66 protein-coding genes and 5 tRNA genes are annotated in these 81,105 nt (G+C 64.6%); 43 read left to right on the top strand and 28 right to left on the bottom strand.

The features are described from left to right. Positions 1 to 197 precede the first annotated feature (197 nt). From AC07VI_RS25765 to aqpZ, 9 genes are all read left to right on the top strand, one after another. Positions 198 to 273, top strand: a tRNA-Glu gene (locus AC07VI_RS25765). 88 nt (positions 274 to 361) lie between these two features. After that, positions 362 to 437, top strand: a tRNA-Glu gene (locus tag AC07VI_RS25770). Positions 438 to 535: 98 nt separating this feature from the next. Next, positions 536 to 1,705 (top strand): elongation factor P maturation arginine rhamnosyltransferase EarP, encoded by a 1,170-nt coding sequence (earP, locus tag AC07VI_RS25775; protein WP_492993370.1) that lies wholly within the window; start codon positions 536 to 538, stop codon positions 1,703 to 1,705. Positions 1,706 to 1,840: 135 nt separating this feature from the next. Continuing rightward, positions 1,841 to 2,416: an elongation factor P gene (locus tag AC07VI_RS25780; RefSeq protein ID WP_086146158.1), complete on the top strand. Its 576-nt coding sequence runs from the start codon at positions 1,841 to 1,843 to the stop codon at positions 2,414 to 2,416. 202 nt (positions 2,417 to 2,618) lie between these two features. After that, a complete protein-coding gene (locus tag AC07VI_RS25785; RefSeq protein WP_492993373.1) occupies positions 2,619 to 3,767 on the top strand; it encodes an amidase family protein in 1,149 nt (382 codons plus the stop codon). A 41-nt stretch (positions 3,768 to 3,808) separates the two neighbouring features. Further along, a complete protein-coding gene (locus tag AC07VI_RS25790; RefSeq protein WP_157792483.1) occupies positions 3,809 to 4,219 on the top strand; it encodes a hypothetical protein in 411 nt (136 codons plus the stop codon). Positions 4,220 to 4,288: 69 nt separating this feature from the next. Next, a complete protein-coding gene (locus tag AC07VI_RS25795) occupies positions 4,289 to 4,747 on the top strand; it encodes a hypothetical protein (protein ID WP_492993375.1) in 459 nt (152 codons plus the stop codon). Beyond that, the gene (locus AC07VI_RS25800; RefSeq protein WP_086146155.1) at positions 4,747 to 5,172 is read left to right on the top strand and encodes a GNAT family N-acetyltransferase; all 426 of its coding nucleotides are present in this window, start codon (positions 4,747 to 4,749) and stop codon (positions 5,170 to 5,172) included. The genes AC07VI_RS25795 and AC07VI_RS25800 overlap by 1 nt, the downstream gene beginning before the upstream one ends. A 202-nt stretch (positions 5,173 to 5,374) precedes the next feature. Next, positions 5,375 to 6,076, top strand: a complete 702-nt coding sequence (gene aqpZ, locus AC07VI_RS25805) for an aquaporin Z (protein WP_086146154.1) — start codon at positions 5,375 to 5,377, stop codon at positions 6,074 to 6,076. A 21-nt stretch (positions 6,077 to 6,097) separates the two neighbouring features. On the opposite strand, the gene AC07VI_RS25810 is transcribed toward aqpZ, so the two are convergent. Beyond that, positions 6,098 to 7,657: an eCIS core domain-containing protein gene (locus AC07VI_RS25810; protein ID WP_492993378.1), complete on the bottom strand. Its 1,560-nt coding sequence runs from the start codon at positions 7,655 to 7,657 to the stop codon at positions 6,098 to 6,100. Between the two features lie 246 nt (positions 7,658 to 7,903). Next, positions 7,904 to 8,728, bottom strand: a complete 825-nt coding sequence (locus AC07VI_RS25815; RefSeq protein WP_492993380.1) for an AraC family transcriptional regulator — start codon at positions 8,726 to 8,728, stop codon at positions 7,904 to 7,906. Between the two features lie 140 nt (positions 8,729 to 8,868). Here AC07VI_RS25815 and AC07VI_RS25820 point away from each other — a divergent pair, with 140 nt between their 5' ends. From AC07VI_RS25820 to AC07VI_RS25835, 4 genes are all read left to right on the top strand, one after another. After that, positions 8,869 to 10,101 carry an MFS transporter gene (locus AC07VI_RS25820; protein WP_086146151.1) on the top strand — a complete coding sequence of 411 codons (1,233 nt, stop codon included), beginning with the start codon at positions 8,869 to 8,871 and terminating at the stop codon, positions 10,099 to 10,101. A 238-nt stretch (positions 10,102 to 10,339) separates the two neighbouring features. Then, positions 10,340 to 11,728, top strand: a complete 1,389-nt coding sequence (gene cysS / locus AC07VI_RS25825; protein WP_099375537.1) for a cysteine--tRNA ligase — start codon at positions 10,340 to 10,342, stop codon at positions 11,726 to 11,728. A 55-nt stretch (positions 11,729 to 11,783) separates the two neighbouring features. Then, the gene (locus AC07VI_RS25830; RefSeq protein WP_492993382.1) at positions 11,784 to 12,353 is read left to right on the top strand and encodes a hypothetical protein; all 570 of its coding nucleotides are present in this window, start codon (positions 11,784 to 11,786) and stop codon (positions 12,351 to 12,353) included. After that, on the top strand, positions 12,346 to 12,897 hold the full coding sequence (locus AC07VI_RS25835) for a hypothetical protein (RefSeq protein WP_099420290.1): 552 nt from the start codon (positions 12,346 to 12,348) through the stop codon (positions 12,895 to 12,897). Before AC07VI_RS25830 ends, AC07VI_RS25835 begins: the two co-directional genes overlap by 8 nt. Here AC07VI_RS25835 and dbpA read toward each other — a convergent pair. The 6 genes from dbpA to AC07VI_RS25865 form a co-directional block, all read right to left on the bottom strand. Then, positions 12,884 to 14,311: an ATP-dependent RNA helicase DbpA gene (dbpA, locus tag AC07VI_RS25840; RefSeq protein WP_086146147.1), complete on the bottom strand. Its 1,428-nt coding sequence runs from the start codon at positions 14,309 to 14,311 to the stop codon at positions 12,884 to 12,886. The genes AC07VI_RS25835 and dbpA overlap by 14 nt on opposite strands. Before the next feature lie 110 nt (positions 14,312 to 14,421). Then, positions 14,422 to 14,658 carry a hypothetical protein gene (locus AC07VI_RS25845; RefSeq protein ID WP_086146146.1) on the bottom strand — a complete coding sequence of 79 codons (237 nt, stop codon included), beginning with the start codon at positions 14,656 to 14,658 and terminating at the stop codon, positions 14,422 to 14,424. A 212-nt stretch (positions 14,659 to 14,870) separates the two neighbouring features. Beyond that, on the bottom strand, positions 14,871 to 16,535 hold the full coding sequence (locus AC07VI_RS25850) for an acid phosphatase (protein ID WP_492993385.1): 1,665 nt from the start codon (positions 16,533 to 16,535) through the stop codon (positions 14,871 to 14,873). Between the two features lie 114 nt (positions 16,536 to 16,649). After that, entirely contained in the window at positions 16,650 to 19,106 is a 2,457-nt protein-coding gene (locus tag AC07VI_RS25855) for a TonB-dependent siderophore receptor (protein WP_492993387.1), read from the bottom strand. Positions 19,107 to 19,251: 145 nt separating this feature from the next. Beyond that, on the bottom strand, positions 19,252 to 20,256 hold the full coding sequence (locus AC07VI_RS25860) for a FecR domain-containing protein (protein WP_086146140.1): 1,005 nt from the start codon (positions 20,254 to 20,256) through the stop codon (positions 19,252 to 19,254). 1 nt (position 20,257) lies between these two features. Further along, positions 20,258 to 20,776, bottom strand: coding sequence for a sigma-70 family RNA polymerase sigma factor (locus tag AC07VI_RS25865; RefSeq protein WP_086146139.1), 519 nt, complete (start codon positions 20,774 to 20,776; stop codon positions 20,258 to 20,260). Positions 20,777 to 21,052: 276 nt separating this feature from the next. Here AC07VI_RS25865 and AC07VI_RS25870 point away from each other — a divergent pair, with 276 nt between their 5' ends. Then, the gene (locus tag AC07VI_RS25870; protein ID WP_492993389.1) at positions 21,053 to 21,673 is read left to right on the top strand and encodes a hypothetical protein; all 621 of its coding nucleotides are present in this window, start codon (positions 21,053 to 21,055) and stop codon (positions 21,671 to 21,673) included. Positions 21,674 to 21,744: 71 nt separating this feature from the next. On the opposite strand, the gene AC07VI_RS25875 is transcribed toward AC07VI_RS25870, so the two are convergent. From AC07VI_RS25875 to AC07VI_RS25900, 6 genes are all read right to left on the bottom strand, one after another. Further along, positions 21,745 to 21,821 (bottom strand) — tRNA-Met (locus AC07VI_RS25875). A gap of 122 nt (positions 21,822 to 21,943) precedes the next feature. Next, positions 21,944 to 22,020: transfer RNA gene (locus AC07VI_RS25880), tRNA-Met, on the bottom strand. A gap of 122 nt (positions 22,021 to 22,142) precedes the next feature. Then, positions 22,143 to 22,219, bottom strand: a tRNA-Met gene (locus AC07VI_RS25885). Between the two features lie 46 nt (positions 22,220 to 22,265). Beyond that, positions 22,266 to 23,444 carry a methyltransferase gene (locus AC07VI_RS25890; protein ID WP_099375545.1) on the bottom strand — a complete coding sequence of 393 codons (1,179 nt, stop codon included), beginning with the start codon at positions 23,442 to 23,444 and terminating at the stop codon, positions 22,266 to 22,268. A gap of 58 nt (positions 23,445 to 23,502) precedes the next feature. After that, positions 23,503 to 24,330: a hypothetical protein gene (locus AC07VI_RS25895; protein WP_086146136.1), complete on the bottom strand. Its 828-nt coding sequence runs from the start codon at positions 24,328 to 24,330 to the stop codon at positions 23,503 to 23,505. Between the two features lie 60 nt (positions 24,331 to 24,390). Continuing rightward, positions 24,391 to 24,600 carry a hypothetical protein gene (locus tag AC07VI_RS25900; RefSeq protein WP_034755039.1) on the bottom strand — a complete coding sequence of 70 codons (210 nt, stop codon included), beginning with the start codon at positions 24,598 to 24,600 and terminating at the stop codon, positions 24,391 to 24,393. Positions 24,601 to 24,778: 178 nt separating this feature from the next. Between AC07VI_RS25900 and AC07VI_RS25905 the strand changes: the two genes are divergently transcribed. Next, entirely contained in the window at positions 24,779 to 24,946 is a 168-nt protein-coding gene (locus AC07VI_RS25905) for a hypothetical protein (protein WP_172404765.1), read from the top strand. A gap of 16 nt (positions 24,947 to 24,962) precedes the next feature. Here AC07VI_RS25905 and AC07VI_RS25910 read toward each other — a convergent pair whose 3' ends face one another. The 3 genes from AC07VI_RS25910 to AC07VI_RS25920 form a co-directional block, all read right to left on the bottom strand. Next, positions 24,963 to 28,721 carry an AAA family ATPase gene (locus tag AC07VI_RS25910; protein ID WP_492993392.1) on the bottom strand — a complete coding sequence of 1,253 codons (3,759 nt, stop codon included), beginning with the start codon at positions 28,719 to 28,721 and terminating at the stop codon, positions 24,963 to 24,965. A 16-nt stretch (positions 28,722 to 28,737) separates the two neighbouring features. After that, entirely contained in the window at positions 28,738 to 29,964 is a 1,227-nt protein-coding gene (locus tag AC07VI_RS25915; protein ID WP_492993394.1) for an exonuclease SbcCD subunit D C-terminal domain-containing protein, read from the bottom strand. Between the two features lie 207 nt (positions 29,965 to 30,171). Beyond that, positions 30,172 to 33,192 (bottom strand): PAS domain S-box protein, encoded by a 3,021-nt coding sequence (locus AC07VI_RS25920; RefSeq protein WP_253251961.1) that lies wholly within the window; start codon positions 33,190 to 33,192, stop codon positions 30,172 to 30,174. 281 nt (positions 33,193 to 33,473) lie between these two features. Between AC07VI_RS25920 and AC07VI_RS25925 the strand changes: the two genes are divergently transcribed. After that, positions 33,474 to 33,845, top strand: a complete 372-nt coding sequence (locus tag AC07VI_RS25925) for a YajD family HNH nuclease (protein WP_034755042.1) — start codon at positions 33,474 to 33,476, stop codon at positions 33,843 to 33,845. Positions 33,846 to 33,868: 23 nt separating this feature from the next. Next, positions 33,869 to 34,537 carry a response regulator gene (locus tag AC07VI_RS25930; protein ID WP_086146982.1) on the top strand — a complete coding sequence of 223 codons (669 nt, stop codon included), beginning with the start codon at positions 33,869 to 33,871 and terminating at the stop codon, positions 34,535 to 34,537. A gap of 62 nt (positions 34,538 to 34,599) precedes the next feature. Here the strand turns inward: AC07VI_RS25930 and AC07VI_RS25935 are convergent, their stop codons facing one another. Beyond that, a complete protein-coding gene (locus AC07VI_RS25935) occupies positions 34,600 to 36,744 on the bottom strand; it encodes a TonB-dependent receptor domain-containing protein (protein ID WP_492993397.1) in 2,145 nt (714 codons plus the stop codon). 249 nt (positions 36,745 to 36,993) lie between these two features. Between AC07VI_RS25935 and AC07VI_RS25940 the strand changes: the two genes are divergently transcribed. The 9 genes from AC07VI_RS25940 (at position 36,994) to AC07VI_RS25980 (ending at position 51,665) form a co-directional block, all read left to right on the top strand. Beyond that, positions 36,994 to 38,358 (top strand): sensor histidine kinase, encoded by a 1,365-nt coding sequence (locus AC07VI_RS25940; protein ID WP_492993399.1) that lies wholly within the window; start codon positions 36,994 to 36,996, stop codon positions 38,356 to 38,358. 73 nt (positions 38,359 to 38,431) lie between these two features. Next, a complete protein-coding gene (locus AC07VI_RS25945; RefSeq protein ID WP_492993401.1) occupies positions 38,432 to 39,712 on the top strand; it encodes a winged helix-turn-helix domain-containing protein in 1,281 nt (426 codons plus the stop codon). Continuing rightward, positions 39,709 to 40,701 (top strand): DUF2804 domain-containing protein, encoded by a 993-nt coding sequence (locus AC07VI_RS25950; protein ID WP_086146986.1) that lies wholly within the window; start codon positions 39,709 to 39,711, stop codon positions 40,699 to 40,701. Before AC07VI_RS25945 ends, AC07VI_RS25950 begins: the two co-directional genes overlap by 4 nt. 116 nt (positions 40,702 to 40,817) lie before the next feature. Continuing rightward, positions 40,818 to 43,487 (top strand): bifunctional acetate--CoA ligase family protein/GNAT family N-acetyltransferase, encoded by a 2,670-nt coding sequence (locus AC07VI_RS25955; RefSeq protein ID WP_172404816.1) that lies wholly within the window; start codon positions 40,818 to 40,820, stop codon positions 43,485 to 43,487. Between the two features lie 113 nt (positions 43,488 to 43,600). Beyond that, a complete protein-coding gene (locus AC07VI_RS25960) occupies positions 43,601 to 44,254 on the top strand; it encodes a hemerythrin domain-containing protein (RefSeq protein WP_143450730.1) in 654 nt (217 codons plus the stop codon). 199 nt (positions 44,255 to 44,453) lie between these two features. Beyond that, complete coding sequence (locus AC07VI_RS25965; RefSeq protein ID WP_492993402.1) at positions 44,454 to 47,033, top strand: DUF349 domain-containing protein; 2,580 nt, start codon at positions 44,454 to 44,456, stop codon at positions 47,031 to 47,033. Further along, on the top strand, positions 47,030 to 47,503 hold the full coding sequence (gene moaE, locus AC07VI_RS25970) for a molybdopterin synthase catalytic subunit MoaE (RefSeq protein ID WP_086146988.1): 474 nt from the start codon (positions 47,030 to 47,032) through the stop codon (positions 47,501 to 47,503). Before AC07VI_RS25965 ends, moaE begins: the two co-directional genes overlap by 4 nt. Before the next feature lie 121 nt (positions 47,504 to 47,624). Then, positions 47,625 to 50,231, top strand: coding sequence for an ATP-dependent chaperone ClpB (clpB, locus tag AC07VI_RS25975; RefSeq protein WP_086146989.1), 2,607 nt, complete (start codon positions 47,625 to 47,627; stop codon positions 50,229 to 50,231). Between the two features lie 372 nt (positions 50,232 to 50,603). After that, positions 50,604 to 51,665: a polyamine ABC transporter substrate-binding protein gene (locus AC07VI_RS25980; RefSeq protein ID WP_226936431.1), complete on the top strand. Its 1,062-nt coding sequence runs from the start codon at positions 50,604 to 50,606 to the stop codon at positions 51,663 to 51,665. A 207-nt stretch (positions 51,666 to 51,872) separates the two neighbouring features. Here the strand turns inward: AC07VI_RS25980 and AC07VI_RS25985 are convergent, their stop codons facing one another. The 3 genes from AC07VI_RS25985 to ppk1 form a co-directional block, all read right to left on the bottom strand. Beyond that, positions 51,873 to 52,001, bottom strand: coding sequence for a hypothetical protein (locus AC07VI_RS25985; protein WP_256267160.1), 129 nt, complete (start codon positions 51,999 to 52,001; stop codon positions 51,873 to 51,875). 172 nt (positions 52,002 to 52,173) lie between these two features. After that, positions 52,174 to 52,632: a phosphohistidine phosphatase SixA gene (gene sixA / locus AC07VI_RS25990; RefSeq protein WP_086146991.1), complete on the bottom strand. Its 459-nt coding sequence runs from the start codon at positions 52,630 to 52,632 to the stop codon at positions 52,174 to 52,176. 34 nt (positions 52,633 to 52,666) lie between these two features. Next, positions 52,667 to 54,760 (bottom strand): polyphosphate kinase 1, encoded by a 2,094-nt coding sequence (gene ppk1 / locus AC07VI_RS25995; RefSeq protein ID WP_086146992.1) that lies wholly within the window; start codon positions 54,758 to 54,760, stop codon positions 52,667 to 52,669. A 271-nt stretch (positions 54,761 to 55,031) separates the two neighbouring features. On the opposite strand from ppk1, the gene pstS reads away from it, so the two are divergent. The 14 genes from pstS to AC07VI_RS26065 all read left to right on the top strand — a co-directional run bounded on the left by pstS (position 55,032) and on the right by AC07VI_RS26065 (position 69,547). Continuing rightward, on the top strand, positions 55,032 to 56,081 hold the full coding sequence (gene pstS, locus AC07VI_RS26000; RefSeq protein ID WP_086146993.1) for a phosphate ABC transporter substrate-binding protein PstS: 1,050 nt from the start codon (positions 55,032 to 55,034) through the stop codon (positions 56,079 to 56,081). Positions 56,082 to 56,406: 325 nt separating this feature from the next. Continuing rightward, positions 56,407 to 57,378, top strand: a complete 972-nt coding sequence (gene pstC, locus AC07VI_RS26005) for a phosphate ABC transporter permease subunit PstC (RefSeq protein WP_099375594.1) — start codon at positions 56,407 to 56,409, stop codon at positions 57,376 to 57,378. After that, positions 57,375 to 58,268, top strand: coding sequence for a phosphate ABC transporter permease PstA (gene pstA, locus AC07VI_RS26010; RefSeq protein ID WP_086146995.1), 894 nt, complete (start codon positions 57,375 to 57,377; stop codon positions 58,266 to 58,268). The genes pstC and pstA overlap by 4 nt, the downstream gene beginning before the upstream one ends. Positions 58,269 to 58,306: 38 nt before the next feature. Next, a complete protein-coding gene (pstB, locus tag AC07VI_RS26015) occupies positions 58,307 to 59,089 on the top strand; it encodes a phosphate ABC transporter ATP-binding protein PstB (RefSeq protein WP_010396817.1) in 783 nt (260 codons plus the stop codon). 48 nt (positions 59,090 to 59,137) lie between these two features. Beyond that, on the top strand, positions 59,138 to 59,848 hold the full coding sequence (gene phoU, locus AC07VI_RS26020) for a phosphate signaling complex protein PhoU (protein ID WP_076570862.1): 711 nt from the start codon (positions 59,138 to 59,140) through the stop codon (positions 59,846 to 59,848). Positions 59,849 to 59,853: 5 nt separating this feature from the next. Next, positions 59,854 to 60,543 carry a response regulator gene (locus AC07VI_RS26025; RefSeq protein WP_076570863.1) on the top strand — a complete coding sequence of 230 codons (690 nt, stop codon included), beginning with the start codon at positions 59,854 to 59,856 and terminating at the stop codon, positions 60,541 to 60,543. An 11-nt stretch (positions 60,544 to 60,554) separates the two neighbouring features. Beyond that, a complete protein-coding gene (gene phoR, locus AC07VI_RS26030; protein ID WP_086146996.1) occupies positions 60,555 to 61,871 on the top strand; it encodes a phosphate regulon sensor histidine kinase PhoR in 1,317 nt (438 codons plus the stop codon). Positions 61,872 to 61,946: 75 nt separating this feature from the next. After that, a complete protein-coding gene (gene senA, locus AC07VI_RS26035; RefSeq protein WP_492993408.1) occupies positions 61,947 to 63,143 on the top strand; it encodes a selenoneine synthase SenA in 1,197 nt (398 codons plus the stop codon). Positions 63,144 to 63,178: 35 nt separating this feature from the next. Further along, entirely contained in the window at positions 63,179 to 65,119 is a 1,941-nt protein-coding gene (locus AC07VI_RS26040) for a UvrD-helicase domain-containing protein (protein WP_099375553.1), read from the top strand. Positions 65,120 to 65,213: 94 nt separating this feature from the next. Continuing rightward, positions 65,214 to 66,128 (top strand): NAD-dependent epimerase/dehydratase family protein, encoded by a 915-nt coding sequence (locus AC07VI_RS26045; protein ID WP_086147013.1) that lies wholly within the window; start codon positions 65,214 to 65,216, stop codon positions 66,126 to 66,128. A 389-nt stretch (positions 66,129 to 66,517) separates the two neighbouring features. After that, complete coding sequence (locus AC07VI_RS26050) at positions 66,518 to 66,901, top strand: LiaF transmembrane domain-containing protein (RefSeq protein ID WP_086146998.1); 384 nt, start codon at positions 66,518 to 66,520, stop codon at positions 66,899 to 66,901. After that, positions 66,891 to 67,715: a LiaI-LiaF-like domain-containing protein gene (locus AC07VI_RS26055; protein ID WP_086146999.1), complete on the top strand. Its 825-nt coding sequence runs from the start codon at positions 66,891 to 66,893 to the stop codon at positions 67,713 to 67,715. Before AC07VI_RS26050 ends, AC07VI_RS26055 begins: the two co-directional genes overlap by 11 nt. A 6-nt stretch (positions 67,716 to 67,721) precedes the next feature. After that, the gene (locus AC07VI_RS26060; RefSeq protein WP_086147000.1) at positions 67,722 to 68,798 is read left to right on the top strand and encodes a sensor histidine kinase; all 1,077 of its coding nucleotides are present in this window, start codon (positions 67,722 to 67,724) and stop codon (positions 68,796 to 68,798) included. Between the two features lie 11 nt (positions 68,799 to 68,809). Beyond that, entirely contained in the window at positions 68,810 to 69,547 is a 738-nt protein-coding gene (locus AC07VI_RS26065; RefSeq protein ID WP_099375554.1) for a LytR/AlgR family response regulator transcription factor, read from the top strand. Here the strand turns inward: AC07VI_RS26065 and AC07VI_RS26070 are convergent. From AC07VI_RS26070 to AC07VI_RS26080, 3 genes are all read right to left on the bottom strand, one after another. Next, a complete protein-coding gene (locus AC07VI_RS26070; RefSeq protein WP_099375596.1) occupies positions 69,533 to 71,788 on the bottom strand; it encodes an ATP-dependent DNA helicase in 2,256 nt (751 codons plus the stop codon). The two genes, AC07VI_RS26065 and AC07VI_RS26070, sit on opposite strands and share 15 nt — an antisense overlap. Then, a complete protein-coding gene (locus tag AC07VI_RS26075; protein WP_099375555.1) occupies positions 71,785 to 73,437 on the bottom strand; it encodes a VRR-NUC domain-containing protein in 1,653 nt (550 codons plus the stop codon). Before AC07VI_RS26075 ends, AC07VI_RS26070 begins: the two co-directional genes overlap by 4 nt. A gap of 88 nt (positions 73,438 to 73,525) precedes the next feature. After that, positions 73,526 to 74,236, bottom strand: a complete 711-nt coding sequence (locus AC07VI_RS26080; RefSeq protein ID WP_492993412.1) for an SMI1/KNR4 family protein — start codon at positions 74,234 to 74,236, stop codon at positions 73,526 to 73,528. Between the two features lie 148 nt (positions 74,237 to 74,384). Here AC07VI_RS26080 and AC07VI_RS26085 point away from each other — a divergent pair, with 148 nt between their 5' ends. Both AC07VI_RS26085 and AC07VI_RS26090 read left to right on the top strand, forming a co-directional pair. Beyond that, on the top strand, positions 74,385 to 75,602 hold the full coding sequence (locus AC07VI_RS26085) for an MFS transporter (protein ID WP_492993414.1): 1,218 nt from the start codon (positions 74,385 to 74,387) through the stop codon (positions 75,600 to 75,602). Positions 75,603 to 75,610: 8 nt separating this feature from the next. Then, a complete protein-coding gene (locus AC07VI_RS26090; RefSeq protein WP_086147015.1) occupies positions 75,611 to 76,234 on the top strand; it encodes a helix-turn-helix transcriptional regulator in 624 nt (207 codons plus the stop codon). Positions 76,235 to 76,298: 64 nt separating this feature from the next. On the opposite strand, the gene phaP is transcribed toward AC07VI_RS26090, so the two are convergent. From phaP to AC07VI_RS26110, 4 genes are all read right to left on the bottom strand, one after another. Then, positions 76,299 to 76,907, bottom strand: a complete 609-nt coding sequence (gene phaP, locus AC07VI_RS26095; protein ID WP_099375557.1) for a TIGR01841 family phasin — start codon at positions 76,905 to 76,907, stop codon at positions 76,299 to 76,301. 107 nt (positions 76,908 to 77,014) lie between these two features. Next, positions 77,015 to 77,209, bottom strand: coding sequence for a hypothetical protein (locus AC07VI_RS26100; RefSeq protein ID WP_086147006.1), 195 nt, complete (start codon positions 77,207 to 77,209; stop codon positions 77,015 to 77,017). A gap of 49 nt (positions 77,210 to 77,258) precedes the next feature. Next, the gene (locus tag AC07VI_RS26105) at positions 77,259 to 79,490 is read right to left on the bottom strand and encodes an ATP-binding protein (RefSeq protein ID WP_492993417.1); all 2,232 of its coding nucleotides are present in this window, start codon (positions 79,488 to 79,490) and stop codon (positions 77,259 to 77,261) included. 104 nt (positions 79,491 to 79,594) lie between these two features. Then, entirely contained in the window at positions 79,595 to 80,023 is a 429-nt protein-coding gene (locus AC07VI_RS26110) for a winged helix-turn-helix transcriptional regulator (RefSeq protein WP_492993419.1), read from the bottom strand. Positions 80,024 to 80,137: 114 nt separating this feature from the next. Between AC07VI_RS26110 and AC07VI_RS26115 the strand changes: the two genes are divergently transcribed. Beyond that, positions 80,138 to 80,989, top strand: coding sequence for an SDR family oxidoreductase (locus AC07VI_RS26115; RefSeq protein ID WP_492993421.1), 852 nt, complete (start codon positions 80,138 to 80,140; stop codon positions 80,987 to 80,989). Positions 80,990 to 81,105 lie beyond the last annotated feature (116 nt).

Raw genomic sequence — 81,105 nt, forward strand, 5'->3', positions numbered from 1 at the left:
TCCCCATCGTCTAGAGGCCTAGGACATCACCCTTTCACGGTGAGTACAGGGGTTCGAATCCCCTTGGGGACGCCAGGATTTAGTTGTAAAGTAAGGTTGCAGTGCTGAATGGGCCTGACGAGTCAGGCTTTTTTTGTTGCTGCGATTGCAGCATTACCGGGTCAGGATGCGAAGTAATGCATTCAGGACAGATTTCTGTCCCCATCGTCTAGAGGCCTAGGACATCACCCTTTCACGGTGAGTACAGGGGTTCGAATCCCCTTGGGGACGCCAGATTCGCGCAGTGTGCGGCCAGCATGAATGCCAGCCGCAAGCAGTACCAGGTCGGGATGCAGAGTAGCGCATTCAGGACAGATTTTCTGTCCCCATCGTCTAGAGGCCTAGGACATCACCCTTTCACGGTGAGTACAGGGGTTCGAATCCCCTTGGGGACGCCAGACCGGCTGAATCAGCCAACAACAAAGCCGCCTGGTGACAGTGCGGCTTTTTTGTTGTTCGCCGTCATCTCAACGTTGTTCATCTTTCTCCGTCATTCATGCCTTTACCTACTGATCGTGCGCCATCGTTGGCTATCTTCTGCAAAGTCGTTGACAACTACGGCGATATCGGCATTTGCTGGCGACTGGCGCGGCAGTTGCACGGCGAGCATGGCGTGGCCGTCACCCTGTGGGTCGATGATTTGCCCAGTTTTCTGCGCATCTGCCCCGGCATCGATGTCACGGCCGACGCGCAGCAGGCGTGCGGCGTTACCGTGCGCCACTGGTGCGGCCAGGATGGCGCGTTTGCGCCCGCCGATGTTGCCGACATCGTCATCGAGTTCTTTGCCTGCGATATTCCGCCCGGCTACATTGCCGCCATGGCGCAGCGCGCGCCGCATCCCGTGTGGCTGAACCTGGAAGGCTTGACGGCGGAAGAGTGGGTCGAGGGTTGCCACGCGCTGACGTCGCCGCGCCACGGCATGATCAAGCATTTCTTTTTCCCCGGTTTTACGGATAAGACGGGCGGCCTGCTGCGCGAAGCGGCGCTGGATGAAAAAAGGCTGGCCTTCCAGGCCGATGCGGCTGGCATGGCGGCATTCCTGGGGCAATTCGGCGTGACGCCGGCAGAGGTTGGCGCATTAAAGGTGTCGCTGTTCTGCTATCCGCACGCGCCCGTGGCCGAGCTGTTCGCCGCCTGGCAGGCGGCGAGCGAGCCCGTGGCCTGTCTGGTGCCGGAAGGCGTCGCGTTCGATGCCGTTCAGGCATTTTTCGACGGCGATGCGGCAGTGGCCGGGGCGGCGCGCACGCGTGGCGCGCTGACTGTGCGTGTGCTGCCCTTCGTGCCGCAGGATGATTACGACCGCCTGCTGTGGGCCTGCGACGTGAATTTTGTGCGCGGCGAGGATTCGTTCGTGCGCGCCCAATGGGCGGGCAAGCCTTTTATATGGCATATCTATCCGCAGGATGAAAACTTGCACCACGTCAAGCTGCGCGCCTTTCTGCAGCGCTATGCCGTCGATGCCGCGGGACCGGTGGCCAGTCTGGTGCAGGCGGCGCTGGCCTGGAATGGCGCCGCTGCGGAGGCGCCCGCGTGGAACGTGCTGTGGCCCGCATGGCAGGCGGATCTGCCTCGAATCGGCGCGCACGCGCAGGATTGGCAGCGGCGCATGCGGCTCAATGGCGATCTGGCAAGTAACTTGCTGGCGTTTGCGAGTGCGACGAGATAGGCGCTTGCTTAAAATTAAGGTAAAATGCCCGGTTATTTCTCACGTATTTTTAACCGATCAAACGCAAGCTTGCGGCGCTGATGGCGCCCAGGCGGCAGATGATCTTCATGCAACCCACTTTTTACGTACATTCCTATGAAACCCGCAAAAGAAATTCGTGTTGGCAATATCATCATGGTCGACAGCAAGCCAATGATCGTGTTGCGTTCTGATGTCAACGGTTCGAGCCGCACGGGCTTCACCTACAAATGGAAGATGAAAAATCTTCTGACGAACACCCCGATGGAAAACGTGTTCCGCGGCGACGACAAGTTCGACGTTGTTGTTCTGGATAAAAAGCCAGTAACGTATTCCTACTTCGCCGATCCACTGTTCGTCTTCATGGACGCCGAGTACAACCAGTACGAAATCGAAGAAGAAAACCTGGGCGATGCACTGCATTACCTGAAGGATGGCATGGAATGCGAAGCCATTTTCTACGACGGCAAAGCCATCTCCGTGGAACTGCCTACGACCATCGCCCGTCAAGTGGTGTACTCGGAGCCTGCAGTCAAGGGCAATACGTCGGGTAACGTCCTGAAAGAAGCCAAGATCGAAAACGCCATCGACGCGCACCGCCACATCGTGCAAGTGCCGCTGTTCGTTGCTCAGGACGACGTCATCGAAATCGACACCCGCACCAACGAATACAAGCGTGTCGTGCGCAACTAATCGATGTCCGGCGCGGCATGCGTGGCCCGGCAAACGCCGGCCAGGCTTGCTCAAGTTGTCGATCATCAAGTAACGCTGCCTTCGGGCAGCGTTTTTTTTGCTTAAAAAATAATTCCTTATCACAACTATTAGTTTGCAAGGACTGCTATGCTACGGCTATCACACTGTTGCGTTTAAAACAGTGAAGTTTCCTGGAGACTCCATGCAGCGCAGTCACTCGTTACGCAATGGCCCCGCCCGGGGCGTCGCGGCCGCGCCGGCGCGTACCTCGCGTCCGGTGCTGGCCCGTGCCACGGCGCCGGCCAGTCCCATGGCCCATCTGCTCGACGCGGGCGTGTTGCCGCAACAGCAGATGATGCAGGCCGGCAAGCTCAGTTCGCATGCGCTGACGTCGCAGTACCTGGCGCGCATCCGTTCGCTGTGCAGCATAGGCGCGCGCGCCCATGCCGGCATTGAAATCAATCCCGATGCGCTGAAAATCGCCCTGGAAATGGACCGCGAACGCCAGGGACACAAGGTGCGCGGCCCCTTGCACGGCATCCCCATCGTCTTGCGCGACAATATTGCCACCGGCGACCGCATGAAGACGCGCACGCAGGCGCCGTCGGCCACGCATGCCAGCTGCGACTCTTTTGTCGCCTCGCGCCTGCGTGCGGCCGGCGCCGTCATCATCGGCAAAAGCAATTTACGCCAGTGGGCGGCCGTCAGCGTGCCGCATGCCAGTGCCAGCTGGGCTGGCCTGACCATCCTGGCCGTCGACAGCGAAACGGACGGCTCCATCGTCGCGCCCGCGTCCGCGTGCGGCCTGGTCGCCATCCAGCCGACGGGCAGGGCCGCCGTCGCCGGGCAAGCCACGGCCGGACCGATGGCGCCCAGCGTGCGCGAGGCGGCCTGGCTGCTGGCGGCGCTGAACGGCGACAGCGTGGCCGATACCGCTGTCCTGAATTGTTCCGGCTTGCAAGGACGCCGCATCGGCGTGGCGCGCAGCCTGTTTGGCCGCTGCACCGAGACCGATGCCGTGATCGAACTGGCCCTGCAGGTATTGCGCGCGCAGGGAGCCGAGCTGGTCGACGCGCTGCCGGCGCCCGGCGCCATCGGCGACTGGCTGCAGGATCATGGGTTCGACGCGCTGGTGGGGTCCACTTGCCATGCCGTGCCGCTGGCGCAGACAGGCCAGCCGCACATCACGGTGCCCGCAGGCATGGTGTGCGGCTTGCCGGTCGGGTTGTCGTTCATCGGCGCCTTACATGCCGAGATGCAACTCCTTGCGATGGCGTATGCGTATGAGCAGGCGACCTTGCACCGGCGCACGCCGGCATTGCCGTCCAGCATCACCGAGGCGCTGCGCTGAGCATGATATTTTCCCTTTCTTTAGCGATCCGTTGATATCCTATGCTTGCAACTTTGCTGCTGAGTGCGGCCGTGACCGCCGCGACCACTCCCTTTGATGTGACGCAACTGTCCGGCAGCTGGTCCGACAGCGTCAATGCCAACAGCGTGTGCGACCAGGCGCGGCACTTTACGCGCATGCAGCTGTCTGACGATCATGCGCGCCTGGCGATTTTCAATGACCGTACCTGGAAAAGCAAGCTGGGTGAAACCAACCGCTTTGCCGCCACGGTCGTGGCGGAAACGGAACACAGCCTGACTTTGCGCTATGACAATGAAACCCGCCTGAATGCGAATGGCAAGCTGGTGGAATGGCAGTTGATCATTGTCGCGCCCGGCGTGTACCGCTGGCGCGAAACGGATTGGCCGGAAGGCAAGGTCAATGGCGTGGTGGGCATCCGCTGTTCGCCTTGATGCGGTGTGAAAGGCTGACATGCCATTCTGCTATGCTGTGCGCATTATTTTTTGCTTCCAGGAGATTGCATGTCCGCACGTTTGCTGTTAACACTGTTCATGGGCGCGGCCGTGGCGCTGGCCGCCATGCCGGCGCAAGCCCGTACGCCCAGATTGTCGCTCATTGAGCAGGCGCAAAGCTGCGACGGCGGCCATACCTGCCCGTATTTCCCCGATGTCTACAAGGCGGACTACGCCTTTCGCAAGGCCTTCAATGTGGGCTTGAAAAAGGCTGGCCTGAAGCGGCAGCGCTGGGTGCCCGATGGCGTGGCCAGTCCGCTCAAGCCAGTCGAGATCGATGGCAAGGCACGCCTGCTGAGCAGCGTCTGCGCACCGCACAATTGCGGTCACCGCTACTCCATCCTGTATGACCCGGTCGCGCGCAGCATGACGGGCGTCTACATGGGCAGCGATGCCAAGGGCGGCTTGCTCACCGTGTATTTCGGCGAGCCCAGCATTGCCGAAGCCGACTTGCTGTACAAGAACTGATGCACGCGCCACTACGCATTTCCAGCGAGCGCGGCGAACTGGACGTGGCCATGATCCACGGCTACCTGAGCGAGCAGTCGTACTGGAAGCGTGGCGTGGCGCTGGAAACCGTGCGCAAGGGCATTGACAATGCCCTGTGTTTCGGCGGCTATGTGGATGGCCAGCAAGTGGCGTTCGCCAGGGTCATCACCGACTACACGGACTTTGCCTACCTGCGCGACGTATTCGTGCTGCCCGCTTGCCAGGGAAGGGGATACGGCAAGCAACTGGTGGCTGCCGTGCTCGGCGATGAGCGCTTGCGCGATGTCGTCTGGATGCTGGGAACCGATGATGCGCATGGCCTGTACGCGGGCTTTGGCTTTGCGCCGCTGGAGGCGCCGCAGAAGTATATGCGCCGGCCGGTGCGCGGGAAATTATCAAAATAACCTTTAGACGTCAAGATAACTATTGACATTATTATACATAATAATGTTGCCTTGATAATGACGTTATGTCATTATGCGCGCTCTGCTGTAGTGTTGGAGCGGTGCTTTCCCTTGCCGTGGCCATGCGGCCCCGGCAAGGGCGAAATAGCAGTGCAGTCGGTCATCCCTGGCAGGTTCTCTCGTCACTTTGAAGGAATACATCATGAAACAATATGGAGCCGAGTTTCTCGGTACGTTCTGGCTGGTGCTGGGCGGCTGCGGCAGCGCCGTACTGGCCGCCGCCTTTCCCGGCCTCGGCATCGGCTTTGCCGGCGTGGCGCTGGCATTTGGCCTGACGGTGCTGACGATGGCCTACGCCATCGGCCACATCTCGGGCTGCCACCTGAATCCCGCCGTTTCGATCGGCCTGTGGGCCGGCGGCCGTTTTCCTGCCAATCAATTGTTGCCTTACATCATAGCGCAAGTGCTGGGCGCCATCGTGGCCGGCGGCGTGCTGTATGTGATCGCCAGCGGCCAGGCCGGTTTCGACGTCAGCAAGGGTTTTGCCTCGAACGGCTACGGCGCCCATTCGCCGGGCGGCTATTCGATGCTGTCGGCCCTCGTCATTGAAATCGTGCTGACGATGTTTTTCCTGATCGTCATCCTGGGCGCCACCGACAAGCGCGCTCCGGCCGGCTTCGCGCCGCTGCCGATCGGCCTGGCCCTGACCCTGATCCATCTGATCAGCATCCCCGTGACGAATACCTCCGTCAACCCGGCCCGCAGCACGGGCGTGGCGCTGTATGTGGGCGACTGGGCCACCAGCCAGCTGTGGCTGTTCTGGCTGGCGCCCATCATCGGCGCCCTGCTGGGCGCGCTGGCCTACCGCCTGATCGGCAGCGAGCAGGGCAAGTCCGGCGCCTAGCGCGCCTGTCGCCAGTGGGCCTCAGGGATCGGCGATGACGAGGCCCGCCAGCGCCGGTGTCAGGAAAGCGTTGGTCAGGGCGGCGCGGCCGCCATTGTTCCATACCTTGACATCCCAGCTCTTGCCCTTGCCGCCATATGTGGCGTAGCTCTCGACCTGATCCATGGTGTCAAGGGCGCTGGTCAGGCTGGCGGAGATGGCCGAGATGCGGGTTTTCTTGCCTGCATGCCCATGCCTGTCATTGACCCGCAGCATGATAAAGTCGGTGCAGTCGCGCGCCACGGCCGGCGCCCGGCTCTCCAGGTTGTAGTCGCGTGCCGTCGTGATGTTGCTCGCCGGTCCATGCCCTCTGGGCACGGCGACGACGCCGATGCCGCCCACGCCGATCTTTTGCAGGCCATTGTCTTTCAGCGCGGTGGCGACGGCATCGTCGCTGATGCCGAAGATCTTGCCGAAGGTGGCGGACCAGGTCAGCCACAACGTGTTGAACGTCACCCACGCCATGTTGCTGTCGTCGAGGCGGATGAAAAACTTGCTGTTGTCGGTCAGCGCGCCCTGATGCCGCTGGACGCACCTGAAACGCGCGCCTTCGCCGGCCAGCTTGGTGGTCGAGTCGAACGCCTGTTCGCTCGAGACGATGGTGGCGCCCAGAGTCCCGGCGCTGGCCATCAGGCCGTCGTCGCCCAGCGCGTGGTGCTGGTTGCTGTAGGTGGGCGAGAGGCCTGCCTGCGCCCCGCCGCGGCGGCCACGGTTTTCCATCGCCGCCACGGCGCCATGATCGCGCACCTTGACGACATAGCCCATGTTAAAGCCGCCGAAATGGTAGTCGAGTTCCAGCGTCGTGGGGGCGAGCGCCGCGCCGTAAGTGCCGCCCAGGCGGATGCGGAAGGGGTCGATTGCCGCGATTTCGGGCTTGTCGTAATCCTGCGCCTTCGTGTTCCACGCGACGGCGGAGTGGTCATGGCCGACCGTTTCGCCTTCCACCGTCAGCTGCTGCAGCAGCGTGGCGCGGTCGGCTGCCAGCGGCAGGGTCTTGCTGAACAGATGTCCCCTTTGCGACAGTAGCGGCGACAGCCACACTTCTTCACTCGTCATGTCCACATAGGCCGCGCCGGCCGGAGCGGGCCTCTTGCGCTGAACGCTGTATCCGGCGGCGGCGCCCGGCTGCAGCACGGCTTGCGCCGGCGCGTCGTGCGCGGCGAGCGCGCGCTGCCCCATGATGTCGGCTTCCTCCTCGAGGTGCCGTTCGTCGTTCAGCGGCACGCCTTTGGCCTGCAGCGTGGCGCGTACGCGGCCCTGTTTTTGTTGCACGACATGCCAGGCTTCGTGCGGCACATGCGCTTCCTGTCCCGGCGCCACGTGAATCTCGTTGCCCTGGGCGTAGGCAAGGGCTTGCAGCTGCGCCGGCCGGGCGGAGTTGTAATGGACGCGGACATCGTCGAGCGCCATGCCGGACAGATTTTCCATGCCGCTTTTCAGGCGGTCGGGCAAGCCCGTGCGGTTGGCGTTCGGGCCGCCGCCGGCATGCGCTGGCGGCGACGCGCCCGGAATCATGGCGCTCTGGCTCTTCCGCTGAGCCATTCTGGGGCCGTCCGCCATCAGTTGCGCGAGGTGTTGCCGGGCCAGCGTGGAGGGGCGCAGGTCGGCCAGGGCAGGGGGCGTCTCACTGGCTTGCCGAGGCGCTGATGTTTGCTGAGCGGTACCCTGTGCTTCCTGCCTGGCCTGTCTCATGCTGATCCTTCGCAACGTTGTGTCGGGAATGCGGATGTCGCCGGAAAGCATGCCTGACGTCGCATGCACTGGATTATTTTACAACAATCAACGGCCTTATAACCGCCACTCGCTCAGGTAATGTTGCGGCGTGCGGCCCAGGATGCGGCGGAACATGGCGCTGAAGGCGCTGGGGCTGGCGTAGCCGAGCGCATAGGCGATGGCGGCCACGCCTTCGCCCCGGTCCAGGCGGCAGAACGCCTCGGCCAGATGCACTTGCTGCAGCCATTGCCGGTAGTGCAAGCCCGTTTCCTTGGGGAACAAACGGATCAGGGTGCGCGCGCTGGCACCCGCGTCCTGGGCCCAGTCCTCGATGCTGCGCCGGCTGCCGGGCGCTTCCATGATGGCCGAACAGACGGCCACCAGCCGGCGGTCGCGCGGCCAGGGTATGGCGATGGGCACGGTATCGGCGGCGGCCAGTTCCGACAGGATCAGGTGCGCCAGCCAGTCGCCGCGTCCCTCGAGCGCGTATTCGACCGGCTCGGCCAGCAGCGCCAGTATCAGTTCGCGCAGCAGCCGGCTCACTTCCAGTACCTTGCAGGCGGGGCCGAAGACGGCGGCCAGCTGCGCATCGATGTACACGGTGCGCATGCTCAGCTTGCTAAGTATGTGCAATTCATGCACCACGCCCACGGGGATCAGCAGGGCACGGCGCGGCGGCAAGATCCACACGCCGTGCTCGGTGGTCACGCGCATCACGCCTTCCGTGGCAAACAGCAGCTGCGCCCGCACATGGCAGTGCGGCGGCGTGTAGTCGGACGCCTCATATTGCTTGGACATGGCCGTCACCGGGCGCGCCACGTGCTGGTAGTCATGCGCATTGGTGCTGCGGGTGAAGGGCATGCCGTCTTCGTCGGCCAGGGCAGGGTGGGTCGTGTACATGGTGGCGGCGAAAAAAGTGGCGCCGGGCAGGTGCGGAATGTCACTTACTCGACGATTATTGGAAGTTAGTAGTTCAGTGGCCATACTATACTGCTTTCTTTGCCGGGCTGCCTGCCGCGCCCGATCACTGCGGAAGATTCATGCACACCATCACCCCATCTCCCGCCGCCATGCCGGCGGCCACCACACTGTCCAGTTCACAACAGCAATCCGGCCTGGCCATGCACATCCTGGGCGCCGTCGCCTTCGTGCACCTGCTCAATGACTTGATCCAGGCCCTGTTGCCCTCGATTTATCCGATGCTGAAAGCCGAGTTTTCACTCAGTTTTACCCAGGTCGGCCTTATAACCCTGACGTTCCAGTGCACGGCATCGTTGCTGCAGCCGTGGATCGGCTTGTACACGGACCGCCGTCCGCTGCCATTCCTGCTGCCTGTCGGCATGTGCTTCACCCTGGCCGGCGTGCTGATGCTGGCCGTCGTCTCAACCTTCCCGACCCTGCTGCTCGCCGCTGGCCTGATCGGCGTCGGTTCCTCGACTTTCCACCCGGAAGCGTCGCGCGTGGCGCGCATGGCCTCGGGCGGGCGCTACGGCTTTGCCCAGTCGCTGTTCCAGGTGGGCGGCAATGTGGGTTCCGCCCTGGGGCCGCTGCTGGCGGCCGCCGTCATCGTGAACCGTGGCCACGGCAATATCGCTTGGTTCAGCTTGCTGGCCGTGCTGGCCATCGGCATACTGTACAAGGTCAGCGGCTGGTACCGCGGCCACCTGGCCAGCTTCAAGCCGAAGGCGGGCGGTCATGGCCCGAACTTGTCGCGCAACAAGGTAATGGGGGCGCTGGGCGTGCTGGCCCTGCTGGTGTTTTCAAAATACATCTACATGGCCAGCCTGTCGAGTTACTACACCTTTTACCTGATCGATAAATTCCACCTTTCGCTCGGCGATGCCCAGCTCTATCTGTTCCTGTTCCTCGCCGCCGTGGCGGCCGGCACCTTCATGGGCGGCCCCATCGGCGACCGCATCGGGCGCAAGCGCGTGATCTGGATTTCCATCCTGGGCGCCGCGCCGTTCACTCTGCTGCTGCCGTATGTCGACCTGTTCTGGACGGCCGTATTGACGGTAATCATCGGCTTTGTGATTTCTTCCGCTTTTTCCGCCATCGTTGTCTTTGCGCAAGAATTGGTGCCGGGTAAGGTGGGCATGATCGCGGGCATCTTCTTTGGCCTGATGTTCGGCGTGTCCGGCATCGCCGCGGCGGCCATGGGCCACCTGGCCGACGTGGCGGGCATCGCCTATGTGTATAAAATCTGCTCCTACCTGCCGCTGCTGGGCATCCTGACGGTACTGCTGCCGCATATCGAGCAGGCGAAAAAATAAGCGGGGGACGCGGGAGGGCTTGACGGCCCGCCCGCGCGCATGCGATATTCGTCCCATGATCACTTTCATCCTCCCTCCAGTTTTTGCATCCGGCGCCGCTGCTGCGCTGTGTCCGTGTACCTGGCTTCGTGAGGATGCGGCCCGGCGCCGTTAAACTTTTTATTCCTCATTCCGATGGCCACAGTGTTGAAAAACCTGTGGCCATTTTCTTTTTCCGCACCACTTTGGAAAGACCCGCATGACACTTCACCTGTACGACACGTATAGCCGCAGCCTGCGGCCATTCGAGGCCATCGAGCCGGGCAAGGCGGGCCTGTACGCCTGCGGCCCCACCGTCTACGATTACGCGCACATCGGCAACCTGCGCACCTATCTGTTCGTCGACGGCTTGCGCCGCGCGCTCGAGTTCAACGGCCTGCAGGTACGCCACGTGATGAACATCACTGACGTGGGCCACCTGACGTCGGATGCGGACAGCGGCGACGACAAGGTCGAGGCCAGGAGCCGGCGCAGCGGCAGGTCGGCATGGGACATCGCCGCGGCATTCACGCGCGCGTTCGAAGACGATTTGCGCCAGCTCAATATCCTGCCGCCCACCGTCTGGTGCCGGGCCACCGACCATATCGCCGAGCAGATCGCTTTTATTGCGGACCTGGAAGCGAAGGGCTATACCTACCGCACGGCTGACGGCATGTATTTCGACACCACGCGCCAGGACGGTTACGGCCAGCTGGCGCGCCTGAATCGCGACGGCCTGCAGGCGGGCAAACGCGTGGAACTGGGAGAAAAACGCGACATCTGCGACTTCGCACTGTGGAAGTTCAGCGGCGTGCCGGGCCAGCGGCAGATGGAATGGGACAGTCCCTGGGGCCTGGGCTTTCCCGGCTGGCATATCGAATGCTCGGCCATGGCGGAAAAGCACCTGGGCACGTATTTCGACATCCATTGCGGCGGCGAAGACCATGTGGCCGTTCACCACAGCAATGAGATCGCGCAGACGCAAGCGCGCCATGGCACGCGCCTGGCCAATTTCTGGCTGCACGGCGCTTTCCTCAAGACGCAGGAGGCGAAGATGTCGAAGTCCTCGGGCGACTTTTTACGCCTGCAAAGCCTGGTGCAGCAGGGTGTGGACCCCTTGGCCTACCGCTACCTGTGCCTGGGCGCCCACTACCGCAGCAGCCTCAATTTCACGGACGAAGCCTTGCGTGCCGCCATCAGCGGCCTGGCACGCCTGCGCGTCGCCGTGCATGCATTGAGCGAAGGGCGGGGCGAGGTGCAGGGTGAGGCCGACCCCGTGTGGCTGGCGCGTTTTATGACCTGCATCAACGATGACCTGAACTTTCCGCGCGCCCTGGCCGTGGCCTGGGAATTGCTGAAAAGCGGCCTGCCTGATGCTGTGAAAAAGGCCACCATGGCCCGTTTCGACTCCGCCCTGGGTCTCGATCTGCTGGCCTGGCAGCCGGCGCAGGTGAATGTGCCGCAGCCAGTGCAGGCGTGGATGGCGGAACGGGCCATCGCCCGCGCGCAGCGCCAGTGGGCCGAGGCGGACCGTCTGCGCGCACTGGCGCGCGCGGCCGGCTACGACATCGACGATACGCCGCAGGGGCAGCAGGCGCGCGTCTTGTGATGATGCTCTGTGTCCCGGCGAGGCATAATGATGGCCCGATAAAACTGGAGATGCCGTGAAGCGTCGTTTGCTGTTACTGAGTTGTAGCCTGGCCTTTTCTGCCGCGCAGGGGGCCAGCGGGTGTCCGGGCTTTCCCGCGCTGGCCACATCCAGCGAGGCGCTGCTGGCGCAGGTGCGCGCGCTGCCGCCCGTTGGTGTCGACCGGGAGCGGCAGGCGTGCGCGCCGGCGACCGTCATCGATTTCGCCTACAGCGGCGGCACCCTGTGCAGCTTCGGCGGCGACGTCGAGGCCGCGACGGCCGCCGTCACCCGCCTCGCGGAGGGTGGGGAACTGGTCGAATACCTGTACCTGTTTGCGTATGCGCCGGCCACGCACGCGCGCCTGCTGGCGCTGCTGGGCGCGCGTTTTAAGCCAGTCGACAAGGGGGCCTGGCCGGCCTTCCTGCAGGGCGCCAGGCCGGGCAAGGAAACCACGGCCCTGTTTGCGGACGGCGGCTACTATATTTCGCTGGGCAAGCCCACCGGGGGCGATCCCGCGCAATGGTATTCGAATGTGATCTTTGAAAAAATGGATAAACCTGCGCTGGGCGTGCGCAAAGTCTGCCAGGAGGGGCGCGATGGCTGAAGCGGACGCCTTTCCTGCGGCCTTGGCGTACACGCTGGCCGGGCTGCTGCCTGCGCTGGCCCAAGGCCAGCTGCACGCGCCGTCGGCACCGTTTGACGTGCATCAGGATGGCCGGCTGCTGCGCATCCCCGCGCGCACGTATTACGACCGCGGGCAGCTGCTGAACTGTACGCGGCTGGCCGGCGACGCAGGCGTGCTCGCCCTGTGCCTGGGCACGCGCCACCATGACGGCCATCTGCGCGAAGCGTGTGCAAGGCAGCTGCTGCAGCAGGAGCGGGCGTGGACGGTGCCCTTCGTCGTGCACCTGTGCGGCGAATACGTGCTGGAGATTGTCGCGGTCATTGGCGCGGCGCTGCCTGCCTGGAATACGGAAGCGCTGGCGCGCTACCTGCGGGAGAACCCAGCGTATCTCGATACGCTGGAGCGGCGCAGCATCAGCTACTGGAGCTGCTACTACCGCGGGCAGTTCCCCGTGTGGGACGGCTATCCGGGACGCAGGACCATGGCGGCCCTGCGTACCTTGCAAGGCCTTACGCCTCGATAAAGCGCATCTTGAAGCTGCGGCCCTTGATGTTGCCGAAGTCGCGGCCCAGGGTATTGCCAGCGTTCAGGCGCTTGAACGCCGCTTCGGCCACCTTGCGGTCCAGCGCCACGTAGGTCATGAACTCGAACACGTTGATTTTGCCCACCTGCTCCTTGGTGAGGCCCGCGTCGCCCGTCAATGCGCCGAGCAGGTCGCCCGGGCGCAGCTTGTCCTTCTTGCCGCCCATGATGCACAGGGTGACCATCGGCGCCGGCAGCGCCTCTGCGCCATCGTCCTCGTTCAGCTCCTTCAGGTCGTGCCATTCGGCGGCGCTGTTCTGGTACTGCTCGATCAGCTTGACCCATTTTTTCTCGTTCGGCGCGCACAGCGACAGGGCCAGGCCCTTCTTGCTGCCGCGGCCCGTGCGGCCGATGCGGTGGATGTGCACTTCCGTGTCTTTCGACACGTCGACGTTGATCACGGCGCCCAGATCGGAAATATCGAGGCCGCGCGCGGCGACGTCGGTGGCCACCAGCACGGAGCAGCTGCGGTTGGCAAACAGCACGAGGATTTCATCGCGCTCGCGCTGTTCCAGCTCGCCGTACAGGGCCAGCGCGGAAAAGCCCTGCTGGCGCAGTTCGTCGGCCAGTTCGCGGCAATGCACCTTGGTGTTGCAGAAGGCCAGCGTGGATTCCGGCTTGAAGTGTTTCAACAGCTTGCCGACGGCGCCGTTGCGCTCGTCGAAGCCGATTTCATAGAAGCGCTGCTCGATCTTGTCGTTGTCGTGCTGCGCCTCGACCGTCACTTCCAGCGGATTGACGAGGAACGACGCCGTGGCGCGGCGGATGTCTTCCGGGTAGGTGGCCGAGAACAGCAGGGTCTGGCGGCGCGCCGGGCAGGCGCTGACGATGCCGGCGATTTCCTCGTAAAAGCCCATGTCCGTCATGCGGTCCGCTTCATCGAGCACCAGCGTCTGCACGTGGTTCAGGTTGATGGTGCCGCGGCCCAGGTGGTCGCGCAAACGGCCCGGCGTGCCGACGACGATGTGGGCGCCGTGTTCCAGCGAGGCGATCTGCGGGCGCATCGGCGCGCCGCCCGTCAAGGTCAGGATCTTGATGTTGCCGGCCGCGCGCGCCAGGCGGCGCAGCTCATTGGCCACCTGGTCGGCCAGCTCGCGCGTGGGGCACAGCACCAGGCCCTGCACGGCAAACCAGGCCGGATTGAGCTTGTGCAGGATGCCGATGCCGAAGGCGGCCGTCTTGCCGCTGCCCGTTTTCGCCTGCGCGATCAGGTCGCGGCCATCGAGCACCGCCGGCAGGCTTTGCGCCTGGATGGTGGTCATCTCGTGGTAGCCGAGCGAATCCAGATTGGCCAAAAAGGCGGGCGTCAGCGGCAGGCTGGAAAAGGAATTGGTGGTGGCAGTGGTGGTGTTCATAGGGGCGGAGCCGGTAAAAAGCGGTGGATGGGCACAGTCTACAGGCGTTCTACGCCCTTGTGCGGATGGTGGTGTGGAAGCCGGCGGCAAACGGCCGCCCGCGTGGGGTACTAATTATCTGGCGCCCAGATGGGCAAGCCGGTGAGGTCAAGGCCGGCGTCGCGCGTCCACACGGGCAAGCCCGTGGCGTCGGTCGGCTCCAGCAATTCGAGCTGCACCTGTTTCAAGGCCACCTTGCGCGCGCGCACGCGGCGCTGCGGTTCCGGCGCCGGCTCTGGCGCGTCGTGCGCTGGCGGCGGGCCGAAACCGGGCAAGTCGATGGTGGCGTTGTCTTTTTTATCTCTCATTTCTGAACCTCTGGTCCCCGGCCGCGAATAACCGGCGCCGGGGAGCGGGCAAAAAGCTGACCGCTGTGTGAATACTCTGTACGCTTCGTCCACAAAACAAAAGCCCGGCTACAGGAGTCGGGCTCATTGTGAATATCATCGGCAGGAAAAGCAGACCTGCGGATTTAAGTGCGGCACGCAGTGTATCACAGGCGTGCCGCATTGTGGGAGGCTTAGCGGAAGCTCAAGGCGCCAGTCAAGTCACCCGGCGGCAGCGCGCCGCGTGACGCGAAGGCGTCATTGCGCACTTTCAGGCCTTCGAGCAGCGGCAGGTCGTGCAGGCGCGTGATCAGGCGCAGGATCGACGTGGTGTCATAAAAACTGTGGTCGACGGCGCCTTTTTTCGCGTACGGCGAGACGACGATGGCGGGAATGCGCGTGCCGGGGCCCCAGCGGTCGCCTTTCGGCGGCGCCACGTGGTCCCACCAGCCGCCGTTTTCGTCAAACGTGATCACCACGATCATGTCCTTCCACTGCGGTGACTCCTTCAGATGCTGGATGACGTTGGCCACGTGCTGGTCGCCCGACTCGATATCCGAATAGCCGGCGTGCAGGTTCAGGTTGCCCTGCGGCTTGTAGAAGGTCACGGCCGGCAGCTTGCCCGCCACGGCGGCGGCGAGGAATTTGTTCGAGATCGGGCTGTCGCCCGTGCCGCCGTCGCGCAGGTGCTCGGCGCGCGCGGCCGTGCCAGGGGCGAACTGCTTGAAGTAGTTCATCGGCTGGTGGTGGAACTGGAAGTTCGGTTTGCTGCCGCCGCCCTTGTGGTCGAGCGCCGCTTGCCAGCCGCCGCCGTACCACGCCCAGCTGACGCCCTTGCGCGACAGCAGGTCGCCGATGGTGTCATAGGTTTGCGGCGGCAGGGTGTTCGCGTCGGCCGGGTCGGCGTGCAGCGGATCGCCGTCGAAGGCGGGGCGGACGTAACTCGGTTGATATGGCGGCGCCATGGTGTTGACGGCGTAGCCGTCCGGCGTCAGGGCGCCGTCATTGACGTACTTCGGCTTGCCGTCCAGCGCGGAGGCGGGGCAGTCGGGCGAGATGGCCAGGCGCACGCCTTGCGGGCCGTCGGACAGCACGGCGATCTTTTTCTTCGCCGCCGTCTCGGCAGCATTGAAATACTCGTTGGCGCGGCCCGTGACGAGGAACTGGTGGTTCATATACGAGCCGCCGAAGGCCGCCATGAAGAAGTTGTCGCACAGCGTGTACTGCTCGGCGATCTGCCACAGGTTCAGGTTTTTCGACGTTTCGCCGTAATGGCCCATCACCAGGCCGCCGCTGTCGGCCCACGCGGCGAAGCCGTCGTTCTTGCCGCCGTTGATCTGCATCTGGTTGTTATAGAAGCGGTGCACCAGGTCGCGCGTGATGATGCTCTCGGGCAGGGGCTTGCCGGCCGCGTCGCTCAATTTGTAGGGCGCGTTCGGCAGGCCGGAAATCTGCTCTTCCTTGATCAGGTAATCGGTGCCGCCGATGTTCTGCTGGTTCGGCACCAGGCCGCCCCAGATCTTCGGCAGGGTGGCCAGCGGCTTGCCGTCGCGGTCCAGCTGCCGCGCCTGTTCGGCCGTGACGGCGGACAGGGGCGCGCTGGTGCCGGGGAAGTTGGCGAACAGGTTGTTGAAGCTGCGGTTTTCCAGGTAGATCACCACCACGTTCTTGACGTGCGCCTTGAGTTTCGCGTCGAGCGAGCCCTTGGCGATGGTTTTTTTTGCTGGCGCGGCGTCGGCCAGCGCCGGCAGGCTGGCGGCCAGGCCGACTGCGGAAGCGGCCTGGAAAATGCGCCGGCGCGACGGGTTGGCGGGTTGGTCGGCCGGATCGGCTGGCAGGGCGGGGGCGAGGTCCTTCACACATTCTCCTTGGGTGTTTCTGTGGCACGGGGCAGTGTTTGTGCCCGTGAAGCGGAAAATTGTATCACCGGCCCCTGGATAATGTGAAATGCTCGGCCCGCCCCGTTCAGCGCATCAGAACTGGTAGCGCGCGTTCAACGCCACATTGCGCGCCGGACCATGCATGCCCGAGTACCACCAGCCGGAGATCGACGCCGTGTACCGTTTGTCGAACAGGTTGCCGACATTGAGCGTGGCCGACAGCTTGTCGTTGACATCATAGCGCGCCATCAGGCTGGCCACGGCGTAGGACTTCTGCTGCCAGTGCAGGGTGCGTTCGATCTGCCACGCCTCGATATCCGAATACACGCGGCTCTGCCAGTTCATGCCGCCGCCCACCGTCAGGCGATGCAGCTCGCCGGGCAGCCGGTAAGTGGTCCACAGCTTCACCAGGTGGCGCGGGAAGGTGGTCTGGATCGCCTTGCCGGTATTGTTTTCCGTCTGGCTGTAGGACCACGCAGCCGAGATGTTCCAGTCCGGCGTCAGCGCGCCCGTCGCTTCCAGATCCACGCCCTGGGTCTTGGCGCCCTTGATGGCGCGGTTGGCGGGATTGTTCGTGCCAGGGACGGTGTAGCCGGGGTCCGCTTCGGCCAGGTTGCTCTGGCGGATCTGGTACAGCGCGACGGCCGTATTGAGCTTGCCATCGAGCCAGCCGCTCTTGATGCCGACTTCATAGTTCTTGCCTTCGCGTGGCGGCAGCAGCTTGCCGTGGCGGTCTTGACTCGCTTGCGGCTGGAAGATGGCCGAATAGCTGGCGTAGGCTGTGTGCGCGGCGTCGATGTCGTACACCAGGCCGCCATACGGCGTGAAGACGCGGCTGTCCGATGCCGGCGACGCGCTGTCGTAGCCGACGCCGGGCGCCTTGCCCACGTAGTTTTCGTCATAGCGCATGAGCCTTGCGCCGGCGATGAATTTCAGGCGTTCGGCGAGGCTGAAGCGGTTGGCCGCATACAGGCTGCTCTGGCGGCGCGTGCTGTCGTAGGTGACGTGGCTGGGGCCGAATACGGGCTGCTCCGCGCGCTGCCACTGGTAAAGGTTGACCGGCCTGCCCTGTATCGCGGGGTCGAGCCGGCCGTCGGACTTGCTGTCAAATTCGTTGTAGTCGGCGCCCAGTACCAGCTCGTGCTGGCGGCCCAACAGGGGGTAGGGGCCGCGCACGTTGACGTCCATGCTGTTGACGCGCAGCTGGTAGTCGCGGCGGTCCGCCTGCAGGGCCAGGCCGTCGCCCGTGGCCTTGTCGGGAAAGCCGCTGTACACGCTCAGGAAGACCGAACGTTCTTCCTGCGATGATTCCAGGTGGCTGGCCGAGGCTTTCAGCTTCCAGCCATTGGCCAGCGCATGCTCGGCGTTGACGAAGACGTCGGTGGAGTTGCTGTTGAAGCGGTTCGATTTCGCCGCCGGGCTGAAGGAGCGGGGCAGGGCGGTCATCTCGCCATTGCTGTAGAACAGGGGAAAGCCCAGGTAGGACAGCGAGCCCTTCGACCGGTTGAACTGGCGCGTCACGCCGGCCGTGAGTCTGGTATCGGCGCCCAGGTCGGCCTCGATCACGCCATATACCACCTGCTTGCTGCGGTGATAGCTGTCTACGATGCTGTCGCCGGCCTCTGTCACGGCGACGAGTCGGGCGCGCACGCTGCCCGACTCATTGACGGAACCCGAGACGTCGGCCACGCCGCGCCGCTCGTTGCGCGAGCCTGGCGTCCCTTCGGCGGAGGCCTGGAACTGCGCGGTGGGCCGCTTGCGCACCATGTTGATGGCGCCGGAAGGGTCGCCCGCGCCCGTCACCAGCCCGGAGGCGCCGCGCAGGATTTCAATGCGCTCGTACAGGGCCATGTCGGCCAGGCTTTGCGACGGGATAGCGTTCAGGCCCAGGTTTTCCGAGTGCGTGCTGACGCCGTCGAGCTGGTAGTTGGTGATGGCGTAGCCGCGCGAAGTAAAGCCCGTGCGCTCGCTGCCCAGCGAAAACAGGGTGATGCCCGGCGTTTGCGCCATGACTTGCGCGATGGTGTTCAGGCCCTGGTCCTGCAGGCGCTGCTGCGTGATGATGCTCATCGATTGCGGCGTTTCCTTCATCGACAGGCCCAGCGGCGTGCCCGTGCCGACCGGCGCGGCGGAGACATACGCGCCCGTGCCTGCGCCGCCATCCTGCTGCGCCAGCACCGTCACGCCGGGCATCGTGGCCATCGGTTCGCCCGCCGCTTCTGCCTGCGCCGTGCGCAGCAGGTAGCTGCCGTTGGCGCTGCGCTCGGCGGTCAATCCGCTGCCGCGCAGCACGCCGTTCAGGGCGGCCAGCACGTCATGGCGGCCCGTGAGGCCCGCGGACGACTTGCCGCGCGTCTGCTCCGGCGTGAAGCTGAGGATCACCCTGGACTGGCTGGCCACGTGGCGCAGGGCGGCGGCCAGGTCGCCGGCCGGCACCTGAAAGTCGTGGCTCGCCGTTTGCGCCGCCGCGCTTTCCTGCGCCAGCGCCGGCATGGGCGCGTTCAGCAGCAGGGCCGAACCGATGAAGATGAACTGGATGGCATATGCCATGCGCTTGATGCGCGGCCTTGGCCGGGAGGACATAACTGGAGACATGGTTACCTTGTGTTGTAGTCGTCAAAAAGAACGTTGCATACACAGGTCACGCGAGCAGCGAAAACGGGTAACATTTTTTTGATTTTCTTTGCGCTGCACTTCAGCCGGCATGCCGCGCTTCCACCTGCACCCAGTAGCGCGTGCGCAGGCGCACATCGACAGGAAGGGAGTCGGGCAGAGACAGCAGCACGCTATCGAGGTCGGCCAGCGGGAAGACGCCGGACAGGCGCAGGCCGGCCACCGCGTCGTCGCAGCCGAGGAATCCATGGCGGTAGCGGCTCAATTCATGCAGCAAGTCGCGCAGCGGCATGGCGTCGGCCAGCAGCAAGCCCTGGCGCCAGGCCCAGATGTCGGGCGAGACGGCGTGCGCGGGCAACGTGCGCCGCGCCGTCATGGCGCCGCCTTGGCCGGCGCGGACGACCAGGCTGCCGGCGCCCTTGCGTGGCGTCAGCCTGACGGCGCCCTGTTCCACGGCGACGCTGGTGCGCCCGTCTTCCTGGCGCACGGAATAGCGCGTGCCCAGCGCCTGCGCCTGGCCGTCCGCGGTCTCGACGAGGAAGGGGCGGTAGGGCATGTCCGTTTCGCCTGCGGTGGCGATGAACACTTCGCCCTGTACCAGTTGCAGCATCCGCTGCTTGTGCGTAAAGCGGATGTTCACGGCGCTGCCGCTGTTCATGTGCAGGCGGCTGCCGTCGGGCAGCGTCAGTTCTCGCTGCTGGCCCACGCCGGTGGAAAAATCGGCCAGGGCCGCGCGGGCCAGTTGCGGCGCGAGCCCGGAACGCGTGCCGAACCAGCCCGTCAGGCCGATGGTGGAAATGCACGCCAGCAGCCGCAGGCTGGCGCGGCGCGAGATGGGCGAGCCAGGGCGCTGCGCCAGCGCCTTGCGGCTGGCCGGGGCGTCGAGCACATGGAAGCTGCCGCTGACGTTTTCGATGTGCGTCCAGGCCCGCTCATGCTCGGGATGCGCGGCGCGCCAGCAGGCCCATGCCTGTCTTTCCTCGGGCGTGGCTGCGCCGCTCATGAGGGTGGTGAGCCATTCGGCCGCCTGCATGGCGATGGCCAGGTCGATGGGCTGGCCGTGGGCGTAGACGGTGGCGCCGCGCATGTCAGGGGGCGGCAAAATCGGGCACGGCGAAAAAACACAGCAGATTGGCCTTGCTCAGATACTTTTTGACGGAATGCGTGGTGGTGTCCAGTTCGGCGGCGATCTCGGCGTAGCTCATGCCGTCCAGGTGGGCCAGCAGGAAGGCGGCCCTGGCCTTGGCGGACAGCTGCTCCAGCGCGCGGTCGATCAACTGCAGCGATTCGAGCAGGAGGGACATCGCTTCCGGCGACGGCGTGCAGGCTTGCGGCTGGTGCAGCAGGGCGTCGAGGTAGGCGCGTTCGAGCTCTTCGCGCCGGCAGTGATTGGCCAGCAGGCGCCTGGCGATGGTGGCCAGGAAGGGGCGCGGCTGCGCGATCCCGGCACTGCTGCGCGCAACGAAGATCTTGAGGAAGGTATCCTGCGCCAGGTCGCTGGCCAGCCCCGCATCGTGCAGGCGCCGCTTCAGCCAGTGCTGCAGCCAGGAGTGGTGCTCGGCATACAGGGCCTGGAAATCGGACGGCGGGGAAGGAGCGGACAGCATGCGTGCGGTATGGGATATCTTAATCTAAATGAGAATTGTTCTCATGATAGCGCAGCGGCGCACGCCGGGCAATCGGGAAAACGCGGCGTTGCTGAAATGCGACTGCGCCCGGGCCGCCTGCAGCGAGGGATTTGCGCCTGCGCACGGCAGATGTAAAAGTTTCCTTGGCGCAAGCTTTCATGTGAGAAAATGCGGGCTGTCGATGTGGCGCGGAGCGAAAAAATGATGTGGATGGTTGGCGGTGCCCTGGTTCTCCTGGTCGCCAGATTCTTATGGTTGGCCTACTTCCATCGCGTGCAGGCGATGTCGCGCCAGGCGGAACTGATGAACTGGATCGACATCGGCCGGGTTTCCAATGCCGATGGCGGCAAGGATATTTTACTGGCGAGAAATGAGCGCGGCGTCAAGATCGACTGGCGCACGGGCGAGGTCTGGCTCATGAATCCGAAGGTGACCGAGCCGTTTGCCGATTTCCTGGCGGTCGAACGCTGGCTCACCATGCACGATATGACGACGGCGGACAAGCCGGCCGCAGCCGCTCCTGTACAGGCGCCAGCGGAGCCGGCGCCTGAACCGGCGCCTGAACCCGGCCCCGTGCGCGACACTTTGCCGGCCTTTCAGCAAAAGGTCGATGCATGCCTGGCCAGGGCGGAAGGCGGCCAGGAATTGCTGGAAACCAAGCAGGCTTTCGAGGCGGGCAGCGAGCCTTACCTCGAGGCGTCGACGGAATTGAGCAAGGCGGCGCTGGAACTGGAAGTGTCGCCGGCCATGGTGGCCACGTTTCATATCAGCGCATTTGCCGCGCTGTCTGAAACGACGGGAACGGACAAGCTGGAACGGGTGGCGGCCAGCCTGCATGCGGCGGCCAGGCAGATCAGGGCCAGCGTCACCGCGTAAGTGCGGGCGAGACCAGGCCCGGAATGAAAAAACCGCTGAAGCCCTTGCAGGCATCAGCGGTTTTTATGCATTGGTTGCGGGGACAGGATTTGAACCTGTGACCTTCGGGTTATGAGCCCGACGAGCTGCCAGACTGCTCCACCCCGCAGGCGAATTATAACCGGGTTTGCTGCATTGCGAAAGGGCGGATGACGTGGCTTGCAGGACATACTGGTCCGGAATGGAAAAAGCCGCTGATTCTCTTGCAAGAATCAGCGGCTTTCCGGTATCTGGTTGCGGGGACAGGATTTGAACCTGTGACCTTCGGGTTATGAGCCCGACGAGCTGCCAGACTGCTCCACCCCGCAGGCGAATTATAACCGGGTTTGCTGCATTGCGAAAGGGCGGATGACGTGGCTTGCAGGACATACTGGTCCGGAATGGAAAAAGCCGCTGATTCTCTTGCAAGAATCAGCGGCTTTCCGGTATCTGGTTGCGGGGACAGGATTTGAACCTGTGACCTTCGGGTTATGAGCCCGACGAGCTGCCAGACTGCTCCACCCCGCAGGCGAATTATAGCGGGGTTTGCTGCAATGCGCAATGGCTGACTGGATTACACCGCCGCCAGGCGCCACAGCGAGGTGATTTCCTGCGAGCGGGCCGCGTGCAGGCTGTCCGTGGCGTCCTGCGCGCGCGGGTGCGTGGGTTGCACGTCCAGGCGGTCGACGACCTTCAGGCCTGCCTGTTCTATCCATTCGAGCAATTGCGCGCGCGGGCGCAGCCCCAGGTGCTCGGCCAGGTCCGACAGGATCAGCCAGCCTTCGCCGCTTGGCTCCAGGTGGTCGGCCAGACCGGCAAGGAAGCCGCGCAGCATGCGGCTGTCCGGATCGTAGACGGCGTACTCGATCGGCGAGCTGGGGCGGGCCGGCAGCCATGGCGGATTGCACACGACGAGCGGGGCGCGGCCGGCAGGGAACAGGTCGGCCTGCACCACGTCGACCTTGCCCTGCAAGTCGAGGCGGGCGAGGTTCTCGCGCGCGCAGGACAGGGCGCGCGGGTCCTGGTCGGTGGCGACGATGCGGGCGACGCCGCGCTGTGCCAGCACGGCGGCCAGCACGCCCGTGCCGGTGCCGATGTCGAAGGCCAGGCTGGCGCGCGGCGGCAGGGGCGCATCGGCCACCAGGCCCACGTATTCGCCGCGGATGGGCGCAAACACGCCGTAATGCGGGTGGATGCGCTGGCCCAGGGCCGGCAGTTCCACGCCCGTGCGGCGCCATTCATGCGCGCCGATCAGGCCCAGCAGTTCGCGCAGCGAGGCGACGAACGCCTCTTCACCGCGGCCATACGCTTCATTGCACGCCAGTTTCACGTCCGGCGCGCGGCGCAGCGGAATCGTGTAGTCGGCATCGAACGGCAGCAGCAGCATGGCCAGGGTGCGGGCGCGCTGCGACTGGGCCTGGCGGTGCAGATGGAATGCTTCCGTGGCGGTCGGTTCGGGTTTCGCCAGCTTGGCGGCCTTGGCCTTTTTGCTGGGTTTGTCGTTCTTGTGGTCGGCGCGCCGCGCCAGCGCCTGCAGCAACTGGCGCGCGTTCTGGAAGTCGCCGCGCCACAGCATGGCCGTGCCTTCGCAGGCCAGGCGGTAGGCCTGGTCGGCCGTCGTGCGGTCGTCGGCGATGACGACGCGCCTGGGCGGCGGCATGCCGCTTTCCGAGCGCCAGCGGGCCGAATGTTCGGCGCCGTTTTCGCTCCAGTGGATCTGCGGATGAACGGTAGGGGAAGAAGTGTCGGACATGGGTTTCAATCGATAGAAGGGGGCGCGCGGCATGGTCGCCTGCGCAGGCCGTCTTCCATTATACGTCGCTGGCCGTGCCGTTAGCAGTGTCCGTGCCATAGGCGAGTGCCAGCGCGCGGGCGCGGGCCTGGTCTTCCTTGTCGGATTTGACCGCCGCGTCCGGCCGCACCAGCTTGAGCAAACGCAAGCTCAGGCTGCCTGCCAGGTCGCCATCGTTGCCGCTGGCGCTGGCGCCATCGGACTTGCCCTGATAGAGATTGCCTTGCAATTGCTGGCCCAGCAGCTTGAACAGGTCGTGCAGATTGCCGGCGAAGGTCGTGGCGGGCAACTCTTTGGCGGGCAGGGCGGCGTCATCGGCGGAGCTGGCTTCCTCCGCTGCCTGTTGCGTTTGCTCAAGGACGCCCGCGCTGATGTTCGATTGATACTGCACTTCCACTTCGAAGTCGAAGGTCTGGCCGTCGGCCGTCGTGATCTTGCCCTTGCCGACGAAATGCGCGTTTTCATCGAGGCTGAAAGCGGCCGCGCGGCTGCTGCCTTTGGTGCCCGAGACGCTGGTGCTGCCGCTGCTGACGCTGGAGCCTGCCTGCAGGTCGACGGAATCGAAGGCGATGCTGGCGCCGTCGCCGAACAGCTGGCGCGTCATGTTGGAGAGAAAATCCTGCGCCACGTCGACGGTGGCGTTGCCCAGTGCATCGGTGCGTTGCGACAGTCCCTTGGCCGACAGGTCCAGGCCATTCTTCGACAGGGCCACCACGTCTTGCGCGGTGCGCTGCATCAGGGGCGAGGCGGCCAGGCCGGTGGCGCTGCCGCCCGTGCGGGACGGCTGCTGGCCATTCAGCGTAGTCGAGGCGGGTTGACGGCTGGCAAGGGCGGGAAGCTGGGACATGAACAAATTCCGAGTGAGCAAGTACTCAGTTAACGGCAGTCGTGTCCCATTCTTTAACCATTAGTGGTGGTGCGACCAGCTACCGTCCGCCGACTCCAGGTAGGACTTGACGGCATCGGCCTGGCCCGTGGCGTGGCGCTTGAGTTCGCCGCACGCGCAAATGCCCTGATACGGCTGGATATGCGAGCAGGCGGAGACTTTTTGCAGGTAGACCTGCATGGATTTGTGACATTTGACGCACTTGAAGGTGAGGCTGCGGGCGGCTTTCATGGGATTCCTTGAACTGTTGCGGGGCGTAGCGGTCGGCGACGCGAAGGACGGGATTCTAACCCACTCCGCCCATCGTTACATACTGTTGCAACTGCGCCACGCGCAGGTCAACTGAATCCGCGCCGTGACGTTGAACGTATATAGGAGGCCGACTGGCCGCCATTGAAGAGGTAGCATCATGGAAAAGCGTGACAAGGAACAGCCTGTACAACCTGGCAAGGAATTGGTCAGGAAATGGTTGAAAGCGGAGCTGGAACTGCGCCGCCCCCCGCCCGACCCCGAGCAGATTCGCCGCGAACTGGGCTGGGATCTGCTCAGGCTGTGCCGGGAGCCTGTGCCGCGCTGATACGCCAGTTGACTCCCTAGCGCACCGTCACCACGCTCTTGCCGCCCGACCCCGGCTGCACGAGGATGCGGGTGGCGATGCGCTCCGTCATTTCCTGCACATGCGAGATGACGCCCACCTTGCGGCCCATCGCTTGCAAGCCGTCGAGCGCGTCCATGGCCACGCGCAGGGTTTCCGTATCCAGGCTGCCGAAGCCCTCGTCGATGAACAGCGATTCGACGCGCACGCGGTTCGATGACAGCGAGGCCAGGCCCAGCGCCAGGGCCAGCGAGACGAGGAACGATTCGCCGCCCGACAGCGAGTGCACGGAGCGCAGTTCGCCGCCCATGTCCTGGTCGCGCACCATCAGGCCCAGCGAGGGCTTGTCCGGATTGTCGATGCGTTCGAGCTGGTAGCGCCGCGCCAGGTGCTGCAAATGCGCATTCGCATAGCCGAGCAGCACTTCCAGCGTGAATTGCTGGGCGTAGTTGCGGAACTTCTTGCCGTCGGCCGAGCCGATCAATTCATCCAGGCTGGCCCAGCGCCGTTCGATCGCCGCTTGCGCCTCGATTTGCGCCAGCATCGCTTGCGCGCTGTGGCGTCGCGCGTCGTCCTGCGCGATGGCCAGGCGCAGGCGCGTCGCTTCCTGGTTGGCCGCCTGGCGTTCCAGCAGCAGTGCCTCGAGCGCGGCCTGCAGCGCCGCTGCGTCGCTTTCCAGGCCCTCTGGCGGCTGCGCCAGGTGCGCCGCCAGCTGCTGCCGGCGTTCGGCCAGCACGGAGACGGCCGCCGTGTGGCGGTCCGCGATCACCTGCAGGGCGGCCCGTTCGGCGCGCATGGCTTCCGGCGCGATGGCCAGCTGCGCGCGCAAATCGTCGAGCGTCGCGGGCGCGTGGTCGGGATGGGATCGCTGGAACTGGCGCAGCCAGTCGTGCAGGGCGGCGCTGGCGCCGTGTTCCTGTTCATACAGGGCGGCCAGCCGCTGCGACAGCTGCGCGCACGCTTCTTCCAGACGCGTGCGCTGCTGGCCGGCCGTTTGCGCCGCCGTTTGCTGCTGCGCCAGCAGCTCTCTGGCTGCCGCGATGGCGCCTGCCAGCGTGCGCTCGACGTCGGCCACGCCCTGGCCCTGCCATAGCGCGTTGCGTTCGGTTTGCAGTGCCGCCAGTTGCTTGTCGGCGGCGGCAAAGGCGGCGTTGGCCTCCTGCGCTGTTTGCTGCGCCTTGGCGGCGCCCAGCAGCGCCGCTTCCAGCTGCGCTGCCAGCGTCGCCAGCGCGTGGCCGCGGTGTTCCTGGTCCGCCTGCTGTTTCAGCCATTGCCGGCTTTCCCCCTCGCGCGCCGCGCGGAAGGCGGCCGGGCCGGCGCGCCAGCTGTCTTTCCAGTCCTCGGCGCCGTCGGCGTCGGCAAAGGCGGCATCGAGCTGCGCCAGCAAGGCGTCGAGCGCGGCGCGCGCCGTCCCGGCCTTGTCGGCATTGCCCGCTTGCTGCGCCTGCAGCTGCGCCAGCCGCACCTGCGCGTCGGTGACGGTGCTTGTGCAGCGCGCGTGGTCGCTGGCCGCCAGTTCATGCGCCGCCTGCGCCTGCTCGCGCCGCGCGCCGGCCTGGCGCAGCGCCGTCTCCTGCTGCGCCAGCGCCTGCAAACCGGCCGCATTGGCCGCCAGCTGCCGCGCGAACCAGTCCGCGCGCTGGTTTGCCTGCGGCAGTTGCAGGGTATCCGCATGCGGCTGCCATTGTGCGTTCAGGCTGTCGATGGCGGGCGGCAGGGCCGCCAGTTCGGCATTCGTTTGCGCCTGTTCGCGCGCCATCGCGGCCAGCGCCGCCTTGTGCGTGGCCAGCCGCTCCAGGTTGCCGCGCGCCTGCGTGCGGCAGGCCAGCACTTCATCCTGCAAGCTGGCCAGCATCGCCTGCAAGGCGTGATCGGCGTGGCTGTACGGGTGTTCCAGCGCGCCGCAGACGGGGCAGGGCTGCCCGTCCTGCAAATTGGCCCGCAGCTGCTCGACGCTGGCCGCGCATGCCGCTTCCGCGCCTTTCAAGGATTTTTCCGCCTGCGCCAGGCGCGCTTCCAGCAGCGGCGTTTGCGCCGCTGCCGCCGCCAATGCCGTGCTTTCCGTTTGCGCGGCCTGCGCCAGCTGGGCCGCCCTGGCTTGCCAGTGCGCCAGCGCCTGCTGCTGGCGCGCCAGTTCGCTCCAGGTCTTTTCCGCGCTGGTCAAGCTGCGCGCGTGCGCCTCCAGCTGGCCGCGCTGTTCCTGCAGCCCCTGGCCATCGATGGCTTGCACGGCCGCCAGCGCCTCGCGCCGCTGCGCATCGCGCACGGCCAGGGCGGCGGCGGCGCCGGCCAGCGCCGCTTGCGCCGCCTGCGTGGCGTCTAAGGCCTGGCGCACCTGCTGTCTTGACTCGGCCATGCCGGCGTCGGCCGCAGCGGCTTGCGCGGCCGCCTGGCCGGCCTGGACAAACAATTGATCCCACAACTGCCACGATTGCGCCAGCGCCTGCCATTGCTGGCGCGATGTCAGCCACAGGCGGCCCGCTTCCTGTTCCGCCTGCAAGGCGTGCTGGCGCTGCTGCAGCGCATGCAGCGCGGCGCGCGCCGAATCGTTGGCCTGGTCGGCGGCCCGGGCGCCGTCTTGCGCCTGGCGGTGCGCGGGCACCTGTGCCGCAATGCCGGCGTCAAGCGCCTTGGCCCGGTCGAGCAGGGGCGCCGCATCGCGCTGCGCCGCTTCCCGGGCCAGCAAGGCCGCTGCCGCCTGCTGCACGGCCTGCGCCAGCTGCGCCTCGGCGGCCACGGCTTGCGCCGCCTGCAGGCGCGACGCTTCCAGCGCGGCGCCGCTGCCGGCAATGTCGCCGGCCAGGCGCGCCACCTCGTCGCAGAGGGGACGCGCCGGCTGCAGCAATTCCCACTGCGCCAGCGCCGTCTGGCGCGCCTGCGCGGCGGCACGTTCGGCATCCGCGCCGCCCACTGCTTCCTGCGCCGCCGCCACCTGGGTTTGCAGCTTGTCGGTCTCGTGGTGCCAGCGCTGCTGCTGTTCCAGCACGGTCTTGCGCAGATCGACGGTGTGCAGGGCGGCTTCGGCGGCGCTGCCCTGCGCCTCGGTGTCGGCCCGTTCTTGCGGCGACAGGGGGCGCTGGTCGGCCAGTTTTTCGCCCAGGCGTTCGAGAACCTGCTTTTCCTTTTTCGCCCGCTCGAAGGCGCGCATGGAAATGTCCGTATAGATGCTGCTGCCCGTCAGGGTTTCCAGCAGCTCGCCCCGTTCATTGTCTTCCGTCTTGAGGAAGGTGGAAAACTCGTTTTGCGCCAGCAGCACGGCGCGCGTAAACTGGTCGAAGGACAGGCCGATGCGCTTTTCGATCTCTTCCTTCACTTCCGTCTTGGTGCCGCCGATCGCTTGCAGCGCAGGCAGCTGGTGCAAGCTCATGGCGGTCGCCTGCAGCGCGCCCTCGGCCCGGGTGCGCGAGCGGCGCACGCTCCAGCGCGCGCGGTAGCTTGCGCCGTCGTTGCCGACGAAATCGACCTGCGCATAGCCTTCGGGCGTGCCGCGGCGCAGCAGGGTGCGCGTATCCTGGGCGCCGACGGTTTCCTTGCCCACGTCGGGCAGGGCGCTGCCCCGGCCCAGCACTTTCAGCAGGCGCGGCGTGGCGTCGTACAGGGCCAGGCACAGCGCATCGAGCAGCGTGCTCTTGCCCGCGCCCGTGGGCCCGCTGATGGCGAACAGGCCGGATGACGCCAGCGGCTCCTGCTGGAAGTCGACTTCAAATTCGCCGGCCAGCGAAGCCAGGTTCTTGCCGCTGATTTTGAGGATTTTCATGGTTCTTCAGGTATGTTCAGGCGCCGGGCAACAGCAGTTCGGCCAGGGCCGAGAGGAGTTCGGGCGGCGCTTCCTTCACGTACTTTTGCTGGTACAGGCGGCGGAAGATATCGTCGGGCTGCAACTGGCCCAATTGGTCGAGCGTCATGTTTTCGGGGGCGCTGCTGCGCGCGCCGCTCGATGTTTCGATCTTCGCCAGGCGCACGGGTTTGCCGTCGAGCGCCGTCTCGATGCGCGTGCGCAGGCCCGGTTCGGGCGCGTCCAGGCGCACGCGCACTTCCAGGAACGGCTGCGCCTCGGTGAGAGAGTCCGGCACGTCGAGGGCGGCCAGCTGCGCCAGCACCTCGTTGATGGGCGCCGGCGTGGCCGGTATGCGCAGCAGGGGTACGGCGCGCGGCACCTCGATGGCGCGCACCTCGCGTAGCTGCTCGCCGTCGAGGTCGAGGCACAGCACCTGGTGGCGGTAGTTCACTTCGGCAAACGACAGGGGGATCGGGCTGCCGCAATAGCGGATGTGTTCCTGGCCGCCCACGGCCTGCGCCTTGTGCAAATGGCCCAGCGCCGCGTAGGCGATGGCGGCGTCAAAAATCCCCGAGGGCAGCATTTCCGTGCCGCCGATGACGATGCGCCGTTCGGAATCGTTCGACATTTCGCCGCCCACCATGTGGCAGTGGCCCATGGCAAGGATGGCTTGCCCGGGCTGGCGGCGCGCCAGCGCCAGGTCCGCCAGCTGGCGGTACAGCAGGGCGATGCCGCCCAGGTAGGCGTCCTGCGTATCGCCGGCCGTCAGTTTCGGCACGTCGCCGGGGCGCAGGAAGGGCACGGCCAGGCACCAGGCCCGCACCTGGCCATCGCTGCCGGTGAGCGGCAGCAGCAGGCGTTCCAGGTCGATATTGCCCGCTGCATCGCGCAGCAGGTGGCCGATGACGTGGGTGCCATGCGCGGCCAGCAGGGGGGCCGGCGCTTCCAGGCGGCCCGCCGAATCGTGGTTGCCGGCGACGATGACCAGCTGCAGCGCGGGCAGGCGCGCGCGCGCCTGCTGCAGGAATACATACAGTTGCTTTTGCGAGGCGGCCGACGGGTTGGCGTTATCGAACACGTCGCCCGCCACCAGCAGCACGTCGACCTGTTCGGCCACGAGGGTGTCGAGCAGCCAGTCGAGGAAGCGCTGGTGTTCGTAGCCCCGCTCATAGTTGTGCAGGGTCTGGCCCAGATGCCAGTCGGAAGTGTGCAGCAGGCGCATGATGGGGCAAGGGTAGGGAAGACAGGCGCCAATATAGCTGAAATGAGGCAGGTACTGGAGAGTTGAACGAATTTCGAAGAGCGTTTTCGATTTTTATCGATACATCCAGAGTGCCTGAAAAACGTTCAGGGCAAGGCGTAGTGCCGTAGGCAGTACGAATAGTACGGCAAGGCACTGCAACGCAGCCATGGACGTTTTCTCAGGTGCTCAAGCAGTCAGCACGCCGGCCCTGTAGGTATTGCGCCCATCCTGCTTGGCCTGGTACAGCAGCACGTCGGCACGCTGCAGCAGCACGGCGGGGGAAATGTCTTCGTCGCGGTAGAAGGCCAGGCCGATGCTGGCGGAAATGCGCACGGTGATGCCGTCGAGCTCGAACGGCTGCTGCATGGCGGCGACGATTTTTCCCGCCAGGACGGCCGCGTCGTCGGGCCGGGTGATCTGCTCCATGATGATGGTGAATTCGTCGCCGCCCAGGCGGGCGATGATGTCGGTGGCGCGCATGGTCTGCGTCAGGCGCTGGGCGAATGCGCGCAGCAGGGCGTCGCCCGTGCCGTGGCCGTGCGTGTCGTTGACGGGCTTGAAGCGGTCGATGTCCATGTACATGACGGCCATCAGGTGCTGCTGCTGGCGGCTCGCGTGCATGGCGTCGCTGAGCTTTTGCTGGAAGCCGGCGCGGTTCGACAGGCCCGTGAGCGCGTCGACCTGGGCCAGTTTCAGCAGCCGCTGTTTTTCGCGCTTTTGCACGGTGATATCCTGGCGCATCACGTGAAATCCCACCACCTGCAGCCGGTCTTCACCGATCTGCGGGATGTAGATCACTTCCATGCAGCGTTCGATGCCTTCCTTTTCGTCCTCCTCCTCGAAGCTCAGGGTCTCGCCGTCCAGCACTCTTTCGATATACGGCGCCACCGTGCGGTAGCGGGCTGCGCCGACCGTCTCGAGCACGCTCCTGCCCAGCACCTGGGTGCCTGTCAGGCCGAATTCGCGCTCGTAGGCGATGTTCAGGAAGCGGTAGACCTGGTCCGCGTCGATGTAGGCGATCATGGCCGGCAGGGTGTCGGCGATGGTGCGCAGGCGCGCCTCGCTCTCCAGCAGCGCCACTTCCGATTCGCGCAGGGTGGTGATGTCGTCCAGGCTGCCCACGTAGCCTTCGATCCGGCCGTCGACGAGGATGGGGGCGATTTTGACGGAAACCCATACCAGCTTGCCGTCGCGGTGCAGGCAGCGCAGGGTGGACTGGAACGGCGCATGGCTGCGCGTGAGCTGCTCCAGCGCCACGTGCATGCGCGGATAGTCGTCCGGATGCAGGGCGCTGGTCCAGCCGGCGCCCAGGGCGGCGGCGCGCGGCAGGCCCGTGATGGCTTCGAAGGTGCGGTTGACGTAAGTGCAGCGGCGCTGGCGGTCCAGGCGCACCACTCCCAGCGGCGAGGCGTCGTTGACGGCCGCCAGTTCGGCCTGTTTCTGGCGCAGTTCCAGTTCCTGCTGGCGGCGCTGCGAGATGTCCTCGGCGATGCACAGGATATGCTCGACCTGCTGGCGCTCGTCGAACACGGGCACGGAGACGGCGTGCAGGTAGCACAGACCGCCATCTGGCAGGCGCAGCGGCTTTTCGCTATGGTCGATGACGCCGCGCTCGGCCAGGATGGCGCGGTCATCCTGCGCGTCGTGCAGACCGAAATCGGCAGGAAACGCCGCGCAGTCGGTCTTGCCGATGACGTCGTCTGCCAGGTAGCCGGTAATGTCCTCGGCGGCCTTGTTCCACACTTCCATCTGGCCGAAGTTTTCCGGGCGCGCGCTTTTCACGTACACCAGCACCGGCAGGTGGTCGATCAGCGACTGCAGGAAGCTGCGGTTATCCTGCAGCGCCAGTTCGTCGTGCTTGCGCGCGCTGATGTCGCGCGAGGTGACGGCCACGCCGTCGGTGATGGGCACCACCTGGTGGCGCAGCCAGCGCGTGCCGCCCGAGGCCAGTTTCAGCTCGAATTCGTCTTCCAGCGGCTGGCCCGTTTCCATCACCAGCACGAAGCGCTTGAAAAAGCGTTCGCCGCGCAGCAGCGGCACCTGCGGCAGCACGCGCTGGCCCAGCAGTTCCGAGCGCGGCTTGCCCAGCATGTCGGCGGCCCGTTCGTTGATGTCGGCGAAAATGAAGTCCTCCACCGGCTTGCCCGGCGCCGGGCGCCAGGCCTTGAGCAGCAGCACGGCGTCGAGGCTGCCCTGGTGCGCCGCGCGCAGCAGGGCCTGCGTTTCCTTGGCCTGGCGGATGCTGCGGCGCAGGCGCGCGCTCTGGCTCGCCAGCAGTGCCGTGAAGCCCGCAATCAGCACGCTGGCGGCGATCAGCGCGCCCAGATATGCAAGGCGGCGATGCTCGAAGCGGGCCAGGGCGGTGGCGCGGCTCACGCCCACCACGGCGAGCAGCGGATAGCGGGGCAGTTCGCGGTAGCTGTAGATGCGCGAGGTGGCGTCGACGGGCGGCTCGATCTCCAGTTCCTCGGGCGCGTGCAGGGGCGCGCCGGGCATGCGGAAATCGATGCGGTCGCTGATGAGCAGCTGCTCGCCGATGCGTCCCACCGTCAGGCCGCTGTCGCGCGCCACCAGCATCAGCGCATCGTGTTCGTCGAGGTTCAGGCGGTCGTAGTCGTCGACGAAATAGGTGGGGTCGACGTGGATGATGATGGCGCCGGCGAAGCGTCCCTGGGCATCGTTCAGGCGGCGCGCCATGCGGATGGTCCAGTGCTTGCTGTCCACGTCGAGCATGGGCGTGTCGACCAGGGCCGTGTCGGCCGGGTTGGCGGCCAGCGTCCGGAAGAACGCTTGCCTGGCCAGCTTTTCCGGAAAATACGCGTTGGCGCTGTCGATCACGTTGCCCTGCGCGTCGACCAGCGCGATCGGCAGTTCCAGTTTCGACGGCAGCACGCTGTCGAGCAGGCCCTGGCGGCGCGTGAATTCATTGAGGCGCAGGCTGCCGCTCGATTCCTCGTATTTGAGCTTGAACAGCTGCGTGGCATGGTCGGTCTGGCGCAGGATGAAACTGGTATGGTCGGCCAGCGTGCGCGCCAGCGACTGGCTGCCGGCCACGGCGTCGCGCACGGCGCTGGTCTGTTCCTGGCCGATCTGGTAGATGACGGCGCCCCACAGCACCAGCAGCAAAAGCAGTGCGAACAGGGGAACCAGGCTGATGCCGTAAAGGCGGCTGGCAAGGCGTTGCAGGGGTCTCGTTATCGATATCACGGGCGCTTGCAGGCTAGGGTCATGGAAAAGGGGAAGTGAGGCGTGGCGCGCATGATAGCCGAAATAAGCGGCCTTGCGCTGAAGCTGTTGCCGTCACTCCCATCGTCTGCTCGTGGTCTGTCGCTGGCCTTATTTTGCGTTAAATCAAGTACCTGTGGTGCCGCGCACGTTAAAAAAAGCACGCCACCCCCGGCACGGGCTGGCGCAGTGGCAGAAAAAGTACAATTGCGCCCCCATCCTCATTAAAATAGGCGCTTCTTCCTTCCATATCGAAAGTTGTCATGCAGAGTAAAAAGCCCGACGCGGCAAGACTGGACAAGATCGTGGCCGAAGCGCGCCGCGCCGCCGACCAGCGCGAGAGCGGCTACCGCGAGCGTTCGCTGAAGATGTATCCGTGGGTGTGCGGCCGCTGCATGCGCGAATTTACGCGTGCCAACGTGCAGCAGCTGACGGTGCACCACCGCGACCACAACCACGACAACAATCCGCCCGACGGCAGCAACTGGGAGCTGCTGTGCCTGTATTGCCATGACAACGAACACTCGCGCTACCTGGAGGCGGACCGTGGTGCCGGCCTGCTGTCGGCCGAGGTGGCGCCCGCCACGCACAATCCCTTCGCCGCGCTGGCCGGCCTGATCAAGAAGAAGGACTGAGCGGCCCGCGCCGCTTCCCCCCCATGCGCATCCTGCTGACCGAAGACGACCCGCAGCTGGGCCGCGCCACGCAGATCGGCCTGGAACAGGGCGGCTACGCCGTCGACTGGGTCACGAGCGCCGAACACGCGCACACGGCCGTGCGCCTGCACGACTATGGCTGCATCCTGCTCGACCTGGGCTTGCCGGGGCAGGATGGGATGCAGGCGCTGGGCGTGCTGCGCGACAATGGCTACAGCGGCGCCGTGCTGGTCGTCACGGCGCGCGACCAGGTGGGCGAGCGCATCGCCGGCCTGGACGCGGGCGCCGACGACTTTATCGTCAAACCGTTCGACCTCGATGAACTGGCCGCGCGCATCCGCAGCGCCTGCCGCCGCGCCGCCGGCCGCCTGCGCGAAAATCTCGTGCATGGCGACCTGGTGCTCGATATCGCCGACCGGCAGGTGACGCAGGGGGGCGTGCCCGTGACCCTGACGGTGAAGGAGTTCCGCATCCTGCAATTGCTGCTGGAGCACGGCGGCCGGGTCCTGAGCCGGGAACAGCTGGAGAAAAACCTGTACAGCTGGGGCGGCGAAGTGGAAAGCAATGCCGTGCAGGTGCACATCCACCACCTGCGCAAGAAGCTGGGGCGGGATTTGATACGCACCGTGCATGCGATCGGTTACTGTATTGATAAAGCGCAAACGGCTTGACGAAAAAACGGGCCGCCCTTGGGCAGCCCGTTCGATGCAGACGCGGATGACGCCTTACATCATCAGAAGTCCACGGTGGCCGACAGCCACAAACGGCGTCCGTCCAGGCTGTTGACGTAGCGGTTGGCGTAGTTCAAGGCCGGTGCGCGGTACGCCTGGTAGTCGATGAAGTCCTTGTTGAGCAGGTTGTACACGGCCGCGTTCAGGGTCACGCGCTTGTTCAACTGGTAACTGCTGCCCAGGTGCAACATGGTGTAGCCCTTGTAGTCGCCCAGCGTGGCCTTGGCGGCGCGCGTGGCGGCCGACGTGCCCGGATCGCGGAAACGCTCGCTGCGGTACTCGGCGCGCAGCCAGCCGTTCCAATCGCGCGAGATATCCCAGCTCAAACGGGCGTTGACGGCGTGCTTGGGCGTGTCGCTCAGCGGTTTGCCCGCATTGCTGCCGCTTTTCTGTTCGCTTTCCGTGTAGGTGTAGTTGGCGCTGGCCGACAAGGTCTTGCCCAGCGGAAAGCGCGTGTTCAGCTCGACGCCGCGTGTGACGGCCTCATCCACGTTGACGGACTGGCCGAACGCATCGACATTGGGCCAGTTGCCGAAGCTGACGCAGCCGGGACGGTTGGGCGAAGGACGGTAGCTGCAATTGACGAGGCCCGTGCCCGTCGTGATCTTGTCCTTGAAGGTATTGTTGAACACGGTGCCGCTGGCCGTCCAGCCGGCCAGGTTGTCGAAGTAGGCGCCGATTTCCGCCGTCGTGCTCGTTTCCGGCTTCAGGTTCGGGCTGCCGACGAGGGGAATCGTGCCCTGGCCGCCGAAACCGTTGATGCCCGGCGACAGTTGTTCCACGCGGGGCGTCTTGTAGCCCTTGCTGACGCCGCCCTTGACGGTCCAGCTGGTCGTGGCGTTCCACACGGCATAGGCACGGGGGCTGGTCTGGCCGCCGAAGATGCTGTGATCGTCATAGCGGGCGCCGAAGGTCAGCGCGAGATGCTCCAGCGCCTGCCATTCGTCTTCCACGAACAGGGCTTTTTGCGTGAATTCGAATTTCTTCGGCGCCACGCCGTCCGTCATTTCCGCTTTCCACCATTGCGCGCCGACGGTCGCCATGTGCTTGCCCAAAGGCATGACCAATTTACTGTCGAAGACCTGGCTTTCCACTTCCAGCGTGCGCGCGCTGCCGGCCACGGCCCCCGGCGTGCCCGGTGGAATCGTGCGGCCCAGGGTTTCCGTCTTGTTCACCATGTAGCTGCTGTCCAGGGTGCCGAAGCCGAAGCGGCCCGTGTGCGACAGGGTCCACTGGTCGCGCTTGTATTTCTGTTCGGGGCCGTAGCCGCCCTGCACGGTCTTGGTGCCGAGCTGGCCGCGCGAATTGTCGTACGTCTGGCGGCCCGCGTCGGCGTCGAGGATGACGGTGTGGTAGCGGTTCGGCGTCAACGCCAGGCGCGCGCCGAAGTTTTCAATGTCCGCGCGCACGGGGTTGGCGCCCATGCTGGTGGATTGTTCCGCGCCGGCCGCGTCGTTGTAGCGGATGTCGGCCGCATCGCGGCGCTGCTTGCTGCCGCGCAGGGACAGGCCCAGCAGGTCGTTGGCGATGGGGCCGCTCACGTAGAAGCGGCCGCTTTTCACGTCGCCAAAGTCCGATTCCTGCTGCAAGGTATAGTCGGCCGAGACGGAGCCCGTCCATTGCTGGCCCACCTTGCGCGTGATGATGTTGATCACGCCGCCCATGGCGTCCGAGCCGTACAGGGTCGACATGGGGCCGCGGATGATCTCGATGCGCTCGATGGCGGCCAGCGGCGGCATGAAGCTCGTCTGCGTGCCGCCGAAGCCGTTCGGCGTGACGTTGCCGGCCGCGTTCTGGCGCCGTCCGTCGATCAGCACCAGCGTGTAGTCGCTGGGCATGCCGCGGATGCTGATGTTCATGCCGCCCGTCTTGTCGCCCGCCGCGCCCACGTCGATGCCTTCCACGCTTTCCAGCGCCTGCGTCAGGTTGCCGAAGCGTTCCTTCGACAGCTCCTCGCGCGTCAGCACCGTGATCGACGCGGGCGCCTGTTTGATATCCTGCTCGAAGCCGGACGCGGAAACGACCACTTCCGGCATGCTGGCAGGCGCACCCGTCTGTGCATGGGCTGGCAGGCAGGACAGGGCGGCAAGTGCCAGGGCAAGCGTGGTGGAACGCGGCAGGTGCGCGCGGCGGGGGCGGTTGGACATGCAAACTCCTGAAGGGTTGATTGGTTACGGGTCTGTATTTCTGAGGGAATGGGAATCATGAAGGCAATAAGAATCATTTACAATTGCGGCCATGGCTTCCCAAAAAATATTTCGTTCCGGAGCATGCGCAGAAGTTCTTAAGAGATTCTTAACAAGCTGGCCGCATCATGCCCACCCGTCACCGCCCCAGCCCATGCGGATGGCTGTCAGCGCAAGGGGCTTGCAAACAGCGGCCGGTCTGGCGGCGGCATGAGCGTTGCCGCCTTGAAAACCTGGTCCTTGCGGCGTACCCTGCTGACGGTTCTGCTGGGCCTGACGCTGGCCCTGTGGGCGGGCAGCGCCGCCATCGTGTATGTGGAGGCGCGCCGGGAAAGCCAGGAGCTGTTCGACCAGTCGCTGACCGAGACGGGCCATCTGCTGCTGTCGCTGGTGGAAAAGGACGTGCGCGAACATGGCTTGACGGGGCCGATCGACCTGCCCCTGCGCGGCCAGCGCAATCCCCACCAATACCTGCTGTTCAAGGTGCGCGACGCCCGGCAGCGCGTGCTGTACCGCAATGACGCGGCGTCCGACATCGCCCTGTCGCGCAGCGCGCCCGACGGCCTGTCCTGGACCACGATAGGCGGCCAGCGCTGGCGTCTGTTCTCGCTGTGGGACCCGCAGCGCACGCTGCAGCTGCTGGTGGCCGAGCCGACCAGCCACCGCGACGACATCAGCCGCGGCTTCTTTTACCGCATCGCGCTGTTCGGCCTGTTGCTGGCGGCGCTGGCCGCCATCGCCATCTGGTGGAGCATCCACCGCGTGTTTCGCGTGCTGCAGGGGTCCGCCGGGGAAGTGTCGGCGCGCACGCCCGATGAGCTGGCCGACGTCAGGCTGGCCGGCGCGCCCGCCGAGCTGCATCCGCTGCTGCTGGAAATTAACCGCCTGTTCGGCAGGGTGCGGCACAGCCGCGACAATGAACAGCGCTTCACGGCCGATGCGGCGCACGAACTGCGCACGCCGCTGGCCGCCATCAAGACCAATCTGCAAGTGCTGCAGCGGGCCCGCAGCGGGGCCGAGCGCGAGGAATTCATCGCCGCCCTGGGCGCCAGCGTGGAGCGCGCCACGCGCCTCGTCAACCAGTTGCTGGCGCTGGCGCGGCTGGACCCGCAGTCCCAGGAGCCGCGGCTGGCGCCGGGCGACCTGGCGGCCCTGCTGGAGGAACAAGGCATGCAGTGGCGGGAATGGAGCGACCAGCATCAGCTGTCGTTGACCGTGAGCGTTGCCCCGGCGCCGTGCGCGCTCGATGCGGACAGCCTGCGGATGCTGCTGCGTAACCTGGTCGAGAACGCGCTGCGCTACACGCCGGCGCCGGGTGGCGTCGTCGTCAGCTGCGGCGTGCAAGACGGGCGCAGCTACCTGCGCGTGGCCGATACGGGACCGGGCATCGCCGAAGAACTGCATGAGCGCGCGTTCGAGCGCTTCGTGCGCCTGGGCGGCGCGCAGCTGCCCGGCAGCGGGCTGGGCCTGTCCATCGTGCGCCGCATCGCCGAACGGCATGGCGCGCAGATTGTTCTGGGCCTTGGCTTGCAGGGCAGGGGGCTGGCCGTGACGCTTGTGTTTCCCGCAACGTAGCGTGGCCGCCGGTTGCGCGTTCCGATAGCGATAAAACGCACAAGGCGCGTCCGGAATGCGGTATCTTTCTGTTATGCACAGTCCAGATCTCTCCATTCCTCCCGAGCTCCCCCCGCTATCGCTGGCCGCCGCGCGCGCCCTGCACCTGGCCGCCCAGGGCCTGCTGCAGGCGCGGCGTAAAAAAGCCGTGAAGGCCGACGTGCTGGCCGCCATCCGCCAGATGGGCGTGCTGCAGATCGACACCATCCACGTGGTGGCGCGCAGCCCCTACCTGGTGCTGTGGAGCCGGCTGGGCGACTATCCGCAGCCGTGGCTGGAGCAATTGCTGGCCGAGGGCGCGCTGTTCGAATACTGGGCGCATGAAGCCTGCTTCGTGCCCATCGAAGACTATGGCCTGTACCGCCACCGCATGCTCGACCCGGCCGCCATGGGCTGGAAGTATTCGGTCAAATGGATGGCCGAGCAGGGCGACGCCGTGGCGGCGGTACTCGACCACATCCGCGCCAACGGCGCCGCCCGTTCGGCCGATTTTGAACGCACGGATGGCCAGGCGGGCGGCTGGTGGAGCTGGAAGCCGGAAAAACGCTCGCTGGAAGTGCTGTTTACGTCGGGCGTGCTGATGATCGCCAAGCGCCATCGGTTCCAGCGCTATTACGACCTGGCCGAACGGGTGCTGCCGGGCTGGGATGACAGCCAGCTGCCGTCCGCGCACGCGGTGCGCCGCCGTCTGCTGCTGGCCAGCGTGAAGGCGCTGGGGCTGGCGCGGGCCGGCTGGATCAGCGACTACTTCCGCACGAAACAGGCGCGCGCCAGCCTGGCCCACGATCTGCAGGCGCTGGTGGACGAGGGCACGCTGCTGCGCTGCACGGTGGACGGCTGGGCAGACGCCGTCTATGTGCATGCGGATCACGCGGAGCTGGCGCGTCATGCCGCCGCCGGCAAGCTGGCACCCACCCTGACGACGATTTTATCGCCGTTCGACCCCGTCGTGTGGGACCGGCGCCGCGCGCTGGAACTGTTCGGTTTCGACTACCGGCTCGAATGCTATACGCCCGTTGAAAAACGCCGCTATGGCTATTTCACCCTGCCGATCTTGCGGCGCGGCGCGCTCGTGGGGCGCCTGGACGCCAAGGCGCACCGCGCGCAGGGGCGCTTCGAGATCAAGTCGCTGGCGCTGGAAGAGGGCGTGCGCCTGAGCCCCCGCCTGGCGCAGGACGTGGCCGGCGCCGTGCGGCGCCTGGCGCTCTGGCATGCCTGCCCGGAGATTGATATTGCGCAAGCGCAGCCGGCAGACTTCGGTGCGCAGCTGGCCGCCGCCCTGCAGGACGGCCACGGGGAAAGGCGGGCCGCATGACGCTGCCACCGGCACCGCCCGACCTGCTCGACGCCGATGGCGTGCCCTGTTTTGGCCGCTACACGGGGCAATTGAACGCCTTCGACTGGGCCGCGCTGGCGCCGCCGCACGCGCGCGGCGCACTCTGGCGTCTGTTCCACCACAAGCGCTGGCATTACGTGGCCCTGTCCACGCCCGCCGTGTTCTGCGGCGTGGCCATCGTCGACCTGGGCTGGACCAGCACGGCCTTCGCCTACGCCTTCGACCGCCACAAGGGCAAGATCGTGGCCAGCTTTTCGCAGGATGGCATCCCCGGCCTGTGCGCCACGGTGGCGCCGCATGCCGGCGCCTCCAGCCGTTTTCGCTTCCTCTCGCACCTGATCTCCATCGAGGCGCAGCCGCAGCAGCGCTACCGCCTGCAGCTCGATTGCGGCCATTTCGGCATCGATGCGGAATGCGGCCCGCCCGTGGCGCCCACCCTGCTGGCCGTCGGGCCCGTGGGCGAGGGCGGCAGCGTGCATGCGACGCAAAAGTCGGGCGGCCTGCCCTTGTGGGGCAGCGTGCGCTGCGGCGCCGTCGGCTACAGCCTGGACGACGGCGTGGCCAGCTTCGATTACTCGAACGGCTTGCTGGCGCGCGAGACGGAATGGCGCTGGGCCTCGGCGCACAGCCTGGACCTCGGTTTCAACCTGCAGGCCGGCTATTTCGGCGCGCATGAAAACGCGCTGTGGCTCGATGGCCTGCTGTATCCGCTGGGCCGTGCGCATTTCGACTTCAACCCCGATAACCCGCTGGCGCCGTGGCATGTGTGGACGGACGACGATTTGCTCGACCTGCACTTCAGGCCGGAAGGAGCGCGGCGCGAGGACAAGAACCTGTGGATCGCCGCCAGCCGCTACATCCAGCCCATCGGCACGTTCAGCGGCTGGGTGCGCGCCAGCACCGACAGTCCCAAGCGCATCGTGGCGCAGCTGGCGGGCGTGACGGAAAGCCACCGCTCGCGCTGGTAGGCGCGCGCGGTTTTTTCGTGAAACGCTTTGCAAAGTCAAATTTTTTTGGCAATGCATCCTATACACTGGCGCAGCCACTCCGGCAATCCCGCTCCGGCAATCCATGAGGCCAGAACATGAGTATCCGTAATCTCGACAAGCTGTTCAAGCCGGCCTCGGTGGCCCTGGTCGGCGCCACGGCGCGCGAACGCAAGCCGGGCGCCATCGCCCTGTACAACCTGCTGGGCGGCGGCTACCAGGGAGACATCTGGCCCGTCAATCCCAAGTACGACGAGCTGATGGGCCTGAAATGCTACCGCAAGCTGGCGCACTTGCCCAAGGCGCCGGACCTGGCCATCATCTGCACGCCGCCGGCCACCATCACGGCCCTGATCCGCGAGCTGGGGGCGCTGGGCACGCGCGCCGTCATCGTCATGACGTCGGGCCTCGACCCCGTGCGCGAGCAGTCGCTGCGCCTGGCCATGCTGAAGGCGGCGAAACCGCATCTGCTGCGCATCCTCGGCCCCAACAGCATGGGCTTGCTGGTGCCGCAACTGGGCTTGAACGCCAGCTTCGCCCACCTGGGCGCGAGCAAGGGCAAGATCGCCTTCGTGTCGCAGTCGGGGGCGCTGGTGTCCGGCGTGCTCGACTGGGCCAATGCGCACGGCGTGGGCTTTTCCAAGTTCATTTCGCTGGGCGGCAGCTACGACATCGATTTTGGCGACCTGCTCGACTACCTGGCCGGCGACGTCGACACGGCCGCCATCCTGCTGTACATGGAAGACATCCAGGCGGCGCGCAAATTCATGTCGGCGGCTCGCGCAGCCGCGCGCAGCAAGCCCGTCATCGTGCTGAAGGCGGGACGCGAGGCGGAAGGCGCGGCCATGGCGGCCTGGCATACGGGCGCGCTGGCCGGCTCGGACGCCGTGTACGACGCGGCCATCCGCCGCGCCGGCATGCTGCGCGTGTATTCGGCCGAAGAGCTCTTCGACGCCGTGGAAACGCTCACGCACATCCGCTCGCAGCGCGGCGAGCGCCTGGCGATCCTGTGCAACGGCGGCGGCCTGGGCGTGATGGCCACCGATGCGCTGGTGGGCAGCGGCGGCAAGCTGGCCGAACTGTCGCCCGACACCGTGATCGCCCTGGAAAAGGCCTTGCCACGGGGCTGGTCGCATGACAACCCCGTCGGTCTGCCCGGCGACGCGGCCGTGCAGCGCTACGCCGACGCCATCGTGCCCCTGCTCGACGAGCCGCAGGCGGACGCCCTGCTGCTGCTGCACGCGCCCACGGCCATGGTTTCGTCGATCGACATCGCCGAAGCCGTCACGCCGCTGATCAAGGCCACCTCGCGCACGGTGCTGTCGTGCCTGTTGGGCGGCACTACCGTGGCGCCCGCGCGCCAGGTTTTTAATCGCGCCGGCATCCCCACCTACGACACGCCGGAAAAAGCCGTGCATGGCTTCATGCAGATCGTGCAGTACCGGCGCAACCAGGAAACCCTGATGCAGGTGCCGGCGCAGCTGCCCATGTCGGCCACGCCGCGCCGCGCTAGGGTGCGCGAAATCGTCGCCGCCGCGCTGGCCGCCGGCCAGACGGTGCTTGGCGAATGCCGCTCGAAGGAGATTCTGGCCGCCTACGGCATTCCCGTGGCCACCACGCGCATGGCGGCCGACGTGGAAGCGGCGCTGGCCGTGGCGGCGGACATCGGCTATCCCGTCGCGCTGAAGATCCATTCGCCCGACATCGCCCATAAATCCGACGTGGGCGGCGTGGCGCTCGACCTCGACACGCCCGACATCCTGCGCACTGCCGCCGCCGCCATGGAGAAGCGCGTGCGGCGCATGCGTCCCGACGCGCTGATCGACGGTTTTACCGTGCAGCAGATGGCGCGCCGGCCGCAGTCGCATGAACTGATCGTCGGCGTCACGACGGACGCCGCCTTCGGCCCCGTGATCCTGGTGGGGCAGGGCGGCATCGCCGTGGAAGTGACGGCCGATCACGCCATCGGCCTGCCGCCGCTGAACATGGTGCTGGCGCGCGACATGCTGGCGCGCACGCGCGTGTCGAAACTGCTGGCCGGCTACCGCAACCAGCCGCCGGCCGACATCGACGCCATCTGCTACACGCTGATCCAGGTGGCCGAACTGGTGGCCGACATCGGCGAGCTGGCTGAACTCGACATCAACCCGCTGGTGGCCGACGCGGACGGCGTGATCGCCCTCGACGCGCGGATCCGTCTGCAGCCGGGCCAGAAGAGCGACCGCCTGGCCATCCGCCCGTATCCGCAGGAGCTGGAAGAGCAGGTGACGTGGATGGCGCAGCCGATTCTGCTGCGTCCCATCCGCCCCGAGGACGCGCCGCAGCACATGGACCTGTTCCACGCGCTGGACCCGGACGACGTGCGCCTGCGCTTTTTTACCTCCATGCGCGAGCTGCCCGTGTCGCAGCTGGCGCGCCTGACGCAGATCGATTACGACCGCGCCATGGCCTTCATCGCCACCCACACGGGGCCGGACGGCAAGCCGGAAACCCTGGGCGTGGTGCGCGCCGTGGCCGACCCGGACAATATCCACGCCGATTTCGCCATCGCCGTGCGCTCGGCCCTGAAGGGCAAGGGACTCGGACACATCCTGTTTGAAAAACTGGTCGACTACTTCCGCAGCCGCGGCACGGAGGCGCTGGTGGGCGAGGCGATGGCGCGCAACAAGGGCATGCAGCGGCTGGTGAAAAGCTTTGGCGGCGAGGTCACGCCGTCGGAAGAACCGGGCGTGGTCAACCTGCATATCGGCTTGCGGCCGCCGCGCTGAAAAATGCGCGCAGCCCGCCGAGGGTTTGTGCAGGATCAAACCCGGCCCTGTCGGTAGTCTTTACACTTTCACTTCCAGGATCATACATCCAGCGCGTTTTCGGGAGTGAGTGCATGCTTACGGCAACATACATATTGGTTTCCCTGTCGGTGGAACAGGCCAGCATCCGCATGAGCTTGTTAGCTTTTCAAAAATACATGCATGCGCAGCTGCGCCAGCAGAGTCAGCTGAACCTGGCGCAGCTGCAATACGCGGCCGACTGGCTGAGCCGCCTGTATCAGGGCGGCTACTGGCGCAAGGTGGAAATGTACCTGATTCCCGCCATCCGCCAGGCCACGCCGCATGCCGACGGCTTGCTCAATGAGTTGAACGGCTTGAACCACGCGGCGCTGGAAAGCATCAATGTCGTGCAGCAGCGCGCGGGCGCCGCCATCGACACGTCCGAGCTGCAGGCCGGGCAGCTGTGCGCGGCCATCGACGCCTTTTGCACGGCCTTGCTGCAGCGCCTGGAAAAAGAGGAGCGCGAACTGTTCGCCCTGGCCCGCAAGGTTATCGTGGGCGAAGCGTGGTTTGCCATCGCCTATCAATTCCTGGCCCACGATGCGCGCGCACAGGAGGCGCGCCGCGGCAAGGCGCAAGTGCTGCCCTTTGTTTTGCCAGCGCCGTTGCCCGGACCGGGAACGCCTGGCGGTAGGGCTGACAACGCCGATGCCGCCGATGCCGCCGCGGTGCCTGCTGTGGCGCAGCCGCTGCGCGCGCAGGCTTGAGCAGGAGCGAGCGCACACCCCGCCGTGGCGTTTGCGCCGTGGCGCCGTCCCTGGTTTTGCGCCGGCGCCGGGCTGGCGCTGCGCTGGTACTGTCATAGGAGAAATCCGGCGTTAGTCATTTGGTAACTTGCACAGACCCGTCCGATGCAATACCCCGGGCTTTGTTATGATGGTGGTTTTGATCCACGCGAAACCCGTCATGTTCGAATTTCTTTTCAAGCGTTCTGCCAGCAAGCCTTCCGCACCAGACCCTGTCGTGGCAGAACAGGCCGCCGCCTCGGCGCAGAGCGCATCGCGCCGCGCCGAACAGGTGGCGCGTGCCCATGCCGTGGCGGGCGACGAAGCCGCCGCCTTTGAATTCATTATTGCCAGCGAATTTGCCGATGCCCGCCTGATCGCCGCTGAACACGTCCATACCTTGCCCCTGCTGGAAAAAGTCCACCACGCCATGCGCAATACGGACCGCCGCGTCGCCAAGCTGATGCAGGGCCGTATGGACCTGATCCGCCACCAGGCGGCCGAGACACAGCGGGCCCAGGCCAGCATCGCCACGGCGCAGCGCCTGTTGAACGATGACAAGCTCAGTCCCAACCAGGTAGCCGAACTGGACCGTCAATGGCAGGTCATCAAGGCCACGCCCGAGCTGGCCACTGCCTTTGCCGCCGCGCGCGCCGCGCTGGCCGCCCGCCTGGAAGCGCAAGTGGTGCTGCAGCGCGCCGTGATCGACGCCGTCGCCGCCGCGCGCGCGCTGGCCAGCAATGGCCAGTCCGCCGAAGAGCTGGCGCTGTCGCTGGCCCGCCTGGACGCGGAACATGCGCAGCATGCGCAATCGCCCGAGCGCGGCTCGCTGCCGAAACACCTGGAACTTGACTTTACGCAAGCGCGTGAACAGGCGCAGTCCGCCTTGCAGGCGCTGCAGCAGCACCAGGCCGTGTTCGATGCGCGCCAGGCCGCGCTGGCGGAATGGCAGGCGCAGGACGCCGCCACGCTGGACGCCGATGTGCTGAAACGCGCATGGCAAGCCTTGCCGCGCCTGCCCGAATCGCCGCTGTCGGACAGCCTGCAGCTGCAATTTGCGGCCGTGCTGGCCAGCGCGCCGGCGCCCGTCGTCGCGGCCGCGGCCGCGGACACGCCGGTGCATGCCGAAGCGGCGCCGCGCAAGACGCGCCAGGAGCAGGCGCCGCTGTCGAAAGAAGCGCACGAACAATTCTTCAAGACCCTCGACGCCATGGAAGCGGCCCTGCAGGACGGCTTGCTGCACCTGGCTTCCGAGCATGACAAGACTTTGCGCGACAGCAAACATGGCCGCTTGACGCCGGCCCAGTCCGACCGCCTGGCGCATGTGCGCGCGCAATTCAAGCAACTGGCCGACTGGGCGCGCTGGGGCGGCAACGTGTCGCGCGAAGAACTGGTCAAGGCGGGCGAGGAATTGCCGGCGCAGCAGCTTCCCATGGCCGAGCTGGCCAAGAAAGTGGGCAGCCTGCGCGAGCGCTGGAAGTCGCTCGACACCTTGTCCGGCCCCGCACCGAAATCCCTGTGGGAGCGTTTCGACGCGGCCTGCAGCGTGGCGTACGCGCCGGCGGCCTTGCATTTCAAACAATTGGCGGAAGAGCGCCACGGCAATGCGGCCAAGGCCCAGGAACTGATCGCGGAAACGGTGGCCCTGGCGGCCGAAGAGAGTACCGACTGGAAACATGTCGCGTCAAGCGCGCAGCGCTTGCGCCAGGCGTGGACGCGCCTGGGCACCATCGACCGCAAGGAAAAGAAACGCCTCGATGCGGAGTTCGGCGCCGCGCTGGACGCCCTGTCAAAACCGCTGGAAACGCAGCGCCAGATCGAGACGGCGCGCCGCGAACAATTGATCGTCGAAGTGGGTCTGCTCAAGCCATCGGAGCGCAACACGGTCGACATGCTCAAAGCCTTGCAGGACAAGTGGCAGGAGCTGGCCAAGGCCCTGCCGTTGGAACGCCGCGCGGAACAGGCGCTGTGGCAGCGTTTCCGCGCCGCCTGCGACGACATCTTCGCCAGGCGCAAGGAAACGGCCCACGCGGCCGACCACGAGCGCCGCGAACACCTGCATGCGCGCGAAGCCCTGTGCGCCGCGCTGGAAACGGCTGTCGTTCCGGACGGCGACGACAAGGCCCGCAGCGCCTACATCCATCACTTGCTGCGCGACACGCGCGCCGCCTGGAACGCCACCGGCCCCGTGCCGCGCGCCAGCGAAGCGAAGATCGAGCAGCGCTACCAGGCAGCTGTTGCCGGCGTGCAAGCGCAGGCGGACGCCATCGCCGAGCGCGCGGGCGCGGCCCAGGCCAACGCCTTGCGCGACAAGCTGCGCCTGGCGCAGGCGCTGGAAGCGGCACTGGCCGATGGCGACGCCGGCGCCGACGCGCAAGCGTGGTCCGAGCGCTGGAGCGCCTTGCCGCCGCTCGACGCCCAGTACGAACGCAGCCTGCAGCAGCGCTTTGCCGCGGCCCAGGCGGCGCTGGGCGAGGGCAGCGCCGCCTACGTGCAGCAATTGCAGGCCAACCAGGAGCGCTTGCTCGCTGAGGTGTTGCGCCTGGAAATCGTCGCCGGCGTCGACAGCGGCGCCGAATTTGCCCGCGACCGCCTGAAGATGCAGGTGGAAGTACTGCAATCGTCGCTGAAATCGGGCCAGAAGCCGCTCACGCAAGTGTCGCAGCTGATGCAGCTGTGCGCGATTGCCGCGCTGACCGATGCGCGCACGGCCAGCCGCATCGAAACCCTGCTGCGCCGCATAGGAGGCAACGCCAAATGAGCACTACCGTCCGCGTCCAGCAAGCTGATTTTGACCTCAGTCAAGAAATCGCACAATTGCGTGCAGGAAACCCCAAGGTGGGCGCCGTCGTCGGCTTCGTCGGCACGGTGCGCGACATGAACGAGGGGCTGGACGTGGCTGCCATGGAGCTCGAGCACTATCCGGGCATGACGGAAAAGTCCATTGTAGCCATCGTGGAGCAGGCGCGCGGTCGCTGGCCCCTGTCCGGCGCGCTGGTGATCCACCGCGTGGGGCCCTTGCTGCCGCAGGAGCAGATCGTGCTGGTGGCCGTCTCGTCGGCCCATCGGGGCGAGGCCTTTGCCGCCTGCGAATTCATCATCGATTACCTGAAGACGGAAGCGCCGTTCTGGAAGAAGGAAGACACGCCCGAAGGGGCGCGCTGGGTCGATGCGCGCGACAGCGACGAGACGGCCCTGGACAAATGGGCCGTAAAAGCCAGCCCCGTTTGAGTTGTATCTGCCGCGCACGCCAGCATTTGCCAAAATGCAGCGGTTTTCTGCTTTGTGTATGCTTGAAAAGTACTGCCTCACCCCAATTTGGTTGACAACTAATTAACCGGGAGCGCTTTTCATGCGACAAGATAAACTGACCACCAAGTTACAGGAAGCCCTGGCCGATGCGCAAAGCTTGGCCGTGGGCAACGACAATCCCTATATCGAACCAGTCCACCTGCTGACGGCCCTGTTGAACCAGGACGACGGCGGCGCCCGCTCGCTGTTACAGCGGGCCGGCGTCAACGTGGGCGGCCTGTCCAAGGCCCTGGGCGCCTCGATCGAACGCTTGCCGAAAGTGTCAGGCACGGGCGGCGACGTGCAGGTGAGCCGCGAATTCGTGGCCCTGCTGAACCTGGCCGACAAGGAATCGCAAAAGGCGGGCGACCAGTTCGTGTCCAGCGAAATGGTCTTGCTGGCCATGACGGACGACAAGTCCGACTGCGGCAAGCTGGCGCGCGAAAACGGCCTGACCCGCAAGGCCCTGGAAGCGGCCATCGACGCCGTGCGCGGCGGCAACAAGGTCGACTCGCAAGAGGCCGAAGGCCAGCGCGAAGCCCTGAAAAAATACACCTTGGACCTGACGGAGCGGGCGCGCAAGGGCAAGCTCGACCCCGTGATCGGCCGCGACGATGAAATCCGCCGCACCATCCAGATCCTGCAGCGCCGCAGCAAGAACAATCCCGTGCTGATCGGCGAACCGGGCGTGGGCAAGACGGCCATCGTCGAAGGCCTGGCGCAGCGCATCGTCAACGGCGAAGTGCCCGAATCGCTGAAAGGCAAGCGCGTACTCTCGCTGGACATGGCCGCCTTGCTGGCCGGCGCGAAATTCCGCGGCGAATTCGAGGAGCGCCTGAAATCCGTGCTGAAGGAACTGGCCATGGATGAAGGGCAAACCATCGTCTTCATCGATGAAATGCACACCATGGTGGGCGCGGGCAAGGCCGAAGGCGCGATGGATGCCGGCAATATGCTCAAACCGGCGCTGGCGCGCGGCGAGCTGCATTGCGTGGGCGCAACCACGCTCGACGAGTACCGCAAGTACATCGAGAAGGATGCGGCGCTGGAACGCCGCTTCCAGAAAGTGCTCGTCGACGAGCCTACCGTGGAAGCGACCATCGCCATCCTGCGCGGCTTGCAGGATAAATACGCGCTGCATCACAAGGTGGAAATCACGGATGCGGCCATCATTGCCGCGGCGGAATTGTCGCACCGCTACATCACGGACCGCTTCCTGCCGGACAAGGCCATCGACCTGATCGATGAAGCGGCGGCGAAGATCAAGATCGAGATCGATTCCAAGCCGGAAGTGATGGACAAGCTGGAACGTCGATTGATCCAGCTCAAGATCGAGCGCGAAGCCGTCAAGAAGGAAAAAGACGAAGCATCGTTGCGCCGGCTCGCCCTGATCGAGGAAGAGATCGTCAAGCTGCAGCGTGAATACAATGACTTCGAGGAAATCCTGAAGGCGGAAAAAGCCGTGGTGCAGGGCAGCACGCACATCAAGGAAGAGATCGAGCAAGTCAAGCTGCAGATGGAGCAGGCCACGCGCGAAAGCAACTGGCAGAAAGTGTCGGAATTGCAATACGGCAAGCTGCCGCAGCTGGAAGCCCAGCTCAGGCAAGCCGACAGCGGCATGCCGAAGCTCGATCCTGACCAGCCGAAGCTGCTGCGCACGGAAGTGGGCGCCGAGGAAATCGCCGAAGTGGTGTCGCGCGCGACGGGCATTCCCGTGTCGCGCATGATGCAGGGCGAGCGCGACAAGCTGCTGCACATCGAAGAGAAGCTGCATGAGCGCGTCGTGGGCCAGGATGAAGCGATCACGGCCGTGGCCGACGCCATCCGCCGCTCGCGCGCCGGCCTCGCCGACCCGAACCGGCCGTATGGTTCCTTCATGTTCCTGGGACCGACGGGCGTCGGTAAAACCGAGCTGAGCAAGGCGCTGGCGACCTTCCTGTTCGATACGGAAGAATCGATGATCCGCATCGACATGAGCGAGTTCATGGAGAAGCATTCCGTGGCCCGCCTGATCGGCGCGCCGCCCGGCTATGTGGGCTACGACGAGGGCGGCTACCTGACGGAAGCCGTGCGCCGCAAGCCGTACAGCGTGATTTTGCTCGACGAAGTGGAAAAGGCGCATGCCGACGTCTTCAACGTGCTGCTGCAGGTGCTCGACGACGGACGCATGACGGACGGCCAGGGCCGCACGGTGGACTTCAAGAATACCGTCATCATCATGACCTCGAACCTCGGTTCGCACAAGATCCAGGCGATGGAAAGCGATGATCCCGGTGTCGTGAAGCTGGCCGTGATGGCCGAGGTGCGCGCGCACTTCCGCCCCGAGTTCGTCAACCGTATCGACGAAATCGTCGTGTTCCACGGCCTCGACGAGAAAAACATCGGCGCGATCGCGAAGATCCAGCTCAAAATTCTCGAAGAACGCCTGGAGCGCATGGACATGCAGCTGAGCCTGACGGACGCTGCACTGCAGCAAATCGCCGAAGCGGGCTACGACCCGGTGTATGGCGCGCGTCCTTTGAAACGGGCGATCCAGCAGCAGATCGAAAATCCGCTGTCGAAGCTGATCCTCGAAGGCCGCTTCGGCCCGAAAGACGAGATCCGCATCGACGCCCAGAACGGCAACCTCGTGTTTACGGGGGCGCAGGTGGCGCTGGACAAGGTGTAATGTTGGCTGGTCAGTTCCTGCGGGATTGGAAGCTCCCCCCATCGGGGCAGCTTCCCGCGTCGGGTCTGACCCCAATTTCACGGCATTTGCAGTGAGGAAGAGCGACGTCTAACAAACCCGTAGCGAGCGGCAGTGATTTGTGGCTGAGAAGCGCAACCGTACTTTAGTACGGTGAGCATCGCAGGCCGCAACGCGCGACGCGCAGTAGGTTTTGTTAGACGTCCTCAGGCAGGGCGGTATCAGGCTAGACCTGATGCCGCCCTTCTTGCTATCATCGTCACTATTTTCTGACTAATTTTCGGAGGCGGTACGATGGCAAACACATGGCAAGCAGGACGGCGCATTGGACTGGGACTGACCTTGGCGGCGGCTATGCTGGCATTGTCTGCTCAAGCCCAGGCTCAGGAAGAGAAGGTCCTGAACATCTACAACTGGTCGGACTATATCGGCGACGATACGATCAAGAATTTTGAGAAGGAAACGGGCATCAAGGTACGCTATGATGTTTTCGATAACAACGAAATCCTCAATGCGAAATTGGTGGCGGGCAAGTCCGGCTACGACATCGTCGTGCCGACGGCCCAGTGGGCGCGCCTGCAGATCGACGCGGGCCTGCTGCGCAAGCTCGACAAGAGCAAGCTGACGAACCTGGGCAACCTCGACCCCCACCTGCAGGCCAAGCTGTCGAAGATCGACCCGAACAACGATTACCTGGTCGACTGGCTGTGGGGCTACACGACGGTCGGCATCAACGTCAACAAGGTCAAGGCGGCGCTGGGCGGCATGGCCATGCCCGACAACGCCTGGGACCTGGTATTCGACCCGAAGTACGCGGCCAAGCTGAAATCGTGCGGCGTGTCCTTCCTCGACTCGCCGTCCGAAGTGCTGCCGGCCGCCCTGCAATACCTGGGCAAGCCTGCGTACTCGAAAGCGGCCGCCGACTACCAGGAAGCGGGCAAGGTGCTGCAAGCGATCCGTCCCTACGTGACCTTGTTCAGCTCGTCCGGCTACATCAACGACATGGCCAACGGTTCCGTCTGCGTCGCGCTGGGCTGGTCGGGCGACATCAATATCGCGCGCCAGCGCGCCATCGATGCGAAAAACGGCAATGTGATCCAGGTGCTGGTGCCGAAGACGGCCGCCCTGATGTTCGACACCATGGCCATCCCCGCCGACGCGCCCCATCCGAACAATGCGCACCTGTTCATCAACTACATCCTGCGCCCGCAAGTACATGCCAGCCTGAGCAACAAGGTGTTCTACGCGAACCCGAACCCGGCCAGCATCAAGTACGTGCGCAAGGATATCGGCGAGAACAAGGCCATCTTCCTGTCGGACGCCGACAAGCAGCGCATGGCCGCGCCGGAAGCGACCACGGCCGACATCCGCCGCCTGATGACGCGCATCTATACGAAGTTCAAGACGGGAGTTTGAGATACTAGCTCCCTACAAAACGGTAGCGAGCGGCAGGGAGTCGTGATCGAGAAGCGGAACTGTGCTCTGCACGGGGCCGCCGAGGCAGTGAGCATCGCAGATTGCAAATCGCGACGCGCAGTAAGTTTTGTCGGGAGATACAAGGATGGCGCGAGGGACGGGCCGGTAGGCCGTCGCTGGCGCCATGCGATAGTGCCGAAGTGAGCGCTACTCGTGGTAGCGGTCCATCAGCTTATGGTGGCTGCCGCGCATTTCTTCGACCAGTTCAAAGGCGACGAAGCCGATGATGGCGGCGAAGATGGCGATGAAGAGAAAAACGAGGAAGGTGATTAACATGGTCTTTCAGCCGCCGTTGGACGGCCGTCCGCTGGGTTGCTCAATGTGCCGGAGCGGTGCTCGGGCACGTAGTTGATGCAATTAAACTCTAGCAGATCGGCAGCGCTTTACAAGGCTGCCGAGTTGTAATTCCTACCAGTATTTGTCCCAGCGCACTGTTTGCGCATTTTCCTTATTTCACCACCAGATCATGCGCCATCACGGCCTTCAGATAGACGCTGACGGGGTCGCCTGGCTCGCGCTGGGAGAACCACCACGCGCTGGCCTTGCGCATTTCCCATTCCTGTTCGTCGCCCGTCAGCAGCAGGGCGGCGGCCTGGCCCAGCGTGGGCTGGTGGCCGACGATGAGCACGCTTTCCTTGCCGCCGGGCCAGTTGGCCGCCTTCAGGATGTCTTCCGCCTCGGCGCCGGGCGCCAGTTCGGGCATCAGCTTGAACTTGCGCCCCAGCGCCTCGGCCGTCTGCAAGGTGCGCAGGGCGGGGCTGACGAGGATGCGGCAATTTTCCGGCAATTGCGAAGCCAGCCACTCACCCATGCGGCGTGCCTGTTTCTGCCCTTTGACTGTCAGTGCGCGTTCCAGGTCGGGGATGCCCGGCTCGGCTTCTGCGTGTCGCCACAAGATGAGGTCCATGTTGTACTCCTCTGTGTTGAAAGTCGAAAGCTGTCTATTCGCCGACCTCCGCGCCCGGCGTGCCCAGTGTGTGCATCAGGTATTGCTGGGCGCTGAACGGACTTTGCTTGCCGCGCGGCTTGCGGCGCGCGTAGTGGCCCGTCGGCTCCAGTTCCCATGCATTTGTATTATCCTTCAAATACGGATTGAGGCCCTCGGCGATCACGCGCCGCTTCAGCGCCCGGTCCAGCACGGGGAAGGCCACCTCCACCCTGCGGAACAGGTTGCGGCTCATCCAGTCGGCGCTGGCCAGGTAGACATCGTGCGCCAGGTCGTTGCGGAAATAATAAATGCGGCTGTGCTCGAGGAAGCGGCCGATCACGGAGCGCACCTTGATGTTTTCCGACAGGCCCGGCACGCCCGGCTTCAGGGTGCAGGCGCCGCGCACGATCAGGTCGATCTTCACGCCGTCGGTCGAGGCCGCATACAGGGCGCGGATCACGGATTCATCGACCAGCGCGTTGACTTTCACGATGATGCGCCCGCGCCGGCCCGAACGGGCGATCTTCGCCTCGTTGCGGATGGCCTTGATGATCTCGCTTTGCAGGCCGAACGGCGCCAGCCATAGATGGTTCAGATTGTGCGGCTTGGTCAGGCTGGTCAGGTGGATGAACACTTCGTTCACTTCCACGGCCAGGTCCTGGTTGGCCGTCAGCAAGCCAAAATCCGTGTACAGCTTGGTGGTCGTGGGGTGATAGTTGCCGGTGCCCAAGTGGGCGTAGAAGCGCAGCGCGCCTTCTTCGCGGCGGATGACGAGCGCCACCTTCGCGTGGGTTTTCAGGCCCACCACGCCGTACACGACTTGCGCGCCAGCCTGTTCCAGCTTGTCGGCCCAGTTGATATTGGCTTCTTCGTCGAAACGCGCCATCAATTCCACGATGACCGTCACTTCCTTGCCCATCTTCGCCGCCGTGATGAGCGACTCCATCAGGTCCGAATTCATGCCGGTGCGGTAGATCGTCTGCTTGATGGCCACGACGGACGGGTCGTAGGCGGCGCTGCGGATGAAGTCGATGACCGTCTGGAACGACTGATAGGGATGGTGCAGCAGGATGTCGTGCTTGTTCAGGGCGGCAAAGATGTCGTTGCCGATGGCTTTATGGGCCAGGCCGGGGAAGAAGGGCGGGAAGCGCAGTTCGGGCTGCTTGACGTGGTCGATCATTTCCGACAGGCGCACCAGGTTCACGGGGCCGTTGACGCGGTAGAGGCGGCTTTGATCCAGATTAAACTGGTCGAGCAGGAACTGTGACAATTCAGGTGGACAATTGCGCGCCACTTCCAGGCGCACCGAGGTGCCGAACTGGCGGCCCACGAGTTCGCCCTTCAGGGCCTGGCGCAGATTCTTGACTTCATCCTCGTCCACCCACAGGTCGCTGTCGCGCGTGACGCGGAATTGCGAATACGCAATGACTTCGCGCCCGGCGAACAGGTCCGAGATGTGCGCATGGATGACGGAAGACAACAAACAAAAGGACACGCCGTCACCGGATATGTCGTCTGGCAACTTGATGACACGCGGCAAGACGCGGGGCGCCTTGACGATGGCGATGGCCGTGCCGCGCCCGAAGGCATCCTTGCCGCTCAGCGAAACGATGAAATTTAGGCTTTTATTCACCACTTGCGGGAACGGGTGGGCCGGGTCCAGGCCGATCGGGGTCAGCAGGGGGCGCACTTCGCGGTCGAAATACTGCTTGACCCAGGCGCGTTGCGCCTCGTTGCGGTCGCTGTCGCGCAGCAAATGCACGCCCGCTTCACGCAGGGCCGGCAAGACTTCGCTGTTTAATATCTCATACTGGCGTTCGACCAGCGCATGGCATTCCTTGCCGATGCGTTCCAGGTTGGCCGCCAGGGCAGGGTGGCCGGCCAGCGAACCGCCGATGCTGCCGGCCGCCAGCAGGCTGGCCACGCGCACCTCGAAGAACTCATCCATATTGCTGCTGACGATGCACAGGTAGCGCAGGCGCTCGAGCAGGGGAATGCCTGGGTCTTCCGCCTGCGCCATCACGCGCCGGTTGAAAGTCAGTTGCGACAGCTCGCGGTCAAGCAGGATGCCCGATTTGGTCACTTCCGTGTGCAGTTCAGGTTTCATATTCTTTTGTCTTTGCAGATAGTTAATTCTAGCCGTATTTCTCATTGTATGACGCGCTGTGAGTGTAATCATGAAATATGACGTAAGCGTGACATCGGCTGTCATATAACACTGTTCCGGATGTCATTTTTCCCGTCGAAAAGAGCTGTTTCCCGGGCGTAGGCAAATATTTCAGGATTTTTTCAGCATGTCATAAAGCTGTCATATTCGCTTGCTAGACTGCGCAGCATTCAACCGGGACTTTGAGCCCTAACAACCCTGAGGACTTGATATGCAAATGAAGCAAATGTTCAAATTTATCGTCGTGGGTGCTTCGGCAGCGATGGCATTTTCTTCCGCTTCCGTCATGGCGGCAGATATGACAGGTGCTGGTGCAACCTTCCCGTACCCGATCTACGCCAAATGGGCTGAGACGTACAAAGCCAACACGGGCAACGGCCTGAACTACCAGTCCGTCGGTTCCGGCGCCGGCATCAAGCAAATCAAGGCCAAGACTGTTGAATTCGGCGCTTCGGACATGCCTTTGAAGGCGGAAGAGCTGGAAGAAGCTGGCCTGATGCAGTTCCCGGCCATCATGGGCGGCGTCGTCACCATCGTCAACCTGGACGGCGTGACCCCGGGCCAGCTGAAAATGACGGGCAAGGTCGTTGGCGACATCTACCTGGGCAAGATCACCAAATGGAGCGCGCCTGAGATCGCCGCCCTGAACAGCGGCGTCAAGCTGCCGGACACGGAAATCACCGTGGTGCACCGCGCCGACGGTTCGGGCACATCGTTCCTGTTCACCGACTTCCTGTCGAAAACCAACCCGGAATTCAAATCGAAGATCGGCGCCGGTTCGGCCGTGAAATGGGCCGTGGGCGTGGGCGGCAAGGGTAACGAAGGCGTCGCCGCCAACGTACAGCGTATCAAGGGTTCGATCGGCTACGTCGAGTGGGCTTACGCCAAGAAAAACAAGATGTCGCACACCCAGCTGCAAAACAAGGACGGCAATTTCCTGCAGCCTGACGACGAAAACTTCAAGGCAGCCGCCGCTTCGGCACCCTGGACGCAAACCCCAGGCTTCGGCGTGGTCCTGACCGACCAGGCTGGCAAGAACAGCTGGCCTATCACCGGCGTGTCGTTCATCCTGATGCACAAAGTCCAGGCTGACGCAGCCAAGGCAAAAGAAGTCCTGAAATTCTTCGACTGGGCCTACAAGAGCGGCGGCCCTGCTGCCGTTGAACTGGACTACGTGCCGATGCCGGCATCGGTCGTGAAACTGGTGCAGGAATCGTGGAAAGCCAATCTGAAAGATGCTTCCGGCAAGTCGATCTACTAATAAACCTACTGCGCGGCGCTATTTGCGGCCAGCGATGCTCACTGTGCTAAAGCACAGCTCCGCTTCTCAGTCACAACTAGTTGCCGCTCGCTACGGTTTATTCAAGCAAGAATGTCCTTGCCCCGCCAGCAGCACGGCGGGGCAGGGAGTTAGCCAGGACCGCCCGCAAGCCCTTGCAGGCGGTCCTGGCTAAGAAGCAACAATAAAACAAGAGTTAACAACAACAGCAGCAGCTGCAAACAGTAGTACCGGCAGTACCACCCACATCTGGCACAATATGAGCGCACAATCTACCTCCTCCACGATCCCCATGCCAGGCGGCACCATGACCGATTCCATCAGTCACGCGCAAATGCTTTCCACCATGCGCAAGCAGCGCATCCAGGATTTCCTGTTCCACAAGGTGACGATGCTGTTCGCCCTGTCGGTGCTGATCGTCCTGGTCGGTATCATCATTTCGCTGATCATGGAGTCGATCCCGGCCTTCAAGACCTTCGGCCTGCATTTCATCGTGTCGGCCGAGTGGGATCCCGTCAATGACCAGTACGGCGCCCTGATCCCCATCATCGGCACCCTGGTGACGTCGGTGATCGCCCTGCTGATCGCCTTTCCCGTCAGCTTCGGCATTGCCTTGTTCCTCACGGAAATTTGCCCGGCCTGGCTGCGCCGCCCGCTGGGCACGGCTGTCGAGCTGCTGGCCGGCGTGCCATCGATCATCTACGGCATCTGGGGCCTGTTTGTCTTCGCGCCCCTGTTTGCCGACCACGTCCAGCCCGTCCTGAAAGCCACGCTGGGCAACGTGCCCTTCATCGGCCCCCTGTTCAGCGGCCCCATGATGGGCATCGGCTTGCTGACGGCCGGCCTGGTGCTGGCCATCATGATCATCCCCTTCATCGCTTCCGTGATGCGCGACGTGTTCGAGATCGTTCCCGCCGTGCTGAAGGAATCGGCTTACGGCCTGGGCTGCACGCGCTGGGAAGTGGTGCGCAAGATTGTCTTGCCATACACCAAGACTGGCGTCGTCGGCGGCGTCATGCTGGGCCTGGGCCGCGCGCTGGGCGAGACCATGGCCGTGACCTTCGTCATCGGCAACGCGAATAAACTGTCGTGGTCGCTGTTTGCCGCCGGTAACAGCATCACCTCGCTGCTGGCCAACGAATTTGGCGAAGCGCAATCGTCGCTGCACGTATCGTCGCTGTTCTCGCTGGCGCTGATCCTGTTCGTCATCACCTTTATCGTCTTATCCGCCGCCAAGCTGATGCTGGCCGGCATGTCCCGCAAGGAAGGCACGAAATGAGCCAACTCAGCCAAGTCAGCACCGAAGCCCCGGCCAAGCCGGCCATGAATCCCGTCTACCGCAAGCGCCTGCTGATGCACCGCGTCGGCATCGCCCTGTCGGTGGCCGCCATGGCCCTGGGCCTGGCCGTGCTCGTGTGGATTTTGTTCACGCTGGTGATCAAGGGCTTCGGCGCCCTGTCCGTCGACCTGTTCACGCAAACGACGCCGGCGCCCGGCAGCGAAGGCGGCGGCCTGATCAATGCCATCGTCGGCAGCGCCCTGATGGTGGGCCTGGCGACGCTGGTCAGCACGCCGATCGGCATCCTGGCCGGCATCTACCTGGCCGAATACGGCGAAGAAAACAAGCTGGCGCAAGTGACGCGCTTCGTGACGGACATCATGCTGTCGGCGCCATCGATCGTCATCGGCCTGTTCGTGTATGCGCTGTACGTGGCCCACGTCAAACACTTTTCCGGTTACGCCGGCGCCATCGCCCTGTCCCTGATCGCCGTGCCGGTGGTGGTGCGCACGACGGACAATATGCTGCGCCTGGTGCCGAACAGCCTGCTGGAGGCCGCGTTTGCCCTCGGCGCGCCGCGCTGGAAGGTCGCTACCCTGGTGCGCTTGCGCGCCGTCAAGGCCGGCGTCATCACGGGCGTGCTGCTGGCCCTGGCCCGCATCGCCGGCGAAACGGCGCCGCTGCTGTTCACGGCCCTGAATAACCAGTTCCAAAGTTTTAACATGAATGCGCCGATGGCCAACTTGCCGTCCGTCATCGCCTCGTTCGCCATGAGCCCGTACGACAACTGGCGCTCGCTGGCCTGGGGCGGCGCACTGCTGATCACCTTCAGCGTGCTGGCCTTGAATATCCTGTCGCGCACCGTGTTCAGCCAAAAAGTCCCTAATTAAACAGATACCGAGCGAAGCGAACCCATATGAATACGCAAATGAATCCAGCCCAAGACCTGGCGCCAAAGAAAAAAACCATCGAGATTTCGGGCCTGAACTTTTTTTACGGCAAAACGCAAAGCTTGCATAACGTCAACCTGGACATCCACGAGAAGAAGGTTACCGCCTTCATCGGGCCGTCCGGTTGCGGTAAATCAACCCTGCTGCGCACCCTGAACCGCATGTATGACCTGTATCCTGGCCAGCGCGCGGAAGGTTCCATCCTGTACCGCGGCCGCAACGTGCTCGACGCCGACCAGGACGTCAACATGCTGCGCGCCAAGGTCGGCATGGTGTTCCAGAAGCCGACGCCGTTCCCCATGTCCGTCTACGACAACATCGCCTTCGGCGTGCGCCTGTATGAAGACCTGTCGAAAGGCGAGATGGACGAGCGCGTCGAGTGGGCCCTGAAAAAGGCCGCGCTGTGGGGCGAAGTCAAGGACAAGCTGTCCAAGAGCGGCCTGTCGCTGTCGGGCGGCCAGCAGCAGCGCCTGTGCATCGCGCGCGGCGTGGCCGTGAAGCCGGACGTGCTGCTGCTCGATGAGCCGACCTCGGCGCTGGACCCCATCTCGACGTCGAAGGTGGAAGAGCTGATCAGCGAACTGAAGCAGGATTACACGATCGCCATCGTGACGCACAACATGCAGCAGGCGGCGCGCTGCTCCGATTACACTGCCTATATGTACCTGGGCGAACTGGTGGAATTCGGCGAAACGGACCAGATCTTCATGAATCCGGCTCGCAAGGAAACGCAGGATTACATCACGGGCCGCTTCGGCTGATCCATCCCGCATGGCAACATACAAGACAACTGAATACGGAGAGACAGCATGTTAGGCGAACATTCATCCAAGCAATACGACAACGAACTCGAAGCGATCCGCTCGAAAGTGCTCCTGATGGGCGGCATCGTTGAAACCCAGTTCCTCGACGCGATGACGTGCTTTCGCATCGGCAATGCCGAGCGTGCCGACCGCGTGATGCGCGAAGACGACGTCGTCAACCAGCTGGAAGTGTCGCTCGACGACGCCTGCAGCCACCTGATCGTGCGCCGCCAGCCGGCCGCCAACGATTTGCGCACCATCATGGCCACCATCAAGGTGATTACCGACCTTGAGCGCGTAGGCGACGAGGCGACGAAAATCGCCCGCGTGGCGAAGAATCTGCACAAGCGCGGCAACGGCGTCGTCAACCATTACGAAATGGTGCGCGGCATCGCCAACACGGCCACCGACATGCTGCATGACGCGCTCGACGCGTTTGCCCGCAACGATGGCAAGCTGGCCTTACAATTAATTGCACAAGATGCCATCATCGACCACGAGTTTCGGTCTATCATGCGCAACTTGATCACCTTTATGATGGAAGACCCGCGCACGATTTCGGCGGCGCTCGATACCCTGTGGGTGGCCAAGGCCATCGAACGGATCGGCGACCATGCAAAAAACATCGCCGAATACGTGATTTACGTGGTTGAAGGCAAGGACATCCGCCACACCAAGGTGGCTGCTCCCGCCATTTCCGAGGAGCTCCCTGAGTAAGCTTTATGGCATCTGATAAAACCACGGTATTGATTGTTGAAGATGAGCCGGCCATCGTTGAACTGGTGACCTATTCGCTGCGCGAATCGGGCTGGAATTGCTGTTCCGTACAAAACGTCGCCGATGCCTGGGAATTCATCCAGCACCGCACGCCGCATCTGATCCTGCTGGACTGGATGTTGCCGGATCAAACGGGCTTGCGCCTGCTGTCGCGCATCCGCGCCGACCGCAATTTCGCATCGATTCCCGTCATCATGCTCACCGCCAAGAGCATGGAAGAGGACAAGCTGGCCGGCCTGAACAGCGGCGCCGACGACTACGTCACCAAGCCGTTCTCGCCGCGCGAACTGCTGGCCCGGGCCAAGGCCTTGTTGCGACGCAAGAGTCCGGAACACGCGCAGGCGCCCATGCGCGCCGGCAACGTGGCGCTGGACCCCGTCAGCTGCACGGTGATGATGGATGAACAGAAGATCGATATCGGCCACGCCGAATACAAGCTGCTGAAATTCCTGCTGGCCCACCCGGAGCGCGTGTTTTCGCGCAGCCAGCTGCTCGACAAGGTGTGGGGCGACCATGTGGTGATCGAGGAACGCACGGTCGATGTCCACGTATTGCGCTTGCGCAAAGCCTTGAAAGAGGCGGAAAGCCTGATCAAGACCGTGCGCAGCGTCGGCTACATGTTGTCTGAAAAGTAAAGCCTCACTCTATGAATCCGAAATTGCTGTTCTGGGTGCCAGCCGCACTGCGCATGGTGCTGGCGCTGGTGGGCGTGGCGGTGGTGTGGTACCTGTTTGGCGCCATCTATGCGCTGGGCATCGCCTTCGTGCTGATGGCCATGATGGTGTTCGTGCAACTGTCGTATCTGTTTCAGCTGAGTAACTGGCTGGACAACCCGGAAAGCGCCAAGCTGCCCGACGGCTGGGGCGCCTGGACCAGCATTTTCGCGCGCCTGTACCGCATGCGCCGCGATGACGAGAAAAACCAGGCCGAGCTGACGGAATGGCTGGCGCGTTTCCGCCAGGCCATGCATCTGCTGCCGGACGGCGTCGTCATCATGGATGACGTGCTGTTCCTCGAATGGTGCAACCCGGCCGCCGAGAAGCACCTGGGCCTCACGCACGAGCGCGACAAGGGCATGCGCGTCACGAACCTGATCCGCAGCCCCGAGTTCATGGATTACATCATCCTGGGCCGCTACGACCAGCCGCTGACGATCACTTTCCGCAACCGCAAGCTGATCGTGCAGATCATCCCGTTTGAAAACCGCCGCCAGATCCTCGTTACGCACGACGTGACGGAGACGGAACGCATCGAAATGATGCGCCGCGACTTCATCGCCAACGCCTCGCACGAATTGCGCACGCCGCTGACGGTCATCGTCGGCTTCCTGGAAATCGCTTCCACCGAGCTGGACCTGGACGCCGCCACGCGCGCCGCCCATATCAAGCTGATGACGGAGCAGGGCCACCGCATGCAGCACCTGATCGAGGACATGCTGACCCTGTCGCGCCTGGAATCGGTCGACTATCCGCTGCGCCCCGAGCCGGTGGACATCAAAAAGCTCATGCAGCAAGTCTTGCGCGACGCCAAGGGCTTGTCGGCAGGCAAGCATGACATCAAGATGGAATGCAACGGTCCCGACGTGCTGGGCAGCTACGACGAGCTGTACAGCGCCTTCGGCAACCTGGCCTCGAACGCCGTGCGCTACACGCCGGCCGGCGGCACCATCACCCTGCGCTGGCAGGACGGCCCGGCCGGACCGCAATTCATCGCGCAGGATACGGGCATCGGCATCAGCCAGGAGCATATCTCGCGCCTGACGGAACGTTTCTACCGCGTCGACAAGAGCCGTTCGCGCGAAACCCAGGGCACGGGCCTGGGCCTGGCCATCGTCAAGCACGTGCTGCTGCGCCATGGCGGCACGCTGGCCATCCAGTCCGTGGCCGACAAGGGCAGCAGTTTTATCGTCAGCATGCCCAAATCCGTCGTCACGCCGCTGCAGGGCGAATTGCTGGTCAAATAGAGGGAAAGGGGGCGCCTGGCCCCCGGTTTTCCTTGCGGCTGGTGCAATGTTGGCATAAGTCGTTACAATCAGGCCATGACTTTAATCAACGCTTCTTTTCGCCATGCCGGCGCGCAGCAACTGGCCCAGTCGCTGGTGGCCGCGCGCCAGGCCACCTTGTCCCTGTTTGACTGCTATGTCTGTGCCGGACTGGACGTGGTCGAGCGCCTGCCCCACCATCCGCAACTCAATCCGCCGCTGTGGCAACTCGCGCATATCGCCTGGTTTGCCGAGTGGTTCATCCTGCGCGAAGCCCCGTCGAGCCATCCGGCCGACGCCGTGTATAACTCCCTGCTGACGCGCGGCGACGATCTGTTCGACGCCAACATGGTCGAGCAGCGCGCGCGCTGGAAGCTGGACTTGCCCAGCCCGGGCGCCGTGAAGACGTATTGCCACGAAGTGCTGGACCGGGTGCTCGATAAACTCTCGCGTGAGGCCAATGTCGACAGCGCCCTGGCGCCGTACCGGCTGGCGCTGGCGCATGAAGACCTGTGCGGCGAGGAAATGCTGGCCGGCTTGCAATGGCTGGGGCTGGAAGGCCCGGAAACCCTGGCGGCCAGCCTCGCCTTGCCGGCAGGGGCGGGCGAGATTGCCTTTCCTGGCGGCACCATCGAACTCGGCTCGCCGCGCGATGACGGTTTCGCCTTCGACAATGAATCGCCCGCCTACGCCTGCTATGTCGCGCCGTTTTCCATCGATGCCGTGCCCGTGTCGAATGCCCGGTTTGCCGATTTCGTGTCCGATGGCGGCTACCAGAACCGCCAGTTCTGGAGCGCGGCCGGCAGCGCCTGGCTGATGCAGCAGGAGCGCTCGTCGCCCCGCTACTGGCTGCGCGAAGCGACGCAGTGGCGCACCATGCGCTTCGGCCGGCGCACCACCTTGCCGCCGAATGAAGCCGTGCGCCACATTAACTTGTATGAGGCGCAGGCGTATTGCGCCTGGGCCGGGCGGCGCCTGGCGACCGAGGCGGAATGGGAGTATGCTGCGCTGTCCCGCCATCCGCTGTTCCAGTGGGGACAGGTGTGGGAGTGGACGGCGACGCCGTTCGAGCCGTATCCGGGCTTTGCCCCCGCCGCCTGGCGCGAATATTCGGCGCCATATTTCATGCAGTACCAGGTCTTGCGCGGGGCGTCGTTCGCCACGCCGCCGCGCCTGCGTTCAGCGCGCCTGCGTGCCTTCCATGCGCCCGAGCGGGGTGATATCTTTGCCGGCTTGCGCACCTGCGCCTGGTAACAGCGTGAAAAGCAGCAACCATTTCAGGAATTCCTTTGAGTACAGATAACGCCCCGCAGTTCATTCCCAAACGCATCACGCCGACGCCGGAGCAGATCGCCATCCAGACGGCGCAAAAGAAAGTCGTCCTGATCGACGCCAATGCCGGCGCCGCCAAGACGACCACCCTGGCCCTGCGCCTGGCCGAAGCCCTGCACCGGGGCCGCGCGCCCGAACGCATGCTGGCCCTCGTGTTCACGGAAGCGGCGCGCGTGGCCCTGCGCCAGCGCCTGCTGGACGTGGGCGTGCCGCTCGGCGTCGTCAAGCGCCTGACCATCGACACCTTCGACGCCTTGGCCGCCAAAATACTGTTGCAGCTGGAAAACATGCAAATAGCGGTCATGCGCAGCGATGAAGAGCTGCGCCCCGTGGCCTGGGAAGCGCTGGAAGTGGTGTCCGAGAAATACGCCCACCGCTATCCGCTGGAAATCAACACGACCAACGGCGCCATCGCCGAATTCCTGAAACTGCAATTGCGCACCAAGGCGCGCCTGGATTTTCAAAACCCCGACTTCGAGAGCAACTCGCTTGATGACAACCTGGAAATGCTGGGCATGTCGCGCACGCATTATCTGTGGCTGCGCGAATATGAAGGCTTGCGCGGCGCCGACACGGGCGACATCCAGTTCCGCGCGCCGTTCGACGCCACCTATGACCTCGTGCGCATGCTCGACGGCGACGAGCCGCTGCGCCAGCAGTTGCCGGCCTTCCAGATCATCGTGGCCGATGAATTGCACGACCTGAACGAAGCGTCGTTTCGCCTGCTGACCATGCTGATACGCCGCGGCAACGCTTTTTTCTGCGGCGCCGGCGACAAGGATCAAGTGATCTACACATGGTCGGGCGCCGACCACCGCTTCCTGCGCCAGCGCTTCGAGCAGGAATTCCCCGCCCTGCAGCGCCTGCCGCTGACGGCGTCCTACCGCTACGGGCCGCAGCTGGCGCAGGCCGTGGGCGTGCTGAAAAACAAGGCCAGCGTGTCGGCCCTGTCGCGCGCCACGCACATCGAACTGCTCGAATACGACCATGCACAGCCGCAGGCCTGCAGCGCCCAGCTGATCGCCGCCCTCGAACATGCGCATGCGGGCACCACGGCCATCCTGCTGCGCGACCGCGACCAGGCTATCCGCGTGGAAACGGCGCTGTTCCAGAGCGGTATCGCGTACGGCCTGGTGGACATGAACAGCTATCTGCTGAGCCAGGAAGTACTGATGCTGCGCGGCATGGTCGCCATCGCCCGCAAGGATTTACATGCGATCAAGAGCGGTCCGCGCCGCGGCGAGATCCTCGAAGCCCTCGTGGCCTTCGCGGAAATCCCGTTTACGCGCACGGAGTTGCAGCAAGCCAAGGCCGACGTGGCCAACTACCCGGACTTGCTGGAAGGCTTTTTGACCAACCAGCTGGCCAAGTCGCAGAACCAGGACAAGGCGGCGCTGACCCTGGCCGCCGTCGACTACCTGCGCGCGCTGCCCCCGGACGCTTTGGCCGGCGATGCCCTGCAGCACATCTTTGGCCTGATGCAGCTGGAACAGACGGCGCGCCGCATCTATGTCGACCCGGCCCAGGCGCGGGTCGTGGCCCGTTCCCTGCACGGTTTTATCGCCGTGTGCCGCGAGGCGGGTGTGGCGCTGGGCGGCTTTGCCGGCTGGCTGGGCGAGATGGAAGAGGCTGTGACGGTCTCGACCGGCAAGGCCAGGCTGGTCATCGCCTGCATCGACCAGATCAAGGGCCTCGAATATAACCACGTCATCCTGCCTTACCTGGCCGTCGATGAATTCCCGCGCAGCAAGACCGACCCGCTGGAAGAGGAAAACCGTTTTTATGTGGCCGCCACGCGCGCGCGCGACAGGCTCACCTTGCTGACGCCCGAAGACCCCGCCTGGCGGAGCCGCTACATCGCCGCCCTGCAGCTCAAGATTGTTGCGCCCAAGTCATAAATCTTTTGCCGCGCGGCCGCTTTTTGCGAAAGACGAAAGCGCGCATACTTTGTTGCTGTGATTGATTGCAATCTGAACCAACAAAGGAGTAATGATGCGAATATTCTTGACAGGCGCGGCAGGTTTCATCGGCAGTTCCATCGCGGCGGGCCTCGTGCGCGCCGGCCATCAGGTGACGGGTCTCGTGCGCAAGCCGGAGCAGGTGGCCGAACTGGCCGCCATCGGCGTGCAAGCAATCGTCGGCACCTTGAACGACCGCGAGCTGCTCATCGAACAGGCGAGGGCGGCGGACGCCGTCATCAATGCGGCCAGCAGCGACCATCGGGGCGCCGTGGAAGCCATTATTGAAGCGCTGGCAGGCACGAACAAAGTGTTTCTGCACACCAGCGGCTCGTCCATCGTGGGCGACGCCTCGGGCGGCGAAGGAACGGAACAGATTTATTATGAAGACAAGCTGCCGGCGCCCACGGCCGACAAGGCGGCGCGGGTCGCCATCGATGACTTGGTGCTGGCCAGTGCAGGCCAGGGCGTGCGCGCCAGCGTGCTGTGCAACACGCTGATCTACGGCCACGGCGCCTTGCCGCGCGACAGCGTGCAGTTGCCGCGCCTGCTGAAACAGGCGCGCAAGAGCGGTATCGTGCGCCACGTGGGGCCGGGCCGCAATATCTGGTCGAACGTGCATATCGACGACGTTGTCAGCCTGTATCTGCTGGCGCTGGACAAGTCGCCGGCCGGCACGTTTTACTTTGTCGTATCGGGCGAGGCGGCTTTCCGCGACATGACGGCCGCCATCGCCACTGCACTGGACCTGGCTCCCGCGCAGGACTGGCCGCTGGCCGAGGCGATTGCCGAATGGGGCTATGAAATGGCGTCGTATGGCCTCGGTTCCAACAGCCGCGTGCGCGGTGAGCGGTCGCGCAAGTTGCTGGGCTGGCAGCCGCAGGGGCCGTCCGTGCTGGAATGGATCAGGAACGACATGCAGCAGCCGCCGCACGCCACGGCTGTTTGATGCAGCTCAGCAAAACCACATCTGTGTGTGCTAGCGAACGGTGCTTTTTGCCGATCGGGAGTATGATGGCTTTGCTTGGTTGAGACGCACTGCCGTGAAGTTGGCGGCATGTTCGATCTTCCAGCAGGTCAGCCGGTCGCCTCAAGGATCGGCACCAGATTTCTTTCCCATTGACATCTCGCGAGAGGCTGTTGGCGGGATGCGCCAGTGGCGCTCTGCATGACCCTTACTCTGCATTACCCCTTGAGGCCGGCGCCTGCCGGTCTTTTTTTCGTCTTTTTCCGGCCCTCGCGCCATTCACCCGCCCGTATCCGCCATTCGCCGAAGAAGGCTGTTCCCGGGCGCCGATCGCGCGTATCTTGCCTATCATCCAAAACCAAGGGGCTATCGTGAAATCCGAACAAGCGTATTGCCGGCGTACCCAGCTGCTGTGGGGCGTGCTGCTCATTGCCATCGGCGTCGTCATCCTGCTGGACCGGCTCGATGTGATCTACCTCCACGATTACTATGCACTATGGCATTATTGGCCGGTGATCATGGCGTTCTTCGGCTTGAACAAGCTGCTCGCGCCCGTGTCCGCCAAGCAAGTGCTCAGCGGCCTGTGGCTGATCTTTTTCGCCGCCTGGTGGTATGTGTCGTACGAGGAACTATGGAATTTGAATTTCTACAACAGCTGGCCAGCCTTGCTGATCGCCTGGGGCGTGGGCCTCGTGCTCGAACCGCTGCTGAACAAGCATTTTATTGCCTACCGGGAGTCCGAGCATGAAAAATAGACCGCCGCCGCACTCGCCGTCGCAGATCCTGCTGGGCGTGATCGTTATCGGGCTGGGGCTGCTGTTCCTGCTCGATAACCTCGGCTTCATCGATGTGCGCTATACCTTCCGCTTCTGGCCCACCATCCTCATCATATTCGGCTTGCTGAAGCTATCGCAAAGCCATACCCGCTCCGGCTACGTGCTCGGCGGCGTCATGGTCTTGCTGGGCCTGAGCTGGACCCTGAAAGCCATGGGTTTGTTCCATATCAACTGGAGCATGCTGTGGCCGCTGCTCATCATTGCCGCCGGCGTGGCCGTGGTGTCGAAATCGCTGCCCGGCGCGCAGCAGCGGCAGCGCCGCCGCCATTTTGCCGCGCAGCAGGATAGTACTGCCGCGCCCGACCCATTCGGCCAGCCCCGCCATGGCGCCGTTTCCCTCGACAAGGCAGGCGCGGATGCGGGGGCCGACGCGGCGGCGCCCGGCGCCAGCGGCCAGGCCGACGACGACAGCATCATCGAAGTGACGGCCATCCTCGGCGGCTATGTGCGGCGCGTGTCCTCGCAGCGCTTCAGGGGCGGCGATATCAATGTCATCATGGCCGGCTGCGAAATCGATCTGCGCCAGGCGTCGATCGAAGGCGAGGCCGTGCTCAACGTGTTTGCCCTGTGCGGCGGCGTCACCATCAAGATTCCGCCCGACTGGAGCGTCGTGCTGCAGGGCACGCCCATCCTCGGCGGCTTCGAGGAGAAGACCATCGTGCCGCCGAACCAGGCCAAGCGTTTGTACGTGACGGGCTACGCCATCATGGGCGGCCTGGAAATCCGCAACTAGGCGCGCATGTCGGGACCCTTGTCGAAGCGGCGCGGCGCCGTGGCGGTCTTGCTGGCCTGCATGGCGCTGGGCCTGGCCCTGGCCTTTGTCCTGGCCAGGGTGGCCCATGCACCGTGGCTCAATGCGGCTTTGCTGGTGGTGCCGGCCACGCTCGTGTATGCGATCGGCACGGGCTTTTCCGCGTTTTACCTGTGCCGCGCCTATCCTTTGGCCGCCCGCCATCCGGCCGCCGTTGCCGGCGTGATGGGCGTGGCGGCCCTGTGCGCGGGCTTGCTGTGGGCCACTTTGCTGCAATTTTTGAACAGCGTCAGCCTGCTGCTGGACGTGCGCTGGCTGGGCGTGAACCTGACGCCATCGCTGCTGGCCCTGTTCTTCGGCCTGGGCGTGCTGCTGTATTGTCTCGTTGCTGCTGTGCATTACCTGCTGCTCGAATTCGTGCGCGCCAGGATGGCCGAGCAGCGGGGCCTGCAAGCGCAGCTGGCGGCGCAGGAAGCGCAATTGCGCATGCTGCGCACGCAGATCGATCCGCATTTCCTGTTCAACAGCCTGAACTCCATCAGCGCCCTGACGTCTATCGATGCGGCGGGCGCGCGCCAGATGACGCTGCAGCTGGCCAGTTTTTTTCGCCAGAGCCTGAGCCTGGAAGCGCACCGGAAAATCACGCTGGAACAGGAACTGGTGCTGATCCGCCATTTTCTTGCTATTGAGCAAGTGCGTTTCGGCGCCCGCCTGCAGGTGGCGGAAGCCGTCGAGGCGGACGCGCTGGCATGCCTGCTGCCGCCCATGCTGATCCAGCCGCTGGTGGAAAACGCCGTCAAGCACGGCATTTGCAATTTGACGGAGGGCGGGCTGATTGAGATCAAGGCCCGGCGCGCGGGCAGCCTGCTGCAGATTGCCGTGCGCAACCCGGTGGATGCGGATCAAACGGCATCGCGCGGCACGGGCGTGGGCCTGGAGAACGTGCGCCAGCGCCTGGCCGGCGCCCATGGCCACGAGGCCGGCGTGCACTGGGGCCGGCGCGACGGCTACTTCGACGTGATGATTTCCATGCCGGCGCGGACCGGCGACACGGAGGACGAATGATGCAGGCAAGAATGCGCGTGGCCATCGTCGACGATGAAGCGCTGGCGCGCGGCGTGCTGCGCGAATACCTGGCGCGCCACGACGATATCGAGATCGTCGCCGAGTGCGCCAACGGCTTTGAAGCCGTCAAGGCCATCGCGGAACTGGAGCCGGAACTGGTGTTCCTCGACATCCAGATGCCGCGGCTGGACGGTTTTGAAGTGGCCGAGCTGATCGGCGCGAAGACAAGGTTGATCTTTGTCACGGCCTACGACCAGTACGCCTTGAAGGCGTTTGACTGCCATGCGCTCGATTATCTGCTCAAGCCGTTCAGCGAACAGCGCTTCGAGCAGGCGCTGGCCCATGCGCGCGCCCAGCGCAGCGCGCCCGCGCAGTTGACTGCCGTGCAAGCGGCGGCGCGCGAGGCGGCCACGCGCGCCGCGCCCCTGGACCGCGTGCTGATACGCGACGGCGCCAAGGTCCATGTGATCGCCAGCGCCCGGATCGATTACATCGAGGCGCAGGACGATTACGTCAGCATCCGTTCCGAGGGCAAGTCCTACCTGAAAAGCCAGACCTTGGCGGAACTGGAAGCCCAGCTCGATCCCGCCAAGTTCCTGCGCGTGCACCGCTCGTACCTGCTCAACATCGACGGCATCCGCCGCATCGAGGCGGCCACCAAGGACAGCCACGTGGCCATCTTGCGCGACGATACGCGGATACCCGTGAGCAAGGCGGGCTATCAGAAGCTGAAGTTACTGGTTGGCTAGCTGCACATCCCACCAAGTCGGCAAGAGCTGGCGGATTTCCGGGCGTGAAAAACGGTCGTCGATCAGGTAGACGACGCCCTTGTCCGACGTGGTGCGGATCACGCGGCCGGCCGCCTGCACCACCTTCTGCATGCCCGGATACAGATACGTATAGTCGTAGCCGGCGCCGAAGATGTCGCCCATGCGCTGGCGGATCTGCTCGTTGACGGGATTGATCTGCGGCAAACCCAGGGTGGCGATGAAGGCGCCGATCAGGCGCGCGCCGGGCAAGTCGATGCCTTCGCCGAAGGCGCCGCCGAGCACGGCAAAGCCGATGCCGCGCGTGTCCAGGCCGAAGCGGCCCAGGAATTGCGCGCGGGCAGTATCGTCCATGCGGCGCGGCTGCTGCCAGAGGGGCACGTCCGGGTAATGCTGGGCAAACAATTGGGCCGTCTTTTCCATGTAATCGAAGCTGCTGAAGAAGGCCAGGTAGTTGCCCGGCGTTTCCGCGTATTGCTTCGCCATCAATTGCGCGATGGGCAGCAGCGAGGCGGCGCGGTGCTGGTAGCGCGTGGAAATGGTATCGGCCACGCGCACGGACAATTGCGCCGCCTGGAACGGCGATTCCACGTCGACCCAGGCCGTGTTCTCCGGCATGCCCAGGGTGTCGCTGTAGTAATTCCACGGACTCAGGGTGGCGGAAAACAGGGCCGTGCTGTGGCTGGCCGCGAAGCGCTCCTTGAGAAACGGCGCCGGCACGATATTGCGGATGCAGACGGTGGAGCCCGTGTCCGTTTTGCTCACGTCGAACAGCGAATGCGCGCCGAAACTTTCCGCCAGGCGGTTGATCAGCAGCACGTCGAAATAGAAGCGCTGCAAGTCTTCGTCCAGCGCGGCAGCGTGCTCGGCCATGTAGTCGCCGATGGCCGTGGCCACGCCTTGCAGCGCGCCAAAGAATTTGTCGGGCAGTGCCGCATGCACGCGGTAGTCGCCATCCTGCTCCTTGAGCAGGGCCGTCCACTGGCGCGCCAGGCGGTCCAGCGGCTTTTTCAAACCTTCGGGCGCGAATTTGCGCAGCATTTTCAGGTCGATTTGCGCCAGTTCGGCCGAATACATGCTGCGCGCACGCGACACCATATTGTGCGCTTCGTCGACGAGCACATTGACTTTCCAGTCGTGGGCCAGGGTCATGCCGTACAGCATGGCGCTGAGATCGAAATAGTAATTGTAGTCGCCGATGACGACATCGCTCCAGCGCGCCAGTTCCATGCCCAGGTAATATGGGCAAATACCCTGCTGCAAGGCGATGGCGCGCACGGCTTCCTTGTCCAAAATCAAACCGCTGGCCAGCGCCACTGCGCGCGCCAGCGGCAAACGGTCGTAAAAACCCTTGGCCAGCGGGCATGATTCGCCATGACAGGCCTTGTCGGGATGCTCGCAGGCGCTGCTCCTGGCGCTCAGTTCCAGCACGCGCAGCGGCAGCAGCGGCGCGCTTTCCTTGAGGATGGCGCAGGCATCGAGCGCCATCTGCCGTCCCGGCACCTTGGCGGCGAGGAAAAACAGTTTATCGAGGCCATGCGCCGCCGTCGCCTTCAGCATGGGAAACAGGCTGCCCACGGTCTTGCCGATACCGGTCGGCGCCTGCGCCAGCAAGGCGCAGCCGCGGCTGCTGGCCTTGTACATGGCTTCGGCCAGCTGGCGCTGTCCCGGGCGGAAGTCGGCGTGGGGAAAGGTCATGGCCGTGAGCTGGACGTCGCGGCTGGCGCGGTGCGCCATTTCCTGCCCGGCCCATTCCAGGAACAGCGCGCAATGCTGCTCGAAGAAAATGCGCAGCGCCTCGGCCGTGCATTCTTCGTGCATCACCGTTTCCTTCTGGCTGGCGATGTCGAAATACACGAGCGCCACGCGCAGCATGGGCAAGTTCAGCTGCTGGCACAGCAAATGGCCGTAGATGCGCGCCTGCGCCCAGTGCAGCTGGCGGTGGTTGGCGGGCATGGCGCCAAGCTCGCCGCGGTAGGTCTTGATCTCTTCCAGCTGCCGCCGCGCCGGGTCGTAGCCGTCGGCGCGGCCGCGCACGTGCAGGGGGCCGAAGTCGCCGCACAGGCTCATTTCGCGCTGGTAATCGTCGTCGCGCCGGCCCGTGACGGTGGCGTGGCCGGCCATGCCTTCCTGGGCCGTGGGCGAGGGCGTGAAACGCAAGTCCAGGTCGCCCACCTTGGCGGTGAACTCGCACAGGGCGCGCACGGCAACCGTGTACTTCATGCTGCCGCCTGCCATTGCAGATAGCACACGCTGACGGGCATGGCGTGCTCGGCGCAATACGCGATCCAGCGCAGCTGGTTGTCCTGCAGGCGGTCGCCCGGACCCTTGACTTCGATCATGCGGTAGCGCCGTTCTGTCGGCCAGAACTGGATCAGGTCGGGCAAGCCGCTGCGGTTGCTTTTGATATCGAGCAAGATGCGTTCAAACGCCTTTTTCAGATGAAAGGCCGGCATGCAGGCCAGCGCCAGGTCCAGCAAGCCGTCGCCCAGCATATCCCAGCTGACGAAGGGCGAGACGATGCCGTGCTTGGCGGCAAAGGTGGCGCGGATGGCGGCGTGGTAGCTGCCGTCGTCCAGCTGCGCCAGGCAGGCGGCGAAGTCGCCGTTGCGGCGCAGGTAGAAATCGGCGCTGTGCAAGTCGGCCGGGCCACGGTGGAACGGGTGGAAGAAGGCGCCCGGTATCGCCTTGAAGATGGCGGGCCAGCACAGCAGGCCGAACAGCGAGTTGATCAGGGTGTTTTCCACGTAGTACACGGGCGCGTCGTCCCGCATCAGGTGTTGCTGCACCACCCCTTCCACGTAGCACGCTTGTTCAGGGCAGGGCAGCAGCAGGTCGATGCGTTCCACGGCGGCGGGAACATGGGCCGCCTGCCTGGCGTGGCCCAGCTTGCGCCGCAAACGGGGCGCCATGCGCAGCAGCAATTGCTGTTCCGCCTCGCTTTCCGGCGCCGCCAGGGCGATCGCGAGGCGGTCGTAGGCCGCTTGCGGCTGTTCATCTTTTTCCAGCACGCGGATGGCGCGGCCCCGCGCGCCCGGATAGCGGCAATCGGCGTAGGCGCGGTAGGCGGCGGGCCAGTCCTGGCATTTTTCCAGGTGCCGGGCGATCTGGAAGCGCAGCTTGTCGCGCCGGCTGGCCAGCCAGGTATTGTCCTGGGACAAGGGCAGCGCGGCCAGTTCCTGCAGCACCTCGTCGGCCGGCGCGCTGGCGTCATAGCGTTCGCGGCACTGCTGCAGCACTGCATAGTGCTCGATATCCTGGCGCGTGCGAAAGCCGCGCGACTCGGGCGAGAATTCCACTTTTTCATATTGGTACACGCCGAGGTCGGACAGCACGAATTCCGACCAGTCCTGGTGATGGTTGCCGAAGTAAATCAGGCGCAATCGGTCGCACAGCGCTTGCAGGCCGATGCGGTACAGCACGTCGCCGGAGGCCGGATGCCAGGCGGAAAACGGTTTATTGTCCGCATGCTGCCCGCGCAAGGCATCGAGCTGCTCCGCCTTGCGCGCCGCCTTCAGGGACGGGGCGAGGCCGAACGCCTGGGCGATTTCCGCTTTCAGCAGTTGCTCGAACAGTTCGGCTAGCGAGATGACGGGGTCGGCTTCCACCCAGCCCGATGCCAGCAAGGGCAGGGCGGCCGCGCGCGTGTCGCCGATTTCCGGGTAATTGAGCTTGCTGGCGCGGAACAGACAGCCCTTGCGCATGACGAGGCGCACGAACAGGGCGCGCGACGGCTGCGGCAGCGCACCGAAGCCGGCGATGAATTGCGTTTCCTCAAGACTGAGCAGGTCGGCGTAGCGCGCGCTGATCCAGCTCAGCACATCCTGGAAATTGTCCAGATAGTACAGGGGATTTTCCAGGACTCTCAGCATGGTAATAGTGGGGCAAGACGTCACTCGGACAGATTTTTACTGTGTTTATATACAGTTTAAACCTTCATCCGCCGCTTGCCCAGCTATTTTATGTTTCGTCAGCCGTGCTGTAGGCAAAACAGCTGTCGAACTTTTCGTAGGCAATGTATTCCGCGCGCAGGCCGGCCACTTCGATATCGGTGAGCAAGCCCCGGTGCGCTTCCTTGCGTCCCTTCGGCAGCGCCACCTCGTAATCGATGATGTCCCTGGCCAGCAAGGTTTGCAGTACTTCGGCTTGCGGCGCCGTCAGGTAGCGCGCATGGGTGAGCAGGGTTTTTTCCAGCTGCTGCCTGAATTCCTCGTCGCTGACGTCGTTGTACGTATCCTGGTCAGCCATGCTGTTGAGCAGCATAAGGAATATGAAATCCTGCAGGTTCTTCGCCAGGTACTGGGCTGCATTCTGGTCGTGCCACAGCAGCACGACGGGCATCTCGCCGTCCTGCTGGTCTGAAGCGAAAAAGCAGTAGTGGTCGCCGGCGCCCGTTTGCGCGAACGGGATGAACCGGAAGGCCGGGTCGATCTGCCGGTAATCGTCCGCGTCGCGCAAGGTGTCCGCTGCTTCGGCAACGGCCTTGATATTGAGCAATTCGAAATCATCGGCATGCAGCAGCAGGGTGGGTTTATCCTTCAGGGTGGGATAGACCAGCTTGTACCAGTCGGGGCCGTATTCGCCCACGGCCAGCATGCCGTCGCGTTCCAGTTGCCGGTACAGAGCCGGATAGGTGCAGCCGTGTTGCCGTTCAATTTCTGACAATGTCATGTGTGTCCTGTTCAAGGTGATTCATCGGGCAATGATAGCCGACGCAATGGCGCGCACGGCAGCAATGATGGCCGCAATTGATAAACTTTTTAGTTTACTTATATGGCATGTCCCCGTATGCTTGCCAGACACAATCCGCCGAGGCCGCATGAAAAACATCATCCTGATTTCCGCCGCCTGCCTGCTGGCGCTGCTGTCGACCATCGGCGCCTCGCTGCCCTACCCGATTCTGCCGCCGCTGTTCGCGGCCGAGGCGCCGAACGCCTTCAATAATTTCCTCGGCTTGCCGTCAAAACTGCTGTTCGGCCTGGCGCTCACCATCAATCCGCTGGGCTTGCTGATCGGCTCGGCCCTGCTGGGTCCCTTGTCCGACCGCTATGGCCGCCGTCCCTTGCTGATGCGCACGGCCGTGGGCGCCGCCATCGGCCATGCCATCACGGCCTGGGCGCTGGTGATCCAGTCGTATCCGTTGTTCATCGTCGCCCGCTTCATCACCGGTTTGCTTGAAGGAAATGGCGCCGTGGCGCGCGCCATGCTGGCCGACCAGTTGACGGGAGCGCTGCGCCTGCGCGCCATGTCCTGGCTGAATGGCGCGTTTTACCTGGGCTGGCTGGTGGGGCCGATTTTGGCGGGCGCGACCCTGGGCTGGGGCGTGACGGTGCCGTTCTGGATCGCCGCCGCTGCGCTCATGCTCGTCGCCGTGCTGGTGGCCGTCGGCTTGCCGCGCGAAACGCCCTCGCTATTGACGACGTCGTGGTGGCAGGTGGCGCGCGACCGCCATTCGCTGAACCTGCTGCGCCACGAGGAGCTGCGTACCCTGTTCATCGTGCAGCTGGCATTTACGTGCGGCGCGGCCAGTTTCTATGAGTTTTATCCGCTGTGGCTGGTCGAGACGGCCAACTACCATGCACAGGCGATTGCCTGGGTGAACGTGGGCCTGTGCGGCACGATGACCATCACCTCGCTGCTGGCGGGCGGTCCCAGCCGCCATGCGCCGCTGCTGCGCGCCAGCTGGTATGCCTGCGGCGTGGCCTTGGCCGTGGGGATTTTGGCGCTGGGTAATATCTGGGTGGGCATCGCCGCCATCGTGCTGTTCGGCATCCCGAACGCGCTGTACAACACGGTAATACAGGGCTGGTGCGCCGAGCGCTTCAGCGCGCATGGCCAGGGCGCCGTGATGGGCTTGCTGGCCACCACCTTTTGCATCGCCAACATCGTCGTGGCCTTGAGCGGCTCCGTGCTGACCCTGATCGACACGCGCCTGATCCTCGTCGCCGGCGCCTGTTCCGCCGCCTGGGCCGCCTGGCGCATGGCGGCCTGGCGCCGCCAGCTGGCCGGCGAGGTTGACGTGAAAGCCGTGGCGTGAGCGGCAGCATGAACACGTCGGAACAGACCCTGTTCCTGCTGAAGATGCGCGGGCCGCAGACGGCGCAGCAGCTGGCGGCCTTGCTCGACATCACGTCCATGGGCGCGCGGCGCCAGCTGGAGGCGGCGCTTGAGCGTGGCCTGGTGGCTTTTGAGGACGTGGCCGACAAGGTGGGACGCCCGTCGCGGCGCTGGGCGCTGACGCGGGAGGGCCATGCGCGCTTTCCCGACCGCCACGCCGACCTGACCCTGGAATTGATCGCGCAAGTGAAAACCCTGTTCGGCGACGCGGGCCTCGATCAATTGATAGGCGCGCGCGAGCGCGGCAGCGAAGCGGCCTACAGGCAGTTGGTCGATCCTCGGCTTGATCTGGCGCAAAGAGTGGCCGCTCTGGCGCAGGCGCGCGATGGCGAGGGTTACATGGCCCATGCCGAGGCGCGCGACGATGGCAGTGTCTTGCTGGTGGAAAACCATTGCCCCATCTGCGCGGCGGCCACGGCATGCCAGAATTTCTGCCGCTCGGAGCTGGCCATCTTCCAGCGGGTATTGGGGGGCGATTGCACGGTGGAGCGCAGCGAATATCTGCTGGAGGGGGGCAGGCGCTGCGTGTACCGGATCGTGCCGGTCGGGTGACTCCCCGCAAAGGCCGGGGTCGTCACCTGCAGGGCACGACCCCGGTACCTGCGCTTGGGGCCAGTTACTTTTTAGCCGCTTTCGGCTTGGCGGCAGGCGCCGCCTTTTCCGCCGCGGCGGCGCTGCTCGTCGCCTTTTCCGTGGCCTGCGCCACTTGCGCGCTGGCCTTGGCGATCTGTTCCTCCACGGTTTTCACGGCCTGTTTTGTGGCCTTGGTCACTTGCTCGTAGCCGAGGAAGGCGTTGTCGATGGCGGCCTTGACGATGGCCACGGCGTTTTCCGAACCGGGCGGCACGTTTTTCGTGACGTCGTAGATCAGGGCGCTCAGATTGCTTTTCGCTTCGGCCACATGGGCTTCGGCGGCCGTCGTGAATTCCGTGTGGATTTCCTTGATGATGTCGTCGAGCTGCTGTTTATACGCTTTCGCGCCGGCCACGCCCGGTTGCAGCTGGGCGGCGGCGGCGGCCATGGCGGCCTTCGGGTCCCTGGCCTGGCTGATTTCCTTACTGGCGGCAAGACTATCCTCGATGCCGGACTTGGCGGTGGCCATGTTCAATGCCAGCACCTGTTCCACGCCTTGCACGGCCTTGGAAGTGAGGGTGTTGAAGGTCATCAGCTGGAATTCAAACAAGGCCTTGGTGGCCGATGCGAATTGTTCGGGATTCGTAAACATGTGGTCTCCTCGGTTTGAATAGATACGTTCTTATCGTTCCATACTCTTTCGACGCCGCAATGCCATCGCTTGATCTCAAGCCGGTGCCCCGTGTGGTCATGGCCCCATTATTTAACAAGCGCCGGTTTTTCGCAACGGCTATCTTTGTACGGTCCCGAGGCCAGTTCCCAGCCAAATCCCAGGGTGGACTGGGCGCATGACAGGGTGCCGTCGATCTTGCTGCGCCATTGGTACCAGGGGGCGGGGCCGGCCGAGGCGCCGGCGCAAATGGCCAGCAGGGCCGTGGCGAGGATGTATTTCATGGCAATGCTCCATCAGAAAGCGATGGCTGCATTGTAGCGTTACCGGCGTTCAGGCGGCGGGCGACTGGGGTGCGACGGCCGGCAGCAGCAGGGTGAAGGTGCTGCCGGCGGGACTGCTGCTGGCGTCGATATGGCCGCCCAGCACGCCTGTGACGATGTTGTGCGCCACGTGCAGGCCCAGGCCCGAGCCGCCGGAGCCCAGCTTGGTGGTGAAGAAGGGATCGAAGACGTGCGTGAGGTCGTCGGCCGTGATGCCCACGCCCGTGTCGGCCACGGACAGCACGATGCCTTGGCCATCGTCGCTGGCGCGCGCGGTGACGGCGATGCTGCCGCCGCTGCGGCCGTCGAAGGCGTGGCGCAGGCAGTTTTCCAGCAGGTTGCCCAGCACCTGGCCCAGCGGGCCGGGATAGCTGTCCATGGCCAGGTCCTCGGGCACGTCCTGCGTCAGCGTCAGGCCGGCGGTCTTGAGCGGCGTGGACAGGGGCAGCATCAGCTCGGCGACGAACTGGTGCAGCAGGAAATGGCGGCGCTGCGAGCTGGCGCGGTCGACGGCGATCTGCTTGAAGCTGGAGACGAGGTCGGCGGCGCGCTGCAGGTTGCGCAGCATGATGGCGTCGGCCTCGCTGGCCTGGGCCAGGTAGGCGCCCAGCTCGGAGCGGCGCAGGCCGTCGAGGAAGGAGGCCTGCAGTTCGCGCGTGCGCTCGGCCATGGTGGTGGCCACCACGAGGCCGTTGCCGATCGGCGTATTGAGCTCATGCGCGATGCCGGCCACCAGCGCGCCCAGCGCGGCCAGCTTGTCGCGCCGCACCAGTTCTTCCTGCGTGATGGACAGGTTTTCCAGCGCGGCGGCCAGCTCGCGGTTGACCTGTTCCGACTGTTCCTTGGCCTGCGTCAAGGCCGCCGTGCGCTCGGCCACCAGTTCTTCCAGGTGGGCGCGGTGGCGCTGCAATTCGCGTTCGTGGCGCATGCGGCCGATGGCGATGCCGGCCAGGTCGGTGGCCGTGTCGATCAGGCCCTGCTCGTGCGCGTCGGGGCTGCGTACTTCGCGGTAGTACATGGCGAACGAGCCGAGCACCTTGCCTTCCTGGCCGAAGATGGGGCGCGACCAGCAGGCGCGCAGGCCGAACGGCGCGGCCAGTTCGCGGTAGGGCGCCCACAGCGGGTCCTGCATGATGTCGCTGACGATCACCTGCTCGCGGCGGAACATGGCCGTGCCGCAGGAACCCACGCCGGGGCCGATTTCCACGCCTTCGAGCAGGGCCATGTACTCGGCCGGCAGGCTGGGGCCGGCCGCGCTGTGCATGTGCATGCCGTCGTCGTCGAGCAGCATGATGGAACAGTACACGCCGCGCGACTGGCCCTCGATGAGCAGCAGCAGCTGGTTCAGGGTGGGGATCAGTGGCGCGCCCTTGGCGACCATTTCCAGCAGGGCGCTCTGGCCCGAGCGCATGGCTTCGGCGAGGTTGCGTTCGGTCAAGTCGATGATGCGCGCATGCACGAGCTGGCGGCCCGGCACGGACAGGCGCATCAAACGGATTTCGCATTCGATGGGATGGCCGTCGCGGTGGCGGCAGGTGGCGCGGAAGACGACGATCTTGCCTTGCAGGGTATCGCGAATCTTGTCATCCAGTAATTGTGGCGAAGGCACGCCATCGTTCTGCTGTTGCGGGAAGAGCGGCTCCATGCCCCCTTGCAGCAGCTGGGTCTGGGGCAGGCCGAACAGCTCTTCGGCCAGGTGGTTGGCGTCGATCAGCAGGCTGTTGTCGATATCGAACAGCAGCACGGCGTCGGGCGAGCCGGCCAGGATCGAGTGGTAATTGACTTCCAGCGTCTGCGGATGCAGGGGCCGCGGCGGCGCCGTGGGGAGCAGCGCGGGCGCCTCGGCCTTGTGCAGCGCCAGTTCCATGAGGATTTTTTCCGCCACGTCGCGCGCATTGAACGGCATCTTGATGTAGTCGGAAGCGCCGGCGCCCACGCTGCGGCCCTGTTCCTCGGCGCTGGGGGCGGACGACATCAGCAGCAGGGGCACGCCGTGGCGTCCGCCCGCATTGCGCAGGCGCATGCAGGTGGCGCCGATATTCGAACCGGCTAGGGCTGCGTCGAGCAGGATCAGGTCCGTGCCGCCGGACGCCAGTTCCACGCCCTCGTCGATATCGCCCGCCAGGCCCGTGCCCAGGTTATGCCGGTCCAGCACATACAGCAGTTCGCGCACATCGTTGGGCGAATTGCTGACCAGTAAAACTCTGGCCCGGTCGGCGATGGAGGATATCAACTGATTCATGGGGGCGCGTCCCTTGCGCGTAGCGTCAGGCTAGTATTACATCAAGGCAAGAAGGAGTAAACGATAATTAGTGATTACTAAAAGCAATCCGCAGCGCCAGCCGTTCATGCCGCGTCCTGCGCCTGCGACGTCGCCGCCAGGGCGGCGCGCGCCTGTTCGACGCGCGGGTAATTATCCTCGATCCAGTCGACCAGCACGGCCAGGCGTTCGGCCGCCTCGCGCCCCAGCGGCGTGAGGCTGTATTCCACCTTGGGCGGAATCACGAGATAGGCCTGGCGCAGCACGAAGCCGTCGCCGGCCAGCGCTTCCAGGGTTTGCGCCAGCATCTTTTCGCTGACGCCGCCCACTTCGCGGCGCAGTTCGCTGAAGCGCCGCGTGCCGCTCAGCAACAGTACCAGCACCAGCACGGCCCAGCGGCTGGTCAGGTGGCTGAGCACGGCGCGCGACGGGCAGGCGGCGGCCAGCAGGTGCGCGCCCTGGTTCTGGCGGGCGAGGGCGGCGCGCAGGCTGGCACCGGGAGTGTCTGTGGACATGATAGTTGGCCTGAAAGTGTCTGGCAATTCATACTTACCAAAAGGTACGTACTTACAATAGGTAAGTAATAGTCCTATTATAGGGTTTTACGACCCACCCTCCAAGGAGAAATCATGATCGTCATTACCGGCGCCACAGGCAATCTGGGCCAGCACGTCATCACCAGCCTGCTCGCATCCGTCCCCGCCGCCCACATCGTCGCCGCCGTGCGCAACCCGGCCAAGGCTGCCGACCTGGCCGTCCGGGGCGTGCAGGTGCGCCAGGCCGATTACAACGACGGCGCCAGCCTCGACGCGGCGTTCAAGGGCGCCACGAAAATCTTGCTGATTTCGTCGAGCGAAGTGGGCCAGCGCGCGCAGCAGCACCAGAACGTCATCGATGCGGCCCGGCGCGCCGGCGTGGCCCTGCTGGCCTACACCAGCGTCTTGCGCGCCGATACCTCGCCGCTGGGCCTGGCCGCCGAGCACGTCGTCACGGAAGCGGCCATCCGGGCCTCGGGCTTGCCATACACTTTCCTGCGCAACGGCTGGTACCTGGAAAACCACACGGAGCACCTGGCGCCCGTGCTCGAGCATGGCGTCGTGCTGGGCGCGGCGCAAAACGGGCGTTTCTCGTCGGCCGCGCGCGCCGATTATGCGGCCGCCGCCGCTGCCGTGCTGACGGCGGCCCAGCCGCAAGCCATCTATGAGCTGGCAGGCGACCACGGCTTTACCCTGGCCGAGTACGCGGCCGAAGTGGCGCGCCAGTCGGGCAAGGCGATCGTGTACAAGGATATGCCGCAGGCGGACTTCAAGGCGGCGCTGGTGGGCGTGGGCGTGCCGGACGGCTTTGCCGACCTGCTGGCCGATTCCGATGCGGGCGCGGCCAAGGGAGGCCTGGAAGACCATGGCAGGCAATTGAGCGCGCTGACAGGCCGTCCGACGACGACGCTGGCCGAAGCGGTGAAGGCGGCGCTGGGCAATTAAGGGGAGGGTGCCGCGGGTTGGAAAAACCGCGCGGCATTCTGTGTCCAGTCCTAAAATAGGTTGACAGTATTTATTGCTGCACAAACGCCCGATGCACCGCATCGGGCGTTTTGTAC

The sequence above is a fragment of the Janthinobacterium sp. GW821-FHT03A03 genome, assembly GCF_059421435.1.

Coding starts and splice junctions, on each gene's coding strand:
- earP (WP_492993370.1), top strand. CDS start 536: ATGCCTTTACCTACTGATCGTGCGCCATCGTTGGCTATCTTCTGCAAA.
- AC07VI_RS25780 (WP_086146158.1), top strand. CDS start 1,841: ATGAAACCCGCAAAAGAAATTCGTGTTGGCAATATCATCATGGTCGAC.
- AC07VI_RS25785 (WP_492993373.1), top strand. CDS start 2,619: ATGCAGCGCAGTCACTCGTTACGCAATGGCCCCGCCCGGGGCGTCGCG.
- AC07VI_RS25790 (WP_157792483.1), top strand. CDS start 3,809: ATGCTTGCAACTTTGCTGCTGAGTGCGGCCGTGACCGCCGCGACCACT.
- AC07VI_RS25795 (WP_492993375.1), top strand. CDS start 4,289: ATGTCCGCACGTTTGCTGTTAACACTGTTCATGGGCGCGGCCGTGGCG.
- AC07VI_RS25800 (WP_086146155.1), top strand. CDS start 4,747: ATGCACGCGCCACTACGCATTTCCAGCGAGCGCGGCGAACTGGACGTG.
- aqpZ (WP_086146154.1), top strand. CDS start 5,375: ATGAAACAATATGGAGCCGAGTTTCTCGGTACGTTCTGGCTGGTGCTG.
- AC07VI_RS25810 (WP_492993378.1), bottom strand. CDS start 7,657: ATGGCTCAGCGGAAGAGCCAGAGCGCCATGATTCCGGGCGCGTCGCCG.
- AC07VI_RS25815 (WP_492993380.1), bottom strand. CDS start 8,728: ATGTACACGACCCACCCTGCCCTGGCCGACGAAGACGGCATGCCCTTC.
- AC07VI_RS25820 (WP_086146151.1), top strand. CDS start 8,869: ATGCACACCATCACCCCATCTCCCGCCGCCATGCCGGCGGCCACCACA.
- cysS (WP_099375537.1), top strand. CDS start 10,340: ATGACACTTCACCTGTACGACACGTATAGCCGCAGCCTGCGGCCATTC.
- AC07VI_RS25835 (WP_099420290.1), top strand. CDS start 12,346: ATGGCTGAAGCGGACGCCTTTCCTGCGGCCTTGGCGTACACGCTGGCC.
- dbpA (WP_086146147.1), bottom strand. CDS start 14,311: ATGAACACCACCACTGCCACCACCAATTCCTTTTCCAGCCTGCCGCTG.
- AC07VI_RS25845 (WP_086146146.1), bottom strand. CDS start 14,658: ATGAGAGATAAAAAAGACAACGCCACCATCGACTTGCCCGGTTTCGGC.
- AC07VI_RS25855 (WP_492993387.1), bottom strand. CDS start 19,106: ATGGCATATGCCATCCAGTTCATCTTCATCGGTTCGGCCCTGCTGCTG.
- AC07VI_RS25860 (WP_086146140.1), bottom strand. CDS start 20,256: ATGCGCGGCGCCACCGTCTACGCCCACGGCCAGCCCATCGACCTGGCC.
- AC07VI_RS25865 (WP_086146139.1), bottom strand. CDS start 20,776: ATGCTGTCCGCTCCTTCCCCGCCGTCCGATTTCCAGGCCCTGTATGCC.
- AC07VI_RS25890 (WP_099375545.1), bottom strand. CDS start 23,444: ATGTCCGACACTTCTTCCCCTACCGTTCATCCGCAGATCCACTGGAGC.
- AC07VI_RS25895 (WP_086146136.1), bottom strand. CDS start 24,330: ATGTCCCAGCTTCCCGCCCTTGCCAGCCGTCAACCCGCCTCGACTACG.
- AC07VI_RS25900 (WP_034755039.1), bottom strand. CDS start 24,600: ATGAAAGCCGCCCGCAGCCTCACCTTCAAGTGCGTCAAATGTCACAAA.
- AC07VI_RS25905 (WP_172404765.1), top strand. CDS start 24,779: ATGGAAAAGCGTGACAAGGAACAGCCTGTACAACCTGGCAAGGAATTG.
- AC07VI_RS25910 (WP_492993392.1), bottom strand. CDS start 28,721: ATGAAAATCCTCAAAATCAGCGGCAAGAACCTGGCTTCGCTGGCCGGC.
- AC07VI_RS25915 (WP_492993394.1), bottom strand. CDS start 29,964: ATGCGCCTGCTGCACACTTCCGACTGGCATCTGGGCCAGACCCTGCAC.
- AC07VI_RS25925 (WP_034755042.1), top strand. CDS start 33,474: ATGCAGAGTAAAAAGCCCGACGCGGCAAGACTGGACAAGATCGTGGCC.
- AC07VI_RS25930 (WP_086146982.1), top strand. CDS start 33,869: ATGCGCATCCTGCTGACCGAAGACGACCCGCAGCTGGGCCGCGCCACG.
- AC07VI_RS25935 (WP_492993397.1), bottom strand. CDS start 36,744: ATGTCCAACCGCCCCCGCCGCGCGCACCTGCCGCGTTCCACCACGCTT.
- AC07VI_RS25940 (WP_492993399.1), top strand. CDS start 36,994: ATGAGCGTTGCCGCCTTGAAAACCTGGTCCTTGCGGCGTACCCTGCTG.
- AC07VI_RS25945 (WP_492993401.1), top strand. CDS start 38,432: ATGCACAGTCCAGATCTCTCCATTCCTCCCGAGCTCCCCCCGCTATCG.
- AC07VI_RS25950 (WP_086146986.1), top strand. CDS start 39,709: ATGACGCTGCCACCGGCACCGCCCGACCTGCTCGACGCCGATGGCGTG.
- AC07VI_RS25955 (WP_172404816.1), top strand. CDS start 40,818: ATGAGTATCCGTAATCTCGACAAGCTGTTCAAGCCGGCCTCGGTGGCC.
- AC07VI_RS25960 (WP_143450730.1), top strand. CDS start 43,601: ATGCTTACGGCAACATACATATTGGTTTCCCTGTCGGTGGAACAGGCC.
- AC07VI_RS25965 (WP_492993402.1), top strand. CDS start 44,454: ATGTTCGAATTTCTTTTCAAGCGTTCTGCCAGCAAGCCTTCCGCACCA.
- moaE (WP_086146988.1), top strand. CDS start 47,030: ATGAGCACTACCGTCCGCGTCCAGCAAGCTGATTTTGACCTCAGTCAA.
- clpB (WP_086146989.1), top strand. CDS start 47,625: ATGCGACAAGATAAACTGACCACCAAGTTACAGGAAGCCCTGGCCGAT.
- AC07VI_RS25980 (WP_226936431.1), top strand. CDS start 50,604: ATGCTGGCATTGTCTGCTCAAGCCCAGGCTCAGGAAGAGAAGGTCCTG.
- AC07VI_RS25985 (WP_256267160.1), bottom strand. CDS start 52,001: ATGTTAATCACCTTCCTCGTTTTTCTCTTCATCGCCATCTTCGCCGCC.
- sixA (WP_086146991.1), bottom strand. CDS start 52,632: ATGGACCTCATCTTGTGGCGACACGCAGAAGCCGAGCCGGGCATCCCC.
- ppk1 (WP_086146992.1), bottom strand. CDS start 54,760: ATGAAACCTGAACTGCACACGGAAGTGACCAAATCGGGCATCCTGCTT.
- pstS (WP_086146993.1), top strand. CDS start 55,032: ATGCAAATGAAGCAAATGTTCAAATTTATCGTCGTGGGTGCTTCGGCA.
- pstC (WP_099375594.1), top strand. CDS start 56,407: ATGACCGATTCCATCAGTCACGCGCAAATGCTTTCCACCATGCGCAAG.
- pstA (WP_086146995.1), top strand. CDS start 57,375: ATGAGCCAACTCAGCCAAGTCAGCACCGAAGCCCCGGCCAAGCCGGCC.
- pstB (WP_010396817.1), top strand. CDS start 58,307: ATGAATCCAGCCCAAGACCTGGCGCCAAAGAAAAAAACCATCGAGATT.
- phoU (WP_076570862.1), top strand. CDS start 59,138: ATGTTAGGCGAACATTCATCCAAGCAATACGACAACGAACTCGAAGCG.
- AC07VI_RS26025 (WP_076570863.1), top strand. CDS start 59,854: ATGGCATCTGATAAAACCACGGTATTGATTGTTGAAGATGAGCCGGCC.
- phoR (WP_086146996.1), top strand. CDS start 60,555: ATGAATCCGAAATTGCTGTTCTGGGTGCCAGCCGCACTGCGCATGGTG.
- senA (WP_492993408.1), top strand. CDS start 61,947: ATGACTTTAATCAACGCTTCTTTTCGCCATGCCGGCGCGCAGCAACTG.
- AC07VI_RS26045 (WP_086147013.1), top strand. CDS start 65,214: ATGCGAATATTCTTGACAGGCGCGGCAGGTTTCATCGGCAGTTCCATC.
- AC07VI_RS26055 (WP_086146999.1), top strand. CDS start 66,891: ATGAAAAATAGACCGCCGCCGCACTCGCCGTCGCAGATCCTGCTGGGC.
- AC07VI_RS26060 (WP_086147000.1), top strand. CDS start 67,722: ATGTCGGGACCCTTGTCGAAGCGGCGCGGCGCCGTGGCGGTCTTGCTG.
- AC07VI_RS26065 (WP_099375554.1), top strand. CDS start 68,810: ATGCGCGTGGCCATCGTCGACGATGAAGCGCTGGCGCGCGGCGTGCTG.
- AC07VI_RS26070 (WP_099375596.1), bottom strand. CDS start 71,788: ATGAAGTACACGGTTGCCGTGCGCGCCCTGTGCGAGTTCACCGCCAAG.
- AC07VI_RS26075 (WP_099375555.1), bottom strand. CDS start 73,437: ATGCTGAGAGTCCTGGAAAATCCCCTGTACTATCTGGACAATTTCCAG.
- AC07VI_RS26080 (WP_492993412.1), bottom strand. CDS start 74,236: ATGACATTGTCAGAAATTGAACGGCAACACGGCTGCACCTATCCGGCT.
- AC07VI_RS26085 (WP_492993414.1), top strand. CDS start 74,385: ATGAAAAACATCATCCTGATTTCCGCCGCCTGCCTGCTGGCGCTGCTG.
- AC07VI_RS26090 (WP_086147015.1), top strand. CDS start 75,611: ATGAACACGTCGGAACAGACCCTGTTCCTGCTGAAGATGCGCGGGCCG.
- phaP (WP_099375557.1), bottom strand. CDS start 76,907: ATGTTTACGAATCCCGAACAATTCGCATCGGCCACCAAGGCCTTGTTT.
- AC07VI_RS26100 (WP_086147006.1), bottom strand. CDS start 77,209: ATGAAATACATCCTCGCCACGGCCCTGCTGGCCATTTGCGCCGGCGCC.
- AC07VI_RS26105 (WP_492993417.1), bottom strand. CDS start 79,490: ATGAATCAGTTGATATCCTCCATCGCCGACCGGGCCAGAGTTTTACTG.
- AC07VI_RS26110 (WP_492993419.1), bottom strand. CDS start 80,023: ATGTCCACAGACACTCCCGGTGCCAGCCTGCGCGCCGCCCTCGCCCGC.
- AC07VI_RS26115 (WP_492993421.1), top strand. CDS start 80,138: ATGATCGTCATTACCGGCGCCACAGGCAATCTGGGCCAGCACGTCATC.